103 protein-coding genes and 1 pseudogene (1 of these 104 running past the window's edge) are annotated in these 115,343 nt (G+C 65.9%); 62 read left to right on the forward strand and 42 right to left on the reverse strand.

The annotated features are described in order from the left end of the window. Nucleotides 1-99: 99 nt before the first annotated feature. The 5 genes from HQ314_RS21835 to HQ314_RS20050 all read right to left on the reverse strand — a co-directional run bounded on the left by HQ314_RS21835 (nt 100) and on the right by HQ314_RS20050 (nt 5,384). Nucleotides 100-576, reverse strand: coding sequence for an orotidine 5'-phosphate decarboxylase / HUMPS family protein (locus tag HQ314_RS21835; RefSeq protein WP_308119507.1), 477 nt, complete (start codon nt 574-576; stop codon nt 100-102). A 436-nt stretch (nt 577-1,012) separates the two neighbouring features. Next, nucleotides 1,013-1,954 (reverse strand): dioxygenase, encoded by a 942-nt coding sequence (locus HQ314_RS20035; protein ID WP_222651035.1) that lies wholly within the window; start codon nt 1,952-1,954, stop codon nt 1,013-1,015. A 44-nt stretch (nt 1,955-1,998) separates the two neighbouring features. Beyond that, nucleotides 1,999-3,072 (reverse strand): maleylacetate reductase, encoded by a 1,074-nt coding sequence (locus HQ314_RS20040; RefSeq protein WP_222651036.1) that lies wholly within the window; start codon nt 3,070-3,072, stop codon nt 1,999-2,001. A gap of 72 nt (nt 3,073-3,144) precedes the next feature. Next, nucleotides 3,145-4,539: a hypothetical protein gene (locus HQ314_RS20045; RefSeq protein ID WP_222651037.1), complete on the reverse strand. Its 1,395-nt coding sequence runs from the start codon at nt 4,537-4,539 to the stop codon at nt 3,145-3,147. A 41-nt stretch (nt 4,540-4,580) separates the two neighbouring features. Next, on the reverse strand, nt 4,581-5,384 hold the full coding sequence (locus HQ314_RS20050) for a glucose 1-dehydrogenase (protein WP_308014237.1): 804 nt from the start codon (nt 5,382-5,384) through the stop codon (nt 4,581-4,583). Between the two features lie 108 nt (nt 5,385-5,492). Between HQ314_RS20050 and HQ314_RS20055 the strand changes: the two genes are divergently transcribed. After that, nucleotides 5,493-8,141: a LuxR family transcriptional regulator gene (locus tag HQ314_RS20055; protein ID WP_222651038.1), complete on the forward strand. Its 2,649-nt coding sequence runs from the start codon at nt 5,493-5,495 to the stop codon at nt 8,139-8,141. Nucleotides 8,142-8,147: 6 nt separating this feature from the next. Here HQ314_RS20055 and HQ314_RS20060 read toward each other — a convergent pair whose 3' ends face one another. Together HQ314_RS20060 and HQ314_RS20065 are read right to left on the reverse strand one after the other, a co-directional pair. Next, on the reverse strand, nt 8,148-9,326 hold the full coding sequence (locus tag HQ314_RS20060) for a serine hydrolase (RefSeq protein WP_222626723.1): 1,179 nt from the start codon (nt 9,324-9,326) through the stop codon (nt 8,148-8,150). Between the two features lie 50 nt (nt 9,327-9,376). Continuing rightward, nucleotides 9,377-12,121 (reverse strand): AAA family ATPase, encoded by a 2,745-nt coding sequence (locus HQ314_RS20065; RefSeq protein ID WP_222651039.1) that lies wholly within the window; start codon nt 12,119-12,121, stop codon nt 9,377-9,379. Nucleotides 12,122-12,191: 70 nt separating this feature from the next. On the opposite strand from HQ314_RS20065, the gene HQ314_RS20070 reads away from it, so the two are divergent. The 7 genes from HQ314_RS20070 to HQ314_RS20100 are packed head-to-tail and all read left to right on the forward strand — an operon-like array spanning nt 12,192 to nt 18,033. Then, the gene (locus HQ314_RS20070) at nt 12,192-13,382 is read left to right on the forward strand and encodes an NAD(P)/FAD-dependent oxidoreductase (RefSeq protein ID WP_222651040.1); all 1,191 of its coding nucleotides are present in this window, start codon (nt 12,192-12,194) and stop codon (nt 13,380-13,382) included. A gap of 26 nt (nt 13,383-13,408) precedes the next feature. Then, nucleotides 13,409-13,822, forward strand: coding sequence for a cupin domain-containing protein (locus HQ314_RS20075; RefSeq protein ID WP_222651041.1), 414 nt, complete (start codon nt 13,409-13,411; stop codon nt 13,820-13,822). Next, nucleotides 13,819-14,691 carry an NAD(P)-dependent oxidoreductase gene (locus tag HQ314_RS20080; RefSeq protein ID WP_222651042.1) on the forward strand — a complete coding sequence of 291 codons (873 nt, stop codon included), beginning with the start codon at nt 13,819-13,821 and terminating at the stop codon, nt 14,689-14,691. The genes HQ314_RS20075 and HQ314_RS20080 overlap by 4 nt, the downstream gene beginning before the upstream one ends. Further along, on the forward strand, nt 14,688-15,593 hold the full coding sequence (locus tag HQ314_RS20085) for an alpha/beta fold hydrolase (protein ID WP_222651043.1): 906 nt from the start codon (nt 14,688-14,690) through the stop codon (nt 15,591-15,593). Before HQ314_RS20080 ends, HQ314_RS20085 begins: the two co-directional genes overlap by 4 nt. 50 nt (nt 15,594-15,643) lie before the next feature. Continuing rightward, entirely contained in the window at nt 15,644-16,510 is an 867-nt protein-coding gene (purU, locus tag HQ314_RS20090) for a formyltetrahydrofolate deformylase (RefSeq protein WP_222651139.1), read from the forward strand. A gap of 15 nt (nt 16,511-16,525) precedes the next feature. After that, a complete protein-coding gene (folD, locus tag HQ314_RS20095) occupies nt 16,526-17,383 on the forward strand; it encodes a bifunctional methylenetetrahydrofolate dehydrogenase/methenyltetrahydrofolate cyclohydrolase FolD (protein WP_222651044.1) in 858 nt (285 codons plus the stop codon). Then, complete coding sequence (locus HQ314_RS20100; RefSeq protein WP_222626729.1) at nt 17,380-18,033, forward strand: cyclase family protein; 654 nt, start codon at nt 17,380-17,382, stop codon at nt 18,031-18,033. The genes folD and HQ314_RS20100 overlap by 4 nt, the downstream gene beginning before the upstream one ends. Nucleotides 18,034-18,037: 4 nt before the next feature. Here the strand turns inward: HQ314_RS20100 and HQ314_RS20105 are convergent, their stop codons facing one another. Beyond that, nucleotides 18,038-19,555, reverse strand: coding sequence for an FAD-binding oxidoreductase (locus tag HQ314_RS20105; RefSeq protein WP_222626730.1), 1,518 nt, complete (start codon nt 19,553-19,555; stop codon nt 18,038-18,040). A gap of 129 nt (nt 19,556-19,684) precedes the next feature. On the opposite strand from HQ314_RS20105, the gene HQ314_RS20110 reads away from it, so the two are divergent. Genes HQ314_RS20110 through pcaD form a run of 5 tightly spaced genes read left to right on the forward strand, consistent with a single transcriptional unit; the run spans nt 19,685 to nt 24,503 of the window. Continuing rightward, a complete protein-coding gene (locus HQ314_RS20110; protein ID WP_222651045.1) occupies nt 19,685-20,560 on the forward strand; it encodes an SDR family NAD(P)-dependent oxidoreductase in 876 nt (291 codons plus the stop codon). 31 nt (nt 20,561-20,591) lie between these two features. After that, complete coding sequence (pcaH, locus tag HQ314_RS20115; RefSeq protein ID WP_222651046.1) at nt 20,592-21,338, forward strand: protocatechuate 3,4-dioxygenase subunit beta; 747 nt, start codon at nt 20,592-20,594, stop codon at nt 21,336-21,338. Then, nucleotides 21,331-21,981 carry a protocatechuate 3,4-dioxygenase subunit alpha gene (gene pcaG / locus HQ314_RS20120; protein ID WP_222651047.1) on the forward strand — a complete coding sequence of 217 codons (651 nt, stop codon included), beginning with the start codon at nt 21,331-21,333 and terminating at the stop codon, nt 21,979-21,981. Before pcaH ends, pcaG begins: the two co-directional genes overlap by 8 nt. A 31-nt stretch (nt 21,982-22,012) precedes the next feature. After that, the gene (locus tag HQ314_RS20125; RefSeq protein WP_222651048.1) at nt 22,013-23,350 is read left to right on the forward strand and encodes a lyase family protein; all 1,338 of its coding nucleotides are present in this window, start codon (nt 22,013-22,015) and stop codon (nt 23,348-23,350) included. Next, nucleotides 23,340-24,503, forward strand: a complete 1,164-nt coding sequence (pcaD, locus tag HQ314_RS20130; protein ID WP_222626735.1) for a 3-oxoadipate enol-lactonase — start codon at nt 23,340-23,342, stop codon at nt 24,501-24,503. The genes HQ314_RS20125 and pcaD overlap by 11 nt, the downstream gene beginning before the upstream one ends. 6 nt (nt 24,504-24,509) lie before the next feature. Here the strand turns inward: pcaD and HQ314_RS20135 are convergent, their stop codons facing one another. The 3 genes from HQ314_RS20135 to HQ314_RS20145 all read right to left on the reverse strand — a co-directional run bounded on the left by HQ314_RS20135 (nt 24,510) and on the right by HQ314_RS20145 (nt 27,258). Further along, nucleotides 24,510-25,508, reverse strand: coding sequence for an alpha/beta hydrolase (locus tag HQ314_RS20135; RefSeq protein ID WP_222651049.1), 999 nt, complete (start codon nt 25,506-25,508; stop codon nt 24,510-24,512). 64 nt (nt 25,509-25,572) lie between these two features. Beyond that, nucleotides 25,573-26,637: a hypothetical protein gene (locus HQ314_RS20140; protein WP_222651051.1), complete on the reverse strand. Its 1,065-nt coding sequence runs from the start codon at nt 26,635-26,637 to the stop codon at nt 25,573-25,575. 27 nt (nt 26,638-26,664) lie between these two features. Beyond that, complete coding sequence (locus HQ314_RS20145) at nt 26,665-27,258, reverse strand: TetR/AcrR family transcriptional regulator (protein ID WP_222651052.1); 594 nt, start codon at nt 27,256-27,258, stop codon at nt 26,665-26,667. Nucleotides 27,259-27,457: 199 nt separating this feature from the next. On the opposite strand from HQ314_RS20145, the gene HQ314_RS20150 reads away from it, so the two are divergent. From HQ314_RS20150 to HQ314_RS20175, 6 genes are all read left to right on the forward strand, one after another. Continuing rightward, nucleotides 27,458-27,769: a hypothetical protein gene (locus HQ314_RS20150; protein WP_222651054.1), complete on the forward strand. Its 312-nt coding sequence runs from the start codon at nt 27,458-27,460 to the stop codon at nt 27,767-27,769. A 5-nt stretch (nt 27,770-27,774) separates the two neighbouring features. Then, the gene (locus HQ314_RS20155) at nt 27,775-28,716 is read left to right on the forward strand and encodes an alpha/beta hydrolase (RefSeq protein WP_261781925.1); all 942 of its coding nucleotides are present in this window, start codon (nt 27,775-27,777) and stop codon (nt 28,714-28,716) included. Between the two features lie 155 nt (nt 28,717-28,871). Beyond that, entirely contained in the window at nt 28,872-29,534 is a 663-nt protein-coding gene (locus HQ314_RS20160) for a TetR family transcriptional regulator (protein WP_222626741.1), read from the forward strand. Beyond that, nucleotides 29,440-30,252: a mycofactocin-coupled SDR family oxidoreductase gene (locus HQ314_RS20165; RefSeq protein ID WP_308014342.1), complete on the forward strand. Its 813-nt coding sequence runs from the start codon at nt 29,440-29,442 to the stop codon at nt 30,250-30,252. The genes HQ314_RS20160 and HQ314_RS20165 overlap by 95 nt, the downstream gene beginning before the upstream one ends. A gap of 6 nt (nt 30,253-30,258) precedes the next feature. After that, nucleotides 30,259-31,014: a response regulator gene (locus HQ314_RS20170; protein ID WP_222651057.1), complete on the forward strand. Its 756-nt coding sequence runs from the start codon at nt 30,259-30,261 to the stop codon at nt 31,012-31,014. 26 nt (nt 31,015-31,040) lie between these two features. Further along, entirely contained in the window at nt 31,041-32,774 is a 1,734-nt protein-coding gene (locus tag HQ314_RS20175; protein ID WP_308119509.1) for a GAF domain-containing sensor histidine kinase, read from the forward strand. Here HQ314_RS20175 and HQ314_RS20180 read toward each other — a convergent pair. Continuing rightward, complete coding sequence (locus HQ314_RS20180) at nt 32,771-34,786, reverse strand: acetoacetate--CoA ligase (protein WP_222651059.1); 2,016 nt, start codon at nt 34,784-34,786, stop codon at nt 32,771-32,773. The genes HQ314_RS20175 and HQ314_RS20180 overlap by 4 nt on opposite strands. 166 nt (nt 34,787-34,952) lie before the next feature. Between HQ314_RS20180 and HQ314_RS20185 the strand changes: the two genes are divergently transcribed. Together HQ314_RS20185 and fbiC are read left to right on the forward strand one after the other, a co-directional pair. After that, on the forward strand, nt 34,953-35,942 hold the full coding sequence (locus tag HQ314_RS20185) for an LLM class flavin-dependent oxidoreductase (RefSeq protein ID WP_204870110.1): 990 nt from the start codon (nt 34,953-34,955) through the stop codon (nt 35,940-35,942). Between the two features lie 254 nt (nt 35,943-36,196). Continuing rightward, nucleotides 36,197-36,724, forward strand: a pseudogene (fbiC, locus tag HQ314_RS20190) (7,8-didemethyl-8-hydroxy-5-deazariboflavin synthase); the annotation flags it as partial. 74 nt (nt 36,725-36,798) lie between these two features. Here the strand turns inward: fbiC and HQ314_RS20195 are convergent. Next, complete coding sequence (locus HQ314_RS20195) at nt 36,799-37,809, reverse strand: oxygenase MpaB family protein (protein WP_222651061.1); 1,011 nt, start codon at nt 37,807-37,809, stop codon at nt 36,799-36,801. A 409-nt stretch (nt 37,810-38,218) separates the two neighbouring features. Between HQ314_RS20195 and HQ314_RS20200 the strand changes: the two genes are divergently transcribed. Both HQ314_RS20200 and HQ314_RS20205 read left to right on the forward strand, forming a co-directional pair. Beyond that, nucleotides 38,219-39,331, forward strand: coding sequence for an NDMA-dependent alcohol dehydrogenase (locus HQ314_RS20200; RefSeq protein ID WP_094695276.1), 1,113 nt, complete (start codon nt 38,219-38,221; stop codon nt 39,329-39,331). 11 nt (nt 39,332-39,342) lie between these two features. Next, nucleotides 39,343-40,809 (forward strand): aldehyde dehydrogenase family protein, encoded by a 1,467-nt coding sequence (locus HQ314_RS20205; protein WP_222651062.1) that lies wholly within the window; start codon nt 39,343-39,345, stop codon nt 40,807-40,809. 37 nt (nt 40,810-40,846) lie between these two features. Here HQ314_RS20205 and HQ314_RS20210 read toward each other — a convergent pair whose 3' ends face one another. Beyond that, complete coding sequence (locus HQ314_RS20210; protein ID WP_222626748.1) at nt 40,847-41,686, reverse strand: mycofactocin-coupled SDR family oxidoreductase; 840 nt, start codon at nt 41,684-41,686, stop codon at nt 40,847-40,849. An 82-nt stretch (nt 41,687-41,768) separates the two neighbouring features. Between HQ314_RS20210 and HQ314_RS20215 the strand changes: the two genes are divergently transcribed. Then, on the forward strand, nt 41,769-42,125 hold the full coding sequence (locus HQ314_RS20215; protein ID WP_222651063.1) for a DUF4286 family protein: 357 nt from the start codon (nt 41,769-41,771) through the stop codon (nt 42,123-42,125). Nucleotides 42,126-42,167: 42 nt separating this feature from the next. Here the strand turns inward: HQ314_RS20215 and HQ314_RS20220 are convergent, their stop codons facing one another. After that, nucleotides 42,168-43,397, reverse strand: coding sequence for a cytochrome P450 (locus HQ314_RS20220; protein WP_222651065.1), 1,230 nt, complete (start codon nt 43,395-43,397; stop codon nt 42,168-42,170). A gap of 499 nt (nt 43,398-43,896) precedes the next feature. Here HQ314_RS20220 and HQ314_RS20225 point away from each other — a divergent pair, with 499 nt between their 5' ends. From HQ314_RS20225 to HQ314_RS20255, 7 genes are all read left to right on the forward strand, one after another. Beyond that, nucleotides 43,897-45,165 carry a TRAP transporter substrate-binding protein gene (locus HQ314_RS20225; protein WP_222651066.1) on the forward strand — a complete coding sequence of 423 codons (1,269 nt, stop codon included), beginning with the start codon at nt 43,897-43,899 and terminating at the stop codon, nt 45,163-45,165. A 2-nt stretch (nt 45,166-45,167) separates the two neighbouring features. Continuing rightward, on the forward strand, nt 45,168-45,683 hold the full coding sequence (locus tag HQ314_RS20230) for a TRAP transporter small permease (RefSeq protein ID WP_222651067.1): 516 nt from the start codon (nt 45,168-45,170) through the stop codon (nt 45,681-45,683). Then, the gene (locus HQ314_RS20235) at nt 45,676-47,160 is read left to right on the forward strand and encodes a TRAP transporter large permease (RefSeq protein ID WP_222651069.1); all 1,485 of its coding nucleotides are present in this window, start codon (nt 45,676-45,678) and stop codon (nt 47,158-47,160) included. The genes HQ314_RS20230 and HQ314_RS20235 overlap by 8 nt, the downstream gene beginning before the upstream one ends. A 283-nt stretch (nt 47,161-47,443) precedes the next feature. After that, nucleotides 47,444-48,040 (forward strand): nuclear transport factor 2 family protein, encoded by a 597-nt coding sequence (locus HQ314_RS20240; RefSeq protein ID WP_222651070.1) that lies wholly within the window; start codon nt 47,444-47,446, stop codon nt 48,038-48,040. Nucleotides 48,041-48,103: 63 nt separating this feature from the next. Beyond that, nucleotides 48,104-49,279 (forward strand): acyl-CoA dehydrogenase family protein, encoded by a 1,176-nt coding sequence (locus HQ314_RS20245; protein ID WP_222651072.1) that lies wholly within the window; start codon nt 48,104-48,106, stop codon nt 49,277-49,279. Nucleotides 49,280-49,289: 10 nt separating this feature from the next. Continuing rightward, nucleotides 49,290-50,330, forward strand: coding sequence for an acyl-CoA dehydrogenase family protein (locus tag HQ314_RS20250; RefSeq protein ID WP_222651074.1), 1,041 nt, complete (start codon nt 49,290-49,292; stop codon nt 50,328-50,330). Continuing rightward, nucleotides 50,330-51,847 (forward strand): class I adenylate-forming enzyme family protein, encoded by a 1,518-nt coding sequence (locus HQ314_RS20255; RefSeq protein ID WP_222651075.1) that lies wholly within the window; start codon nt 50,330-50,332, stop codon nt 51,845-51,847. The genes HQ314_RS20250 and HQ314_RS20255 overlap by 1 nt, the downstream gene beginning before the upstream one ends. Before the next feature lie 43 nt (nt 51,848-51,890). Here HQ314_RS20255 and HQ314_RS20260 read toward each other — a convergent pair whose 3' ends face one another. From HQ314_RS20260 to HQ314_RS20280, 5 genes are all read right to left on the reverse strand, one after another. After that, a complete protein-coding gene (locus tag HQ314_RS20260) occupies nt 51,891-53,150 on the reverse strand; it encodes an FAD-dependent oxidoreductase (RefSeq protein ID WP_222651076.1) in 1,260 nt (419 codons plus the stop codon). 63 nt (nt 53,151-53,213) lie between these two features. Next, on the reverse strand, nt 53,214-53,525 hold the full coding sequence (locus tag HQ314_RS20265) for a 2Fe-2S iron-sulfur cluster-binding protein (RefSeq protein WP_222651078.1): 312 nt from the start codon (nt 53,523-53,525) through the stop codon (nt 53,214-53,216). Between the two features lie 161 nt (nt 53,526-53,686). Then, entirely contained in the window at nt 53,687-54,541 is an 855-nt protein-coding gene (locus tag HQ314_RS20270; RefSeq protein ID WP_261781914.1) for an SDR family NAD(P)-dependent oxidoreductase, read from the reverse strand. Further along, the gene (locus tag HQ314_RS20275; RefSeq protein WP_222651081.1) at nt 54,534-55,397 is read right to left on the reverse strand and encodes an SDR family NAD(P)-dependent oxidoreductase; all 864 of its coding nucleotides are present in this window, start codon (nt 55,395-55,397) and stop codon (nt 54,534-54,536) included. Before HQ314_RS20275 ends, HQ314_RS20270 begins: the two co-directional genes overlap by 8 nt. Nucleotides 55,398-55,453: 56 nt before the next feature. Beyond that, the gene (locus HQ314_RS20280; RefSeq protein ID WP_222626758.1) at nt 55,454-55,648 is read right to left on the reverse strand and encodes a ferredoxin; all 195 of its coding nucleotides are present in this window, start codon (nt 55,646-55,648) and stop codon (nt 55,454-55,456) included. 173 nt (nt 55,649-55,821) lie between these two features. Between HQ314_RS20280 and HQ314_RS20285 the strand changes: the two genes are divergently transcribed. Genes HQ314_RS20285 through HQ314_RS21580 form a run of 3 tightly spaced genes read left to right on the forward strand, consistent with a single transcriptional unit; the run spans nt 55,822 to nt 58,804 of the window. Beyond that, nucleotides 55,822-57,084, forward strand: coding sequence for a cytochrome P450 (locus HQ314_RS20285; RefSeq protein WP_222626759.1), 1,263 nt, complete (start codon nt 55,822-55,824; stop codon nt 57,082-57,084). Further along, nucleotides 57,081-58,010: an alpha/beta hydrolase gene (locus HQ314_RS21575; RefSeq protein WP_261781915.1), complete on the forward strand. Its 930-nt coding sequence runs from the start codon at nt 57,081-57,083 to the stop codon at nt 58,008-58,010. Before HQ314_RS20285 ends, HQ314_RS21575 begins: the two co-directional genes overlap by 4 nt. After that, the gene (locus HQ314_RS21580; protein ID WP_308119511.1) at nt 58,007-58,804 is read left to right on the forward strand and encodes an enoyl-CoA hydratase/isomerase family protein; all 798 of its coding nucleotides are present in this window, start codon (nt 58,007-58,009) and stop codon (nt 58,802-58,804) included. Before HQ314_RS21575 ends, HQ314_RS21580 begins: the two co-directional genes overlap by 4 nt. Here HQ314_RS21580 and HQ314_RS20295 read toward each other — a convergent pair. After that, nucleotides 58,792-58,941: a DUF1059 domain-containing protein gene (locus tag HQ314_RS20295; RefSeq protein WP_204870130.1), complete on the reverse strand. Its 150-nt coding sequence runs from the start codon at nt 58,939-58,941 to the stop codon at nt 58,792-58,794. The genes HQ314_RS21580 and HQ314_RS20295 overlap by 13 nt on opposite strands. 153 nt (nt 58,942-59,094) lie before the next feature. Here HQ314_RS20295 and HQ314_RS20300 point away from each other — a divergent pair, with 153 nt between their 5' ends. Both HQ314_RS20300 and HQ314_RS20305 read left to right on the forward strand, forming a co-directional pair. Continuing rightward, nucleotides 59,095-60,720, forward strand: a complete 1,626-nt coding sequence (locus tag HQ314_RS20300; protein WP_222651084.1) for an NAD(P)/FAD-dependent oxidoreductase — start codon at nt 59,095-59,097, stop codon at nt 60,718-60,720. Between the two features lie 76 nt (nt 60,721-60,796). Further along, the gene (locus tag HQ314_RS20305) at nt 60,797-61,540 is read left to right on the forward strand and encodes an enoyl-CoA hydratase/isomerase family protein (protein ID WP_222651086.1); all 744 of its coding nucleotides are present in this window, start codon (nt 60,797-60,799) and stop codon (nt 61,538-61,540) included. A 50-nt stretch (nt 61,541-61,590) separates the two neighbouring features. On the opposite strand, the gene HQ314_RS20310 is transcribed toward HQ314_RS20305, so the two are convergent. Continuing rightward, nucleotides 61,591-62,529 (reverse strand): alpha/beta fold hydrolase, encoded by a 939-nt coding sequence (locus tag HQ314_RS20310; protein ID WP_222651087.1) that lies wholly within the window; start codon nt 62,527-62,529, stop codon nt 61,591-61,593. A gap of 241 nt (nt 62,530-62,770) precedes the next feature. On the opposite strand from HQ314_RS20310, the gene HQ314_RS20315 reads away from it, so the two are divergent. Continuing rightward, complete coding sequence (locus HQ314_RS20315) at nt 62,771-63,643, forward strand: alpha/beta hydrolase (RefSeq protein ID WP_261781931.1); 873 nt, start codon at nt 62,771-62,773, stop codon at nt 63,641-63,643. 87 nt (nt 63,644-63,730) lie between these two features. Here the strand turns inward: HQ314_RS20315 and HQ314_RS20320 are convergent, their stop codons facing one another. Then, nucleotides 63,731-64,573 carry an enoyl-CoA hydratase/isomerase family protein gene (locus HQ314_RS20320; protein WP_222626766.1) on the reverse strand — a complete coding sequence of 281 codons (843 nt, stop codon included), beginning with the start codon at nt 64,571-64,573 and terminating at the stop codon, nt 63,731-63,733. 137 nt (nt 64,574-64,710) lie between these two features. Here HQ314_RS20320 and HQ314_RS20325 point away from each other — a divergent pair, with 137 nt between their 5' ends. The 3 genes from HQ314_RS20325 to HQ314_RS20335 all read left to right on the forward strand — a co-directional run bounded on the left by HQ314_RS20325 (nt 64,711) and on the right by HQ314_RS20335 (nt 68,502). Beyond that, the gene (locus HQ314_RS20325) at nt 64,711-65,544 is read left to right on the forward strand and encodes an SDR family NAD(P)-dependent oxidoreductase (protein ID WP_222651089.1); all 834 of its coding nucleotides are present in this window, start codon (nt 64,711-64,713) and stop codon (nt 65,542-65,544) included. 347 nt (nt 65,545-65,891) lie between these two features. After that, complete coding sequence (locus tag HQ314_RS20330; RefSeq protein WP_308119513.1) at nt 65,892-67,619, forward strand: NAD(P)/FAD-dependent oxidoreductase; 1,728 nt, start codon at nt 65,892-65,894, stop codon at nt 67,617-67,619. A 49-nt stretch (nt 67,620-67,668) separates the two neighbouring features. After that, on the forward strand, nt 67,669-68,502 hold the full coding sequence (locus HQ314_RS20335) for a mycofactocin-coupled SDR family oxidoreductase (protein WP_222626769.1): 834 nt from the start codon (nt 67,669-67,671) through the stop codon (nt 68,500-68,502). 84 nt (nt 68,503-68,586) lie between these two features. On the opposite strand, the gene HQ314_RS20340 is transcribed toward HQ314_RS20335, so the two are convergent. From HQ314_RS20340 to HQ314_RS20355, 4 genes are all read right to left on the reverse strand, one after another. Continuing rightward, entirely contained in the window at nt 68,587-69,546 is a 960-nt protein-coding gene (locus tag HQ314_RS20340) for an ABC transporter permease (protein ID WP_222626770.1), read from the reverse strand. 103 nt (nt 69,547-69,649) lie between these two features. Then, nucleotides 69,650-71,197, reverse strand: a complete 1,548-nt coding sequence (locus HQ314_RS20345) for a sugar ABC transporter ATP-binding protein (RefSeq protein WP_222651092.1) — start codon at nt 71,195-71,197, stop codon at nt 69,650-69,652. After that, a complete protein-coding gene (locus HQ314_RS20350) occupies nt 71,194-72,336 on the reverse strand; it encodes a substrate-binding domain-containing protein (protein ID WP_222626772.1) in 1,143 nt (380 codons plus the stop codon). The genes HQ314_RS20345 and HQ314_RS20350 overlap by 4 nt, the downstream gene beginning before the upstream one ends. A 325-nt stretch (nt 72,337-72,661) precedes the next feature. Next, on the reverse strand, nt 72,662-73,612 hold the full coding sequence (locus HQ314_RS20355; RefSeq protein ID WP_222651093.1) for an acyl-CoA dehydrogenase family protein: 951 nt from the start codon (nt 73,610-73,612) through the stop codon (nt 72,662-72,664). Between the two features lie 107 nt (nt 73,613-73,719). Here HQ314_RS20355 and HQ314_RS20360 point away from each other — a divergent pair, with 107 nt between their 5' ends. The 5 genes from HQ314_RS20360 (at nt 73,720) to HQ314_RS20380 (ending at nt 78,687) form a co-directional block, all read left to right on the forward strand. Next, complete coding sequence (locus HQ314_RS20360; RefSeq protein ID WP_261781916.1) at nt 73,720-74,874, forward strand: acyl-CoA dehydrogenase family protein; 1,155 nt, start codon at nt 73,720-73,722, stop codon at nt 74,872-74,874. Between the two features lie 154 nt (nt 74,875-75,028). Continuing rightward, a complete protein-coding gene (locus HQ314_RS20365; protein WP_308014239.1) occupies nt 75,029-75,778 on the forward strand; it encodes an ABC transporter ATP-binding protein in 750 nt (249 codons plus the stop codon). Then, nucleotides 75,775-76,644: an ABC transporter permease gene (locus HQ314_RS20370; RefSeq protein ID WP_222651094.1), complete on the forward strand. Its 870-nt coding sequence runs from the start codon at nt 75,775-75,777 to the stop codon at nt 76,642-76,644. Before HQ314_RS20365 ends, HQ314_RS20370 begins: the two co-directional genes overlap by 4 nt. Before the next feature lie 40 nt (nt 76,645-76,684). Continuing rightward, complete coding sequence (locus tag HQ314_RS20375) at nt 76,685-77,746, forward strand: ABC transporter substrate-binding protein (protein WP_222626776.1); 1,062 nt, start codon at nt 76,685-76,687, stop codon at nt 77,744-77,746. Further along, nucleotides 77,743-78,687, forward strand: a complete 945-nt coding sequence (locus HQ314_RS20380; RefSeq protein ID WP_222626777.1) for an SDR family NAD(P)-dependent oxidoreductase — start codon at nt 77,743-77,745, stop codon at nt 78,685-78,687. The genes HQ314_RS20375 and HQ314_RS20380 overlap by 4 nt, the downstream gene beginning before the upstream one ends. A gap of 27 nt (nt 78,688-78,714) precedes the next feature. Here HQ314_RS20380 and HQ314_RS20385 read toward each other — a convergent pair whose 3' ends face one another. Further along, nucleotides 78,715-79,533, reverse strand: a complete 819-nt coding sequence (locus HQ314_RS20385; protein WP_222626778.1) for an MBL fold metallo-hydrolase — start codon at nt 79,531-79,533, stop codon at nt 78,715-78,717. A 105-nt stretch (nt 79,534-79,638) separates the two neighbouring features. Between HQ314_RS20385 and HQ314_RS20390 the strand changes: the two genes are divergently transcribed. Next, nucleotides 79,639-80,415, forward strand: coding sequence for an SDR family NAD(P)-dependent oxidoreductase (locus HQ314_RS20390; protein WP_222626779.1), 777 nt, complete (start codon nt 79,639-79,641; stop codon nt 80,413-80,415). A 78-nt stretch (nt 80,416-80,493) separates the two neighbouring features. Here the strand turns inward: HQ314_RS20390 and HQ314_RS20395 are convergent, their stop codons facing one another. The 3 genes from HQ314_RS20395 to HQ314_RS20405 form a co-directional block, all read right to left on the reverse strand. Continuing rightward, nucleotides 80,494-82,023, reverse strand: a complete 1,530-nt coding sequence (locus HQ314_RS20395) for a class I adenylate-forming enzyme family protein (RefSeq protein ID WP_222651096.1) — start codon at nt 82,021-82,023, stop codon at nt 80,494-80,496. A gap of 69 nt (nt 82,024-82,092) precedes the next feature. Beyond that, nucleotides 82,093-83,280: an acyl-CoA dehydrogenase family protein gene (locus tag HQ314_RS20400; RefSeq protein WP_222651097.1), complete on the reverse strand. Its 1,188-nt coding sequence runs from the start codon at nt 83,278-83,280 to the stop codon at nt 82,093-82,095. Nucleotides 83,281-83,304: 24 nt separating this feature from the next. Continuing rightward, nucleotides 83,305-84,429 carry an acyl-CoA dehydrogenase family protein gene (locus tag HQ314_RS20405; RefSeq protein WP_222651099.1) on the reverse strand — a complete coding sequence of 375 codons (1,125 nt, stop codon included), beginning with the start codon at nt 84,427-84,429 and terminating at the stop codon, nt 83,305-83,307. Between the two features lie 159 nt (nt 84,430-84,588). On the opposite strand from HQ314_RS20405, the gene HQ314_RS20410 reads away from it, so the two are divergent. The 3 genes from HQ314_RS20410 to HQ314_RS20420 are packed head-to-tail and all read left to right on the forward strand — an operon-like array spanning nt 84,589 to nt 87,182. Beyond that, entirely contained in the window at nt 84,589-85,911 is a 1,323-nt protein-coding gene (locus HQ314_RS20410; protein WP_222626783.1) for an MFS transporter, read from the forward strand. Further along, nucleotides 85,908-86,723, forward strand: a complete 816-nt coding sequence (locus HQ314_RS20415; RefSeq protein WP_222651101.1) for a mycofactocin-coupled SDR family oxidoreductase — start codon at nt 85,908-85,910, stop codon at nt 86,721-86,723. Before HQ314_RS20410 ends, HQ314_RS20415 begins: the two co-directional genes overlap by 4 nt. A gap of 54 nt (nt 86,724-86,777) precedes the next feature. Beyond that, complete coding sequence (locus HQ314_RS20420; RefSeq protein ID WP_222651102.1) at nt 86,778-87,182, forward strand: nuclear transport factor 2 family protein; 405 nt, start codon at nt 86,778-86,780, stop codon at nt 87,180-87,182. A gap of 69 nt (nt 87,183-87,251) precedes the next feature. Here the strand turns inward: HQ314_RS20420 and HQ314_RS20425 are convergent, their stop codons facing one another. After that, entirely contained in the window at nt 87,252-88,052 is an 801-nt protein-coding gene (locus HQ314_RS20425; protein WP_094695199.1) for an enoyl-CoA hydratase/isomerase family protein, read from the reverse strand. Between the two features lie 39 nt (nt 88,053-88,091). Continuing rightward, nucleotides 88,092-89,291, reverse strand: coding sequence for an epoxide hydrolase family protein (locus tag HQ314_RS20430; RefSeq protein WP_222626787.1), 1,200 nt, complete (start codon nt 89,289-89,291; stop codon nt 88,092-88,094). A gap of 217 nt (nt 89,292-89,508) precedes the next feature. Here HQ314_RS20430 and HQ314_RS20435 point away from each other — a divergent pair, with 217 nt between their 5' ends. Further along, nucleotides 89,509-90,210 carry a FadR/GntR family transcriptional regulator gene (locus HQ314_RS20435; RefSeq protein ID WP_222626788.1) on the forward strand — a complete coding sequence of 234 codons (702 nt, stop codon included), beginning with the start codon at nt 89,509-89,511 and terminating at the stop codon, nt 90,208-90,210. 11 nt (nt 90,211-90,221) lie between these two features. On the opposite strand, the gene HQ314_RS20440 is transcribed toward HQ314_RS20435, so the two are convergent. Beyond that, nucleotides 90,222-91,190 (reverse strand): LLM class flavin-dependent oxidoreductase, encoded by a 969-nt coding sequence (locus HQ314_RS20440; protein ID WP_222651104.1) that lies wholly within the window; start codon nt 91,188-91,190, stop codon nt 90,222-90,224. Nucleotides 91,191-91,347: 157 nt separating this feature from the next. Between HQ314_RS20440 and HQ314_RS20445 the strand changes: the two genes are divergently transcribed. The 5 genes from HQ314_RS20445 to HQ314_RS20465 all read left to right on the forward strand — a co-directional run bounded on the left by HQ314_RS20445 (nt 91,348) and on the right by HQ314_RS20465 (nt 96,105). Then, nucleotides 91,348-92,250: a nitronate monooxygenase family protein gene (locus tag HQ314_RS20445; protein WP_222651144.1), complete on the forward strand. Its 903-nt coding sequence runs from the start codon at nt 91,348-91,350 to the stop codon at nt 92,248-92,250. A 68-nt stretch (nt 92,251-92,318) separates the two neighbouring features. Beyond that, nucleotides 92,319-93,596: a MaoC family dehydratase N-terminal domain-containing protein gene (locus tag HQ314_RS20450; RefSeq protein WP_222651106.1), complete on the forward strand. Its 1,278-nt coding sequence runs from the start codon at nt 92,319-92,321 to the stop codon at nt 93,594-93,596. A 101-nt stretch (nt 93,597-93,697) separates the two neighbouring features. Further along, nucleotides 93,698-94,459 (forward strand): SDR family NAD(P)-dependent oxidoreductase, encoded by a 762-nt coding sequence (locus HQ314_RS20455; protein WP_222626791.1) that lies wholly within the window; start codon nt 93,698-93,700, stop codon nt 94,457-94,459. After that, complete coding sequence (locus HQ314_RS20460; protein WP_222626792.1) at nt 94,460-95,269, forward strand: enoyl-CoA hydratase/isomerase family protein; 810 nt, start codon at nt 94,460-94,462, stop codon at nt 95,267-95,269. A gap of 5 nt (nt 95,270-95,274) precedes the next feature. After that, complete coding sequence (locus tag HQ314_RS20465; protein WP_222651108.1) at nt 95,275-96,105, forward strand: NAD(P)-dependent oxidoreductase; 831 nt, start codon at nt 95,275-95,277, stop codon at nt 96,103-96,105. Nucleotides 96,106-96,167: 62 nt separating this feature from the next. Here the strand turns inward: HQ314_RS20465 and HQ314_RS20470 are convergent, their stop codons facing one another. Beyond that, nucleotides 96,168-96,668, reverse strand: a complete 501-nt coding sequence (locus HQ314_RS20470; RefSeq protein WP_222626794.1) for a hypothetical protein — start codon at nt 96,666-96,668, stop codon at nt 96,168-96,170. A gap of 339 nt (nt 96,669-97,007) precedes the next feature. Between HQ314_RS20470 and HQ314_RS20475 the strand changes: the two genes are divergently transcribed. Both HQ314_RS20475 and HQ314_RS20480 read left to right on the forward strand, forming a co-directional pair. Then, nucleotides 97,008-98,000, forward strand: coding sequence for an SDR family NAD(P)-dependent oxidoreductase (locus tag HQ314_RS20475; RefSeq protein ID WP_222651114.1), 993 nt, complete (start codon nt 97,008-97,010; stop codon nt 97,998-98,000). Further along, nucleotides 97,997-98,479, forward strand: a complete 483-nt coding sequence (locus HQ314_RS20480) for a nuclear transport factor 2 family protein (RefSeq protein ID WP_222651117.1) — start codon at nt 97,997-97,999, stop codon at nt 98,477-98,479. Before HQ314_RS20475 ends, HQ314_RS20480 begins: the two co-directional genes overlap by 4 nt. Here the strand turns inward: HQ314_RS20480 and HQ314_RS20485 are convergent, their stop codons facing one another. From HQ314_RS20485 to HQ314_RS20515, 7 genes are all read right to left on the reverse strand, one after another. Beyond that, on the reverse strand, nt 98,480-99,139 hold the full coding sequence (locus tag HQ314_RS20485; RefSeq protein WP_222651119.1) for a cytochrome c oxidase assembly protein: 660 nt from the start codon (nt 99,137-99,139) through the stop codon (nt 98,480-98,482). 320 nt (nt 99,140-99,459) lie between these two features. Further along, entirely contained in the window at nt 99,460-99,663 is a 204-nt protein-coding gene (locus tag HQ314_RS20490; protein WP_222651121.1) for a hypothetical protein, read from the reverse strand. A gap of 34 nt (nt 99,664-99,697) precedes the next feature. Further along, the gene (locus tag HQ314_RS20495) at nt 99,698-101,134 is read right to left on the reverse strand and encodes a hypothetical protein (protein WP_204865892.1); all 1,437 of its coding nucleotides are present in this window, start codon (nt 101,132-101,134) and stop codon (nt 99,698-99,700) included. Nucleotides 101,135-102,062: 928 nt separating this feature from the next. After that, nucleotides 102,063-103,661: an NAD(P)/FAD-dependent oxidoreductase gene (locus tag HQ314_RS20500; RefSeq protein WP_222651123.1), complete on the reverse strand. Its 1,599-nt coding sequence runs from the start codon at nt 103,659-103,661 to the stop codon at nt 102,063-102,065. A 74-nt stretch (nt 103,662-103,735) separates the two neighbouring features. Beyond that, nucleotides 103,736-104,845 (reverse strand): NAD(P)-dependent alcohol dehydrogenase, encoded by a 1,110-nt coding sequence (locus HQ314_RS20505; RefSeq protein ID WP_261781918.1) that lies wholly within the window; start codon nt 104,843-104,845, stop codon nt 103,736-103,738. Further along, on the reverse strand, nt 104,842-106,323 hold the full coding sequence (locus tag HQ314_RS20510; RefSeq protein WP_261781919.1) for an aldehyde dehydrogenase family protein: 1,482 nt from the start codon (nt 106,321-106,323) through the stop codon (nt 104,842-104,844). The genes HQ314_RS20505 and HQ314_RS20510 overlap by 4 nt, the downstream gene beginning before the upstream one ends. After that, nucleotides 106,320-108,812 carry a CaiB/BaiF CoA-transferase family protein gene (locus tag HQ314_RS20515; RefSeq protein ID WP_261781920.1) on the reverse strand — a complete coding sequence of 831 codons (2,493 nt, stop codon included), beginning with the start codon at nt 108,810-108,812 and terminating at the stop codon, nt 106,320-106,322. Before HQ314_RS20515 ends, HQ314_RS20510 begins: the two co-directional genes overlap by 4 nt. Before the next feature lie 123 nt (nt 108,813-108,935). Here HQ314_RS20515 and HQ314_RS20520 point away from each other — a divergent pair, with 123 nt between their 5' ends. The 5 genes from HQ314_RS20520 to HQ314_RS20540 all read left to right on the forward strand — a co-directional run. Further along, nucleotides 108,936-109,853, forward strand: a complete 918-nt coding sequence (locus HQ314_RS20520) for a LysR family transcriptional regulator (protein ID WP_222651126.1) — start codon at nt 108,936-108,938, stop codon at nt 109,851-109,853. 327 nt (nt 109,854-110,180) lie between these two features. Then, on the forward strand, nt 110,181-111,563 hold the full coding sequence (locus tag HQ314_RS20525; protein WP_222651128.1) for an MFS transporter: 1,383 nt from the start codon (nt 110,181-110,183) through the stop codon (nt 111,561-111,563). A gap of 40 nt (nt 111,564-111,603) precedes the next feature. Continuing rightward, entirely contained in the window at nt 111,604-112,416 is an 813-nt protein-coding gene (locus HQ314_RS20530; protein ID WP_204865900.1) for an enoyl-CoA hydratase-related protein, read from the forward strand. A gap of 35 nt (nt 112,417-112,451) precedes the next feature. Beyond that, nucleotides 112,452-113,996: an acetyl-CoA acetyltransferase gene (locus HQ314_RS21840; RefSeq protein ID WP_222651130.1), complete on the forward strand. Its 1,545-nt coding sequence runs from the start codon at nt 112,452-112,454 to the stop codon at nt 113,994-113,996. Nucleotides 113,997-114,406: 410 nt separating this feature from the next. After that, nucleotides 114,407-115,343, forward strand: partial view of a hypothetical protein gene (locus tag HQ314_RS20540; protein WP_222651131.1) — the beginning only. It continues 1,274 nt past the right edge of the window; 937 of the gene's 2,211 nt are visible here — the first part of the coding sequence; the start codon lies at nt 114,407-114,409; its stop codon lies beyond the right edge, outside the window.

Here is a 115,343-nt window from a genome sequence, read left to right on the forward strand (position 1 = left end):
GTACACATGAACCGGACTGAGTCGACGAGACCCCGATTGCCCCGGACACGGGTGTGCGGGGCCATCGGGTGGGTCAGGTCTAGGTGGTGAGTGCGTCCCTCAGGGCCTCGGCCGCCGCCGCCGGATCTTCGGCACCGTAGATGGCACCGCCGGCAACGGCGACATCGGCACGGAGTCCCGCACCGCGATGATGGTGTCGCCCTTGACGCCGCCGGCGATCGAGAACGGCACCCCTGCGATCTTGCCGTCGTAAAGGAGGGTCTGGATGGAGTAGTCGGGATGTGTCTGCTCGTCGAGACCGGCATGGGTCTCGACGAACGAGACACCGAGCTCGGCAACTTCGCGGGCTCGTTCGATGCGGTCGGCAACACCGATCAGATCGGCGACGACCTTCTTGCCATGCTTCTGACCGGCCTCGACAGCACCCTTGATGGTCGCGTCGCCGGCGGAGTCGAGGACGGTCACGATGTCCGCGCCGGCGGTGAAGGCGATGTCGGCCTCGAGGAACCCGGCATCCGCCGTCTCGAGATCAGCGAAGACCTCTTCGTCCGGATGCGCGGTCTTGATCGCCGACACCGCGCGGAGGCGACGATACTGGCCACTGTCCGGGGTACGGGGGCGGTGACCGTCGGTGTGGGTGTGGTGCGCTGCACTGTCGTGTCCGACGACCGCGTGTCCGGCGACCGCGTGGAATGGGACCGGGGTCGGCGGTGGACACTGTGACGACGACCGCTGACCGCCGACCGGGCCCTGTACGCGGCGAAGTCGTCCGGGCGGGGTCAGGCGGCGTACGTCCTCGCCGACCCAGTTCCCTGTACCGGCGTTGCCGACCGTCCGGAGTGATGCGACGTTCCGTCGCGTCACCTGGCTGCGCCGTCGAGGCCTCGTGCGAAGGTCGTCGGTCGATTGCCGACCGGGGAGCTGTTCACGAGGCTTGTCCTCGGTCCAGCTCGGTCCCATGAGTTCGCCGGTCCGCGCGCACAGAAACCGGAGGCGACCGACGACAGGAAGGTCAGGTCGGCGCCGCGTCGACGCCCGTGGGCGCGAGGACGATGTCGAAGCGCACGCGCGACCAGGTGGTGTCTGCGAGGTCCCGGCCGTCGGGCGCGTGTGTGCCGGCCGGTTGTTGGACGAAGTCCTTGACCAGGGAGTCCTTGACGCCGAACACGGTGTCGTGGCGGAGAAGGTCGTCGCCGCGGACGAAGATGTGCGTGACCAGCGTTCGGAGCTCGGGAGCGCTGACCATGAAGTGCAGGTGTGAGGCGCGCATCGGGGAGCGGCCGGTCGCGGTGAGCATGCGTCCCACCGGTCCGTCGTGCGGAATGGGATAGGGGGTGGGAGTCAGGGCCCAGAATCGGTAGGCGCCGTCGGAGTCGGTGAACAGGTGGGCGCGTGCGGAGACGCGGTCGTCGTCGTACTGGACGTCGTAGAAGCCGTCCTCGTCTGCTTCCCACACTTCGATGCGTGCGTTCGGTACGGAATGCCCGTCGGTGTCGCGGACGGTGCCTTCGACCCAGCACGGCTGTCCGGCGGCGCCGCCGGAGAGATCACCGCCGTTGTCGATGCGCGGCGCGTCCTCGACGAAGAACGGGCCGAAGACGGTCGCCTCGGTGGCGTCGCCGTGGGTGACGTTGTCGACGTTGATGGTCTGCATCGAGGCCCCGAGCACGTCGGAGAGCAGGATGAATTCCTGGCGGCGGTCGTCGGTGATGTGGCCGACCTCGGTGAGGAACTCGATGGCGGTGTTCCATTCTTTCTCGGTCAGCCGCACGTCGCGGACGAAGGCGTGCAGGTGTGTCACCAGTGACTGCATCACCGTTCTCAGGCGCGGGTCGGCGCAGCCGTCGAACGAGCGCAGCACGGCGGCCGTCAGTGTCTCCTCCACCGCTGCTTGCTCGGGCGTGACGGCGGAACGTGACCGCGGCGTGGTCGTGGGGTCGATGTGTCCGGCCATGGCGGCTCTCTCTGATCCTTTCACGGTGGCGTCATGGTCGTCGGTCACGCGGTTGCGACAGGTTGGTCGCCGGCCAGGGCCGCCCGCAGCAGTGTCGCGACGGCCTCGGTGGTGACGGGTCGGGGATTGCCGTAGGGGCGGCTGGTGACCTCGTCCGCGATACGGTCGACGTCCGCCTCGTCCATGCCGAGCTCACGCAGTGACGTCGGTGCACCGAGTTCACACGCGAGCCGCCATAGTCGATCCGCGGGCGCGCCCTCGCCCGGCAGCGCACGCGAGAGCGCGGCGACGGCCAGGGGTGCGTAGGGGGCATTGAACGCGAGGACGTGCGGGAGGACCACGGTGTGAGCGGGGGCGTGGGGGAGGTTCACTGTGCCTCCGAGTGCGTGGCAGAGCTTGTGGTGCAACGACATCGTCGTCGCACCGAGGGCCGTCCCGCACAGCCAGGCGCCGTAGAGCGCCTGGCTTCGTACGTTCGGGTCGCCGGGTGCGGCCACGACCGCGGGCAGAGCCGCGGCGAGCGCACGCACCCCGTCCTCGGCGAGCAGGGAGATGACGGGATTGGCGTCCGGGGCGTACAGCGCCTCCACGGCGTGCGCCATCGCATTGATCGCACTGGTCACCGATATCTCCACGGGCAGAGCCAGTGTCAGATCTGGATCGTAGACCACGCTGCGGGGCAACACCTTCGGATCACGGCCAGTCTCTTTCCGCCCCTTGGTGGTCACGCCCCACACCGGGGTCATCTCCGATCCCGCGTAGGTGGTGGGGACCGCGACCACGGGAAGGGAGTGCTTCAGCGCGATGGCTTTGCCCAATCCGATGGCGGACCCGCCGCCGACGGTGACGCACCCGTCCGCTCCCAGTTCGACCGCGGCGGCGGCGGCCCGCTCGGCGACGTCCGCCGGAACGTGCATCACCGCGTCCGCGCGCACTCCGACGCACCGGTTACCGAGCAGACCGGCGATGCGATCCGCGGTGTCCCGCCGGCCGGGTGAGCAGAGCACCAGCACCCGGTTCAGCCCGAGCAGGTCGAGTTCCTCGGGCAGAGACGCCAGCGCGCCCGACCCGAAACGCACCCGCATGGGGTTCGCGTCGTACACGAAGTCGTGAGTCATGATGTCGCTTCCTGGCCCTCCATGGATGGTGTCGGTCGTCGACCGGGAGTGCACGCCGGTCGACGACCGTGATCAGAGGGCGCTCACGTCGAGCTTCTCGTTACGGAACTCGCCCTTGTAGTACGGGAACTGAGCGACGACGGCCCGGATCTCGATCTGGGGGTGACCCACGTCGCCCCACAGGACAGTCACCTCCGTGCCCTCGACTGCGAATTCGCGGTCGAGGTAGGCCAGCGAGATCATCGTGTTCTCGACGAACGCGGGGGTGCGACCCGTCGCGAGTCCCACCTTCCTGCCGTCCTTCAGTACATGGTCGATGCGCATGCGGCCCTTGTGATAATCGTCGACGGAGATCACCGGGTCGTTGCTCATGGGGTCGTAGACGACGGCGTCCGCGCCCCGGAACTGTGACGCGTACACCGCGCCGATGTCGTCGGCGTTCCACTCGAGGGTGACGGTGGTCCGCTTCGAGCCCTCCGCCTTGATCTTCTGCAAGGCGGCCTTGCCCGGGAACTCGTGGTCGAAGTTGACCAGGTAGCCCCAGCGGACGTCGAACGGGGTGACCCACGCATTCTTCGGATCGTCCGAGGCGCTGCCGTGCAGACCGATGTCGAACGGAATGATGTGCTGGATGTACTCGGTGAGGGCGGGCCAGCTCTCCTTCACCGGGTCGATGAAATGAATGACTTGGTTCGGGTAGCCGGCGACGGTGTGGTTGACCAGGGAGTAGTTCCAGAAGCCCTGGGGCTTTCCGCCGACGGCCTCGACCTCGGAGCGCAGCTGCCGGTAGGCCTCGCGGGCATGGGTGGAGGGCCCGTGGATCTCGTAGGCGAGGGCGCCGGACATCCCGAGCCGGTGCACGGTGGCATCGGCGCCCGCGAGTGTGATCACCTTGTTCTGCGCGAACTTCAGGTCGCTGAGATCGGCGCCCGTGACCTTCTCGATGATCGACTTCGACTTCGGCCCGTCGATCTGGAAGAAGTATTCGTCCTGAACCCACGTGCCCTGAACGTCGAGGTCGGAGGTGTCCAGGAAGAACGCCAGCACGGGGGCGAGCCAGTACGTGCGGAAGTGATTGTCGCCCACCTTCAGCAGGACGCCGTCGGCAATCATGTAGCCGTCGTCGTTGCAGATGACGACGTGCTTGGACGAGCCCTGCTCGAGGAGGCCGAAGTCCTTGTTGACACAGACCGAGTTGAGGAAGGTCGCGGCATCCGGGCCGGAGACGTCGTAGACGGGACTGTTGCTCAGAACGAAGCCGATGGACGCCGCGTCACGCGAGGCGAGGAATTCCTCACGTGTGGTGGAGTACTCCGCAGGCACCAGGCCGAATCCGATGTCGGTGAACACGTTCGAGCCCTCGAAGATCGGGCTGTCGGGTGTGAACAGGACGTCGTGAATCGGAGTGCCGGGAGCGACCCCGTCCATCGAATCAGCGCTCGTGTCGGCAGGTTCCGTGATTGTCACAGGTTTCTCCATCTGTTGTTCCTGAACTGTGTGAGAGGCGGTCACGTCAGCACCCGGTCCTCGAGGTCGTCGTTGCGGGTCTCCGCGCCGCCGATGGTGACACCGCCGTCGACGCTGAGGCTGTGCCCGACGACGTAGCTGGACGCCTCCGATCCCAGCCACAACACGGCCTGCGAGATCTCGTCGGTCCGACCGAGCCGCCTGATCGGCACGGCGCTCAGCAACCGGTCCGTCCAGCTGCTGGGGAAGGAGGAGATGAACGGTGTCTCGATGGGTCCGGGGCACAACGCATTGATGCGAATTCCCCTCTCGGAGTACTCGTTCGCGGCTGCTTTGGTGAGACCGATGACGCCGTGCTTGGCCGCGACGTAGGGCGTGAGTCCGTACGCTCCGATCAATCCGGCCGCCGAGGCCGTGTTGATGATGGAGCCACCACCCGAGGCGAGCATGTGTGGGATCTCTGCCTGCATGCAGTAGAAGACGGACGACAGGTTGACGTCGAGGGTCCGTCGCCACGAGGCCGGGTCCTGCTCGAGCATGAACCCGTGCTGACCCTCGGCGCCTGCATTGTTGTGCGCGACGTCGAGCCGGCCGAATCGGTCGACGACGGTGTCGACGGCGCGGTGCACGGCTTCGTCGTCGGCCACGTCGACCTCGACGAAGATCGCCTCGCCGCCGCTCGCCTCGATCTGCTCGACGGTCGCGCGCCCGGCCGCTGCGTCGATGTCCAGAACGGCGACGCGAGCGCCGGCGCCGGCGAATGCTGCGGCACTGTCACGGCCCATGCCGCTCCCGGCGCCGGTCACGAGAACGGCCTTTCCGGTGTAATCGAAGGTGACGCTCACTCGGTTCCTGCTTTCTGTGGTCTTTCCGAGAAGAGTCGTCGTCGGCACCTCGTGATCGCATCCATGAGTCCACCGGTTGCTGTGACCCAGGTCATCTACTGTGGGGCTGTGAACACCGATGTTCCTCCCTCGAACGGCCGTGAGACGGAGATCAGGCAGCTGTTCGAGATCGTCGAGGGCGTCCACGGCGGTGTCGGCGGCGCGGTGGTGGTCGTCGGCGAATTCGGTAGTGGCAAGAGCGCTGTCGGGCGAAGCGTTCGTCCGCGGGCCGGGCTCCGCACACGATTCGTACGGGCGCGGGCGGGCGAGCACGGGACAGACCTGTTCGCTCGACTGCTGGGGACGGGTCCCGTCACCGACGACGTGGACGACGTGGTGGCCGCGAACGCCGCTCTGGATGCGCTCGCCGACGCGACCCGCGGCGGGCCGGTCGTTCTGGTGGTGGACGACCTGGACCGCGCGGATCATTCGGCGCGCAGACTGCTCGGTATTCTCGCCCGCCGGGTGGCGTCGCTACCGGTCTTCCTCGTGCTGATCGGGTGGCGACGCGGCGAGAGTCTTCCGGCCGGTGCCGCGGTGCTGCGGCTGCATCCACTGTCGTCCGGTGACACCGCGGCGACAGTTCGTGGCTGCCTCGAAGCGTCGGTACCCGATTCGGTCGTCGACGACATCGCTGCCGCGTCCGGCGGAAATCCGTTGGCAGCGCGGGAGATGGCAGCGGTCCTGACCCCCGAGGAGATGGCCGGTCACGCGAGTCTCCCGGAGCCGGCCGTGCCGGGCCCGGCATGGACTGCGCGGTGGAGAATGCTCGCGCAGGGCCTGTCGGAGACGGGGCGAGCAGCGATGCTGGTCGTGGCGGTGGGGGACGGGCTTCCGATCACCGTTCTCGCCGGCGCCTGTGCGCGTCTCGGGCTGGGGGGCGACGAACTGGACGTTCTCGAGAGCCGACGGTTGGTGCGAGTCGACGAGTCCGGCCGCGGGTGGTCGAGGCGTCCCCATCGCAGCGCTGCCTTCCACAGCGCGGACGCGGCGTCGAGGCGAGCGGTGCACCGCGCTCTCGCGGACGAGTTGCAGGGCAACGCCGATCTCGTCCTTCCCCGAGCCCTGCACCGCGCAGCCGGGGAGGAGGGGACCGGCACCGACGCCGGTGACGAGTTGGAATCGGTTCTGCGGACAGTGGAGGCGTCGCCCGCCGCGCTGAACGGATGGCTTCGCGCTGCCGAACTGACCACGGAGCACGACGCTAGGGTTCGTCGGCTGGTGTCCGCCGGGCTGGTCTGCTGGGTGCTCGGTCGGCCGGCTCAGGCCGAGTGGCTGGTGACGAGCGCCGGAGTCACCGGTCGGGACGTGTCCATCGCCGGGACCGCAGCGCAGATCCGGGGAGCCGTCGCGTTGAGCCGCGGGTTGCCTGCAGACGCGTTGCGCATCCTCGTCGACGGCGCGGGAGCTGCGGCCCGACGGGATCCGCAGCTGGCCGTCGATCTCGCGGCCCGCGTCACCGGCCTGGCGTGGTGGGGAGGGCGCGCAGACTGGGCCGAGAAGGCGGCGAACCTCGCGGATTCCATCGAGGACGAGGCCGTCGAGAGCAGTGGCGTCTTCGCAGCCCTGGTTCGTCAGGCGGCGCCCGCCGGTGTCGACGTCATGCGCGACAACTTCCGCCCGGCCATCGGTGACCTGACTCGCTCACTACAGGACGCGGTGAACCTGATCGAGCCGCGGGAGCTGCTCTTCGCCGCGGAGATCGCGACGATGGTGGGTGACGACGTGGGCACCCGGGTGTTCTGCGAGCGAGCGATCCGTGCCATGCGGGTGCGCGGTCGAGCCACGGAGTTGCCGTTCGCGCTGCAACTGCAGGCGCTGGTCCTCGCGGGTCAAGGCCGCCTGGAGGCCGCGCGTGCGGCAGCCGACGAGGGTTTGTCGCTCGCTGCACACGCCGGGGAGGAGACCGACGGTGCCTTCCAGCACACCGTCCTCGCGCACCTCGCCGCGCTCGACGGTGACACGGCGTCGTGCGAACGGCACCGACGCGCGGTGACGGGCCGCGGCGCCGAGCACCCGACGGCCTCGCTCGACTGGGCGGCGGGCCGGTCGGCGGTGTCCATGGCCCGGTTCGACGATGCCGTCGAGATACTCGTCCCGACGGTGCTCGGCGAACGTCGTCACCCCGAGGTGAGTCTGCTCGCGACACCTGATCTGGTCGAGGCGGCGGTCGCCGTCGGAAAGCCCGATCTCGCGGAGCGAGCTCTCGAACGTTTCGCGCGATGGTGCGATGCGGGATCGTCGTGGGGCGGTGCGGTGCAGCTGCGGCTGACGGCGCTGGCGGCAGGTGACTCGGAGGATTTATTCGACAACGCCTGCCGTGCAACGGGTCTCGCGCAGCGGCCATTCGAGTCGGCGCGAACTCGATTGGCCTACGGCGAGTTTCTGCGGGGGAAGCGCCGCCGTGTGGAGGCGCGCGAGCACCTGCACGCCGCGCTGGGTGTGTTCGAGAGCCTCGAACTCCCGGCGTGGATCGACCGGACCCGGTCGGTGCTGCGGGCGAGTGGAGAGGGCCGCACCCACGACATCCCGGTCGCCGACGTCCTGACCCCGCAGGAACTCGACATAGCCCGCATGGTCAGCAGCGGTCGCTCGAACCGCGATGTCGCGGGGGCGCTGCATCTGAGCTCTCGCACGGTCGAGTACCACCTGTCCAAGGTGTACGTGAAGCTCGGGCTCGACTCCCGTGACCAGCTGGCAGGGGCTCTGGCGGACTGACTGCCGTCAGTTCGCCGCGGCCACCGTCATGTCCGACAGCGTCTGGAACCGGTGCAGGTTCTCCGCCTCACCGAGCACACCTGCGGTGAGGCACACGAATGTCAGATCACGTTCCGGATCGACGAAGAACTGGGACGATCCCGCCCCGTATCCGCCGAACGTGCCCGGCGAGGACATCGTGCCGAAGAACGTCTGTCGCAGGCCTGCGCCGCGCATCATGAATCCCAGACCGATACTCGCGAGCCAGGGCTGCCAGTGCTTCTCGGCGACGATGCGGCTGTACCGCTCGTTGACGAGGTCGCCCGTCTGGACGGTCGTCGCCATCGCGATCGACGCGGGGGACAGGATCCGCTCACCGTCGAGCTCCCCGCCCCGACGCAGCATCTCCGCGAAGCGGAACAGATCCGAGACGGTCGACACGCATCCCACCCATGGCAACTCCGCGCCCTCGTGCGCGGCGGATGCGGTGTCGACGATGTCCTGGGGCGAGAAGAACTGTCCGGGAGGGAACTTCGCGACGACGGGCACGAGGCGATCCGTCCACGCCGCAGGCGCGCCCATGCGGGTGTCGGCCATGCCCAGCGGATCGAGCAGCTCGTCGTGGAGGGTCTGCGTGAACGAGCGGCCCCGGCCGAGCGTTCGCACCACTATCTCACCCAACAGCGCGTGAGCCAGGCACGGCGAGTAGCTGACGCGTTCGCCCGGCGTGGCCACCAGATCCATCTCGCCGATCGCGCTGATGGTGCGCGAGAGGTCGGCGCACTCCATCGGCGGCAGCGGCCACGGCGTGGGGCTGGTACCTGCTCGGTGCGTCATGAGGTCGGCCACGCTGACACGATCCTTCGCGCCGACGCGAAACCGGTCTGGACCCCGGAACTCCGGAACGATGTCGACGACCTTGGTGATGGGGCTGAGCAGGCCGTGTTCGAAGGCCTTCAGCACGAGCACGTTGGTGAACTGCTTGGTGGTCGAGAAGATCCAGAACACGTCGTCCGGGGCGGCTGCGCGCCCGGTCGCACGGTCGCTGTACCCGACGGCCTCGTGCAGACCGATCTCACCACCTCGGGCGACCAGCACGACCCCGCCGTCGTACAGGTCGTCGGCTACGTCGGATGCCATCCGCTCGGTGATCCGGTCGAGTGCGCGGCGGTCGAGAGAGGTCGAACGAGTAAGCGATCGCGTCATGTGTCGAGGGTGCGAGACACCGTGCTCACTCGCATCGGTGTGATCACCAGTCACCGGCTGTCGAGGACACCCGGCAATTGTTTCCGCGAGCCGATTCCCAGCTTCGTGTAGACCTTGTGCAGATGCGACTCGACGGTCTTGCGGCTGAGATACAGCTGTTCTGCGACCTGCTGGTTGGACGCGCCGTCGGCGACCAGACGTGCCACGGTGAGTTCCTGCGACGTCAGCATGGTCGCCGCGTCGGGTCCGCGTCGCGCTCGTTCCGCCGTGGCGCTCAATTCGGTGGCTGCACGCTGTTCCCATGCGGTGACACGCAGCCGGGCGAAGGTGGCCATCGATTCCTGCAGCACCACGCGGGCGCGGATGCGGTGCCGCCTGCGTCTGAGGCTCTCCCCGTGGAGCAGCTGGGTCCGCGCGACCTCGAACGGCCGATCGGGATCGATGCTGCCCTCACGGAACCATCGCTCGGCGTCGCTCTCGCTCTCTGCGGTCAGAGCGTGCAGACGCGGCAGCACGCTCGCTGCCCAGGGGGACCCGGCGGCAGCCCACGCAGCGAACCGGGGAAGAGCGGTGCGCGCGATGTCGGGCCGACCGCTTCGTACGGCCGCTTCCACCAGATCGGGAAGTGCGAAGAGTGCGGTCGGAGGGTGCGTCGTGGCCGACTCCGGGTCGGTGACCTCCTGAAGAATCTCGAGCGCGCTCGCGAGTCGACCGGTGGCCAGGTCGGTGCGCCCCATCGCCCAGTGCGCCGCAGCGGCGATGTACCCGACGTCGCGCCCCGTCACCAGACGCAGCGCGGCGTCCGCGGCATCCCGCACCGCATCGGCCGATCCGCGCAGACCGTCTCCGTGCGCCGACATCGTCAACGCGAACGCCTGGCTCCGGCCGTCCCCGATCCGACGGGCGAGGACCGAGCCCTCGGCGAGGAGTTCCGCCGCGTGGGTGGCCTGCCCTCGCCACATCTGCACCGATGCCAGTACGTGCAGCGTGAAGCACGACCGGAACACGTCGCCCTCGGCGCGCAGCAGCGCCACGGACTCGGTGAGGTGGCGGAACGCGGCGACATCGTCGCCGAGAAGCATCGCAGCCTGTCCGGCCATGCGGTGATCACGCGCCGACACCGCGGCTGTGCCCGCGTCCAGCGACACCCGGAGGTGCACACCCGCCGACTCGAGGTCGCCGTCGAACAGTGCGGCGCAGCCACGGACAGCACCGACAGTGATGCGACGGGATGTCGTCTCCCGGCCGGCCTCCGGCGTCACACGGCCGGCCTCCGGCGTCACACGGCCGGCCTCCGGCCTTCCCGGCCTTCCCGTCGTCACCCCACCGGCTGCCAGTTCGGCGACACGGGCGATCCACTCGACACGGCCGGACCACCAGGACACCTCGGCGGCGTCCGCGAGCGCCTCGAGCTCGAGTGAGTCGTTCGCGCCGTGGATCAGCTCCGCCGCACGGATCGGGCGCTCGAACCCCTCCTGCGGTGTGCGGGCGGCCGCAGCCATGAGACCTTCGGTCAGCAGGATCCGCGCGCGTGCCTCGACCGGCGCATCATCGGTGTCGACGCGAAGCGCGGCGCGCTCGGTGCCGTCGGGATCGCCGGACGCGAGCCGAGCCTCGGCGACCCGGGCCCAGCGCACCGACCTCCGCTCGGCGTCGGCGGACAGGGCCGCGGCCACGCCGAGTGCGCGGGCTCGGTCCGACGGACTCAGCGCGGATCCGGCCCGGGTGACGGCAACGTCGAGGCGAGTGGCGGCGTTCTCGTCGGTGGTGGTCGCCGCCCGGGCCCGGTGCCAGGCGGCGCGCAGGTCCTGATCCGCCGCGACGGTGTGGAGGGTGTCGGCCAGAGCGGCGTGGGCGCGGCGTACGTCACCGGACGGGGCGAGCTCGAGCACGGCGGCCGGGAGAAGCGGGTGTACCGGCGCGACTCCCGAGGCCGTCTCGACCAGGAGCCCGCTCTCGATCAGCTCGGCGAGGGCCGCGTCGTCGACGAGGGAATCGGGTACCGCCGGCGTCGGCACGGAGCCGGGGCACTCGCAGGCGACGGACCACATCAGCCCCAACTCGCGCGCGTGCGGTGACAGGTGCCGGCGGGTGAGCCACAGTGCCGCCACGGCCGAGTCGGCACGGCGCGACACGTCGACGCTGCTGTCCGCACGGAGTACGTCCGGAGTGATCAAGGCGCGGGTGGACAGCACCAGAACTCCCGGGTTGCCCGCTGCCCGGTCCACGATCGCCTCGACGACGCGGCACCGTCGGCGCTGCTGGTCGAGGGTGTCGCCGTCGGTGGTCGCGACCGTCTCCACGAGGGTGCGGCTGTCCTCGTCGGTCAGTCGAGCCAGGTCGAGGCCTCGTGAGACGGTCTCGATGGCCCGGCGACCGGCGAACACGATGCCCCACGACCCCGCGAGCGCGGCCACATCGGTGAGGACCTGCTGCGACAGCGAGTCGGCCCGGTCGACGTCGTCGACGATCACGAGAGTCGGCACTGCGGCGGCGAGACGAGTCAGCAGCGCGGCCAGCGCCTGCGGATCCGTGGTGAGTTCGTGCTCGCCGGGCCGATGCACGGGGCCCAGCAGTTGGTGCAGCAGCCCGCCGGGAATATCGGATTCGGAGTCGTCTCCCGCTGCCGAGAGCACACGCAGATCGGGGGAGGCACCGATGTGCGCGAGCAGCGCCGACTTTCCCGACCCCGGTGGACCCCACACTCCGAGCGACCCACCGCGCCCGGCCCGGACCTCGACGACGAATTTGGTGAGTCGAGCGATCTCGGCCACCCGGCCGACGAGCTCGTGCATCCGGACAACCTCCTGCCGACTGGTGGTCACCCCGATGCGAGCCGATCGCCGGATCGTGAGCATTGTGACGGTGAGCACGAATGATATCGCCGTCGTCGGCGCCGGCCCAGTGGGTGCGTTGACCGCGCTCGGTCTCGCCCAACGCGGGCACCGAGTTCTCCTGCTCGAATCGGAGCAGGAGCTTCCCACCGCGCCCCGCGCGATCGTCTACTACTGGCACGTTCTCGAGGGGCTCGACGCCCTCGGCGTCCTGGACGACATCGATGCCGCCGGGATCCGCAACACTGCTTTCCACACGCGCGTCCTCGCCACCGGAGACGAGGCCGTGGTGTCTCTGGCGCCGCTGGAGGCGGTGACCCCGCGCCCGTGGAACATCCACCTGGGCCAACACGACGTGGTGCGCATCGCCCTCGACCATCTGTCCCGTCTGCCGAACGCCACCCTCCGACTCGGCGCTCCCGTGACCGCGGTCCGTCAGGACGGGCACGAGGTCGTCCTGGACGTCGGCGGGGAATCGCCTGGCGAGGTGCGCGCATCGTGGGTGGTCGGCGCCGACGGCGCACGCAGCGCTGTCCGTACTAGCCTCGGAATCGGTTTCGACGGAACCACGTGGAAGGACCGCTTCGTCGCCACCGATCTCCGGTACCCGTTCGACGCGGCCGGTCTCGGTAACGCCAACATGATGCTCGACTCCGAGAACGGTTGTGTCATAGCGCGTATCGACGACTCGACGTGGCGGTGGACGTGGGGTGAGTCGGCCGAACTCGCCGCCGACACCGTCATGGACAGACTTCCCGCTCGTCTCGCCGCCCTGGGCTTTCCCGACGTGCCCTACGACGTCGTCACCGCGACGCCGTACCGCATGCACCAACGTTCCGCCGACCGCATGCGTGCGGGTCGGGTACTGCTCGCCGGCGACGCAGCACACGCGACGAACCCCACAGGCGGAATCGGCCTCACCAGTGGCATGTACGACGTGTTCGCGCTGCTCGACCCGCTGAGCGATGCCGTGCACGGCTCGGACGACACCCCTCTGGACGCGTGGGCGGCCGAGCGACTGCGCATCTTCGACGAGAAGGCCTCACCGATGGCGACGGCATCGAAGCGTCGGGTCTACGACGACACCGACCGCGACGCGCTCGTCGGCTTCGTACGAGGTGCCGCCGCGGCCGTCGACGACGCGGAGGCCGTTCGACGGTTGTCCGCGATGACGGTGCTGCGCAGTGGTTTTCTGCGCCATCACACATCGTTCGTCTCATGATCACTCGACCACAGCAGGAGGGTTCCATGTCCACGATCACTATCGCCCGAGGCGGCCGCCAGGGATCACCCGCCGAGCTCCGGACCGGCACCTTCGTCGGCGAGGTCTGGGGCGATCCGGTTCTGCCGGCCACCGGGGGATGGTTGGTCAACAACGTCCACTTCGCCCCCGGCGGTCGGACCAACTGGCACACCCATGGAGTCGGTCAGGTTCTGATCGTCACCGCCGGTGAAGGATTCGTGTTCGACGAACACGGCAACGGCGGACGTATCGGGGTCGGCGACGTCGTTCACATTCCCGGCGAGACGCAGCACTGGCACGGTGCCACCTCGAGCGCGTTCATGACACACACTGCGATCTCCGTGGGTGGCCACGACTGGGGTCGTGAGGTCAGCGCCGACGAGTACCGGCAGGCGCACGACCAGGAGTTCCGCTCATGACGCTGTCGATCGGATTCGTCGGGCTCGGGCGCATGGGGCGGCCGATGGTCGCGGCACTGCAGCGAGCGGGGTTCTCGGTGAGCTCGTACGACCGGTCACCCGGCGCGCGGTCGGCGACCCCCGGCAGCGTCGACACTCTCGCCGACGTCACCGGCGATGTCCTCGTACTCATGCTCCCGAACTCCGCGATCGTCGAATCGGTCCTGACGGACCCGACGTTCGCTGCCCTGCGTGCAGGGGCCGTGGTGATCGACATGAGTTCGTCGGAGCCCGCCAGCACCCGCAGGCTCGGTGAGCAGCTCGATGCGGTGGGTCTGCACTACCTCGATGCGCCCGTCTCGGGTGGTGTGTCGCGCGCCGAGAGTGCGAGTCTGACCGTGATGGCGGGTGGCCCGTCCGAGGTGCTCGAGCGCGTCCGGACAGTGCTGGAAGCGATGGGAACCGTCACCCACGTGGGTGAGCTGGGCGCTGGTCATGCGATCAAGGCGTGCAACAACGTGCTGGTGGGCGTCACACTCCTCGCGTCGGTCGAGGTACTGGGCATCGTGCGTGCTTTCGGGGTCGACCCCGCAGTCGCGTTCGAGGTGATCAACAACTCCACGGGACGCAGTTGGTCGAGCGAACACAAGGTGCCGACGTTCGTTCTGACCGAGGAGTACCGCTCCGGATTCGGACTGGGGCTCCTTGCCAAGGACATGGGCATCGCCGTCGGACTCGCCGACGGCCTGGGCGTCGAGCACGAGCTGCTCGGAGCGGCGACGAAAATGTGGCACCGAGCCGGTGCCGATTTGCCGAGCGATGCCGACCACACGTCCATCGCGGAATGGATTGCAGCGCAACTAGTGTCCGTGCGGGACGGTGTGTCGTGACCACCGTCGTTCAGCACTGGATTCTCGACTCCGATCACTCGGACGCGGCAATGTTCGTCGAGACCCGAGCGCCCGACGCGCCTCGCGGGCCGACGATCGTTCTCGTGCACGGCGGTGGTGGGCAGGGGACCGATTGGGGCACCACGCCCGACGGACGACCGGGGTGGGGGGACCTGCTGGTCGAGCAGGGCTTCCGGGTCCACATCGTCGATCGACCCGGCCACGGTCGGTCACCCGGCCGCACGCCCGCCCCCGCGGCGGTGGACATGACGGCCCGAGTGTTCGCGCCCGGCGCGCGGTCCGATCACACGCAGTGGCCCGGACCGGGAGGTGTCGACGACCCCGCAGTGCGCATCCTGGCCGCGTCAGCGACGGGACTGCCCGCGGATCTGGTTGCGGCCCAGAGAGTCGATGCTCGACTTCTCGTCTCGCTGCTGGAGGAGCTCGGACCGTCCGTGGTGGTCGCGCACTCGCTGGGTGCGTGCGCCGCGTGGCTCGCGGCCGAGTCCAGGCCCGATCTGGTGTCCGCGGTGGTCGCGCTCGAGCCCGCCGGGCCGCCGTACCTGGACCTGCCGGGAACACCGCTGCGACTGCCCGCCGGCATCACCGCCGCACCACTGTTCGACGGAGAGCGAGCCGCGGGACTGACCTCGGTCCCCGTCGCGATCGTCGAGAGCGACACCTCGTCGATGGGCGCCGCGTGCGGCCCGGTCGCCGACTTCCTCCGCCGCGCAGGCGTGGCGGTCGACCACGTCGTCCTCGCCGAGAGCGGGCTTCGTGGGAACGGCCACGGACTCGCTCTCGAACTCGACAACCGCGAGGTTCTCGGTGTGGTCCTCGACTGGATCACCGCGAACGCGCGAACACCGTTTCCACTTCCCGACACAGGAGAGCACTCGTGACCAGCTCATCGCTCACGACCGCGCGCACCCAACCGGCCACCGCCGGCAGTGTGCAGGCCACCGACCCCGATCTCGCTCGTCTCCTGGTGCGCTGCCAGGACCGGCCTGGTGTCGTCGCCACCGTCGGCGGATTTCTCACCCGCGCCGGTGCGAACATCGAATCCCTGCAACAGCACACGACAGCACCGAACGGCGGCATGTTCTTCCAACGCACCGAGTTCCGGATACCCGGACTGTCGGCGGCACGGGACGAACTGGAAGCCGGCTTCGCCTCCGAGGTCGCGGCCGGCCTCGGGATGGAGTTCACGTTCACCGAGGCTGCGAAGCCCAAGCGCGTGGCCATCATGGTCTCGAAGACCGACCACTGCGTCCTCGACCTGTTGTGGCGCAACCGCCGTGGGGAACTGGACATGACGATCGCCATGGTCATCTCCAACCACGCCGACCTCGCGGCCGATGTGCGTCCCTTCGGGGTGCCGTTCTTCCACATCCCGGCGACCAGGGAGACGAGAGCCGAGGCCGAGGAACGTCAGCTCGATCTGCTGCGCGACAACGTCGATCTGGTGGTGCTCGCGCGCTACATGCAGATCATCACCCCACACTTCCTGGCCTCGGTCGGTGCGCCTCTGATCAACATCCACCACTCCTTCCTCCCCGCCTTCATCGGCGCGGGGCCCTATCAGAAGGCCAAGGAGCGCGGCGTGAAGCTCGTGGGAGCGACGGCGCACTACGTGACCGAGGATCTGGACGAGGGGCCGATCATCGAGCAGGACGTCGTCCGCGTCGACCACCGACACCAGACCTCGGACCTGGTTCGGCTGGGTGCCGACGTCGAACGCGCCGTCCTCTCACGCGCGGTGCGCTGGCACTGCGAGGACCGTATCGTCCGGCACGGCAACTCCACCATGGTGTTCTGAAGGAGACGACGATCCATGACTGCTCGACTGATGGACGGCAAGGCGGTCGCCCGAACCGTACGCGACGAGGTCGCCGCCGACGTGTCGACGCTCGTCGCATCGGGGCGCCCGGCGCCCGGTCTCGCGACGGTGCTGGTCGGCGACGACCCGGCCTCGGAGGTGTACGTACGCAACAAGCGCCGGCAGTGCACCGAAGCCGGGATGGCGGACCTGCACCGTCACCTTCCCGCCGACATCACTCAGTCCGCGCTGGAGGCAGTGCTGGACGAGTTGGCCGCCGATCCCGCGGTGTCGGGAATCCTGCTCCAGCTGCCCGTACCGAAGCACCTCGACACCACAGCCCTTCTCGCGCGCATTCCGGCGAGCAAGGACGTCGACGGATTGACCGTCACCAACGCGGGGTTGCTCGCCCGCGGCCGCGTCGGCCTGGTTCCGTGCACGCCCGGTGGAGTGATGCGGTTGCTCGACGAGTACGGCGTGGCCCTGTCGGGTGCCGATGCCGTGGTGATCGGCCGGTCGGAACTGGTGGGCCGCCCGATGGCCCAGCTACTTCTGCAGAGGGATGCGACGGTGACCCAATGTCATTCGCGGACCAAGGATCTGACTGCGGTGTGCCGCAGGGCCGATGTCATCGTCGTGGCCGCCGGGGTGCCGGGCATCCTGGGTGGTGATGACGTGATGCCCGGCGCCACGGTGATCGACGTCGGCATCCACCGCACCCCCGACGGCTTGACCGGTGACGTGCGGTTCGCCGAGGTGGAACCGGTGGCCGGCCTGCTCACCCCGGTGCCCGGCGGTGTGGGCCCGATGACGATCGCCATGCTGCTCGCGAACACCGTGGCGGCGGCGCGTGCCTTCGGCGACGTCGCGTGATCCCCTGGACGGACCTGTCACATCGGCTCGATCCGCGTGCGCCGCGCATCCCGATCTTCCCGCCGCCGACTTTCGCGACCGTGGCCGAGATGCCCGCAGATCCGATGACGGTGAGCCGGATGGACATGGTGGTGCACACCGGAACTCACGTCGATGCCCCGTGTCACTTCGTGGCCGGCGCCGAGAGTATCGACGAGATCGACCTGTCGAGACTGACGGGAGAGGGGGTCGTGTGTCGCGTCGACGCAGGCGAGGACGAGGTGTACGGCGTCGAGGCTCTGCTCGATCGCGGTCTCGTTCGCGCCGGCGACATCGTCGTCCTCGACACGGGATGGTGGCGTCACGCCGGCACCCCGCTCTACGCACGGCATCCCTCGTTGTCGGTCGAACTCGCGCAGTGGCTCGTCGATCGGGGCGTGTCCATGGTCGCCGTCGACACCGGCACCCCGGACCTGCCCGTGCCGCTGCGTGCCGACGGGTTCACCTGGCCCGTCCACCTGGTCCTGCTCGGCGCGGGAGTGTTGATCGCCGAACACCTCACCAACCTCGCCCCCTTGTCAGGGCAGCGGGTCGAAGTGATTCTGGCCCCGTTGAACATTCGGGGTTCCGACGGCGCGCCCGTGCGCGCCGTCGGTCGTCCCCTGCTCTGAACCGTCAGTCCTGCCGGAAGCGCCGTCCCCAGATTCCGGATTTCCCGGGCTGGAGTATGCCGCCCGGATCCAGGGCGTCCTTGATCGTCTCGTTCAGCCGCATGAGCGCGTTGTCGTTGAAGTCGAGCGTCGATGCCACCTGATCCATGTGGTGCAGGTTGGTCCGGTAGATCGGGTAGCCACGCTCGCTCATGACGGACACCATGCGTGTGTAGTTGTCGTACACCCGTTCCGTCTGCTCGGCGTTCGTCGAGTCGAAGAACATCGTGCTGATGTGGATCACCGAACGCGGGGAGAGCATCAGGCCGGAGAAGAACTGCTCACCCGTCTCCTGATACAACGAGCGCATCAGCCGTGACGTCTCGACCACGTCCTTCCCGCGGAGCGGACCGACGGGTGAGAAGTCCAGGTGCGCAGTCGTCTTGCCGTACATCGTCTCGAAGAGGGCGAGGATGTCCATGTCGGGGATGCCCGCCATGACGCGGTCCTCGTGCCCAGCGTGGCTCGTGCGGTCCGTACCCGCGTAGTCGCGGCGTCGGAGCGTCGCCGTGGGAATCGTGCCGAGGGTGCGCTCGACAGCGATCCAGTGGGCGTCGACGGCTTCCGACGTGCCGTACAGGGCGAACCTCGCCAACCAGCGGGAGGCATCGGGATCGAAGGACGGGTTGCCGTCCTCGTCGAGGCGGACCCCGCGCATGATCGTCGGATAGTTGGTGACCGTGTTGCCCAGCATGAGCTCGCGCATACCGTCGGCGACCGCCTCGAGCGCGTCGTCGCCGCTGAACTCCACCCAGCACGAGGCGTACGTCTCAGGGCGTCGCTGCAGCCAGAAGCCCATCTTGGTGATGATGCCCAGCCCCGACGAATGGAACAGCCCCTGCAACTGCGGTCCGAACGGGTGGCGGTAGACGTGCGCCACCTCGCTGTTCGGCATCGCCCACATTCCGGTGCGGACCACCTCTCCGTTCGCCAACACGATCTCCATGCCGCAGACGTTCTCGGCATGGTCGCCGTACTGGGTGTATCCGCGGCCGTACTCCGTGCAGTTGCCGATGACACTGCCCCAACCGAGATCGGGAATGGAGGTCCACAGCCGCCCGCCCGCTGCCTCGAGAGCCTCGTAGAGATCGAACCAGCGCACGCCGGGCTCGACGACGACGTACGCGAGGTCCTCGTCGATCTCGAGGACCTTGTTCATCTCGCGGAGGTTGACGACGACCGAGCCCTTCACTCGTGGCGCCGGGCCGCCGTAGGTGTTGTTGCGGCCCTGGCTGAAGGTCCACAGCGGCACCCGGCACTCGCCGGCTATGCGGACGACGGCCTGAACCTCCTCGGTGGACGTGGGGCTGACGACAGCGGACGCGTCCCAGTCGGCCGACCCCTGCGCGGTGTACGGATCGCGGAACTCTTCGATGGTGGCGGTGTCGGTGCGGACCCTGTCGGCGCCGATCACCTCGGCGATGCGGGTCAGGGCGCGGTCGAGGTCGCCGAGGTCGATCGGTGGTGTGGAGAGAGTAGTCATGACCCCAGCGTCGGTGACGCCCGTCACGAGTCGCATCCATGAGGCGACCAGTGGCACGGTTGCCGGAGGTGCACCACCGGTGGTCCCACCGATGCGACGGGTACGTCGCCCCGACGAGCATTGCCTGCCATGAAGACAGTGACAGGCAGAGTGGCCGTCGTCAGCGGTGCGGCCAGCGGAATCGGACGAGCGACGGCCGACCGGTTGGCGGCAGCGGGAGCCAAGGTCGTCATGGCGGACGTCGAGGCGTCGGCCCTCGCGACCGCCGTCGACGAGGTGCGGGCAACGGGCGGCGAGGCGATCGGGGTACGGACCGATGTCAGTCGCGTCGAGGACATCGAGACATTGGCCCGACGCACCCTCGACGAGTACGGCGCGGTCCACATCCTGTGCAACATCGCCGGCGTCGAGGGCGGTGCGCCGTTCGGCGAGCTCTCCCGCCGCACGTGGGAGTGGGTCATGGGAGTCAATTTCTGGGGCACCCTCGATGCGTGCCGGGTGTTTCTCCCGCACCTGATCGCGCAGGACGAGGCGCACATCGTCAATTGCGCGTCCATGGCCGGGTTCGCCACCGGACTGCCCACGTTCCATCCGTACGTCTCGTCGAAGTTCGCCGTCGTCGGTATGACCGAGAACCTCGAAGTGGAACTCCGTACCACCACCGCGCCGCACGTGGGCGTGAGCCTGCTCTCGCCGGGACTGGTGAAGACGAACATGAACAAGTCCGAACGCAACCGACCGACGGACGTGCCCGCAACCGACACCCAGGACCTGCGCAGGCAGGTGCACGCCACCATCGACGAGCAGACCGAGAAGTTCGGCGTCACACCCGACCATGTCGCCGACCTGGTTCTGGCGGGCATCACGGAGAACCGATTTCACATCCTCACCCACCCCGAACAGACGATCGCCGCATTCCGGAGCAGGTTGGCGTGGATGGAGAACGGCACTCCGCCTCGTTCGCCCGCCGACGCTCCTGACGTGGGCGCTCCCGCGTCGTCGTGACCACGACCCGTCGGCCGTCAGGAACGTCGAGATGACTCCATCGGACATCGGGCCACGTGACGCACGAACCGTGCCGGGTACCTATCGCGATCAGCTCGGGGCGCACGCACCGCGGGACGTGCCCGACTACCGCTCGACAGCACTCCGCCATCCCGCTCGACCCCTGATTCTCCTGCCGCAGCGGCTCACCGAGATCACGGGACCCGTCCTCGGTGAGGGGCGCATCGCCGCGGGCGACGCGGACCTCACTCGCGCGCGCGGCGGAGAAGCGTCGGGGCAACGCATCATCGTGCACGGCCGGGTTCTCGACAGTGACGGGCGCTGCGTGCCGAACACACTGGTGGAGGTGTGGCAAGCAAATGCAGCCGGTCGGTATCGACACGCCCGTGACACGTGGCCCGCGCCGCTCGATCCCTACTTCGACGGTGCGGGGCGCGTGATGACCGACGCGGCAGGACATTACCGATTCACCACCGTCAGACCCGGCGCGTATCCATGGGGCAATCATCACAATGCCTGGCGCCCCGCGCACATCCACTTCTCGCTGTTCGGTCGTGCATTCACCCAGCGCCTGGTGACCCAGATGTATTTTCCCGACGATCCGATGTTTTTTCAGGATCCGATCTACAACGCCGCCCCCGAAGATGCCCGGCTGCGTTTGATCGGTGCCTTCGATTACGAAGCCACGCAGGATAACTGGGCCCTCGCGTACCGTTTCGACATCGTCCTTCGGGGACGCAATGCCACTCCGTTCGAGGGAGACGATCACGATGAGTGATTCCGATGTGGCTCACGCGTTCGCACCTCGGTACCCCGTCACCCCCGGCGCAGACTTCACGACTGCACCGTTCGGACAGACACCCTCACAGACCGTCGGCCCCTACCTGCACATCGCCTTGCCCTGGATCGACGGGCCCAGCGTGGTGAGCGCCGATGCGGTCGGTGCCATGATCGTCACCGTCACCATCGTCGACGGCAGCCGCACACCGGTGTCCGATGCCATGATCGAGACCTGGCAGGCAGATGCAGCCGGCCGGTTCGATCACCCCGACGATCCCCGCGGACCGGCATCGCCGACACCGCCAGGATTTCGAGGTTTCGGTCGAGCGGTGGCCGACGCTTCCGGCACGGCAGCCGTGCGGACCGTCAAACCCGGGCCGTTGCCGGCGGAGAACGGTCGAATCGAGGCGCCGCACATCGACCTCGCCATCTTCGGACGTGGCATGCTCGATCGGCTCGTCACTCGCATCTACTTCCCGGACGAGCCGTCGTCCAACGCTGCGGACCCCGTTCTGGGGGCATTGGCCGCCGAACGACGGGGCAAGTTGATCGCACGGCACACTGCCGCTGGATACCATCTCGACGTGGTGATCCAGGACAGCGATCCGGACGGCGACGAGACCCCGTTCTTCGAGCTGTGACAGTTCGAGCTGTGACAGGGGGAACGCGACCATGACGCGCGGTCATCTGTTCGATCCGACGTTCGGGGCTCGGGACGTCTCGGCCACCGTCTCCGACCAGGCCTGGGTGACAGCGGTTCTCGACGTCGAGGCTGCGCTCGGACGGGCGGCGGCGCACCACGCGCTGATCGCACCGGAGCATGCGGGCACGATCACGGCGGCCGCCGCGGAACTCGGTGCCCCCGGGGGAGTGGACATCGAGACACTGGGCATCGACGCCGCAGTGGGGGGGAATCCTGTCATTCCTCTGGTGTCCGCTCTTCGTGCGGCTGTCGCCGTGTCAGGTGTGCCGGCGTCCGCAGTGCACCTCGGCGCGACCAGCCAGGACATCCTCGACACGGCACTCATGCTCATCGTGAAGAACTCGATCGCGACCGTCCGGCAGTCGATCGGTGCCTGTGTCGATGCGGGCGCAGATCTCGCGCTCGAGCACCGCGGCACACCCATGGCAGGTCGCACTCTCGGCCAGCAGGCCGTGCCGACGACGTTCGGCGCCGTCGCCGCCGGCTGGACGTCCGGCCTTCTGCGTGCCGACGATGCGCTCGCCCGCGTCGCTGCGGCGACCTCGGTCCAATTCGGCGGCGCAGCAGGAACTGTGGCAGCTGTGCACCCGTACGGTCTGCGCCTCGCGGACGCACTCGCCGACGAACTGGGACTGACGCATCAGGGCATTCCCTGGCACACCGACCGCACCCGCATCGCAGAGATCGCCGGCGCCCTCGGCACGGCCGCGGGTGCCATCGCGAAACCTGCCCTCGACATCACCTCGCTGGCCTCGACCGAGCTGGGCGAGGTCAGCGAACGCTCACCCGGTGGTTCTTCCGCGATGCCGCACAAACGAAACCCGATCGCCGCCGTCACCGCCCGCGCAGCGGTGCGGCGGGTACCCGGCCTCGTCGCCACCGTTCTGGCCGGCATGGACCACGAACACCAACGTGCGACCGGTGCATGGCACGCGGAGTGGGAGACAATGACCGACCTGCTGCGTCTGACTGCCGGGGGAGCCGACAAGCTCGCGGTGAGCATGGGCGGTCTTCTGGTCCACGCCGATGCGATGGCCAGGAACCTCGAGATCACTCACGGACTACTTCTCGCCGAGCGCGTCACGACGGCGCTCGATGCTCACACCGACCACGCTCGGGAGATCGTCACGGCCGCGTGCGCCGTCGGAGGCACGCTCGACACCGACCCCGCCGTCACCGAGTACCTCGAACCGGCCGTGGTGCGGCGCCTGCTGGACCCGGCCGACCATCTCGGCCATGCGGGCGACATCGTCGACCGCGTCCTCTCCATGGTTCACCTGCGTACCGGAGGACGTCATGACCGTTGAGCTGTCCTACGACCTGGTCACGGGCCGTTCGCCGATGAGGGCGACGGTCGTCCTGGTCGGGTCGCTCGGCTCCGATCGATCCATGTGGGATGCCCAGCGCAGCGCCCTCACCGAGGTCGCCGACGTCATCGTCGTCGATCTCCGCGGACACGGACGATCACCGACACCGAACGGGCCGTACACGATCGCCGACCTGTCCGAGGACGTTCTCGCCGTCCTCGACGCGAACGGACTCGATCGCGTCCATCTGGTCGGTCTGTCGTTGGGCGGCGCAGTGGCACAATGGATTGCGGTCCATCGACCTGCCCGGGTGCAGACACTGACCTTGATGTGCACCGCGGCGCGATTCGGCGAACCGCGGGGCTGGTCGGACCGCGCCGCGGCCGTGCGAGCGAAGGGCACGGATTCCGTCGCGCACGCGGTGGTGTCTCGCTGGTTCACACCCGAACTCGTCGCACGCGACGCCGATCTCGTCTCTCGCCACCGCCGCATGGTGTCCGCCACGTCGGACGAGGGCTACGCCTCGTGTTGTGATGCGCTGGCCGGGTGGGACGACCGAGAGGACCTGGGCCGCATCAGTGCACCCACCCTCGTGATCGCGGGTGAGCAGGATCCCGCCACACCTCCCTCCGATGCTCGGATTCTCGCCGACGGCATCGCACGGTCGCGCCTGCACGTTCTGACGGCTGCAGCGCATCTCGCGAATGTCGAGCGTGCGGGAGAGGTGACGCGGTTGCTCGTCGACCACATTTCCCACGGCGAGTACGACACGGGAAGGGCCGCAGCTCGTGCCGAGGGGATGCGGCAACGTCGGAGCGTGCTCGGGGACGCACACGTCGACCGGAGCATCGAACGCACCACCGACGTGACGGCTCCGTTTCAGGACTTCATCACGCGCACGGCATGGGGCGACGTCTGGGCACGACCGGGACTCGACCACCACCTCAGGCGCCTTCTGACGCTCGCCATCCTGACCGCGGTCGGCAACCAGCACGAGCTCGACATGCACATCAGGGCGGCGTTGCGAGCGGGGCTGTCCGCCGACGAGCTCGCCGAGGTGTTTCTCCACACCGCGGTGTACGCGGGAGTGCCGAACAGCAACGCGGCCTTCGCGATGGTGGACAGGGCAGTGACCGAACACGACTCTCGATGACTCGACTCAGCGTTCCAGCGCGCGCAGGAAGAACTCGTGCCGGGTCGCCGCGGCCGCTTGTGTCAGTGCGGCATTGGTCACCATCTCGTACCCGTGGAAGCCTCCGCCCCACAGGTGGAAGTCGACATTGACGCCGGCCCGGGAGAGCCGCTGTGCGTAGTCCAGAGCTTCGTCTCGGAAGACCTCGACGGAGCCGACGTCGATGTAGGTCCGCGGCAGATCTGCCACATTCTCGGCGCGCGCCGGGGCTGCGTACTCCGACACTTCCGGGCCACCTCGACGGTCGCCCAGCAGCGACGACCATCCGAACTCGTTGGAATCGCTCGTCCACAACGCAGACCCTCGGGCGACCATGCGTGAGCTGTGGGTGATGAATCGGTCGTCGAGCATCGGGCAGCACAGGATCTGATGAGTGAGGTGCGGAAAGTCGCGGTCGCGTGCCATCAGGGCGATTCCTGCGGCGAGTCCGCCGCCGGCACTGACTCCGCTGACCAGAATGCGGTCGACATCGATCTCGAGAAGATCCGCATTCTCGGCGGCCCACCGCAATCCGGAGTAGCAGTCGTTCACCGGTGTGGGGTCCGGATGCTCCGGAGCCACCCGGTATTCGAGGGAGGCGATCACCGCGTGTCCCTCGGCCGCGTAGCGCACGAGTGCGTCCAAGCCGACGAGCCGCCCACCGATCACCATGCCGCCGCCGTGCACGAAGTAGACGAGGGGCCACGGGCCGTCCCCGACGGCAGGCTTGAGAACCGTCATCTGCAGGTCGGCGTCTCCACCGTCACCGGGAACCACGACATCCTCGACCCGCACTCGGCCACCCGCGGTCCAGTCGACCTCCTCGGCCCCCGGAAGGCCGTTCAGGGTGATGGACCGCACCTCGTCGAGGGTGTCGGCACCCAGCGTGGGGACCGCACCCAGAATCATCTTCAGCGGAGGGACGAGTTCGGGATCGAGCGGGGGAGCGACGGGGAGCGACGTCGGCGTCGGTTCTGTTCGAGTCATGACGACAGTCAACAGGCGGAGGGCGGCCGGTCACAGCCGCCGATGTCGTCGAGTGTGGCGTACCTCACCCGCCACGTGGCGGTCGCCGCTCGGGGAGAGGATCCACGGCCGGTGTCGTCCTGTTCTGCGCGGCGCGAGAGATGCGCCAGAGCAGAAGCGTCGTACTGGCTCGCGCGTGACCGGTGGGACTGAGGACGGTGTATCCGAGCCGGCTCTGGAGCCAGTCGAGGCGTTGTTGGAGTGTCGAATGGTGGAGATTCTGCCGACGGGCAGCTTCGCGCACGCTGCTGTGACTCAGGATGCTGTCGAGCAGTCCGGTCACCCACTGTCGTTGCAGCCGTAAAGATTCCAATACCTGCACGTCCGCCGATCTGGAAGCCGTGGTGGCATCGATGTTGTCGATCAGGTCCGCCACGGCGCCGAGATCGTCGTGGCAGACGTGCGCCGGTCCGCCGGTGGCCGGGTCGACGGCGATCTTCAGGGCCGACACGGCACGCTGCCAGCGCGTGCACACGAGGAGCCCGTCGGTGATCGTGTAACCGGCCGCGGCATCGGTCGGCACGCCGGCGAGTGTGGGTCGGCTCGAGAGCAGATGGACACGCGCGCCGTCGGCGGTCATTCCGATCGGGGTGCGACGGGAATCGCGGGGCAACGTCGCCGCGATGACGATCGGTCCCGTCAGTCCGAGAGTTGCCAGTGCGGCACTGCGGTGCGCCGGGGAGGCGTCCGCGTCGCAGACCGTCCGGATCGCGGCGACGACCGGATGCCGCTCCCGCGGTTGTTCGACGGATTGCAGGCTGCGGGCGAAACGTTCCAGGATCAGGTGGTCCAGTGGCCACGGTGGCCCCGTCCGGTTCAGCCAGACCGTGATGCTTCCGAACTGCTCGAGGTGGGGACGAGTGGACACGTCCGGTGTCGAGGAGGTGCGACCGTGTTCGTCCACCTCGATGGGCAGTCCTCGATCGGGGTCGTGGAACCCGGCGCCGCAGTCGGCGAGGACCGTGACTGCGCGCAGCAGCGCTGTCGCAGGGACGCGTTCGTCGACCAAGGTGTCGAAGTGTTCGGGGACCCGAAGCGCCGACGCGGCGTCGTCGTCGATGGCGGTGAGCCTGATGATCCAATCACGCACGACGTCGGTCCTCCTCGCCGTCGTCCCTCATGCTCGCGCCTCTGCCGGCGCGAGAACGGACAACGCCTCGCGGGCAAGTGGTTCGAGGCTCATGTCCGAGAACTTCCACTCCTCGATGACGGTGGTGAGGAGTGCGGCGATCGCGGCTGCCCGAGCCCGCGCCCGGAACGCGGGTCGTACGACACCGCGTTCCGTCATCAACTCCGCGAGGTCGTCCCGGGCGGCCTGACCGGCCGCGAGCCACGCGGAGCGAAGAGCCGGCGTGCCGAGGACGACACGCAGTTCCCTGCGTTGGTGGTCGTTTCCTGCCACCGAGACGAACGCGTCGAGAACCGCGTCGTCGAACGGAAGGGAACGCCGTGCGCGTATCTCGGATGCCAGCTCCGACGGGCCGGTCGCCAGTCCGAACGTCAGCGCCTCGTCCTTGCTCGAGGAGTGGCGATAGAACGTGCGCAGTGATACTCCCGCGGCGGCTGCGATCTGTTCGACGGTCGTGCGGTCGTATCCCTGCTGTTCGAAGAGGCGCAGGGCTGCGTCGGCGATGTCACGCCGGGTGCTCGCGCGACGGCGCTCGCGCAGCGGAGCAGCGACGTCCGCTGACGGGAGCGCCTCATCGGTCATTCCGCCAGTATCTCAGACAACGTGTGGCAGTATGAGTCAAGTTGGCACAATGTGTCAGAACCACGAACCGAGGAGTCGTCATGTCTGCAGTGTCGTTCGAAGGCCGCGTCGTGTCTTCGGACTGGCCAATGTGGTCGCCCTGGAGGGTGCTCCGCACGGGATCCTCACCAACACGATTCTTCCTGCGGCCCTGAGTCGGATGGCAGCAGACATGGCACCCGAGCAGTTCGCCGGAATGCCGACCACCCCGGCGCACATGGAACCGGAGATGATCACCGCCATGGTCGCCTACCTCGCCAGTGAGGAGAACACTCACAACAGGGAGCTGTACTCCATCGCCCGCGGGCGGTACGGACGCGTGTTCATGGGCGTGGCTCCGGGGTGGCACGTCTCGGTCGATCAGCCCGTCGCGACACCGGACGACGTCGCCGAACATATTGACCGGATCCGAGATCTCGACGGGTACGCCGTACCCGAGTCCATGGTCGCCGAGTTCGCCCTCGTCCCGTGAGCACGATGGACTGGCGGGTGCGGCTGCTGGGGAAGCTCATGCCGGACAACATGATCGTCGGCAAGTCCCCGTCGCAGATCGCGAGGCTGCAGAAACCGAGGCCGCATTCCTTCCTCATGGATCTCGTCGCGGGTTCGATGAAGCCCGGGGTCACCGTCGAGGACGGCGTCGCCCGAGGAGGCGACGGCCACATTCCCGTCCGGTCGTATCGGCCCACGGCGCTGTCGGGCACGCTTCCCCTCATCGTCCTGATCCACGGCGGTGGGTGGACGGTCGGCACCTTGAACCAGTACGACTCCATGGCGAGCAGCATCGCACTGGCTGCAGACGCCGTCGTCGTCTCATTGGACTACAGGCTCGCTCCCAGCCATCCCTGGCCGGCGGCGGCGGAGGACTGCTACGCCGCTTTCGTGGACGTGGTGAGCCGCGCTCGGCAGTGGGGTGCCGACGGTTCGCGGGTCGCCCTCGTGGGCGACAGTGCGGGAGGCAACCTGTCGGCGGTGACCGCCATGCTCGTGCGTGACCGGGGTGGTCCGGCCATCGCGTTGCAGGCGCTGTTGTATCCCGCCACCGACCTCACCCTGTCCAGTCCATCGGTGATCGAGAACGCGACCATGCCGGTACTCAAACGCCCTACCCTGGAGGCGTACGTCGCTCTGTACGTGCCTGATCCGGCCGATCGCGCAGACCCGACGGCGTCCCCACTGCTCGCCGAGGATCATGCGGGTCTGCCTCCCGCTCTGGTGCAGGTCGCGGAACTCGATCCGGTCCGCGACGACGGTCTTCGCTATGCGGAAGCCTTGCAGGCAGCGGGTGTACCGGTTCGGTTCACGGAGTACGTCGGGATGCCGCACGGCTATCTCGCCTTCCCGCGCTTCGCTCGGAGTGCGACGCAGGCGTTCTCCGAACTCGTCCGAGAATTACGGACTCACCTCGCGCCGGGCTGACCGCTACTCGGTGAGGTGTGGGTCGACGACGCGGGCGGAACGGCTCTCCAGGTCATCACTTTCCGCAAAACCTGTCACATTGTGACAGTCGGGCGTACGGTCACAACATGGTCGGTCACACCCCTCCACCGAGACGATCCAGGCAAGAACACGCAATGCTGGAAGTCTCCGCCATAGCAGCGGACATGTTTGTCGACCGGGGCTTCACTGCGACGAACGTCGCCGATATCGCCGCGGCAGCAGGTGTGTCCTCGCGCACTTTCCATCGGTACTTCGACGCGAAGGAAGATGCCGTCGTTCCCTTCCTGGAAGAAGGATGGAAGTCCTACGTTGCTGCCGTCGACCACCGTCCGGTAGACGAGTCGCTACTCGAATCTCTGATTCATGCCCTCGACGGCTCATTTCGGTCCGTCAGTGCGTCCTCTTACCGGGACCTTATCGCAATACTTCCTGATTCGGCTCCACTGCAACGGGTGTGGCTCCAGATCCACGAGGACTGTCAGCAGGCGATGCAGCCTGTCATTACCCGTCGATTGGCCCTGACCGGACAAAATCTTCGTGCGCGGTTCGTTGCCGCATGCATCGTTGCCGCCAATCGCATCGCGGCGGAGATGTGGGCGTCGGATCCGACCACATCATCCAGGGAAACTGTCGAAAAATGTCTTTCCATGATCGAAATCGCTGTACTTGAACCGAGTCCCATCACATCGAATGGAGAACCACGTGAAACGGCTAGAAGGAAAAGTGGCGCTCATCACCGGAGCGGCGCGTGGACAGGGGCGAGCCGAAGCACTGATGTTGGCCGAGGAGGGTGCTGATCTGATCTTGGTCGACATCGCGGGTATCCCCGCTGCGACGGACTACGCCGCCGCAACCGAGGCCGAGTTGGCACAGACGGTCGCAAACGTCGAGAAGCTCGGCGGGCGCGTGGTTCACGCGGTCGGAGATGTGCGAGACCTCGACGCGCTGGAGGCGCTGGTCGCGAAAGGTGTCTCTGCGTTCGGACGCCTGGACATCGTCGTCGCGAACGCGGGCATCGTGTCCTGGGGTCGCTTCTGGGAAATGGATCGGACCAGGTGGCAAGACATGATCGACATCAATCTCACGGGCGTGTTCAACACCATGAGAGCGGCAGTACCGGCCATGATCGCGTCAGACAACGGTGGGTCCATCATTGCCACGAGCTCGGTAGCAGGCCTGAAGTCTCTTCCTGGGCAAGCGCATTACAGTGCCGCGAAAGCAGGAGTGGTTGCGTTGGTGAAGTCCGCAGCGATCGAGCTCGCACCGTACCGGATACGGGTGAACTCCATCCACCCATGGGGTGTTCGAACACCGATGGGGGAAATGGGTCCCGACGCGGTGAAAGTGTTTGCCGACAATCCGTCCTACCAGGCAGTCATGGGGCAGATCTGGTTCGATCCGCCCATTTCGGAACCAGAGGACATCGCACGCGCCGTGCTCTTTCTGGCAAGTGACGATTCCCGGACCGTGACCGGAATTCAGCTCCCCATCGACCACGGGGCGAGCAAGGTCTGACGGCGCATGGAGGAGACACCGTTGTCGGACAGCGCGCAGGTCGGTGCCGGCGCGGAAGATGGTCGCCACGTCCTGGTCGTCGACGACGATGAAAGCATTCGCACAGTCGTCAGATGGCAACTGAACGATTCGGGGTTCAGGGTCGTTGAGGCGGACGACGGTGCCATGGCGTTACGCCTCATGGCTCGAGATCAACCTCTTCTCGTCGTTCTCGATCTGTCCCTGCGGGCAGTCGGCGGTCTCGACGTCCTTCGTGAGATCCGCTCCGGACGCGCGGAAGTGCCGCGAGACCTACCGGTGATGATTCTTTCGGGGCGTAGCGGCGAAACCGACAGGATAGTAGGCCTGGATCTGGGAGCGGACGACTACCTAGTGAAGCCGTTCTCACCGGGTGAGTTGGCCGCCCGTATCCGTTCGCTACTTCGCCGGGCCACGCCGTTCACCACCCCACAAGTGGTGTCGATCGGGTCTCTGCGCATCGAGGTGTCGAGTCGTGAGGTGACGGTTGCGCGTGATCTGATCGAACTGACGGTGAAGGAATTCGACCTCCTGTTCTTCTTGGCAACGCACCCACGTCAGGTTTTCACGCGCCGTCAACTGCTGGAGGGGGTGTGGCATTCCAGTGACTTTCTGGGCGAGGCAACGGTGACAGAGCATGTTCATCGTCTGCGGAACAAATTGGGCCGCGACCCCGGAGTGCCTCTCATACGCACCGTGCGAGGAGTGGGTTACCACTTCGGCGGTCCTTCCGTCCCGCGATGAACGGCAGCGACAGAGTGGACACGGCGGTGACCAGCCTGCTGAGTCCACAGGACCTCACCTACCTGATGGCCCAGCAGATGAAAATTCTCGAGATGGTCGCCGCCGCCGTTCCGGTACAGCACACCCTGGACGCAGTCCTCACCGCACTCGAATGCCTGATGACGGATGCTCGGTGTTCGGTCCTGTTGGTCGCGCCCTCGGGCGATACCCTCCACCACGGCGCCGCTCCCAGTCTGCCGCCCGAGTATCTGCGCGCGATAGAGGGACTCCGAATCGGTCCGCTGTCCGGATCATGCGGGGTGGCTGCGCATCTCGGTGAGCCCGTCATCGCTCGAGATGTTCGGATCGACCACCGGTGGGTCGAGTTCAGAGACAGTGCGGTGGCCTCCGGTCTGGTCGCATGTTGGTCGACACCGATCGCAGACCCGTCGGGACGGACTGTCGGCACCTTTGCCGTCTACCACGGCGCCCCGCACTGGCCGACTGCCAGAGAACGACAGTTGGTCGACCGATTCACTTACCTTGCCGCGGTCGCGCTCGAGAACGGCCGCCTGCTCGGCGAACTGATCGAGAGCGAAGAGTTGTTTCGCCGATCCTTCGAGGACAACCCCGCAGGCGCAGCCCTGTTGGGCCTGGATTGGGTATTCCAGCGCGTGAACACATCTTTCGCCGAGCTGGGCGGCCATCGCGTGGAGGACTTGGTCGATCGACGACTGGACTCGGCGTTGCTGTTCGATGCGCACTCCGAGAACCGAATACACGAAACGCTGGCACGGGGTGATGTCTTCTGTGTGACCGAACACATGGCGGTGATATGCAACGACGGTGCCACAGTGCCGGTCGAGGCAACCTTCTCTCTGGTACGCGGCCGTGACAACACACCGCTACGGTTCGCTCTGAACCTGGTCGATCTGACCGAGAGACTGTCGGCCGACGAAGCGAGAGCGGAGCGGGAGCGCGCGGAAACAGCACGCCAGGTGGCCGAGTCCCACAGCTCCGCGAAATCGGCTCTGCTCACCTCGGTCAGCCACGAAGTACGTACCCCGCTGCAGGCGATCAAAGGGTTCACCGAACTGCTCCGCACGCTGCACTTGGACGAGGAACGCCGCGAGGAAGCGCTCGCCCGTATCGATTTCGCCTCCGACCATGTTCTGGATCTGGTCACGGACGTTCTCGACATCAGTCGAATCGAAGCCGGTGTCCTGCCATTGAACATCGAGCCGACACCCATTGCTCGAACGGTGCACGACATCACCAGACTGCTGTCCGCGATGGCGGACCGGCGCCACACGGCGGTGAACGTCTCGATCGAGCCGTCACTCGAAGTGTGGGCAGACCCAGGGCGCCTGCGCCAGGTTCTGCTGAACGTGATCGGGAATGCTCTTCGCTACGGTCACGCCGGGGGAGCCGTGGACATCTCGGCGGTGCTCGGAACCTCGATGACGGTGATCACCGTCAGCGATGACGGGGATGGCATACCGCACGACTATCTTCCGAATCTGTTCACGCCCTTCCGGCGTGGACGTGAGGACCGAGGTGTCGGGTCGACAGTTGACGGTTACGGCCTCGGGTTGATGCTTTCTCACGGACTCGTCACGGCCATGGGAGGGACTCTGACCGCGCGCAATCACAGCGACGGTGGCGCCGCTTTCGACATCGCGTTGTCCTCGACACCTCGTGGTGTCTCCCCGGAGCGGAATGCGCCCGCCGGAGAACAGGGACACCGTATGACGTCCGATCCCCCCACGTCCTCGATCTAACGATGCCCGGGGAACCTCGATGCGGCGAAGTCCGCGTACCAACGCACCGATGTCGGGTCGTCCACCGATGCGATGTTCACCGCACTGGTGATCGACCGGCCGGCCAAGAGTTTCTTGATCGGGATCTCCAGCTTCTTGCCGTTCAGTGTTCTCGGCACAGAAGGTGCCTCGACCATCTCGTCCGGAACGTGCCGGGGCGACAACCGGGTCCGCAACGCGTGAGCGATGTCCTGGCGAAGACGATCGTCGAGGCGACGACCTGCGGCCGGCACCACGAACAGTCCCAGCCAGTACTCGTCATCGGGCAGGTCGACACCGACGACCACGGAATCTGCCACCTCCGGCATACCGTCGATGACGTCGTAGAAGTCCGAGCTCCCCAAGCGCACCCCCGCCCTGTTGAGGGTCGAGTCCGAGCGGCCGTGAATGGTGATGCTCTGATCCGCGTGGACCGTCACCCAGTCACCATGCCGCCAGACCCCTGGCCACGTGTCGAAATACGATTCTCGATATCTCGAACCGTCCGGGTCGTTCCACAGCCTGAGCGGCATCGACGGCATGGGTTCCGTGATGACCAGATCCCCCACTTCGCCGACGAGCGGGATACCCTCGTCGCTCCATGCGGCGGCAGCCACGCCGGCGATCCGACCGCCGATGCGTCCGGGCCGAACCGCGGTGTACGCGTTCCCGCCGACGAAGGAGCCGGCAATGTCGGTGCCACCACTGGTCGAATCGACGTCGATCGTCGAACCGACGTGCTCGCTGATCCAGCGGTAGTCGTCGGCCGGCAGTGATGATCCGCTGACCATCACGTGCCGCAGCGAGCGCATGTCGAAGGTGTCCCCGGGCGACTTGACGGTGCTCGAACCGGCGGATGCCGACACCACCGCGGCACCGAGCAGCATCACGTTCGCGCGGGTTCGGGCCGCGATCTCCCAGACACCGCCCGCGGGATGTCCGGGGCTACCTTCGTACAAGACGATGCTCGCACCTCGGGACAGCGCGCCCAGCTGCATGTTCCACAGCGCCCAGCCAGTCGATGTGTAGGTGAACAGGCGCTCACCCGCACGGAGTGCGCAATAGAGCCCCGTCCACTTCAGGCTCTCCAGAACTATCCCGCCGTGGCCGTGAACCAGCCCTTTGGGCAGTCCAGTGGTCCCCGAACTGAACAGCACCCAGAGTGGATGTGAGAAGTCGACCTGCTCGAATTCCAGGGGCGCATCGCGACCGACCACATCCGCCCAGGGTGTCGAGCCTTCGGGCGGCCAGCGGTCGTACAGATAGGGGACATGAACGACATGCTGCAGCGACGGTAGATTGTCGCGGAGCTGTGCGACAACGTCGCTTCGGTCGATGTCCTTGCCATTCCAGTGATACCCGTCGACAGCCATCAGCACGGTCGGTTCGAGTTGGGACAGCCGACTGATGGTTCCGTCCGGGCCGAAATCGGGTGAGCAGCAGACCCATATGGCGCCGACCGCCGCAGCCGCGAGAACTCCGATGACAGCGTGTTCGGTGTTCGGCAGATATGCGGCAACTCGGTCCCCCGGGCGTACCCCCGCGCGTCGAAGCCATCCGGACGCTGCGGCCACCGATCGCTGGAGTTCGGCGAAGGTGATGACACGATCGACCGCGCCGCTCTCGGACGCGCACACCAACGCTGTGTCGCTGTCCCGTCCGCGCAGTAGCATGTTCTCCGCCCAGTTCAGCCGCGCCCCGACGAACCATCGTGTGTCCGGCATCGGATCGCTCGTGCGCACACGGGTCCAGTGCCTCGAGAATGCGACACCGTGATAGTCGGCTATGGACACCCAGAACTCGTCCAGGTTCTCGATCGACCAGGACCACAACGAATCATGATCAGGAAAGCGGCGACCTGTGGAGATCTCCAGCCAGTCCAGATAGTCACGCAGGGGTGACTCGGCGATGCTCTCCCCGGTAGGGCTCCACACGACGTCCGGCGATACAGATTCGTCGACCCGGCTGCCACCGGTTCCTGCGCGATGCTCCATACACTCGAATCTAGAGCCGCGTCGCGACAGGGACCGGTTTTGGCGACGATATTGACGACACGTTGAGAATGACATGTGAACGCATTGATACGAGCGCGTTAGCCTCGGACTCGATCGACGGAATCACCTCCGCCGCAGAATGTGTCATCACTGAGGAGTACCACCGATGAAGTTGGCTCTGTATCTCCCGAATTTCAGAGATCACGTGACGTTGAAGGAATTGGAGGACCTCACGGCACTTGCGGAGGAACTCGACTTCGATTCGGTATGGACCCTCGATCGCATCGTCGTGCCGGAGGCGTCGGATCGGGCCGAGTTGGAGTATCCGTTCGGCATGATGGCCGATCTTCCCAACGGGCTTCCGGTCATCTCGCGCGGTAAGTGGTTTCAGGGCATGACCCTGATACCGTGGCTCGCTGCCAAGACCGAGAAGCTTCGAATCGGCATGAGCATCATCGACACTCCCTATCGTTCGCCAGGCGTGCTTGCTGCGGAGTTGGCGACCCAAGACCACCTCGCCAACGGTCGGCTGAACGTCGGGGTGGGCGCAGGGTGGATGCCGGAGGAGTTTGCTGCGGCCAGCGCATCACATCTCTTCGCGCGCAGGCACGGGCACGTTCGCGAGACCATCGAGATCATGCAGGGGATCTGGTCGAACGAGTTGTTCGAATATCACGGGGAATTTGCAGATTTCCCGTTGTCCGGATTCGGGCACAAGCCGATCCAGAAGCCTGGTCCACCGATCTATTTCTCGGGACTGAAAGATCCCAGACGGTCGGCCAAGCGCATCGCCAAATATGGACTGCAGGGGTGGATCGGAATCCAGGATTCACCCGAGGACATCGCTCGCTGGCGCGGTGAGATGAAGAGGGAGCTCGACGAGCTGGGTCGAGACTTCCCGCCAGGGTTCGACATGTGCAGCATGATCTGGTTCACGATCACCGAGGAGAAGACCGATCAGACGGCGGCCGGGAAGGTGACGAACCTGCTGACCGGTACCGCGCAACAGATCGAGGACCGGCTCAAGCGGTACAAGGATGCCGGAATGACGATGCCGATTCTGTGGCCACCGTTCCGCGATGTACCGACGTCGAAGACGATCGACGATCTCAAGCGATTGGTCGAGGACATCATGCCCAAGGTCGAGGCGAGCTGATCGAGCGCGGAGACAGAGGGGGAGTGCTGTCGCAGTGTCCGACAGTGTGTTTTCACCCCGACATCCCACGGCGCCGTCGAGTTCTGCGATGCGGCGGGTACTCCGTCGCGTGCGGGACGGTGTGTCGTTGAATGTCGACGAGGCCACGGCTCTGTTGCGCGCACGCGGAGACGATCTGGAGGATGTGATGGCGTCGGCGTCGCGGGTGCGCGATGCCGGACTGGCGTCTGCGGGTCGATCGAGGACGGTGCCAGACGTGGATCGACGTCGTCACCACGGCGCACGAGGTGGGACTGCGGTCGAGCTCGACGATGATGTACGGCCACGTCGACAACCCGTCGCACTGGGTGGGACACCTGAACGTGCTCGAGCGCATCCAGGACCGCACCGGTGGGTTCACGGAGTTCGTTCCGCTGCCGTTCGTGCATCAGTCATCGCCGCTGTATCTGGCCGGTGCCTCGCGGCCCGGTCCGACCACTCGGGACAACCGCGCGGTGCACGCTCTGGGTCGGATCATGCTGCACGGTCGGCTCGACAACATTCGGACGTCATGGGTGAAGCTGGGAGTCGCAGGAACTCGCGCGATGCTCGACGGAGGTGCGAACGATCTGGGCGGGACTCTGATGGAGGAGACGATCTCGCGGATGGCAGGTTCGCAGAACGGTTCGGAGAAGACCGTCTCCGAGCTGCACGAGATCGCCGGCGGTATCGGACGACCGGTTCGTCAGCGCACCACCACTTACGGAACGGTCGGCGCTGCACCGGTTGTCGACTCGATCTGACGACGAGTGCCGCACGAGAGAGCGCTCACCCGAGCCGACCCGGGTGAGCGCCTCGAACCAGTCGTTCCGAGCCTCTACTGCGCGGGCACCGAGGCCGCGGGGGTCATCGCGACGGTGCTCTTGTCATCGGCGCTCATTCGCGCTCGAGGGCACGCGTTCACATGGGTGCCGAGCAGGTCGACCTGGTACCCATCGGGATACTCCTTGGCGACCAGGTCCTGTGCGAGTGATGTGAGCCCGCCTGGCATGGGGTCCAGCTTTGCGTACAGACGCATCACTTTCCGACTGATCTTCTTGGCAAGGGGGCTCGGCAGGTCGAATCCACAATTGGTGATCAATCGGTCATCGGGGCCGACGGAGAAGAAGAACGCTTGGATCGGTCGGTGCAGGATCTTCGGGTAGTCCTTCAACACGTACTCGACCAAGGTCTCACCGAGGCGTTTGTTCTGTGGCTCGTAAGCGATTTGCGCGTCCAGGTACTCCGCGCAGAATGTCTTCATTTCTTCGAGCGTGTCCGGATACGGCATCTTCTTCTCGCCGCCGTACATGTGGCGACCGCGGAGCTTCGCGAACGCCACTGCCGCAAGCTTCTCCTTCGCGGTGACTGGGCGCCAACCGTAGGTCTCGGCGTACCAGATGTAGGACACGGCTTCCCAACATCCGATGAACACGTAGTCCTCGGGATGGATGTCGTACTGACGATGCATCTCGTTCACACGGCGGATCGAATCCCTGCCGATGCCCGGGACGAACCCGGACTCGTGGTAGTGGAAGTCCAACAAGACTGTATCCACCAGCCGTTTCTGTATCGCATCCTCGAATTGGCGAGACTGGGTCAGAATGCGACTGATTCGTGGAACGGCGAAGGTCACGAACAATCCACCGGTGACTGCGAATGCGCTCGATGCCTTGAAGTCGTCGACGAACAATCGGTAGACCTCGACGCAGTCGTCGACCGGGTCCAGCTTCTCGATTTGCTTCAGCCTGCTGTGCTTGTCCTCGAGTGCCGGTGCGCCGAGCGCTTTGCCCAGTACATTCCGGACTTTTCGGCTCATTCGGAAATTCCGTGGCAGTGTGTCGGACATCGAATATCTTCCTCCTCGGCTGGGGCACCTCCAGAACGTATGGATGTGAGCGGTGCCACTCGGAACGATTGTGTCGTGTGTCTGGGTACTCGCGGGCGCAACTTCTACTCAACGCTTCCTCAACGAGCGCTTCTCGCACCGAATCGCTGCCGAACCGGTGCTCGTGCTCGGCTCGACCACCGGGCGATCGACATGGGTGGATCCACGCTCTGACGCGAGGTCTCGGATAAAAGAGTATCATAATCAGTGTGATCTGTGTCATGCTGTGGTCGATGTCAGAATCTGTCACCTCGTTCTGGAAGTCGCCGACGACGTCCGGCCGCCGGATGCACACCCGGGCACCGACAGCCGGCCCCGTCGACCGCAGAACCAGCTGGTCGAGACAGCCCGACCGAGAAAGAAGGACCCCATGAAAGTGCAAGCGTCCGTCCTGTGGCAGTTCGGCGACAACTGGCACCCGTCGACGATCGACCTCGATGATCCGGGACCCGAGGAGGTGCTGGTGCGGGTGGCGTACGCGGGTCTCTGCCATTCCGACGAGCACACCCGTCGCGACCCGGACGCCCGCAAGCCGATGATCGGCGGACACGAGGCGTCCGGGATCGTCGAACAGGTCGGGTCGGGGGTCGAGGACATCGAGGTCGGCGACCACGTCGTGTTCTCGTTCATCCCGACGTGTCGCAAGTGCCGATGGTGCGTGTCCGGTCAGTCGTACCTGTGCGACCTGGGTGCCACCATCGCAACCGGGGTCATGCCCGACGGTACGTTCCGGTTCCACGGGCGGGGCGAGGACATCGGCGGTCTGGCGATGCTCGGTACTTTTGCCGAACGTACGGTCGTGTCCAAGAACTCCTGTGTGAAGATCGACCCCACCATCCCGCTGGACGTCGCCGCCCTCGTGGGTTGCGGCGTGCCCACGGGATGGGGGTCGGCCGTCAACGTCGCACAAGTGCGCCCCGGTGAGGTCGTCATGGTCTACGGCATCGGGGGAATCGGTGCCAATGCGGTACAGGGCGCGTTCCACTGCGGAGCCAGCCATGTGATCGCAGTGGAGCCGAAACCGTTCCGACGTGAGTTCGCCGAGTCGCTCGGTGCCGAGGCCTACGCCACGCACGAGGAGGCTCTCGCCCGAGTTGCCGAGCTGACGAACGGGCAGGGTGCCGATGCCGTGATCGAGACGGTCGGGGTTCTGACCGCCGAGATCACAGCGCAGTGCTTCGAGTCGACCCGCAAGGCGGGCCGACTGGTGCTCGCCGGCATGGCCGACAGCTTCAGCGACCTCAACGTCCAACTGCCGGGCCAGTTTCTGAGCCTGTACGCCAAGCAGGTTCTCGGCACGCTCTACGGAGGATGCAACGCGCACGTCGACATTCCCAAACTGCTCGACCTTTACCGCAACGGTCAGCTCAAACTCGACGAGCTGATCACGCGCCGATACACGTTGGACCAGATCGCACAGGGTTACCAGGACATGGCCGATGGAACCATCCTGCGCGGCGTCGTCGAGATCAACCCAGAATGAAGGAGCACCTCATGACCGACAGCACCATCCCCCCCCACCACACGAGCCAGATCTTCGTCGGCGGCACGTGGCGCGCACCGACCGGCGACCGGCGCATCGAGGTGGAGAACCCGGCGACCGGCGAGATCGTGGCCGACATCCCCGAGGCCGGCCCCGAGGACGCGGCGACCAGCGTCGCCCTGGCGGCCGAGGCGTTCGACAAGGGGGTGTGGTCAGGACTCGACGTCACAGAGCGAGGCAAGGTCCTCACACGCGTCGCCGATCTGCTGGACGAGCACCGTGATCAGTTCATCGAGTACGTCGTGCGCGACCTCGGCTCCGCTCGTGCCTTCGCGGCGTTCGTGCACGATATCTCCATCGACATCTGGCGCGACTACGCCCGCCGCGGCGACGACGTAGCGCTGGAGACGGTCGAGACGGGGCCGGACGGGCGGACCGTGCTTCTGCGCAAGGAGCCCGTGGGCACCGTGCTGGCCGTCGTGCCGTGGAACGGTCCCATCGTCCTCGCGTCCCTCAAGCTGGCGCCGGCGCTCCTGGCTGGGTGCTCGGTCGTCATGAAGCCCGCGCCGGAGACGCCGCTCGCGCCGCTCCTGCTCGCGGACATCCTCGCCGAGGCCGGTGTGCCGGAGGGCGTCGTCAGCATCCTGCCGGGCGGCCGCGAGCTCGGTGAGGCGCTGCAGGCCCAGCCCGGCCTCGACATGGTGAGCTTCACCGGCGGCACCGAGGCCGGCAAGGCTGTCATGGGTGTGGCCGCCAAGAACCTCCAGAGGATGACGCTCGAACTCGGCGGCAAGTCGGCGGCGATCGTGCTCGACGACGTCGAGCCGGTCGACGTCATGCCGGCCCTCGCGGCCGGGATGCTCGGGGGAAGCGGACAGGTGTGCACCGCCCTCACCCGCGTCCTGGTGAGCAAGGAGCGTCACGACGTGTGGCGCGACGCGCTCAAGGAACTGTTCGAGAGCCAGGTCATCGGTGACCCCGACGACGAGGCGACCACGTACGGCCCGCTGGCGTCGCAGGCCCAGATGACCCGGGTGCTCGCTCGCATCCAGGACGCCGAGGACGACGGGGGAGTCATCGTCACCGGTGGTGAGGCCCTCGATCGTCCCGGCTACTTCATCGCGCCGACGCTGGTGGACGGTGTCACGACAAACATGCGGGTGGCCCAGGAGGAAGTCTTCGGGCCGGTGTTCGCCCTCATGGTCTACGAGGACGTCGAGGATGCGATCCGGATCGCCAACGACTCTCAGTTCGGCCTCTCGGGAGCGGTGATGACCCACGACATCGCCGCCGGGGTCGAGATCGGTCGTCGAATCCGTACGGGAACGTTCAGCGTCAACGGGTTCGGAGCGCACATGTCGTTCCCCTTCGGCGGCTACAAGCAGTCGGGGATGGGGCGTGAGGGCGGCGCGGCAGGCCTCGACAGCTTCCTCGAGATCAAGCAGATCGCGCTCCCGGCCGGGGCGCAACTGGCCTGACGGGCCCCCGTCGAGGGGCCCGTCAGGGCGGGCGGTGCTACTTGGCGGCGCCGCCCGCGTCGACCGGCAGGGTCACACCGGTGATGAACCTCGCCTCGTCGGAGGCGAGGAACAGGACGGCGTTGCTGATGTCCTCGGGCTCGGTGTAGGGGACCGGCAACAGGTGCATCGTGGCCATCGCGACCTCCGCATCCGCGGCCGTCGGATGGGGCAGGTCGGGGCGGAACGCGCGGTAGAGCGCGTCGTGCATGATCATCGGAGTCCTGACGTTTCCGGGGTGGACGGTATTGACCCGGATCATGTGTGGGGCGAGTTCGTGGGCGTACGAACGCATCATGCCCACCAACCCGTGCTTGGACTCCCCGTAGCCCCCGCCGGCGCCCAGCGCACGCAGTCCGGCCATCGAACTGGTGATGATGACGGAGCCGCCGTCGCCCGAATCGATCACGTGCTGCTTCGTCGCCTCGACCGTGCAGAAGACGCCGGTCAGGTTGACGTCGACCACCTGACGGAACATTCGTACACGCGTCTCGGCATCGGCGTCCGGCGACATCGAACCGGTGATGCCGGCGTTGGCGCAGACGATGTCGAGCCTCCCCAGCTCGGCCACCCCGTCGTCCACAGCCCCCTTCAGCTGTGTGAAGTCACGGACATCGGCTCGTCGAGCGACCATACGTCGACCGAGCGCCTCGACACCGCGCACCGTTTCCGCCAGATCGTCCGGCGTCGACAACGGGTAGGGCACCCCGTCGATCTGCTCGCAGATGTCGATGCCGATGATGTCGGCCCCTTCGGCGGCGAGCTTCAGCGCATGGGAGCGGCCCTGGCCGCGCCCGCTCCCGGTGATGAAGGCAACCTTGCCCTCCAGTCGACCCATGATGTGCTCCTCGTTTTGAACATTGCGAACGCGTAGAGTGTACTCAATCCGAACACCGTCCGGACATGAACAAAGGAGCATCATGGAAGGCCTGTCCCTCTACATCGTGCAGACCAATGCCGTCGAAGGACGCGACGAGGAGTTCAACGAGTGGTACGACTCGACGCACGTCCCGGACGTGCTGTCGATCGACGGTTTCGAGTCCGCGCAGCGGTTCACGCGCTCGACGGCACTGGACCGACCAGAAGTCCCGACGCCGCCGTACGAGTACGCGACGCTCTACGAGATCAGCGGTGACCCGGTGGAGGCTCTCGGCAGGCTGGGTGCCGCAGTGCAGGGTGGGCAGATGGAGCTCTCGGACGCCATGGTGCCCGGTAGTGGATCTGTACTGCTCACCTCTCTGGGTGGAAAGGTGATCGCGCCGAAGCGAGGTGAGTGACCGTGGTCGGCGCCGCCCGCCGGATGGGTGCGAGTCGACGCGTCAGCAGTGTCGTACGGTATCGAGCGACGGGGTGGGCCAGGTCAAGACCAGACGCCTCACCCCGTTGACGCTTCCCGTGACTGTTTCGACCTTTTCGCCGGGCTTGATCGAGAAGTCAGGGATCCGCTGCAGCCATTCCTCGAGAAACGCACGGATCTCCGCTCGCGCGAGACCGGCACCCGGGCAGCGATGGGGACCAGTCCCGAAGGTGGCATGTCCACGCGTGTCGCGCGTGAAGTCGACGGTCAGAGGGTCGACCCACCGTCGGTCGTCGAGCCCGTGCAGACTGATCGGAACCATGATCAGTTCACCTTTTTTGAGCTGTAGGCCCTGGAGCTCGGTGTCGCGGGTTATCAGGCGCACCGTGTTCGACATACCGTGACGGCGGAGCAGCTCGTCGATGGCCTGCGGGATCATCTCGGGCGACTCGATCAGCTGTCGGCGGTGACTCGAGTTCTCAGCCAAGAACATGGCAATGAAGCTGATCATGCCGGCCACGGTGTCGAGTCCGCCGACGAACAACAGGGTGCACATGCCCAGGACCTCGTCATGGTCGAGCGGTCGGCCGTCGACCACCCCGGCGATGACCATGCTGATGAGGTCATCGCCGGGATTCTCGGAGCGCTCGCTGATCACCTCGGACAGGTAGTCGATCGCCTGTTGGTAGGCGGCTCTCTTGGCGGTGGCGTCGGGGCTTCGGACGGCTGCTTCGGCCCACCCCAGGAACAGCTCGCGGTGCTCCATCGGCAGATCCACCATGCGCAGGAAGATGACGATGGGGAGATGGCGCGCGAACTCGGAGACGAACTCGCACTCGCCGCGTTCTGCGAAGCCCTCGATCAGTGACGTGGCCAGATCCCTCAGGTCCTGCTGCAACCCGGCGACGACTCTGGGGGAGAAGGCGCGATTGAGCACCTTGCGGTAGCCGCCATGCTGCGGCGGATCGTACTGGATGGGTGGCGTGCGAAGGGGTTTGGCGTTTCGCGGCAGAGTCATCACCTCGTGCGAGAACCGCTCGTAGTCGGTTTGCACCAGCTCGACATCCTCGGCACGGGTGACTACCCAGTGTCCGCCGTGACGCGGGGTCCAGAAGATCTCCGGCCCGTCCTGCAGCTGCCTCCAGGCGCCGTAGACGTCCTCATCGGCCCCTGGCACGTGGTTGAAGTCGAAGTCGCGCACGAGGTGGTCGGGGACGTGCGGTGGGACGGGGACCTGGAGGTCGTCGGTCATGTTCCGAGCTCCTTGATTCAGGGGCAGATCACGTCACCGATCACCCTTCCGGGCAGCCACCCCTGATGCCGGACGCGGTAGGCGATTGCAACGATCGGCAAATCTTAGGTGCACTCAATTTGTTGGACCCACCTTAGAGTGAGCGAGCGTAGGCAGCAACCGCCATTGACCGGTGGAGTCATGGCTTGCGCGCGAGCCGAGATGAATCAGGCCCGGTTTTCCACGGCAAGTCCTCGATCGCGTTGCCCATCAAGAGAATGCATCACGCTGCGCCGCCACTACTTGTCGCTTCGTGCATCCAAGATGGCAGTGTGGCCCTTGACACACCTGCTCGGCGCTGCACATACTCGTATCGAATTCGTTGCACTCATTACGGCAGGCGACCAAGTCTGCCGAGGCGTTTGGAGCGCAACGCGGGCCAAGGCCGTGAGCACCCTCGCAGAAGGCCGTGCTCCGTGCCGTCGCCCGGCGCTTCCGCCGCCCCACTGGAGGAGCTGGCATGACGATCGACAAGGGAATCGGCGCGTCGCGCCGGAGGGTGTTCCCGGGAGCCGCGTGCTTAGCGCTGGTCCTGAGTGCGTCCGCATGTGCCGAACACACCGCAGGTAACACCTCGGGCGGTGCCGGCGTGGAATCCGGTACCTCGCAGCAGGAGTACGTCAAGGCCTTCGAGGCGGTCGCTCCCATCACGCTCGAGGCGCAGTCAGCACAGCCGCAGGGAACCGGAACCAAGTCCTTCGACGACTACTTCGCTGCCCTCGAGGACTGGTCGGGGGGCAAGGTCACCATCAACCATGCCTACAGCAGCTCACGCGTCGAGGCCACCGACGTGGACGCGGCCCTCGGCGACGGGCGGTTGGACATTGCAGTTCCTCTGACGATGCTCAAGCCCCAGGAGTACCCACGGACCAGGCAATTCAATATCCTGTCGACGATCCCGACCAACGCTATCGTGCCCGGGACTGCCGGGAAGGCGGCGTCGCTGCAGAAAGTGGGCCTGAACGACGATGGACTCGGTGAGGAGTACGAACGGGCCGGGATGAAGAGCCTGATGCCTTTCCAAGGCGCGACCGGTCCACGTCTGTTCTGCACCGAGGAACGGACGGATCTCGATGACTTTGCCGGGGTGTCCATCGCCGCCCAGGGCATCGAGCACAGCGAGATGGTCGAGGCTCTCGGCGCGTCGCACGTGTCCTTGCCTTTCACCGAATACTACGAGGCACTCCAGCGAGGTGTCGTCGACTGCGTGTACAGCGGTGTCGGGTCGGTGGCCACGTCTGGGATCCTCGATGTCGCACCCTTCACCACCGACTCGGCCGATGCCAACGTCACGTGGAACTCGGCACCGATCGCCATGTCGGCCGACACGTGGGACGCTCTCCCGCTCGTGGCGCAGCAGCTGCTGTGGGACCGGGTGGACGTCCTCATCGCGAGCGCTCTGGAGCAGAACTTGGACCAGAACCTCGTCTACGAGGCCGCCTTGGCCGAAGCGGGCGGGAGCGCCCTCCAGCTGGCTGACGACGCGGTCGAGGCCATGAACCGCGCAGCCGCGGCACAGCTCGCGCGCGTGGAGGGCGAGTCGCCCGAGCTCGTCGAGCAGGCGCAGTCGGCAGCCCGTGAATCACAAGACCTCGTTGCCGAATACGGATTCGGCGATGGGCCCGAGTCGGGGGCGGTCACCGCGTGGTTCGAGAGCGCCGACCTGGACCCGGCGGGCCTCGCTCGAGCCGTCTACGAGTCGGCCTACCTGCCCCTTCGGCCGGAGTGACCGTGCGCCAGGCTCCCCTCAGATCCGCGCTGCTGCAGATGGTCCAGTGGCCGGCAGCCATCGCGCTGACCGCGATGATGCTGCACATCGTTGCCAACGCCATCCTGCGTCTGGTCAACGACCGGCCACTGAGCTATACCCTCGAGATCACCGAGTTCTGGTATATGCCCGTGCTCGTCCTGCTCGGATTCGTCGTCGCCCAGCTGCGCGACGGCCACATCACGGTCGAGCTGATCGACGGCTTCCTGACGACGCGCCATCGGTCCGTCGTCGTGGCGGTCGGCTCATCGATCTGCGCCGTGGTCTTCCTTGCGCTCGCCTGGTTCGGACTCGACGAAGCGAGGTACGCAACCGAGATCGATCAGAAAGGCGGTGGCTCGCGACTCCCGTCCTGGCCGGTCTACTGGTTGGTGCCGTTCGTCTTCGCGACGCTGGCCGCTTCGTTCACCGCACTCGCAGTGCGCGAGGGACGCCGCGGGTTCGAGCCCCGCACTGAAGGAGGCAGCATCCATGGTTGAACTCACGCAGGGGCAGACCGTGGACGCCACCGGGGCCGGTGAGTCCGTGCATGCATCGCCTCGGAAGTCGGCCTTCACCGTCGCGACACTTGCAGCCCTGTCGACGGTTTCGTTCGCGCTGTTCTGGCTCCCGCTCAGACCTGAGGCGTTCGGAGCGAATGCCATCGTGCTGATGTGCCTGATGATGATGCTGCGCGTGCCGCTGGCCATGGCGTTGCTGGTCCCGTCCCTGGGTGGGCTCTACGCGCTCGGCAACGGGCGTGTGGTGGAGAACGTGCTCGGCTCCCTGCCCTACGACACGGTCACCAGCTGGTCTCTCAGCGTGCTGCCGATGTTCATCCTGATGGGCATGCTGATGTGGCAGTCCGGACTGACACAGGATCTCTTCCGCGCTGCCAACACATGGCTCGGCTGGCTTCCGGGCGGCTTGGCCGTCGGCACGAACCTTGCCGGCACCGGCCTGGGTGCGGTGTCCGGCTCGTCGTCCTCGGTCACTTATGCCCTTACCCGCATCGGCGTTCCGGAGATGATCAAGGCCGGGTACAGCAATCGTCTGGCGCTCGGGTCGGTCATCGTGGCAAGCCTGCCCGGGCAGCTGATCCCCCCGAGTATCCTTCTGGTGCTCTACGCAGGCGTCGTCGAGGCCAACGTCGGCCAGGTCCTGCTCGCGGGCGTAGGCCCGGGTCTGTTCATCTCGGTGATGTTCACGCTCATGCTCATCGGATTCGCCGTGGTCGAAAGGCGGTCGTCACCGTCGTCGGCCGTGACCAGTACCTGGCAGGAGAGGTTCTCCAGCTCGAGCAAGGTATGGCCGCTGCCCGTCCTGGTGGTGATCGTGGTCGGCGGTGTTTTCTCCGGCATCTTCACCGCGACCGAGGCGGGTGCGGCCGCAGCCTTGTTCTCCGCGATCATCTTGTTCGTTTGGCGTCGCAAGCAAGGCGACGCGCTGTCATCGTTCGCCAGCGCCTGTGTCGGCACAGTCACAAGCGTGGGCACAATCTTCCTGCTGCTGGTCGGCGTCGGTGCGCTCGGGCAGATGCTCAATCTGTCGGGCATCAGCACGCTTCTTGCGAACGGGGTCGAGAATCTGGACCTCGGACGTGTCGGGTTCCTGCTCCTCATGATGGTCATCTACCTGTTCCTCGGGGCTTTCATGGAGACCCTGCCGATGATGGTGCTCACCATTCCGGTGCTGATGCCCACACTCGCGAACTTGGACGTCTCCCTGCTCTGGTACGGGGCGTTCATCGTGCTCATGGGCGAGATCGGCATGATCACGCCCCCTGTGGGGATCCTCACGATGATCATCTACACGATCGTCAGGGAGCCCGAGGTCAACTGCGGGCGAGCCATCAGTCTCAAGGACATCTGGATCGCCGCGCTGTGGTATCTGCCGCTGGCCATCGTTGTGGTCGTGACACTGATCTTCTTTCCCGGGATCGCGACCTGGCTGCCGAGCGTTGCAGGTAGGGGCTGACCGCGCGAGCTCTGGAGACGGCACCGCGTCGTCGGTCGCAGCAACGAAATCGATGCCGGATCACCTCGCCGAGATGCGGTACCGACGGACCACGGTGTACGAGCTCGTGCATGGGGTCTCGGAGATCTACGGCACGATCATCGCCCCAGATCTGCCGGCGTGGAGGACTCCCGCATGAGACCTCTTTAAGAGTGTACTGTTTTGCTCATCTGTTCGACCACCGCACGCAAGACCGTTCGACCCGGGTCGGTCGCGGCCCGGACCCGAGAGCATGGAGCAAGAGATGACCGACGACCTGAACGATCTACTGACACGTGTGAAGCGACTCGAGGACGAGCGGGAGATCCGCGAGCTTCTCTCCCGGTACGCGTTCGCGGCCGACCTGGGGTACGCAGCCTCCTATGTCGACCTCTACGCCGAGGACGGGCGCGTCAACCTCGGTGCGGGGCGCTTCGGCGCGCCGCGCGACGGGCGGACCGCGTACGTCGGGCACGAGGAGATCTGGGAGTTCATCACCGACACCCCCCATGTCGAGCAGCAGGGCAACTGTCAGCACCATGCGTTGACCGGACCACTGATCCTGCACATCGACGGCGACGATGCGGTCGCCGAGGGCTACTCGCTCGTCATCGTCAAGAGCGACGAGGACAGCCGCCGCACCCGTAGTGCCCGACCGGTCAAGCCGGCCATCAACATCAGCGGTGCGAACTTCAATCACTGGACGCTGCGTCGCATCGACGGCAGCTGGAAGATTCAGGAGCGGCTCAACCGTGAGGTGGGCGATCCCCTGGCGTATCAGGTGGTCGGCACGACCATGCACGGCGCCGAGCCCGACGACGTCAGCGTCAACCCGTTCGGCTCCTCGAGCCCACAGGGCTGAGATGCGCTGAAATAGGTGGGTCCTTCGTGACCAGACCCTTCTTTAGAAGAGTATGCTCAATTCATGCAGATCGACTTGGACCAGGCTGATGCCGACTTCCGGGACGACGCGGCCTCCTGGTTGCGCGCCCACGTGCCTACCGATGAGCGCCCACCCACCGGCGAGTCCATGGTCGACTTCGACCGCGCATGGCAGCGCTGCACGTTCGACGGAGGATGGGCGGGTGTGTCCTGGCCGGTCGAGCACGGAGGCCGCGGACTCTCCCTCCTTCAGCAGCTGATCTGGTGGGAGCAGTACGCCCTGTCGGGCGCACCACACATCGGCGTGTTCTGGGTGGCGACGAGTCACGCCGGACCCACGCTGATCCTGAACGGCACGTCCGAGCAGCAGCAGAAGCACCTGCCCGCGATCCTGCGGGGTGAGTCGACCTGGTGCCAGGGTTTCTCCGAGCCGTCGGCGGGCTCCGACCTCGCGGGGGTCCGGACCACGGGACGTGTCGACGGTGACGACCTCGTCGTCAACGGGCAGAAGATCTGGACGACCCACGGGCAACACAGTGACTTCCAGGAACTGTTGGTCCGAACCGACAGCGACCCGAGCAGCCGCCACAAAGGGCTCACCTGGGTCATCTGTGACATGAACACTCCCGGCATCGAGGTGCGCCCCATCATGACGATGGCCGGTATCCCGCACTTCTGCGAAGTCTTCTACGACGACGTCCGCATTCCCCTCTCGAACGTCGTGGGTGGCGTCGGCAACGGCTGGGCCACGGCGATGTCGACGCTCTCGTTCGAGCGCGGTGCCGGTTTCGTGGTCGAGCAGATCCGGCTCTCCCGATATCTCGACGAAGTCGTCGACCACGCCGAGAACCACACGGGTCCCGACGGCAAGCGCGCTGCGATCGAGGACGACGAGATCTACCGTCGCATCGCGTCGGCCCGGTCCGAACTCGCGGCTCTGCGTGCCGTGACGTACGCGGCAGTCTCGCGCAACCGGGTGACCGGCAAGCCGGGACCCGAGGGGTCGATGTCGCGTCTGCTGTTCGCCGAACTCGAACAGAACGTGCGAGCGCTGGCGATGGACGTCGTCGGGCTCGACGCGCTCGAATACCAGATGCCGTTCACACCGCAGGCGTGGTCGGGAGAGTGGCTGTACTCGCCGTCCTCGACGATCGGAGCCGGCACGTCGGACATCCAACGCAACATCATTGCCAACCGCGTCCTCGGACTGCCCCGCTAACGGAGAAATTGTGAACCTCGAACCCACGCAAGATCAGAACGATCTCGCCGCGACAGTCCGCAAGTTCATCGATGCCGAGCTGCCGCTGTCGATGCTGCACCGACCGGTCGATGCCGAGCGTCGCCGCAGAACCTGGATGCGGACGGCCGACCTGGGATGGCTTGCCCTCGGAGTCCCGGAGAGCTCGGGCGGGGTGGGACTCGGCCTGGCAGACGAGACCTTCCTCCTCGAGGAACTGGGTCGCGGCCTCGTGAGTGGGCCGTACCTGCCGACGATGCTCGCGACACAGCTGGCCGTCGCGAACGACGCTGCCGATCTCGTCGAGGAGCTCAGCTCCGGGGAGCGCCGCGCCGGACTTGCCGTTGTCCGCGGCGACGACGAGCCGCTCGTGGTGGTCGACGGCATCGACACCGATTACCTGCTGCTGTGGTCTGCGGACGCCGTCTCGCTGATCCGTACGCCCGACGACCTGCAGGACATCGCGTCGTTGGATCCCGGTACGGCCCTCGGCCACGTACGGCGTCCCGAGTCCGACGCGCTGCTCACCGGTGACGACGCGACCGTGAAGGCCCTGCACTCTCGGGCGGCCGTGCTGACAGCGGCGCAGCTCGCCGGGATGCTTCAGGCCATGCGTGACATGTCGGTCGGGTATTGCAAGACCCGGACGCAGTTCGGGAAACCCATCGGCAGTTTCCAGGCCGTGTCGCGGCGCTGTGCCGACATGGCAGTCCGCGCGTGGTCGTCGACGTCGCTGGCTCGCATGGCGGGTCTGTGCATCGATGCAGGACGGGTCGACGGTCCCTACGTCGCCGCAACCGCCAAGACCGTCGCCGGCACCGGTGCGGCAGCCAGCGCGAAGGACAACATCCAGAATCTCGGCGGCATCGGCTTCACAGGCGAGCACGACGCGCACTTGTTCTACAAGCGCGTCCGGATCGTCGACACGGTGTGGGGGGACGCCCGCCACCAGGCCACTCAGGTCAACGACGGCTACCCGGGCATCGTCGGAATCGGCAGCGACCACGGCCTGAGCCTGCGCGGAGAGTACTGATGACAGGCCCGCTCAACGTCCCGTCGAGGCTGCGAGCGATCGCGTCGCGACGAGGTCACCAGATCGCACTGATCGATCCGTGGGGACACACGACATGGACCGAGATGATCGACGGCATGGACGGTGTCGCCGCGGCGCTGCGCGGCACAGGCCTGGCGGCGGGCGACCGCGTCGCAATCGCCATGGAGCCGTCGACGACCTACGTGACCGTGGTCCTGGGTGCACTCGGAGCCGGCTTGGTACCGGTGCCGATCAACACCCGTCTGACGCCCTACGAGATCGCGGCCTTCCTCGAACCCATTCAGCCTGCTCTGGTCGTCACCGACCACACACATGTCCAGACGGCACGGGCCACCGGCTACGACGTCGTCGTGTTGGCGGCGTCGCACTCGACGACGGACCTGCGCGCACGTCTGGCACCCTTGGCCGGCGAGCCGACGGTGTTCGCGCCTGTCTCCGAGGACTCACCTGCGATCATCTTCGCGACAGGCGGCACGACCGGCATTCCCAAGGGAGTCTGGTACGACCACCGTGGCCTGTGGCTGTGGTTGAACGCGTCCGCGGCATCGAACCCGGGAACGAGGTTCGATGTCGAGCTGTACTTCGCACCGTTCTTTCACATCGCCCTGGGCACGAACCTGCTCTCTCGCCTGTTCGCAGGCGGAACCGTGCACATTCTGCGCAAGTTCGACGCGACTCTCGCGCTCGAGGCCATCGCCCGAGGTGCCACTCGGATCACCGGCGCACCGACGATGTTCGCGGCCATCAAGTCCCACGAATCGTTCGAATCGACTCCGCGCGGCAGTATGCGGGCACTACGACTGGGTTCGATGGCAGCCAACGCCGACTTCATCGCGCAGGTCATGCGCGACTACCCCACAGCTGCGATCCGCACGGGGTACGGAGCCACCGAGTTCGGACCGCTCATCGGCGTGGAGCACGAAGACCTGGTCGCCGGCCGCCTGACCGGCATCGGTAGACCCCACCCGGGAGCCGAGGCGCGCATCCTGCGCGCGGACGGTACCGAGGCCGACTGCGGGGAGGTGGGCGAGATCGTGGTCAGCGCGCCCTGGCAGAGCCGCGGGTACTGGGGCAGACCCGACGAGACGGAGGCGACCTACACCGCCGAGGGGATCCGTACCGGAGATCTCGGTGCGGTCGACGACGACGGCTGGTTCTCCATCAGTGGACGTCTGAAGGAGATGGTCATCACCGGCGGGGAGAACGTGTTCCCCACCGAGGTCGAGGACGTGCTGCGTCGCCACCAGGCGGTCCACGACGTGATCGTCTACGGCGTGCCCGACGAGTACTGGGGCGAGCGGGTCGAGGTCGGAATCGTCTGCGCCGAGGGCGGGGACGTCGAGCTCGACGAGTTGCGCGAGTTCGCGCGGCCCTACCTCGCCGGCTACAAGCTGCCGAAATCGCTCGTCCGCATTCGTGAGGTACCGCTGACGACAGTCCAGAAGCCCGACCGCCGGGCCGCGCGAGCTGCGTCGATCGAGAGCTCGTCCGTCTGACGTTCGCGGGGAGCAGGCCGCGCGGCCCGGCGGACGCGACCGGTCAGGCCGAGACTCCGCGAGCAATGTCCTTCAGTGCGGCGTCGGTGTCCTGGAGCTGATCCACGGAGAACTCCTGCTGCAGTGCGACGATCTTCTTGCACCAACCGAAGTCACGTGACGAGTTGACGGCGTCCGCTGCCACCACGATGCCTTCACGCAGATAGAAGGCGATGAAGCTCCGCGCGCTCATGTCACCCCGCACGGCGACCTGATCGTGGCCGGCCGAGAGCCCCACCATCTGGAGCTTCAGGTCGTACTGGTCCGACCAGAACCAGGGCGGCGACTGGGTCGGCGCCGCGGCCTTCATCACGGTGGCTGCCGCCACCCGAGCGTGCTCGAGCGCGTTCGGCACCGACTCCAGACGGATCGTGGTCCCGGCGTGCACGGAGGGAAAAGCGGCGCAGTCGCCGATCGCCAGGACGTGCGGATCACTCGTCCGGCAGTGCTCGTCGACGACGATGCCGTTCTCCACGAGCAGCCCGGCCGCAGCGGCCAGCTCGACGTTGGCGACTCCGCCGATACCGGCCACGACGAGATCGCAGGGCAGCACGGTTCCGTCGTCGCACAGCACCTCGGTGATGTGACCGTCCGGCGCGAAGGTGAACCCGGCGACCGAGGTGTCGAGCAGGATCTCCACGCCTTCGTCGTGATGCACTCGGCGGTAGAACTCGGACACCACCGGGGCCGTCACGCGTGCGAGCAGACGGTCCTGTCCCTCGATCACCGTGACGGCCACGCCACGGCCGCGCGAGGACGCGGCGACCTCCAAGCCGACATAACCGCCGCCGACCACGACGAGACGAGCGCCCGCGCGCAGCTGGGGACGCAGCCTCTCGGCATCGGCGACCGAGCGCAGGTAGTGCAGATTCGGTGCATCGTCGGGGACGGCGATGCCGATCGACGCCAGGGTCCGCGCTCGCGCCCCCGTGGCGAGGATCAGAGTCTCGTAGGTCGCAGTTCCACCATCGGCGAACGTGACGACCCGATCGGTCGTGTCGATCTCGACGGCACTCGCTCCCAGCAGGGTGTCGATGTCGGCCGATTCGTAGGCTTCGGCGCGACGATCGAGAAGATCGTCCAGCTCCACCTCGCCGGTCAGCAGTCCCTTCGACAGCGGGGGGCGGCGATAGGGAAGAAGGGGCTCGTCGCCGGCTACCAGGATCGCGCCCGTGTGGCCGAGACGTCGCAGGGACACCGCGGCCTCGCCGCCGCCCTGCCCGGCTCCGATGACGAGTACGTCGGTGGTGTGCGTGCTGTTCACGATTGATCCGTCCAGCTGGTCGTGGTGGGTGGGGTGGATTCGAGGCCCTGACCGCCGGAGACGTCAGAGCTGGGAGGCGGGCACGCGGACGACCGTGGAGGTCTCGCCCCGCAGGATCAGCTGACAGCTCAACCGGCTCTCCGGCTGCTGGTCGACGGCACACTCGAGCATGTCGGCCTCGTCTGCGGTGGGAGGCTGGAAGGACGACTGGTCGTCGACGTAGACGTGGCACGTCGCGCACGTCAGCTCGCCCCCACAGTCAGCGATGATGCCGGAGACCAGGTTGTCCATGGCCGACTGCATGACGGAGGTGTCGTCGACGACGTCGACGATGTCTTCGCGTCCATTTGCCTGGATGAAGGTCACACGGGGCATGGAGGTCTCCTCGAGATCGAAAGGTGCAGGGAAGAAGTACATGTCGATGGGTCGGGGCCTGTTGTGGCCTTCACCAGGATCCGGGACGAGGTCGACCTCTCCGCGGTGTGGCCCGCGTGACCACGGTCACGCGTCGTGTGTCGAGTGTAGGTGCAGTTCTGCTAATCCTCACCCTCTTTTCTCGAAGGGTCGAAGTTTTCCTGAAACGCCGCTGCATCCATCACCTCGGAGTTGCGGTGATGGAGGTACGTCAGCAGACCCACCGGGATCGTGCTGCCGCCATTGACCGGAACGACGACGCCTGAGACCCACTGGGCCTCGTCGGATGCCAGGTAGACGCACGCAGGACCGACGTCGTCGGGACGGCCCAGACGCTGCAGTGGAACGGTGGCCAATTGGCGCCGTAAACGGGACACGGTGAGGTAGACCTGCGAATTGTTCTCCGTGATCACCAGACCCGGGGCAACGGCGTTGACGCGGATCCCCAGGTGGCCCCATTCCACGGCCATCGTGCGCGTGAGATTCTCGATTGCGGCCTTGGCGGCGCCGTACTGGCCCGTCATGGGATTGGCACCCGTGGCGCTGCGAGAGGTGATGTTGATGATCGAACCGCCGCGCGTCATGGCTCTTGCCGCGCTCTGGGCAGCGAAGAACGTCCATGTCAGGTTCAGCGAGATGACTCGCTCGAACTGGTCGACGTCGAGATCGATGAGTGGTCCCGTGTCGTCCCGGTCGGCACCGCCCGCGTTGTTGACAAAGGTGTCGAGCCGTCCCGTGCGGTCCAGGACGGTCTGGACCAGCGCCTCGACCTCCGATCGCTCGGAGATGTCTGTAGGGACGGGGACGACGACCAGACCTTCGGCCGACGCCAGTTCGGCGACGGAGTGGAGGGCGTCAGGACGGCGACCGGCGATGAACACGGTGGCACCCGAGCGCGCCATCGCGAGTGTGATGGCCCGGCCCAGGCCGGTCCCTCCACCGGTGACGACGACCGACTGGGCGCTGAGGTCAAACATCGGCGGTCGGAGTCTCGTCGCTCAGGGTCCACCGGTCGGGGAACGGGATGGATACGCGCGCGTGCTGGCCGCCGTCACCGGTCGGTATTGCAGTCCCGGACATGTACTGCGACTCGTCGCTGGCCAGAAAGATGACGGGCCAGGCGTTGTGGGCGATGCTGGGCGGTTCCGGGACCCGGAGCGGCATGACCGCGTGGGTGGGGTCCCAGGGGCCGGCCATCTGCTCGTACGACCGACCGAGCACCGGTGCCTCGGGGTCCTGCCCGAAGTTTGCCGACATGCCGTGGGTGGGGCAGGTCGCGTTGACGCGAATGCCGTACTTGCCGAAGTCGTACGCGGCGGCACGCACGATTCCGATCGCACCCGTCTTGCCGGCGACGTACGCGCCGAAACCCGGGTAGGCCACGAGGGCGGAGGCCGAGGTGGTGACGACGATGCTTCCTCCGCCGGTGGTCTTCATGGCGCGGACCGCGTGCTTGATCGTGAGGAAGACGCCGAGGAAGTTCACATCGTTGACGGTGTTCCAGTCCTCGACGGTGACGTCCTCGAACGCGACGGAACCGAAGCCGGGAACGGTCACACCTGCGTTGGCGTGCGCGACGTCGAGCCGGCCGTAGGTCTCGACCGCGTGGGCCACGCCGGCTTCGATGTCGGACTCACTGGTGACATCGACTCGAAGGCCCGATGCGGTGCCGCCTGCGGCTTCGATCGCCTCGACGACCGGCGCGATCCGCGCCTCGATCTTGTCGGTCACGACGACCTTGGCCCCCTCCTGAGCTGCGAGGAGGGCAGTCTCTCGCCCGAGGCCCGATCCGGCGCCCGTGATGAGCATGACCTTGTTCTGAAGTCGGTTCATGATGTCTTTCGTGTCGGTGGATGGGCGCGCCGGTCCGGCGCCGGGTGTCGTGGGCGCTACTCGACCACGCGGATGGCGGCCTCGGGGCATGCGCCGGCACCGACTCGCGCCTGCGGCTCGTGTCCCGGGGCGACCTCGTTCGAACCTTCCTGGGCGATGTAGCCGATCTCGTCCGAGGAGTACACGGCCGGGGCTTCGGTGTAGCAACGTCCGTGCCCTTGGCACTTGGCGTTCTCGACGACGATCTTCACTGTTCCTCCTGGATGGCGTTCAGCCCGGTCGACAGCGTCCGGATCAATTAAGGATACTGTGATTCGGGATACACTACGCGTATGGTGCGAATTATCGAGACCAGATCGGCTGAATACTCACCGCTACCTCGAAACGGCATCCTCTTATCGCTCTTACATCTGAAGGAGACGTCATGACCGACGCGACTGTCACGGAGAGTCCCGACTTCGACGTGCCCGATCACGTGCCAGCGGAGCTGGTCAGGGTGTTCGACCATTTCAACGAGCCCGGTCTGAAGGCGAATCCGGTGACGTTCTACGACGAGATCCGTCGTGGCGACCACCCCACCTTCTGGAGTCCTGTCTTCGGAGGGTTCTGGGTCCTGACCCGTTTCGACGACATCAAGACCGTGCTCCAGGACGCCGAAGGCTTCAAGAACGAGCACATGAGCTTCCCAGGCAAGAGTGTGTGGCCCCGCAAGCTCATCCCGGTCGAGCTCGACCCGCCGCTGCACATGCCGTACAAGACCGTCGAGGCCAAGGCGTTGTCGCCGGTCAAGGTCCGCGACCTGGCACCGGCCATCACGACCGACGTCAAGGAGCTGCTCCAGCCGATCCTCGACAACGGTTCGTGCGAGTTCTTCCGTGACTTCGCCCAGCCGATGCCCACGACGGTGTTCTGCCGATTGTTCGGTCTGCCCGTCGAGCAGGCAACCACCTTTCTGCAGTGGGAGACCGACCTGATCCACGGGAGCCAGCACGGCGACAGCGCCACGCTCCGGTTGGAGGCGGGACTCAAGATTCAGGCCTACCTCGAGGGGCTGATCGCCGACCGGCTCGAGAATCCTGTCGACGACCTGATCTCGATGTTCACCCAGTCCGAGGTGCACGGTCGCCGCATGACCCCCGACGAGACGCTGGACATGTGCTACCAGCTGTTCATCGCCGGTCTGGACACCGTCACGAGTGCGCTGTCCTTCTGCTTCTCGTTCCTCGCGACGCACCCCGAGCATCGTCGGCAGTTGTACGAGGATCCGTCGCTCGTCCCCAACGCGATCGAGGAGCTGATGCGCACGCACAGCTTCATCTCGGGCAACCGAGTGGCGCAGGCCGACGTCGAGGTCGGCGGCGTGCTCATCAAGAAGGGAGAAACCGTTCTCTACGCCCTCGCGTCCGGATCGCGTGACGAGTCACTCGTCGAGCACGCGGACACCGTCGACTTCACCCGTGAAGGCATCAAGCACCTCGCATTCGGGATCGGTCCCCACCGGTGCGTCGGATCCCACCTGGCGAGGATGCAGCTGCAGATCGTGATGCGTGAGTGGTTCGCCGCGACGGAGGACTTCGAGCTCGCCGAGGGTGCGGAGATCGTGTACCGACCGGCCGGCTCGTCGGGCATCATCCACCTGCCACTGGTCGTGACGCCCAGAGCCGTCGATGCGGGAGCATCCGCATGAAGGTGACCTTCGACAGTCTCGGCCTGGAGTGCGCGGCAGATCTCTACCTGCCGGAGGGCGCCGACCCCGACGCAGAGCTGCCCGGCATCGTGCTCGGACACGGCTTCGGTATGGGTAAGACATCGCTGGTGCAGCAGGGCCGGCACTTCGCCGCGGCGGGATTCGCCGCGCTGTCGATCGACTACCGCTATTTCGGAGAGTCGGAGGGCGAACCGCGCGAGAAGAACTTCCCACTCGACAAGGTCGAGGACTACCGCAACGCGATCAGCTACCTCCAGTCACGACCCGAGGTCGACGCGGACCGAATCGGGATCTGGGGGACGAGCTTCTCCGGCGGCACCGTCATCCACGTCGCGGGTGTCGATCGCCGGGTCAAGGCCGTCGTGGCCCAGGTGCCGGTCTCCGACGGCCGTGGGTGGCTGCAGGTGTTACGGAACCCGAGCCAATGGGAGGAACTGCTCGACGAGCTCGAGGCCGACCGCCGCGGCAGGTTCGCCGGTCGTCCCTCCGGCACGATTCCGTCGATCGGTCTGTCGGGCGAACGAGCAGTTCTGCCGTGGAAGGGGCCCCGTGACACGTCGATGACCACCTCGGTGCCGATGGCGCTCGAGTCGCTCGAGAAGGTGGCCGAATGGCGGCCGCTCGCATTCGCCCGGGAGATCGCTCCGCGTCCGGCCCTCGTCATCGCAGGAAGTGGCTACGACGTGATCCATCCGTTCTCGATGGCGCTGGACGTGCACGCTGCCCTCGAGGAGCCGAAAGAGCTGACGGTGCTGCCGTTCGAGGGCATGGCCTTCTACGGTGGGCCGGGGCTCGTGGCGTCGTTGGCCGTGGCGACGACGTTCTTCCGGACCCACCTGGGTTCGACGGTCGCCGAGAAGCAGAAGGCCCTCGAGCCGACGTCCGCATCGGACGCCGACCGGTGACCCACGCGGACCACGACCGGCCTGCCTACTTCGACGCCTACCCCACGATCGCCTTCGATCGCGATGATCTGGGCGTCCTGACGGTCAGGCTGCACAGTGACGACGGCCCTGTCAGGTACTCGTCGCAGCACCACCACGATTGGGTGCGGGCGTTCGTGGACATCGCGGACGACCGCGACAACCGCGTGATGATTTTGACGGGCACGGGGGACAGCTTCATCGACGTCTTCGCCTGGGACGAGCGCACGGCGGACGCCCAGATGTGGGACGTCATCTACTACGAGGGCAAGCATCTGCTCCGGCGGCTGCTCGACATCGAGATCCCCGTCATCGGGGTGGTGAACGGAGCCGCGACGATCCACGCCGAGCTCGCCCTCCTGTCGGACATCACCCTTGCGTCCGAGAGCGCGATCCTGCAGGACAAGGCGCACGTTCTGGCCGGCTCGGTCCCCGGGGACGGCGTCCAAGTGGTGTGGCAGGAGTTGCTCGGCCCGAACCGCGGACGGTACTTCCTGCTCACCGGTCAGGTGTTGTCGGCGGCGGAAGCGCTCGACCTCGGCGTCGTCAACGAGGTCATGCCTGCGGGCGAGCTGATGCCGAGGGCGCGCGAGCTCGCGCGCGAATTGGCTGCACGGCCCGTCCTCCAGATGCGCTACACCCGAGTCGTGCTCACCGGCCGATTGAAGCGGCTCATCGACGAGAGTCTCAGCAACGGTCTGGCCGTCGAAGGCCTCGCGATACTCGACTCCGTGCGGCTCGCACAGGAGGCCGCCGCGGCGAATCAGGACGAGTGAGCCAGGAACAGGATCTCGAGCCGCGAATAGGTGCGGCCGGGATGGGCTTCGGCGAGATGTTTCTCCGTGCGGTCGACCAGCTGGTCGTCGTCGGTCGCGTCGATCGTGGTGCCACAGGGACAGTGGAGACTTCTCATGGTGTCGGTGCCCTTCCGGGGCGGTGGCGGTTCAGGCATATTAGGCAATTAAGTGCACTCATACCGATGTCGCGGTACAGTGTTCAGCAGCGGATGGGGACTTTCTCCGCTGAAACTCCCGTCAATAGAGAATACTGTAGAGAAGAGCACTAGATGTTCGAAGAGGTCGTGGACGTGCCCGAGACTGCTCGGGAATACGACGTTGTCGTGGTGGGTGCAGGCATCGGAGGCCTCTATGGCGTGCACCGCTTCGCGAGTCAGGGCCTGAGCGTCCTCGGGCTGGAAGGTGCGTCCGGCGTGGGCGGCGTCTGGTTCCACAACCGCTACCCCGGGGCACGGGTCGATATCGAGAGCTTCGACTACTGCTACTACTTCTCCTCGGAGCTCTACAACGAGTGGGAGTGGAGCGAGCGCTACGCGACCCAGTCGGAGCTTCTGCGCTACCTCAACCACGTCGCGGACCGGTTCGACATCCGTCGTCACTTCTTGTTCGAGACCTGGGTCACCGGCGCGCAATGGGACAAGGACGCGTCGCGCTACCGCGTGACGGTCAGCTCGGGTGACACTTTCACCTGCCGATTCCTGGTCATGGCGACCGGCAACCTCTCCGCCGCGCGCGATCCGCAATTCCCCGGCCTGGAGAAGTTCCAGGGCGAGTGGGTTCAGGCATCACACTGGCCGGACCGCGAGGTCGAGTTGGCCGGTCGCCGGATCGGCGTCATCGGCACCGGCTCGTCCGGCGTGCAGACAGTCCCGGTCGTGGCGAAGGTGGCCGAGCACGTCACGGTGTTCCAGCGCTCTCCCAACTTTTCGGTGCCTGCCCACAACGGGCCGATGTCCAAGGACACGTGGGACCGCATCCGGCAGGACGTACCCGGCGAACGTGCAGCTCTGATGGCAAGCGCGGGAGCGCGGCACGTCAGCCCGGGAACGTCGAACGCCGCAGATCTCACGCCGGAGCAGCGCGAAGAGCTCCTCGAGAAGTCGTGGAGTTACGGCGGGCACGTGTTCCAGCGGACCTTCGCCGACCAGGGCACGGACGATTTCTCCAACAGCGTCGCGGCCGAGTTCGTGAGGAACAAGATCCGCTCCATCGTCGACGATCCGGAACTGGCCGAGAAGCTGTGTCCCAAGGATCATCCCGTCGGATCCCGTCGCCTGTGCGTGGACACCGACTACTACGCGACGTACAACCGCGACAACGTGACACTGGTCGACGTGTCCGAGCATGCGATCGAGCGCTTCGACGAGACCGGGATCATCACGGCCGACGGGACCCACCACGAGCTGGACCTGGTCATCTTCGCGCTCGGATTCAACGCCTTCACCGGTGCCATCGACAACGCCAACATCCGCAATGCCGAGGGTGCCTCGCCCACCGACCACTGGGATCGCGGTCCTCGTACTCTGCTCGGCATGACGACGACGGGATTCCCCAACCTGTTCATCTCGACAGGTCCCGGCAGCCCCGCTGTGCTCGCGAACCTGACCGTCCACAACGAGCAGTGCATGGACTGGATCGGCGACTGCATCGCCTACCTCGACAAGTCCGGCTACGCCACGATCGAAGCGAGCGAGGAAGCGCAGGACGACTGGACCGCCCGCGTCGCGGAGGCGGCCGGTTCGCTGCTGCGTCTGCGCACCAAGAACTACATGGTGCACGTCAACGCCGACGACCAGTCGCGCGTCTTCATCCCCTACGTGGGCGGGTTCGGCAACTACGTCGCCAGGTGCAACGAGATCGCCGAGAACGGTTACGAGGGTTTCGTGCTCAAGTGATTCTCGCGTCGTTCCGCCCCGCACCAGTCCGCACCACACGACCGGGGCGGATCCGTTCCGTCCGAGAGGATCTGACATGACGGACAGCGTGACATGGGAGCTACGAGGCCGAGCAGCGGTGGTGACCATCCGGCTGCCGCAGGTCCGTAACGCTCTCGGACCCCGCGAGGCGGCCCTGCTCGGCCGGACGATCTCGGCGGCCGCGGCCCACCCCGATGCCCTGGGGGTCGTGTTGACCGGCGAAGGAGCCTTCAGTGCCGGTGGTGACCTGCCGGCCATCGTCGAGGCGATCGAAGGCCGCGACGCCGCAGGCGTCTCGGAGTTCGTCTATCGCGACTTCCAGTCGATGGTGCGCGCTCTCCGCGAGTGCCCGATTCCGACCGTGGCTGCGGTGGACGGTGCGGCGATCGGGCTGGGACTCGATCTTGCACTGTGGTGCGACGCGCGGTTCCTGGGACCGAAGGCCAAGCTCGCGCAAGGATGGGCCACGCTGGGGCTGATCCCGGGCACGGGTGGCGCGAAGGTGCTGCAGGAACTGCTGCCGGGTGCGCTGTGGCACCTGCTCGGGCAGCGACCGATGAATGCGGACCAGGCAGCCACGCTGGGAGTGGGAGTGCGCTCCGACGACGCCCTCGCCGCGGCGGTCGACCTCATCGAGGGGTGGGTCCCGGTGGGGCGTCCTGCTCTCGAGGGCTACGCCGCGCTGTCGAGGAATCATCTGCCGGACGACACCTACCTGCAGGAGTGCGCCCGCATCCAGGGAGAACGGCTGACGTCCGAGTCGTTCGCCGAGACCGCGCAGGCGATCCTGGCGCGCTGACGGTCGCCGCGCCCGCACGGTTGACCGATGGGTGAGGCCCGGAGCGGCCGTCAGGCGCCCGCTCGTCTCTGCGACGCTCGGTCTCGCTCGACCGCGCCGATGATGGCGTCGCGCACGAGTTCGGGCTGATCCAGGACGAGGTGGTGGTGACCGCCCGGAATGGCTGCGCTGGTAAACAATCCGCCGACCATCACGTCCGCGTCGCGGACGGTCTCGTGCGAGACGAGCGTGCTCTCGGCACCGTGGAAGAAGTCGACGGGGCACGACAGATCGCGCAGATGACGAGCGACTTCGTCGTCGCAGAAGCGCTGGGCGATGGCAGGGTCGAACCGCCAACGCCACGCCCCGTCGCGCTCGACGATGCCGAGCTCTGCGACGTGGCGAACGGCCGCAGGGTTGATCCAGGGCTGAGGCGGAAGCAATCGGAACGCGTCCAGGATGTCGTCCCTGGTCGCGTAGGGACGCAGTGGCTTCCCCGGGATACCGCGCACCTTGGCGCCACCGTGGGGGGTGGGGATGCGCACCTTGCTGTCGAAGGTGACGACCCTGCTGACCCGGTCGGGGTGAAGGGCGGCCGTCGCGTAGGTGACCAGACCGCCCATGCTGTGACCCACGACGACACAGCGTCCACCTGCGACCTGACGGACGACCTCCGCGACTTGGTGGGCCCAGCCTGCCGGGCTGTAATCGTCGTGGGGATCGCTGAGGCCGTGTCCCGCGAGGTCGAACGTCACGACTCGAAGCGAGTCCGCGAGTCCGGCAGCGAGGACGGCGTGCCACCAGCCGCGGTGTGCACGGGCGCCGTGGACGAGCACCACAGCGGGACTCTCGGGGTCGCCACGCACGTCGTAGTGCACGTGCCGACCGTCGACCATCAGGGACGACGACTCTTGCGCACGCGGAACGACGAGTGGATCGCCTGGCGTCCCGGCGCAGGTGGGAGTGTGCCCGGAGGCGGAGTACGACGAGGGGGGCGACAGCTGGGACACGTCAACAGTATACTCAATTCGAGACCGAGTATCAGGATATCGATGCAGGTCCAGCGGCCACCCAGCCGCTGATCGTCGGTTCCGTCGCGCCGACCCCGTGATGTCCGCCAGGAGAAGGAGTGCCATGTCGGTCCCGCTCGAGGAGCACGTCCGCCGTTTCATCGAGAGGGCCGACGCCACCGATCCCTTTCCTTCGGGCGCGAGGTTCGGTTCGCGCGAGGCGGCCGACCACTTGCAACGCATGCGCAGTCGGGTACGGCCACCGCGGGCCTCCCATCCGATCGACCGCGTTCAGGATGTCCGGACGTCTGCAGGCACCGCAGTACGGGTGTACGTGCCGGCATCGGACGATTCGGAGCGGTTACTCGTGGTGTACCTGCACGGCGGAGGATGGGTGAGCGGGGACCTCGACATGCATGACCCGACCTGTCGTTCTCTTGCCATCGGTGCCGACGCTGTCGTCGTCAACGTCGATTACCGGCTGGCGCCCGAGCATCCTTATCCGGCTCCTCTGGACGACGCCGCCGAGGCTGTGGAATGGGCTGTCGCGCACGCCGAGTCATGGGGCGCCGATCCCTCGCGCACGGTTGTCGCGGGCACGAGCGCGGGGGCCAATCTCGCTGCAGCGGTTGCCGTCAGGCGTGCGGAGGCGGTCGCCGAACCAGCTCTGCTCGGCCAGGTACTGATCTATCCCGTCCTCGACGCGGCGATGCATACCGCCTCGTACCGCGAGAAGGCGGAGGGCTACTTCGTCACGGCTGACCACTTGAGATTCTTCTGGGACGCGTACGTCCAGTCCGACGTCGATCGCGCGCATCCGCACATCTCTCCGGGGCTCGCCCCGGGGGTCTCGCAGCTTCCGCCGGCGGTCGTGGTCTCGGCAGAGCACGATCCGCTGCGGGACGAGGCCGACGCCTTCGCCGAGCGGATGCGATCGGTCGGCCGACTGCTGGCGCACTCGCAGGTCCCCGGTCAGATCCACGGCTTCTTGACGGCGTTCGCCGACAGTCCTGCCTCGACCTCGACCCTGCAGCTGGTGATCGACAGCCTCGTGAGGATGCGGACACTCCCGACCGACGGAGCCCTCGTGACCGATGACCCACGAGGACAGTGAGTCTCGGTCCGAGCATGGCGCGGGGTGCCGGGCGACCCGAGCACTCTCGTCGTCCCCGAGTTCGTCCCGGAACGGCGTCAGCGCGCGTCAGGTGCCCGTTGCGTGGGTCGCGTCGGGATCGGGGTTCCACTGCGGCTCGCGCTTCTCGACGAAGGCGCGAGGACCCTCGATGAAATCGGGGTGGGACCACTGCAATCTGATCAGCGCCCACGCATGTTGCAGCGACTGCTCGTAGCTCGTCTCCAGCGAGCCCCAGATGGCTTGCTGCGTGAGTGCCATGGCCTGCGGGGAGTTCTTCGCGATCGAAAGTGCGATCTCCCGAGCCTTCTCGAGTGCTCGGCCTCGAGGAACGAGCTCGTCGACGAGACCGAGTTGGTAGGCGCGCTCGGCGCTCAGCCGGTAGTCACGACCCTGCAGACTCATGCGCAGCGCCGTCCCGAGCGGCAGTCTTTTGGCCAATCCGATGTTTTCGAGACCGCCGACCATGCCGATGTTGACGTGGGTATCGAGGAACTGGACGTGGTCACTGGCCACGACGATGTCGGCGTCGACGACGTGGTGAAGGCCTCCGCCGGCAACGGTGCCGTTCACAGCCGCGATGACGGGCTTCCACACCTTGTTGTGTCGTGCCGACCAGAACACGGTCTGGTCGAGCGGCGCGTTCGCGGCCACCGAGCTGTCCGATGCGGCAATGCCGACGTCAGCCCCGGTGGAGAAATGCCGGTCGCCCGCCCCGGTGATGATGACGACGCGAATCGAGTCGTCGTCGCGGACGTCCTCCCAGATCGCCCGGATGGGCCCGAACATGCCTTTGTGCATGGAGTTGCCACGTTCGGGACGGTTGAGGGTGATCGTTGCTACTGGTCCGTCCTTCTCATAGAGCAGTCCGTCGAGATCTCGGGCGACGTCGAGCTGGTGCCACTTGACCATGGGTTCTCCTTGTAGGTCGAGCCGTTCGTTAATAGAGTATGCTAATAAACCACATCATCAGAACCACGCCAGGGCGTCGACGCCCTGTCCGAGGGTGCCGTGGCCCAGTGCCGCCACGCAGATGTTCAGGAGAAGTCATGGGGATGCTGGACGGTGCGGCCATCGTCGTCACGGGAGCCGGAGCAGGTCTGGGGCGGGCGTATGCAGAAGCTGTCGCCGCCGCGGGTGCGCGGCTGGTCGTCAACGACGTCGATCACGACGCGTTGGCTGACGTCGCGAACAGCCTGAAAGCCGCTGGGCACGCGGTGGAGGTCGTGGCCGGCTCGGTCAGCGACTGGGGCATCGCGGAACGCCTGATCACGACGGCTGTCGACGTGTACGGCTCGGTCGACGGCGTGGTCAACAACGCCGCTGTCTTCCAGTTCGGTGATCCGCGCGAGCTGACCGAGGAGGCGCTGCGCACGATCGTGGACGTCAACGTGCTCGGAAGCAGCTTCGTGGCCCTCCATGCGTACCGGGTGATGCGGGAGCAGGGTCGCGGTTCGATCCTCAATGTGGTGTCCGGGGCGCATGTGGGCATTGCCGGTATGACGGCCTACGGGCTGACCAAGGGTGCGGTCGCCTCGCTGACCTACAACCTGGCTGTCGACGCGGCAGGCACCGGGGTGAGCGTCATGGCGCTGTCACCGGTCGCACAGACCGGCATGGGCGTCGGCGTCGGCGCGCGGGCGGACGGCGTGCAGCGTCCGCAGCCTGCCCGGATCGCGCCGGCGGTCGTGTACCTGATCAGCGAGCGGGGCCGTCACCTGAACGGGCAGGTCGTCAGGTTCGACTCGCACTCGCTGTCGTTGATGGAGTTGCCGAACTACCGCACCGAGCGGATCACCGACGACATCGACACGGCGGAGGGTATCGGTCGCGCCTTCGAGACCCGTCTCTCGGCCGACGTCGAGCCGGTGGGTCTCTACTGAGGTCGTTCTCGATCTCGCGCGATGCGGGCTCAGGGTGGCGGCAGACGGACGTACCGATGAGTGCACTGTGTGATTGCGCTTAGGGTCCATGTGCCGATTTTGCCTGCTTGTGCACCCAAACAGGATACTGATACCGTCCAAGAATGACGTGAGTCACATTCCCGCGCACTTTGCCGGGAGTTGCTCCGCACGTTCCTCCTGCCGCCCGGGTTCCGTGAGGAACTGTCTCCTTTCCACGTATCCGAACGAACGGTGAGCGCGTGTCAACTGAAGTGTCCTCTGTGTCTTCTGTTTCCGATCCGACCTCGCTGTCAGGCGCCGAACTCGATGCAGTGACGGCACGGTGGGTGAGCGGTTTCGAGCTCGCCTTGAGCCGAGCTGAGGACGGCGCGGTCCGCAGCCTGTTCCACGACGATGCCTGGTGGCGGGACTTGCTGGGGTTCACGTGGGATCTACGCACTGCGCACGGGCTGAAGCAACTCGACAGCGCAGTATCGGAACGCGCCGGCCAATCGGGCCTGTCGATGGCGATGATCGGGAACGCCTCGCTGGTCGACGCAGGTACCGAGCACTGGATCCAGGCGATGTTCACGTTCACCACAGACCTCGCGCACGGACGTGGGGTGCTGAGGCTGGTGCGCCGTGACGACGTCTGGAAAGCCTGGACAGTGATGACTGCCATGGATGGGCTTGTCGGCCACGAGGAACTCACCGGCACCAACCGTCCCCACGGCGGAGCGCACGGCACCGATCGCTCGCAACGCAACTGGGCCGAATCTCGCAAGCTGAAGAGCGAGTTCACCGCGTCCGAGCCTGCGGTCGTGATCGTGGGCGCAGGACACGGTGGTCTCGGCCTTGCTGCACGACTCGGCTGCCTGGGGATCGACACCCTCGTGATCGATCGCAATCCACGGATCGGCGACAGCTGGCGGAACCGATACGACTCCCTCGTCCTCCATGATCCGGTCTGGTACGACCATTTGCCGTACTTGCCGTTCCCGTCCAGCTGGCCGGTCTATTCGCCGAAGGACAAGTTGGCCGATTGGCTGGAGTCCTATGCCGCCACGATGGAGCTCAATGTCTGGACGGGTACGGAGCTGCGCGCGAGCGACTACGACGCCGCCTCCGGCCAGTGGAGCGTGACCCTCGAGAGGACCGACGGCACTACCCGGGTGGTTCGTCCCCATCACCTCGTTCTGGCCACCGGGGTCAGTGGGACCGAGCCGAACATTCCTGAGATTGCCGGTGCCGACACATACGCGGGAATGCTGTGCCATTCGCACGGTTTCCCCCATGGCCACGACTTCTCCGGGCGCAGAGCTGTGGTGGTCGGGAGTTGCAACAGTGGCCACGACATCGCTCAGGAGCTCTACGAACGTGGTGCCGACGTCACGATGCTGCAGCGCTCGCCCACCTACGTGGTGAGTGTCGCGAGCGCGGCCGTCCCCATGACAGGTGTCTACGACGAATCCGGTCCGCCGACGGACGTCGCCGACCTGCTCGGAGCGTCATTCCCGTTCACGGCGGCGCCTGAGATGCACCGCGCCACCACGGCTGCAATGGCGGAGTTGGATTCGGACATCATTGCAGCACTGGAGAAGTCCGGTTTCATGTGGTCGTCCGGGATCGACGGAACGGGTGCTCTGGGACTCTTCCTCCACAAGGGCGGCGGGTACTACATCAATGTCGGTACCTCCGAGCTGATCGCTGCGGGCGAGATCAAGATCAAGTCCGGCACCGAGATCGAGACGTTCACGAAGTCAGGGTTGGAGTTGTCCGACGGGAGCGCGCTCGCCGCGGATGTCGTGGTGCTTGCCACCGGTTATCGCGGAATGCTCGACACGGCCCGACGGCTCCTCGGCCCGGACGTCGCCGACAGATGCGGACCGGTGTGGGGGCTCGACGACGAGGGTGAGCTGCGCGGCGTCTGGCGCCAGTCAGGGCACGACGGCCTGTGGTTCATGGGCGGCAACCTCGCGATGGCTCGCTTCTACGGCAAATTTCTCGCGCTCCAGATCAAGGCGATCGAAGAAGGTCTCGTCGGGGACGCATCGCGCGCTCGCCCTGCTCTGTGAACGGTCTTCTCGACGAACGGTCTCACCAGTTACAGGAGGAAATTCGATCATGCCAGGACGAGTCGAAGGCAAAGTCGCCTTCATCACCGGTGCCGCACGCGGTCAAGGTCGCAGTCACGCGTTTCGCCTCGCAGAGGAGGGGGCCGACATCATCGCCGTCGATGTGATGGACGATGTCGACACGGTGTCCTACCCGATGGCGACAGCAGCTGACATGGCCGAAACGGTTCGCGGTGTCGAGGCCAGAGGTCGAAAGATCGTCAGTACTCACGCCGATGTGCGTGACCACCATTCGCTCGAGCAAGCCGTTGCTGCGGGCGTGGCCGAGTTGGGTCGGCTCGACATCGTGTCAGCGAACGCGGGCATTTTTTCCTTCGGCTCGGCCACCGAGCTCGACGAGGCGACGTGGCATCAAATGATCGACATCAATTTGAGCGGCGTGTGGCGCACTGTCAAGGCTGCCATTCCGACGATGGTCGCGCAGGGGACCGGGGGATCGATCGTCTTGACCTCGTCCGTGGCGGGACTGAGAGGCTTCGGTCGGACCGGGCACTACGTAGCGGCAAAGCACGGCGTCGTCGGTCTGATGAAAACGCTCGCGCACGAGCTCGCCGAGCACGCGATCCGGGTCAACACCGTGCACCCGACGCAAGTGGACACACCCATGGCCCAGAACCAGGAGATGTACGACGCGTTCTCTCCACACCTCGCTCATCCCACTCGTGACGACTTCGCCGCCGCTTCCAGCGCCACCATTCTCATGCCCATTCCCTGGGTCGAGGACCTGGATGTCAGCAATGCCGTGCTGTTCCTGGCTTCCGACGAGTCGCGGTACATCACCGGTACGAGCCTCCCCATCGACGGCGGCGCGGCAATCAAGTAGCCCCTCAGGGCTGACTCCACATCGAGACGAAAGTACCGATGGTCGAAGACGACCATCGGTACTTTCGTGTCTGTTTCGTTCGGGTCAGGCGTTTCGCGTCTTCGACCGCACCTCTTCGTACCGACGCAGCGCGAGGGACGACAGGAGGATGATGCCGAGGAACATCGACGAACCCCACACCGGGGCACCGGAGATGGCCAGACCGGCCGACCCGACCGCGATGACGAGCACGGCGACCGCTGCGCCCTGTACATTGAACCGTCCACCGCGGAACTGGGTGGCACCGAGAAAGACCGCCGCGAACGACGTCAGTAGGTAGCCCGGACCGATTTCCGGAGATCCTGCCCCGACCTGGGCGGTGACCAAGACTCCGGCGAGACCGGAGACCAGTGCTGAGACCAGCAAGCCGGCGACCTTCAGCCGGCGGGTCTGCACGCCGACGAGGCGGGCAGCTTCCTCGTTGAACCCGGTCGCATAGAGCCGACGACCGGTCACGGTGCGCTCGAGCAGCCACCAGATGAGCAGCCCGACCACGATCGCGACGAAGACCGGGGGCGTCAGCCCGAAGATGATCTCCGTGTTGGCGATCTTGCCGAAGTCCTGGTTCAACCGCTGGTCGCTCACCGGCACGTTGCCGCTGATCAGCAGGATGACGGCCTGGAAGAAGGCGCCACTGGCGAGTGTGGCGATGAACGAGTCGATGCCCAGCATCACGACGAGAACGACATTCAGTAGTCCCGCACCCAGGGCCAGCAGCAGACACAACACGATCGTCACTGTGAAGCTCAGCTGCCGTTCGACGATCAGGTAGGCCGCCGTGACGCTCGTCATTCCCATGACATAACCGATCGACAGATCGAAGACCCTGGTGCACATCGGGACGATCAGGCTGAATGCGACCAGGGCCGCGACCGAGTTCTGGTTCAGGATGAGCTGCACGGTCGTCGAGCGGGGGAAGAGGTCCGGCTGCGTGACGGAGAAGTAGACGACGATGATGAGGCCGACGTACACCGCCCCGATATTGCCGAATCTCAGCGGTTTCACGGCGCGTTTCCAGGTCCGATCACCTGCGGAGGTGGTCGCGTGTCGTGACGAGATCTCCGTCGATGGCATGTGAGTGGTGTTGTCGGGGTCGGACGCTTTCAGTTCAGACATGACTGCTTTCCATCTCGGTCAGTAAGTGGGGTACGTTGATTCGCTCGCCCTCGGCCGTGGAGGCGATGACTCCCTCGCGCATGACCAAGACCCGGTCGCACAACTCCACGAGATCCTCGACGTCGGACGAGCAGACGAGAATCGTCAGACCGGCCGCGGCTCGGTCCCTCAGGAGTTCGTACAGAGCTCGTCTCGCGCCGATGTCGACGCCGGCCGTCGGCTCGGTCAGCAGTAGGATCCGCGGCTCGGTGCACAGCCACCTGGCCAGAAGTACCTTCTGCTGGTTGCCACCGCTCAGGGTCAGTATCGGATCGTCGGCGACGTGCTCGGCAATCTCCAACGCACGCATCCACTCTCGTGCGAATTCGGATTCGGCTCGCTTGGACGCCAATCGGCCAGGCTTCGACAGGTTTCCGAGCCGTGCAAGGGTCAGGTTCTCGCGGACAGTGAAGTTCGCGATGAGACCTTCTCGCAGCCTCTGGCCGGGCACGAGTGCGATGCCCGCACGGTGTGCGCTGGCCGAGGTGGGCGGGTCGATCGTCTGCCCCGCCACCTGCCAGCCGCCAGAGGCCTTCGATCGACGGGCACCCCCGAGAAGGTAGGCGATTTCTTCGCGACCGGAGCCCTGTAGCCCGGCGATGCCGACGATCTCGCCGGCGTGCAGGGTGATGTCCACATCTTTGGTGTGGTGGCCCGACAGGCCGCGCACGGACAGGACCGGCTCGCCTGCGGCCGGGCGGGCACCTCGTTCCGCAGCCACGGTGTGCTGTGCATTGTCGGTGATCAGGCGAGCCAGATCGACCGCCTTCGCATCGCGGACCGGGGTGTCAGCGACGACCTCTCCCGCGCGGAGCACGATGACCCGGTCTGCGATCTGCTGGATCTCGTCCATGCGGTGTGACACATAGATCACGGCGTGTCCGGCGTCGCGCACGCGATTGATGAGGTCGAACAACTGCGAGACCTCGCGCGAAGGCAGAGCGGCGGTGGGTTCGTCGAGGACCAGGACCCGCGAGTCTCCCTCTTCCCAATCCCACAGCGCCCGCGCGATCGCGACACCGGTCCGTTGGACCGGGTCGGCTTCGCTGAGAGGAGCCGACACGTCGATCTCGATGTCGAAGCGGTCGAGCAGCTCCCTGGTGCGCTTCGCCTGCCGGCCTTGGTCCACTGTGCCGAACTTGCCGCGCAGATAACCGCTGGTGAGGGCGACGTTGTCGACCGTGTTGAGCTCCTCGACGATTCCGAGGTCTTGGTGCACGAAACGTAGGCCGAGGCTGTTGGCACTCTGGGCGTCCCCGAGGATCAACTCGGAGCCGCGGAGCTCCGCGGTTCCGGCATCGGGCTGGTGGAAGCCGGCCAGGATCTTGATGACCGTCGATTTGCCGGAGCCGTTGTGGCCGAGCAACGCGAGCACTTCGCCGTCGTGGACTTGCAAGGAGACGTCGTGAAGGGCCCGTGTGCCGCCGAATCGCTTCGACATATTGCTGATGGACAGAGCTGGTCGCCGCTGTGCATCAGCGATGCGTTCGTCGGTGATCACTTGCCCCACAGCTCCAGGAACTTGGCCTCGAAGTCCTCCGTGATCGGAGTCGTCACGGGCGGATCGCCGAGGGTGTCCGCGGTCACGAGGATGTTCGGGACCGCGCTGTTCGCGGGTGCCGGATCGACTCCGGCTGCAACCCGGGCTGCTCCGTCCATGAAGTACCAGCCGTTCTCGAGGCCGGGGCTCTTGGCCGCGCCCTCGATGGCACCGGTCTTGATGTCGGGCAGTACCGTCTCTTCTGCGTATGCGGTGAAGATCTTGATGTCCTGTAGGCCCGCGGACTTCAGTGCGTTCACCATTCCGAGCGACATGACGCTGGCGGAGAGGAAGACGCTGTCGACGTCCTTGCTCGCGCGCAGTCTGTTGACGATCAGCTCGGAGGCGTTCTTGCCGATGGACTCCACTGGTAGGTCGTAACGTTCGCTGACCTCGCACGTGTCAGGGCAATACTCGTCGAGCCCGCTCTTCATGCCTCTCTCGAGGGAGTCGATGATCGGAAATGCGGGGAGACCGACGAACAGCATGTTGGCGTGACCCTCGGTGCGGTCCGCGACGAGCGAGGCAACGGAAGCACCCTGAGCTTCGATCCCCGGAGGCCCGGAGAAGTTGACCAATGGGCCGGGCTGGCCCGGCGCGGCCGGCTCGTCGAGGACGCCGCCGGAGACGACCGGAATGCCTCTGTCGAAAGCCTCTCGGTAGCCGTCGCCCAGGACCGTGCTCTCGTAGGTGTAGTTCATGATCATGTCGGGGTCTTGGCTCAGAGCCGACTTGAACGCGTTCTGCTGTGCGGCCGCGTTGCTGCTCGACGGAGTGATGATCGAGACGTCCCAGCCGAGCGCTTCGCCGGCCGTCTCCACCTGGTCGCCGAGTGGCTTGCAGAACGACGTCACGCAGTTGACCAGGATGACCTTGAGGCCGCTGGGGATCGCCTTGTCGATGGGCACGGTGATTCCGAGCGGGGCCGATGGAACCGCCAACTCCTGGACCTTGGCGGTTGCGGCCGACACATCGACGGCGGCCCTTTCCTCATCCGAGCCGCGAGAAGCGCTGCCGCCGTTTCCGCATGCGGCGAGCGCGAGCGAACATACGGTCATCGCGGCGATGAGCCCGGCTTTCCGGGTGGTGGTGGGTCGCATGGTGGCGCCTCTCGTGGTTGATACCGAGCTATTCAGGATGTTGTATTGCGAAGGTGGATCCGTGGGCTCGCGTACGCGTTCGTCCCGAGGTCGACCTCTGCTGTCGGTTGTTGCTCTGAAAACCCACATCTACCGGTGGTTCCAGTCGAGTGACCCGCATCACTGTAGGACGCGAGTGTGCTCACAGTAACAACAAGATCAGCCCGCGTCTTCAACTAAGTACACTTTTTTAGACAGCTGGCACGGGGGAGTGGACCCGCTGCCGTCAACGGCGCGTGATCGAACAGCGACCGACGAACAGCGGCCGATCTCAGCGGCGGCGAGGTCAGCCCAGCGATCCGGCGCGATGCAGACTCGGGATGTCGTCGATGTGATCGGCCAGCCTCGTTCGGGTCTCGCTCAACGGGACGGGCTGGTACCGCCTGAACTGCAGGTATTGGCTGATAAGTGCGAGATCGTGCTCGAAGCAGAAGCCGATCGCGCCGTGGATCTGGTGGATGTGGCGCATGACGTCCCGGACGGTCTCGAGGTGGACCAGGCGCAGGGCGAGCGCTGCGCCCTCCCCGGCCGTCGGGTCCGCGTTGAGCCGCCACGCCGTGAACAGTGCGAGTTCGCGGAGACCCCGTGCCGCGACGGCCGCGTCCACGAACCGGTACTCCAGTGCCTGACGTGTCCTGAGCGGCTTGCCGAATTGGATGCGCTCGTTGAGGTGTCGTGCTCCCAGGTCGAGAACGTGGCTCATCGCACCGGAGCTACTGAAGGCGGAGAACGTCTCGTGCCAGGCCCAGGTGCGAGGTGAGCCCACCTCACCGTTTCCGACCGGTCGACACACGGCGGCATGCGGCGCCAGCATCTTGGGATCCGCGGAGAGGGGAGTCGCCATCATCGGAACGATCTGACCGGACGGATCGATGGTGTGGCTCTGATCCAGGAGAGCCGCGTAGTCGAGCAGCACCTGGTCGAGACCGCGGTCGATGGCGTGCAAAGGCACGGATCGCCCGATGCCGGCGCCGGTGATGAGGGCGGCGACTGGCGCGGGGAGTGCGGCACGCCCGGCCTCCTCGGCTACCAGACATGCCACCATCGCCAACTCCGGATCGGAGTCGAGTCCGTCGAGATCGTCCAGACCCACGTGTCGTAATCGTTCGACCGCCGTCGAGAGTGCACCGGCCGCGTCCGTTCGGCTGGACCGCGCGAGCGCGAGGTCGTCGGCACCGAAGGATGCGCGCGCCGATCGTGCGACGTCGAGCGCGACCTCGGGGGTGGTCAGGTCCACGAACAGGCTCTTCCGGCCCGTGCGGTGGCTGTCGAATTCATGACAATGAGTATACTTCTTTTGGTCGGCCGAGGGGTCGGTCTTCATGATGTCCCGAGGAGTCCCTGATGATGGACTACGCCTTCTCTTCCTCCGAGACCGAGTTGCGGTCCGACCTGAGAGAGCTCATCGGTGAGTCGATGCCGGCCGATTATCCCGGCATCTTCGTCGAAAATTTCGAGGAACCACTGGCCGCCAGTTGGGCCTTCTGCCGCAAGCTCGGAGCACAGAATCTGTTGACCCGCGCCTGGCCGCGGCAGTACGGAGGCGATGACGCGTCCGTGTGGTCGCAGGTGGTCTTCAACGAGGAGATGTGGGCTCACAACGAGCCTCGCGGCGGCCAGTACATGGGCGTGACGTGGATCGGGCCCGCCCTGATCACCTTCGGCAACGAGGCCCAGCGCGAGCAGCACCTGCCCGGCATCGCCAGTGGTGACGTCCAATGGTGTCAGGGGTTCTCCGAGCCCGACGCCGGTTCGGACCTGGCGTCCCTCACAACGCGGGCGACCAAGGTGGAGGGCGGATTCAGGGTCCAGGGTCAGAAGGTCTGGACGTCCTATGCCAGCCATGCGCAGTACTGCGTTCTCGCCGCTCGCACCTCGGTGCTGGAACGCAAGCAAGACGGCCTCACGGTGTTCCTGGTCCCGATGGACCGGGAGGGCATCACCGTCCGACGCATCCCGACCATGCTCGGGCCCAACCACTTTCATGAGGTGTTCTTCGATGACGTGTTCGTCGAGAACGTTGAAGTGCTCGGCACTGTCGACCACGGCTGGGAGATCATGACGGCTGGTCTCGCGTTCGAGAGGGTCGGCATTCCCCGGTATGCGCGGGCCGATCGGATATTGGCGGAAGCGCGAGAGGCCACACAGGGCGGCAGTCCCGCGGCGTCGACCGACCTTGCAGCGGCCATGGTCCACGTGCTCGTCGCCAGGCTGCTCAACTACCGCAACTACGACGGACGGGTCAGGGGCGAGGAGACGCCTGCAGGGGGCCCGATCGCCCGAATCGCGTCGACGCTCGTGGAGCAGGAGGTCGCCGACGTGGCGATGGACATGGCAGGGGTAACGGCGCTGGCGCCGGATGCTCCCGGCACGCATCCGGCTCTGGGCCACCTCGAGCACCACTGGCGGTATGCGCAGGCCGCCACCGTGGCGGCCGGCGCGCTCGAGATCCAGAAGATGTTGGTCGGTCGACGCCTCCTGTCGCCTCGGCGCGGCTGAGGGCAGTTGCCCGGATTCGATAAATGAGTACACTCCAATCGTTGACTGTGATGTTCGTCATGGTTGCACAGAGCGGAGGCGCGCGGCGATGACCGCATGCCCGCCGAAACCCCGAAGGGAGCAACCAGTGGCAGCCAAGATCACAGTTTCCGGGGTGAGCAAGCGATTCCCCGGCAAGCGTCCGGTCATCGCGCTGGAGAACGTCGACCTCACCATCGAGAGCGGGGAGTTCGTGTGTCTGCTCGGCCCGTCGGGCTGTGGGAAGTCGACGCTCCTGCGGATGTTCAACTCGCTCATCCGGCCGACGAGCGGACAGATCGAAGTCGAACACGAGACGTCGGCTCCTCTGACAGCCATGGTTTTTCAGGACTACAGCATCCTCCCCTGGATGAGCGTCGAGGAGAACGTTCGCTTCCCGCTCGAGGGTAAGGGGCTGACACCGGAGGACACCTCACGACGAGCCGACATGTGGATCGAACGCCTCGGCCTCGCGGCCTTCCGCGACTCTTATCCGTCAGCTCTCTCCGGTGGCATGCGTCAGCGGGTGTCCGTCGCCCGCGCGCTCGCGTTCGAGCCCGAGATCCTCTTGATGGACGAGCCGTTCGCCGCGCTCGACCCACAGCTGCGCCGTGTGCTGCAGGACGAGTTGCTGGCGATCTGGCAAGAGAACCAGCGGACCGTGGTTTTCGTGACGCACAGCCTCGACGAGGCCATCCTGCTCGGCGACCGTGTAGTCGTCATGTCGGCTCGGCCGGGCCGGATCATTGCCGACGTTCGGGTGCCCTTCGATCGCCCGCGCACGTCGGATCTCCGCTCGCACGCCGAATTCGCACGCCTCGAGCAGCATCTGTGGGAGCTGCTGGCAGACCAGGTCCAGACCACGCCGGCAAGGAGCAACGCATGACTGTCCTCCGTGAACGCAACTCCACTCCTGGTGGGCATGTGGTCTCGATCGACCCGGGGCCCGACGACGTCGATCCAGACAAGTTCGCACGGCGACGCCGACTGCAGAACCAGGTGTTGGGTATCGCCACGCCCATCATCCTGCTTGCCGCCTGGGAGATCGGTGGCCAGACGGGTTTCATCGACAAGCGGTTCTTCCCGCCGCCGTCCGACATCGCCATGACGGCCGTCGACATGGTGCGGAGCGGGTCATTGCAGGGCGATTTCCTCGTCACGATGAAGGCCTGGCTCATCGCCTTCGTCGTGGGCACGCTGATCGGGACGGCTGCGGGCGTCCTGCTGGGGTTGTCGCGCATCGCGCGGGCCGCACTCGAGCCCGTGCTGTCGGCGTTCTACACGATCCCCAAGCTGGCGATCCTGCCGTTGCTGCTGATGATCTTCGGCCTCGGAGAAACCCCCAAGATCATCCTCGTCGCGCTCGGCGTCTTCTTCATCACCTGGATCTCCGCGTTGGAGGCTGTCCTCGATGTTCCTGAGGGCTACTTCGAGACCGCACGATCTTTCGCGGTGGGTCGCGGCCGCATGCTTCGCAAAGTGCTGATTCCGGCGGTACTGCCCCAGATCTTCGTCGGACTTCGGATTGCCGTCGGCCAGTCGATCTTGATCCTGATCGGCGTCGAGTTCGTGACCGGCGACGACGGGCTGGGCCACATGATCTGGAACTCGTGGCAGATCTTCGCCGCTGACCGGATGTACGTCGGCATCATCCTCGTCGCTCTGATCGGGTTCTTCCTCACGAACGCCATCCAGCTCGTCGGTCGTTGGTGCGTTCCGTGGGCGCCTCGTTCGCAGCGCTCACGACGGTGACCACGCCTCGACCGTTCGACTCCCGAGAAGAAGGATTCGCATGAACCTGTCGCCCACCCGAGCTGCGCGCGTTATCGCACTGTCCACCGTGATCGGCGTGCTTCTCAGCGCCTGCGGCGGCAACGGCGACGCATCGTCCGGCGTGACCGTCGACGAGAACGGCCGCCTTTCCGAGCCGACCACGATCACCATGACCTCACCGTGCCAGACGGTCTCGTGCTTCCCGCCCTTCCTGTTCAACGAGTGGGACGAGTTCGAGAAGCGGAACATCACGATCGAGAACACCGTCCTGCCGACGACTGATGCCACGGCGCTCGCGGCGACCGGCAACATCGACGTCTACCAGGGAGGCATGAGCGTAGGCCTGCTCAACGCCATCGCGAGTGGGGCCGACGTCCGGGTTGCTGCGCCCACTTACCAGCTCCTCGACGAGAACGAGGCGGGGTTCTACGTCAGTACCAGGCTGTTGGAGGGTCGGACGTTCGATCCCTCGATGCTCAAAGGTAAGACGATCGCATCCTCTCAAGGCAACGCCGGTGCCACGATGATCGCGCTGACTCGCCTGCTGAAGGAGGGCGGACTGTCGATCGATGACGTCGACATCACCATGATGACCGAGGCGGACCAGATTCCCGCGCTCGAGAACGGCTCCATCTTCATGGCCACGCTCAACGAGCCCTCGACCTTCCAGATCAACAAGAGTGGAGGAGGCGTCAAGGTCGGACGACAGGTGGTCAGTGGATTCCCGATCTCGGTCTACGTCTTCGGGCGAAATCTGATCAGTGGGAACGCCGCCGTCGGTGAGGCGTTCACCGCCGCCCTACGAGCCGTCTACGTCAACCGTCTCCAGGGCGACTACATTGCCGATCCGACGATGCGCGCCGAGATGGAGAAGGCACTAGGCCTGGCACCCGGAGCGCTCGACACTGCCAAGTCCGACTTGTACCCGACGGATCTGGCTTTCCCGGACGGCTGGGTCGAGGCGCACACCCAGACTTGGAGCCAGATCCCCGACCTCTTGCAGGGGGAGGCCGGTGACCTGACGAACGACGACGTCATCGACCGCCGGTTCATGGATTTCGCCAACGGCATCACACCGTGACTGCGGCCGCAGTACCGGTTCTTGCGGGCAAGGTCGTGGTGGTCACCGGGGCCGGCCGCGGTATCGGCCGGGCGATCGCGATCCTCGCTGCCCAAGAGGGAGCCAGCGTCGTGGTGGCCGACGTCGGCGGTCCGGTCGACCAGAGGGAGACTTCGGCGGGTCCCGCGACCGAGGTCGTCGAGCAGATCGAGACGGACGGCGGCATTGCGACGGCCAGCGTGGAGGACGTCTCCACCTCGGCCGGTGCGGCACGGGTGGTCGCAACCGCGCTGACCACCTACGGTCGCCTCGACGCCATGGTCTGCTGCGCCGGGATCCTCGATCACGGGCAGGTGCACGAGATCACCGAGCAGCAGTGGACCGACGTGATCAACGTGCACCTCGGGGGCCACTTCGCATGTACGAGCGAGGCATCCCGAGCCATGATCGCGTCGGGCACCAGTGGTCGAATCGTGCATTTCTCGTCGGCTGCCGCACTCAAGGCTCCCAAGATCCAGCCTGCCTACGCTGCAGCGAAGGCAGGCGTCATGGCGCTGACGTCGAGCAGTGCGAAGGCGCTGGCGGAGCACGCCATCACGGTCAACTGCATCCTGCCGGGAGCTTCCACGCGGATGACCGACAAGGTGTGGGCCGACCAACCCGGCCGAGTCGACGTCGCCGGGTTGTCCATGCGCAGCGAGGACAGCGCCGGCACGTGGCGGGACCCGGCCAATGTCGCGCCGTTCGTGATCCACCTCCTTCGAGACGAGGCGGCCACGATCACCGGCGCCGCCTTCGCCGTGGTGGGCCACCAGGTCACGACCGTGCTCCCGGCGACCTACGGCGCGTCCATCGTCGCCGATCGGCAGTGGACCCTGGAGGCTCTGAGTGCCAGGGTCCCCGGTCTCCTGGCGGACACCGATTCGGCTGAGTCGCCGTGGCCACCGCCCATCGATCGCTGATCGAGCTGGTCGGACGTCGCGCCGGTGCTACTGCACCGGCACGACCTCGCGACGGCCGTCGTGGCCTTCGACAAGACGCGCCCAGTGGAACCCGGGGGAGTGGGCCAGGGCGAAAGGTGTGCTCGTAGCGACCAGATCGTCGGCCACACGAGCGGCCGAGCTGCGTGCTTCGCCGTGCTCGCAGTCAGCCACACCCGGCCAGTCGGAGTCGATCAGCTCGACGGGGTTGTGTGCGACGTCGCCCAGCAGCAGCCCGCGCTCACCGTCGGAGACGAGCTCGACGATGGTCGACCCGGGAGTGTGGCCCGGGGCGTGACGCAGGACTACTCCGGGCACGAGCTCGAGCTGGTCACCGTCCCAGCGGTTCACGGAGTCGGCCAGCGGGGCCAGCTGGGTGCTGGGCCTGTCCTGCTGACGCTCGATACGGACCCCTCGGTAGTGATCGGAGAAGAAGTAGCTCCAGTCGGCTTCGTGGGCGAAGTACTGCGCTCGCTCGAAGACGAGCCGATCGTCCTTCACCGCCCAGCCGATGTGGTCGAAGTGCAGGTGCGTGAAGACGACATGCGTGACGTCTTCGGGGGCGACCCCGAGTGCAGCGAGCTCGTCGAGGAAGTCGCCGCCGGTGAACGGGGCAGGCGGGTCGACACCCACGCCGACGTCGGCCAGGATGACCGCGGAGCCCGTTCGGACCAGGTAGCCACCGATGCTGTTGACGTACTCCCCGCCGTCGAGGTGACAGAGGTACGGCTGCCAGTCGTCGATCGTGCGAGTCGGGTACACGAAGGTCGGATCCATGCGGATCTCCCCGTCTCGAACTCCATCGATTCTGATCGACCCGATCTGCATGGTTCGGCTCCTTCCGAGCGCTGCGCACCGCGGATGCCTTGTCACGGGCACCTTTTGCTGATACTCATAACAGTATACTTATTCGGGTCGAACGCCAGGAGTGTCATGGATCTACAAGGTCGAGTCGCCGTCGTGACCGGTGGTGCCTCCGGAATCGGGGCCGCTTCCGTCGCGCTTCTTCGGGAGAGCGGAGCCGTCCCCGTCTCGTGGGACCTCGGGGGTTCTCCCGATATCCACGTCGATGTCAGTGACGCCGCTGCGGTCGGCGCCGCGATCGCCGAGACGGTCGAGCGATTCGGTCGACCGTCTCTGCTCGTTGCAGCCGCGGCCGTGCCGCACCGCTCGTTGATCATCGACCACGACGTCGAGGCCTGGGACAGGGTCTTCGCCGTCGGTATGCGTGGAGTCATGCTCTCGATCCAGGCTGTGGCACGCACAGCGATCGAGGAGGGGACAGGTGGCTCGTTCGTCCTGATCTCGAGCAACAACGGCATCCTTGCCGATCGCTACCTGTCGGCATACTCGTCCGTCAAAGCGGGCGTGAACCACCTGGCCCGCGTTGCCGCGCGCGAGCTGGGCGAGCACGATATCCGGGTCAATGCAATCGGGCCCGGCCCGACCGAGACGCAGATGCTGGCCAAGAACCTCCAGATCCCGGGGTACGTCGAGAAGATCGAACAGGTCACTCCTCTGGGCCGCATCGGCACCTCGTACGACATCGCCGACTCGATCGTCAACCTGATGCGGGCCGGGTGGATCACGGGTCAAGTCGTGCAGTCGGACGGCGGTGCCTCGCTGACCACCCCCCGTGGTGACTCACGCTCCGCCGGCCAGGCCTCCGCCAACGGGTCGAACGGTTCGGTGCCCCAGCCACTGGCGTGAGCGCCGGATCGCAGCGGTGTCACATCCCGAGACACCGCTGCGTGAAGGTCCGACGTACCGGGCCGGCGAGGTTCCCGATCAGCCGGTCGTGTTCGCCAGCAGCGCGCGGACACCGACGGAGTCGACCTTCAGCGATGCGCTGCGGGGCAGACTCTCGACGACCAACACCTGAGCCGGAATCTGATAGGCGCTGAGGTGGTCACGCAACCAGCCTCGGATCGCGTTGCCGTCGATATCGGCATCTTTCTCCAGCTCGACGGCCGCGTGCGGGATCTCTCCGAGCCGTTCGTCGGGCATACCCACCACGGCTGCATCACGGATCTGCGGGTGGGTCCGTAAGGTCTCGGCGACCTGCCCGGCGGAGACTTTGAAGCCACCACGGATGATGGCGTCGTCCGCACGGCCCTTGATCCACAGGAAGCCGTCGGCGTCGACGGTCGCGAGGTCGTCCGTGCGGACCCAGCCGTCGGAATCCACCGAGTCGATCGCGAGCTGCGCGGAGCGCAGCTCCAGGAGGCCCACGTCACCGAACGGGAGTGGAGCGAACGAGTCGCGATCGACGACCCGCATCTCGACGTTGGAGTGAGTCCTACCCACGCTGCCCCGCTTGGTCTGGGCATGCTTTCTGCGATCAGCGAGGCTCCAGCCCGCTACACCACCGGCGAACTCGGTCGCTCCGTACACGGTCAGGACCGAGATTCCGTAGGTGGCCTCGAATCGTTCGGCCAGCTCGGGGCTGACCGGAGCCGTGCCGACGGTCAGAGCCTTGAGGCTCGCCAGATCGGCTTTCTCCGTCTCGCGGTCGAGCAGCATCGTGAGCGCGGCAGGCGGCACGTTGGCCACGATGGGCCGATGCTCGCGAATCAGCTCGATCCATCCGTCGATCTGGAACTTGGGCAGCATCGCGACGGCACGGCCCTCCGCGAAGTTCAGAAGCGTCGTCCAGACCCCGCCCATGTGCACCATGGGCAGAGCCACGACCGCAACGCTCTTGCGCAGGCTCAACGGTTCCTCGGCTGACGAGGCGTAGTGACGGCTGGCGTCCAGCGCCGCCGACAGCGACGCGTAGGTCAGGGGGATCCGCTTGGGCGGGCCGGTGGTGCCACTGGTCATCATCTCCAGTGCCACGCCGGGGTGCAGACGGCCGACCAGGTCTCCGGCGGCGTACCCGGCTTCCTGAATCACCGCGAAGGTCGACGGGTCGTCTCCCTCCACACTGATGGCGGCGGCCCCGATGTCGCGCGCGGACGCCAACGTGGCCTCGGTCCAGTCCTGTGGGTTGGCAACGATCGCGACCGCGCGTACGGCGCGAATCGTGTCTGCGAGGCGCTCGTTCGGGACCAGATCGCTCAGGGTGAGGATCGCCTGGTTCGATGCGACGATCGAGACCGTGGCCGCGACGGTCGAGGCACCGTTGCGCATGACGACCGCGACGCCCGCTCCGGGTACCGAGGCACCCATCGAGCCGAGCACGGTCTGAAGGACCTCACCTCCGGCAGCGATGGCACCCCACGAGTGCCACCGGTCGGCTATCTGCAGAGCGCGGGCGCTCGGATCGATCGCCGTCACGTCGCGCATGCGTCGGGGCAGGTCAGTAGGCTCGGTCATGTTATTGAGTATACCCATCTAGGTGGTGTGTTCAGGGGGTGTGCGGAGCGCCCGGTGGTGCTCCGTCGGTCAGCTGGGCTCTCTGGGAAGACCCAGGACGCGTTCGCCCAGGATGTTGCGCTGGGTCTCGTCGGTCCCCCCGGCGATGCGGTTGCCCGGTGCGCCCGTCACGAACGTCGTCCAGGCGAACGTGCCCCACTCGCCCGTGTCTGCCATCAGTCGTGGACCCAGCAGATCTGCAGCAGTCTCCGAGATGGTCCGTTGGTGCTGCGTGTACAGCAGTTTGATCAGGGACCCGTGTGGGGCGCGGGGACCGCCCTTCCGCGCGCGCCGGGCGGTCACGGCCAACTGGCGGCGCTGGATGTACAGCGTCGCCAGACGCTGACGGACGATCGGGTCCTTCGTCCTCTCGAGCCAGCGCGCCAGGGCCAACACCTCGAAGTACGTGCCGCCTCGGTTCTCGCCGCCGCCGCGCTCGAATCCGAGGACTGTCAGCGCGACCTTCCACCCGCCGTCCACATCGCCGATGCGCAACGAGTCGTCGATCCGGACTCCGTCGAGGAACACCTCGTTGAACGTCGAGCCGCCACTCATCTGACGGATCTGTCGCACGTCGATCCCCTCCGCATCGAGCGGAACGAGGAACATCGTCATGCCGTGGTGCTTGGGCGCGTCCGTGTTCGTGCGGGCGAGGCAGATACCCCACTGCGCGTACTGGGCTCCGGAGCTCCAGACTTTCTGCCCGTCGATTACCCACTCGTCACCGTCGCGGACAGCCCGGGTGGAGACCGAGGCCAGGTCGGAGCCTGCACCCGGCTCCGAGAACAGCTGGCAGCACAGTTCGCGGGCACTCATCAGCGCCGGAAGGAACCGTAGCTTCTGCTCCGATGTCCCCAGGCGATCGATGGTGTTTCCGACCAGCACCATCGTGACCGTGAGCAACTCGTGCGCAGGCGGAGTCCGATAGGCGGACTCGACGGAGCGGAAGGCGCGTTCGTGCTCGTGCGACAAGCCTCTGCCGCCGAGCTCTGCCGGAAGCGTGATGCCGCCGAAGCCGGCGTCGAACTTCTCCTGCTCGTACGCCGAGGCCTCGGCGATGAGTCGACTCTCTTCCTCACGAGTGAGGTCGTGGAAGACCGAGACGTCGTCGTCGCCCTCGCCCCACGCGCGGCGCGACCGATCGCGCTTCGGCAGTCGTGCGTCCAGCCAGCTCCGCGCCGTCGCGGTGAAATCGTCCAGAGAAGTGGTACCGGTCATGATGGCGTCCTCGGGGTGGGTAGGTCAGAAGGCGAGTCGGTCGGCCAGCAGGGCACGATGCGCATCGGCCGTGCCGAGGAACAGTGCCGATGACTGAGCGCGTCGGAAGTAGAGGTGTGCGTCGTGCTCCCAGGTGAACCCGATGCCACCGTGCACCTGCACGGTCTCGGCGGCGACGTCGCGGTACGAGTCGGCCGACGCGGCTTTCGCAGCCGCGGCTGCGACGGGCAGAGCCTCGAGATCACGCACGGCGGCCGCGGTCGCGTCGTAGGCCGTCGAACGAGCCGTCTCGGTATGGATCAGCATGTCGGCGCAGGCATGCTTCACGGCCTGGAAGGAGCCGATCGGTCTACCGAACTGCTCGCGGGTACGGGCATGCTCCACGCTCATGTCCAAGCACTGCTGCACGCCGCCCACGGCATCGAGGGCCACAGCGGTGCGAGCGATGTCCAGGACCGGTGCCAGGAAGTCGGCCGCGGCACCGGCAGCACCGACGCGAGTTGCTGGTGCCCCGTCCAACGTGACCGTGTTCATCGGCCAGGTCGCGTCCAGCACCGTCATCGGGGTACGCGACACGCGGTCGGTCTCGTCGAGGAGGAACAGGGTGGGCCCCTCGTCGGTGCGCGCGACCACGAGCAGGGAGTCGGCGGACGCCCCGTTCAGGACGAATGCCTTGGTGCCCGTCAGCCGGTAGGTGGTGTGGCCGTCGGCTCGGGCCGACATGGACACGTCGTCGAGGTGCCAGGAACAGGTGGGCTCGACGTAGGCCAGAGTGGCGAGTCGCTCGCCGCTCGCCAGCGCTTCCAGCAGCGGGCCGGAGGTCGTTTCGTCGTCGGCTGCGAGCAGGGCATGGGTGGCGATGACCGCACTGGAGAGGAAGGCGGATCCGGCAAGCCCTGCCCCCAGTGACTCCAGGACGACGGCCTGCTCGGCGAACGAGACGCCACTCCCGCCGAGATGCTCGGGGATGACGAGTCCAGCGATCCCGACGTCGCGGGCGAGTCGACGCCACAGCTCGGCGTCGTGACCCGTCTCGAACTCGGCAACCTCTCGGACGCGCGACGTGGGGCTCGCGACTCGCACGAGATCCTTCACGACGTCACGCAGCTGTTCCTGCTCCGACTCGAACACCATGGACACCTGTTGCACCCCTGAAACCTAGGAACGTCGCGCTCTGACCGCCATGACAGTGTCACCGCCGCGTGTGTATAAAGGATACTGTACTCGGTGGAACACTCGCTCGTAACTTGATTCGTCCTAATCAGGGGTTCACCATCGGGTCAGTTCTCGACCGGAGAGGAAATATCAGTGCCCTCAGAGGCAGTCGCGCCGCGTGCTGGGAAACCATCGCCGCGAACAGCGCGCGCACTGCTTCTCGACCCGGTGTTCGGTGGCTTCTTCGTGGGCAAGATCGTCGCGACCTGCGGTGTCTGGGTGCACAACCTGGTGGCCGCCGTCGTCGTGTATCAGATCACCGGCTCGGCCCTCGTCGTCGGACTGGTGACGGCCGTACAGTTCGGACCTCAGCTGGTGCTGTCGCCGTGGGCGGGCGCACTGGCAGACAGGGGCAGCCCCGCCCGGCAGATCATCATCGGGCGGCTCGTGCAGGCGTGCGGTTCGGCCGCGCTGGCACTGGTCATCTGGCTGCAGGGCGGGGTGTCGTCGATGTCCAGCGCCGCACCCGTCGTGATCTGCTCGGCGATCGCCGGTGTCGGCACCGTCCTCGGTAGTCCTGCCCTGCAGTCGATGGTGCCGCTGATGGTCCGGGACGACGAGATCGGTACTGCGGTCACGCTCAACACCTTTCCCATGACGGCGGCCCGGGCGGTCGGCCCGGCTCTCGGAGCCGTCGCGCTCACCAGCCTGGGTGCGGCCTGGGCGCTGGCCGGTGCAGCGGCAGCCGGTCTCGGGTTCGCCGCCTTCGTCGCGGCGGCTCGGCTCGGCCGGCTGACGCCCACCAAGCAGCGCGGCACGGACTACTCGGTGCGGGCCGCAGTGCGTGCCGTGCGCGCAGACGGACCCATGGTGGCTGCGCTGATCGGTGTGGCGGCCGTCGGCGTCGCCGCCGACCCCCCGTTGACGCTCGGGCCGGTGACGGCATCCGCACGAGGCCTGGGGCCGGAGGGCGCCGGGTGGATCGTGTCGGCCTTCGGGATCGGTGCAGCTCTGGCCTTCACGCTCGTGGGCCGGGCCCAGCGACGATGGGGCGAGCCGCTCGTCGCCTCGGCCGGCCTGGCGCTCATGGGCGTAGTCACGGCGCTGTCGGCGATCGATGCCCCACTGGTCGTGACCCTGGCTCTGTTCTTGCTCTCCGGAATCGGCATGAGTGCCGCGATCGCGAGCCTCACCAGCATCGTCCAACAGCGGTGTCCCGCCGAGCTGCGCGGACGCGTCATGGCCTTGTGGCTGATGTCGTTCCTCGGTCTGCGCCCACTCGCCGCAGCGCTCAACGGCTTCCTGGCGGACGCCGTGTCACTCGAGGCGGCCTATCTGGTCAGCGGCGCTCTCGTCCTGGCAGTACTCGCGCTGTGTCGGCCGCGCCGGCTCGGCGCGACAGACCACCCCGGCCGGCGCCGCATCCTGGCGTCGGGCACAAGCATCAACCGCAAGAGAACAGAGGGGATCGCATGACAGATCGCATGAAGGACAAGGTCGTCTTCATCACCGGAGCGGCGCGGGGTCAAGGCCGAGCTCACGCCGTCGAGCTGGCATCGGAGGGTGCAGACATCATCGCAGTCGACGTGTGCGCGGCGCCGGCCGTGATGGACTACGACGCCGCGACGCCGGAGGATCTCCAGGAGACGGTGGCCGCGGTCGAGGCGCTGGGTCGCAGGATCGTTCACCGCGTCGTGGATGTGCGTGACCTGGCCGGACTGGAGAGTGTCGTCCGCGACGGGGTCGAGAAGCTGGGCCGGATCGATGCGGTCGTCGCGAATGCGGGTTTCGTCACCTGGGGTCGCTTCTGGGAGATCGATCCGCAGACCTGGGACGACGTCGTCGCGGTCAACCTGACGGGGGTCTTCAACACGATGCGAGCAGCGGTCCCGGCCATGATCGAAGGCGGCCGCGGTGGTTCGATCATCATCACCAGCTCGGTTGCAGGGCTGAAATCCTTGCCTGCGCAGGCTCCCTACAGCGCAGCAAAATCTGGTGTCGTCGGCCTGGCCAAGACGGCCGCGATCGAGCTTGCCGAGTACGGGATCCGCGTCAACACGATCCACCCGTGGGGCGTCACGACGAAGATGGGAGTCATCGGTTCGGACGGCCAGGCCGTCTTCGGGTCGCACCCTGACTACGGACCCCTGCTGCAGCAGATATTGAAGGAGCCGCGGCAGTCGTCGCCCGAGGACATCGCGAACCTGGTCGTTTTTCTGGCCTCCGACGAATCACGCACCATCACGGCTGCCCAGATACCGATCGATCACGGCGCGACCAAGGTCTGAACCGCCCCCGTCCGCCGTCCATCCCGTTCATCCCACGACAGAACAAGAGTTCCCATGGACGAGTACGCATCCATAAGCCAGTTCATCTCACGCGCGGTCTATGGCATCGATCACCAACGCGCCGACATCGTGTCGGAGGCCTGGGCCGAGGACGGACACTTCACGTTCACCCTGGACGGTGCCGAGCTGCGCCGGGCCGAAGGCCGCGACACGATCGTCGAGAGGCTCAACGCAGGGTGGGCGAAGCCGGTCGGCACTTCCCGTCACATCGTTACCAACCTGTGGGTGGAGGAGGTCGATGACGTCTCGGCGGTCGCGGTCTACTACCTCACCTTGGCGTCGGGGCGTGCGCAGCCGCCGGCCCTTCGTGCCACCGGCTGCTATCGGGACCGGCTGGTGAGGCACGGCGAGACCTGGCGGTGGCAGGAGCGGACGCTGGAGCTCGACGGCCCGTTGTGACCGTCGGAAAGGGGGTGACGTCGATGACGTCACCCCCTTTCGTCGAACACTCGGCCGATCTGCCTTCGCTCAGGTACCGCGGTATTCGGGGTCCCGCTTTTCGCGCAGCGAAGACATGCCCTCCTTGAAATCAGCGGTACGCAGCGAGATCTCCAGCGCCGTGGCCTCGCGGTCGAGAGCCTGTTCGAGGGTCATCTCGTGACTGCGGTTGAGCATCTGCTTGGCCAGTCCGACGGACACGGTCGCAGCGCGGGCGAACTCCTGCACCACTTCTTCGACTCTCTCCTCGACAGCGTCGTCCGCCACGATGTCGTTGACCAGTCCCCAACGCTCGGCTCGTTCGGCCGGGAGTGGGCGCGAGAGCAGCACCATCTCTTTGGCCCGTTGCGTGCCGACCAGGCGGGGCAACAGGTAGGACGTGCCGCTGTCGGGGGTGAAGCCACGCCCCACGAAGGGTGCCCACAGCTTGGCCGTCTCCGACGCCACCACGTAGTCCGATGACAGCGCGAGCATGTTGCCGATGCCCGCGGCCCACCCGCGCACTCCCGTCACGACGGGGAGGGGCACCTCGATCAACGTCTTCACCAGACGGTTGGCGCCGAGGTTCGTGCGCCGGCGCAGGTGCCCGGTTCGTGGCCGCTCCTGGTTGGTGGTATTGGCCTCCACGAGGTTCATTCCCGTGCAGAAGTGTCGCCCCTCGGCGGTCAACGCGATGACCCTGACGGTGTTGGACCGGGTCGCCTCGTCGAGCGCCGCCACGAAGGCGTCGATGCCGGCCTGACTCAGCGCGTTGCCGGAGGCGGGATGGTTGAGGTGCACACGCAGGACGACGCCGTCTCGCGTGATGTCGACCCCTGTTTCACTGGTCACGGTGGTTCCTTCGTGCTGTTGACTGGATGATGGGCATAGTCATCTGAGGGGTCGAAAGAATTCGCGAACCTCGTCGACGTAGAGGTCGGGTGTCTCGAGGGCGGGGAAGTGTCCCCCGGTCGGCGCTTCCGTCCACCGCGCGACGTTGAATGCCTGCTCGACGCGTGAACGGGGAGGTGCACCGAACCTGTCCGCGGCGGCCGTGCCGCGCTGCCGCCCCGTCACACGCTGGTGCGAACCCGTCTCGAGCAAGAATCCGGACGGCACCTCGACGCGCTCGCCGGCCGTAAGACCCTGCGGCTTAACGGCGGCTTCGTAGTAGAGGCGGTTGGCGCTGCCGATGGTGCGGGTGTGCCAGTAGATCGACAGTGTCGTCAGGATGTCGTCCCACGGCACCATCGAACTGCCGTCTGTGTGGCGATCCGACCATGTGGACCACTTCTCGACGATCCAGGCCGCCATTCCGGCAGGTGAGTCGGTGAGCGCCGTGGCCAACGTCTGCGGCTTGGACGACTGGATGGCCACGTACCCGTGCTCCACCGCTCGCCACGCGCGAAAGCGTGCGGCGTACTCCTTCTCTTCGGCGCTCGGCGAGACTCCGGGCTCTCGGGGGGCGCCGAGGCTGACCATTCCCATGTGCACCCCGATCAGGCGGTCGGGATGATCCAGTCCCAGGAAGGAGGTCACGAAGGACCCCCAGTCGCAGCCCTGGGCTCCGAATCGGTCGTAGCCGAAAGCGGCCATGACCTCGACCCACAGTGCGGCGATGTCGCGCGGGGTCGTCCCGGGCTTCGAAGGAGCCGGCGAGTACCCGTAGCCCGGCAGGGACGGCGTGACGACGTCGAACGCATCGGCAGGGTCGCCGCCATGGGCTTCCGGGTCTGTCAGCGGGCCGATGACCCTGTGCCACTCGTGGAACGTGCTCGGCCACCCATGGGTGATCACCAGGGGCAGAGGGGCCGGTCCCGTGCCCCGGTGCCTCACGGCGTGGATCTGATTTCCACCGACCGTCACGAGATGGTGATCGTCCCGGTTCAGCTCTGTCTCCCTCGCCGACCAGTCGAAGTTCATCCAACGATCTACCAGCTCACGCTGGGCGCTGATCGGCATGCCCGCCGCCCAGCCCGAGTCCGCGACGTCGTCGGGCCAGCGGGTGCCCTCCAGCCGTCGGCGCAGATCGTCGACCGCGGAGACAGGGGTGGTGAGGGTGAGGTCTCGGACAGAGCGCTGCAGGATCATGAAAACCTCCCGGAGGCGGGCTGCGGACGTGTGAGGCGGGCTGATAAAGTATACCGTATTGCTGAACCTACATCGTTCGCTGCGTGAATCGCGGCATTACTCGGATATGATGCGGAGCATTATGAGTACTCAACGAGAGTTCGTGGCCTCAAGCTCCGAGGAGGTCGAGTCAGATGGTTCGAACGACTCCCGCCCTGGATCGGAAATCGATGAGCGGATGCCGGAGGCCGCTGTCGCCAAGACCGGTGGCTCGACGAAGCTGGCCGATCGTGTGGCTACCAGGATCGAGGCCGAGGTCATGGCCAAGAAGTGGCCCGTCGGCGCGAACCTCGGGTCGGAATCCGACCTCATCGCGCAGCACGGGGTGAGCCGGGCTGTGCTTCGCGAGGGTATCCGCATTGTCGAGAGCCACAACGTCGCTCGGATGCGTCGTGGGCCCAGCGGCGGTCTGATCGTCACTGAGCCGAACATCGAGTCGGTGTTGGCATCGGCTGCGCTGTACCTCGACTTCGCCTCGGTCCGACAGCAGGATCTGTTCGCAGTGCGGACGGCGCTGGAATTCACGTGCCTGCGTCAGCTCAGCGAGAATCTCGACGAGGCAAAGATCGCTCGTCTGAGAGAGGCCATCGCCGACGAGGGACGCGTCATGAAGACGGAAGGCGTCGGCGCTCACAACAGTGATCTGCACGTTCTGCTCGCCGAGCTCTCAGGCAATTCCGCGCTGCGGTTGTTCGTCGACGTGTTGGTCAGGCTCACCCAGCAGCGAGCCAAGCAGAACATTCCCAACGATCCGGAGACCGCAGGCGTCCTGCACCACACGCACAGCCGGATCGTCGAGGCGCTCATCGACGGCGACCTGGCGGTGGCGCAACACCGCCTGGCCAAGCACCTCGAAGCGATGTCTGCTTACTACCGCTGACTTTCACTGGGTCAGGCGTCCGCCAGCAGGGGCGCAAGACTCTGTGCCAGTGTGCGCACATGCTGCATGGCCAGCTGCTCGGGGAGGGCCCCGGGCGATGCCCACGGAAATATTCGCACGACAGGGCACCCTGCGAGCCGTTCGAGAATCTGGGCCGCAGCATCCTCCGGAGTGGCCACCAGAATGTTGCCCAGTCCAGGCGTCAGCCCCCGAGCGCGGGCCCTCTCGCCGTCGAAAGGTCGCACCGGAACGCCGGTCTCCTGGGCAGACATACGGCGATAAGAGTCCCACTGGTGATGGTGGTGCTTTCGCACGATCGCCCAGTCACGTTCGGGGTCGTCGCTGACGAATAGGTTCATGGGACCTGCCATGCGTGCTTCCTCTTCGGTGTGCCCGCCCTCGCGCAGCCCAGCTCGGTAGATGGGCAACAGACCAGGATCGAGCGACAGCAGGCCCTCGTTGAGCAGACCGGCGCGACGCGCTCCTTTGGGGCCCCTGTAGCCCAGCCAGATCGGCAGCCTCTCCTGAGCTGTCGGCGGCGTGACCACACCCTCGGCCCAGATGGCGCGCAGCTCGGTGACCCGCGCAGTGGTGTCGGTGAAACGCTGGTCGATGTCGACGCCGTAGAGGTCGAACTCCGGGGCTCGATAGCCCGCGCCGAGGCCGAGCTCGAGACGGCCACTGCTCAGCTGATCGACGACCGCCGCCTCTTCTGCCAGATGAGCAGCGACCCGCAGCGGGGCGAGCATGATCGCCGTCCCGATGCGGATCGACGACGTCCGGGCCGCGACCGCGGCGGCGAACGTCAACGGCTGGGGGAGGTGGCCGTCGTCGAACAGGTGGTGCTCGGAGAGCCAGACCGATTCCAGGCCGAGGCGCTCCGCCTCCTGGCTCAGCTCGAGATTGAACCCGTAGACGCGGTCCCACGGTGCTCGCCAACCCGCGGGATTGCGTACATCTATATGTATGCCGACCTTCATCCCAGGCCCCGTCTTTCCTGGACGCGGGTGCGTCTCTCTCCTAAAGAGGGTACTGTATAGACGAAAGTGGCGATCAGGCGTCGTCAGATGACTCGAAGGGCAGCCGGTGACAAACGCGTGGCGTGACCGATTGGCCGTACCTGCCGTGTGCGCGCCGATGTTTCTCGTGTCCGGTCCGGACCTGGTGCGGGAGGCGTGCAAGGCAGGGCTCATGGGAGTGCTGCCTCGCCAGAATGCTCGTTCGTTGGAGAGATTCGACCAGTGGCTCGGCGACATCCGCGCAGGACTTGCAGCCGATGAGGCTGCGCGTCCGGGCGTGGTTCACGGACCGCTGGCAGTGAACCTGACCGGACGGGTGTCTCCGGACGACATCCCCGCCAATCTCGAGATCTGTGCCCGTCACGGCGTCGAGATCGTCGTCTCTGCGGCCGGTGATCCGACCGAGTTGACCAAGCGCGTCCACGAGTGGGGCGGGCAGGTGTTCCACGACGTCACGACCTGGCGGCACGCCGAGAAGGCGATCGCCGCCGGCGTCGACGGGCTGGTGTGCATCGGTTCCGGGGGTGGTGGGCACGCCGGCACGGTCAGCCACCTGATCTTGGTTCCGCGCCTACGCGCGATCTTCGACGGCACCATCGTCATGGCCGGCGCAGTGGCACATGGAGCTGCGATCCGTGCCGCAGAGGTGCTCGGGGCCGACCTTTCCTACGTGGGCACGCGCTTCATCGCGTCCGAGGAGTCGTTGGCGCCGCCGGAGTACAAGCGCATGCTGGTCGAGGCCACGTCCGACGATCTCGTCTTCACCCCGTTCGGTGGTGGTGGTCCGGCCCGATGGCTGCGCCCGTCGGCCGCCGCTCTGGGGTTGGACCTGGACGGAGAACTCGCGGCGCGTACCAGAGACGGGGTACGTCCCTGGAAAGACGTCTGGTCTGCAGGCCAGGGCGTCGATCTGATCGAGGACGTCGCCCCCGTCGCGGTCCTCGTCGACCGACTACGCGTCGAGTACGACGCCGCGAGCGCAGTGCCGGTTCGCACCGCCACTGCCGTGGCTCCGGGCTGACCTACCGGGATCACCATGTACCGGCGGCGCGGACGCCGCCGGCCCGTTCAATCGAGGAAGGCCGCATCATGACAGACGTCACCACCGAGTTCGAGAAGGCCACCGAGGCGGTATTCACCGACGGCGACGTGGAGCGCGCCCGGCTCCTTCTGGGGGTCGACACGCCGATCAAGAACCAGGAGCACGTCACGACGGCGTCCTACGACAGCATTCGCAACTTCGCGTGGGGCGTGGGAGACAGCAACCCGCTCTACACCGACGAGCACTACGGGGAGACGACGCGCTGGGGCTCGCAGGTGGCGCCGAACATCATGTCCCAGATCATGGGGGCGCCGATGCTGGGCGATCCCATGCCGGACGAGATCAAGCGCGCTGCGAAGGGCCTGTTCACCGGTATCCATGTCTTCGTGTCGGGCGGGAGCAACGAGTGGTTCCGGCCGATCCTGCCCGGCGACCGAATCGTGGGCTATGCGGGCGAGGAATCGATCGAGGTCAAGAACTCGGAATTCTCCGGAACGTCGGTGATCCAGGTTCGGCGCAGCGTTCGCCTCAACCAGCGTGGCGAGATCGTCGCGATCCAGCGAGTCGTTCGGGTCCTCAGCGAACGAAAGAAGGCTCGGGAGCGCGGCAAGAACTCGACGATCGAGCCCGCGTCGTACACCGACGAGGACATGCGGCGCATCGAGGAGATCTACGCCCAGGAAGGTCCGCGCGGTGCCGATCCGCGGTACTGGGAGGACGTTTCCGTGGGCGACGATCTGCCACCGATGGTCAAAGGACCTCTGACGACCACCGAGATCATCGCCTTCCATGCGGGTGGCTACGGCTTCGCGCCCTACGGCCTGAAGTCGAGTCGCCTGGCGCACGAGAACCGGCAGCGGATCCCGGCCTTCTTCGTCAAGAACGACCAAGGTGTCCCGGACGTCGCTCAGCGTCTGCACTGGGACTCGGAGTGGGCCAAGGCGATCGGCAATCCGCGCGCCTACGACTACGGAGTCATGAGACAGACATGGCTGCACCACTACCTGACCGACTGGGCCGGCGATGATGCTTTCGTGCTCCGGCAGGAGGACTCGATGCGCAAGTTCAACTATCAGGGCGACACCCAGTTCATCTCGGGTGCGATCACCCAGAAACGTCAGACCCCCGAAGGTGGTGTGGTCGACATCGAGATGCAGATGACGAACCAGCGTGGCGAGAAGACCACCTTCGGCACCGCCACGGTTGCTCTACCGAGTCGCATCGGTGGTGCGGTGGTGCTTCCGCAGCCCGAGATCAGCGAACAGCGCAAGGCGGCCGAGATGTACGCGCGGCACCTGGAGCTCGTTGCCGAACGCCGGAGATGAGACCGCCCCGGTGAGTGGACATCACCACCGAATCGAGCAGCTCGTCATCGCCCACTCGGCGGCGACCCGCTGAGCGCCCCCACACGCGACAAAGGACCGACATGGACATCAACGGTGCAGTAGCAGTGATCACTGGCGGCGCATCCGGACTGGGAAACGCCACCGCCATCGCTCTGGCGCAGCGCGGGGCACGCGTGGTGCTCCTCGACCTCCCCAGCTCCGACGGCGCCGACGCGGCGCTGCGCATCGGCGACGCGGCTCGTTTCGTGCCGACCGACGTCACCTCCGGCGACGACGTCGCCCAAGCTCTCGAGGTGGCTGGTTCGCTGGGGCCGGTTCGGGTGGTCGTCAACTGCGCCGGCGTCGCGACCCCCGGCAAAGTGCTGGGGCGAAGCGGGCCGCTGCCGCTCGAAGACTTCGAACGTGTGGTGCGCATCAACCTCGTCGGAACGTTCAATCTCATTCGCCTCGGCGCACAGAAGATGCTCGAAGCCGACCCCATCGGCGAGGAGCGCGGCGTCATCGTCGACACCGCCTCCGTCGCAGCATTCGACGGACAGATCGGGCAGCCCGCGTACGCCGCGTCCAAGGGCGCCGTTGCCGCGCTGACGCTTCCGGTTGCTCGCGAGCTCGCACGCCACCAGATCCGGGTCATGACCATCGCGCCGGGAATCTTCGAAACTCCGATGATGGCAACACTTCCCGAAGAAGCACAGAAGTCGCTCGGGCAGCAGGTGCCACACCCGTCGCGGCTCGGCAAAGCCGCCGAGTATGCGGCCCTGGTCTCGCACATCATCGACAACCCCATGCTGAACGGCGAAACCATCCGGCTCGACGGCGCTATCCGGATGGGACCGAAGTAGATGACGACAAAGGTTCGACTCGATGTCACCGACGGGCCGACGGGCAGTATCCTCGCCATCGAGCTGATCGACCCGGACGGTGGCAACACCATCGACTTCGACTTCGTCGACGAGTTGGCGGAAGCCGTTCGAGCCATCGGTCCGTCGACCTCCTGCATCACGATCACCGCTCGGGGGAAGAACTTCTGCCTCGGGGGAGATCTGGCGGGGTTCGCCTCGGCGGCTTCCCCCGACGACTACGTCGGGACTCTGGCGGTTCGGCTCCACGAATGCCTCGAGGCCCTGGCGTCGTCCGGTGTACCCATCGTCGTCGGGGTGCAGGGGTGGTCCGCGGGTGCCGGAATGAGCCTTGCATTGTTCGGCGACATCTTGATCGCCGAAAGATCGGCACAGTTCCGCACGGCATACGGGGCAGTAGGCCTGACCCCTGACGGCGGCATGTCGTGGTCCCTCCCTCGCGCAGTAGGTCGATCGGTTGCCCTGGATCTGTTCCTGACTCGACGCACGCTGGGCGCTGGCGAGGCTCATACGCTCGGTGCAGTGAGCCGAGTCGTCGACGACGGCACCAGCGCAGATGCGGTGGCGGAGTTGGCGGCGACGATCGCAGCGAGTTCCGCATCTGCCGTTCGCGCCACCCGAGCACTCGTCCACGAAGGTCTGACCTCATCGTTCGTGGACCACCTCGACGCGGAGGCGCGCGCAATTCGTGCGGCAGCAGGCGGACTCGACGGACGGGAAGGCGTGGCCGCATTCGTGGAACGTCGACCGGCACAGTTCTCCACGACCGGCGTGTCAACGGACCGAAAGTGACGACCATGACGACGAACAGCTTTGCAGGGAGAACGGCAGTGATGTCGGGCGGCAGTCGCGGAATCGGACTCGCGATCGCACTCGAAATCGGTAGACGCGGCGGAAACGTGGTGTTGCTCGCCAAGACCGACACTCCCGACCCGAGGCTTCCCGGCACTGTTCACACCGCGGTCGACGAGATCGTCGCAGTCGGCGGACACGCCGTCGCGGTTGTCGGCGATGTTCGCAACGACGAGGACATCCAGCGTGCCGCGGCTACTGCAGCGGAGACATTCGGCGGCATCGACATCGTCGTGAACAACGCCAGCGTTCTGAACTTGTCGAGGACGACCGAGCTACCGTTGAAGCGGTTCGATCTCATGCAGCAGGTGAACGTCAGAGGCACGTTCGCTCTGACGCAGGCATGTCTGCCTCATCTGGTCGAGTCGGAGAATCCACATGTCCTGACGCTGTCGCCGCCCCTCAACATGTCGAAAGAATGGCTCGGTAAGCACCCGGGGTACATGTTGGCGAAATACGGCATGACCCTGGCGGCGTTGGGTATTGCGGCCGAGTACGCCGACGAGCAGATCTCCTGCAATTGCCTGTGGCCCGAAAGCACCATCGCCACCGCAGCTGTCGAGAACCTGCTCGGAGGAAAGGAAGGCGTCGCGCACTCGCGCTCACCGCAGATCATGGCCGACGCTGCCGTCGCCGTTCTCGGACGCAAGAAGGGCGAACTGACGGGACAGACGCTGATCGACGTGGACGTTCTCACAGAGGCGGGGGTCTCGGACCTCAGCATCTACGGCGGGATCGAGCCCATTTCCCTCGACATCTTCGTCGATCCTCGCTGATCGATGCGTCGGGCCCGTCGTGTCGGTTCACGACGGGCTCGCGGTGGTCTCTTTCGTCCTCGTCAGTCCCAATTGCTGTCGAATTCCGACACCATTCCGACATTCACCACACTGACCGTGCATCCGTCCGGCCCGGCAAGCCACGCGTGTTCGGTCGCTGGAATCACGAGCGAATCGCCCTGCTCCATCACAATTCCCCGTCCGGAGCTGAGAATCAACGTCACACTCCCCGCGACCACGACGTTGAAATCGAGAGAACTCGTGCGGTGCATGGGGCTTCGATACCCGGGACCGTAGCTGACCTGTCTCAACACGACCTGACCAGGATTCACGTTCGGCGTGAACGGTTCGTCGCCCGACACAGGATCATTCGTACCGTGGACCGTACCTCCGGCCGAATCTCTCCAGAGCTCTGCCACGAAGCCGGAAGACGGTCCGAGATCTGGAACACCGACAACGCGTTCGCGCGTATGTCGTCCATCCGTCGTCGTGAAATGAAATGCGCGAGGGGGCATTCCGTCACTCACGACGTACGACTTGCCCTCGGTGTCGGACGCCGTCACGATTCTCCGCATTGCGCTGCCTCTTGTCTGTAGTCATCACTTCTACTTCTGGCGAACCTGCCATGGCTGCGGACGCGCATGTCAACGCTCGATCCGGCACCCGCGACATCGGTGGGAGTCACTCTGAACAGGATACTCATTCTGTGGAACTAGGTGATGTGGCGGTTGCAGGGAACCCCGTGAGGACAGTTGACTCCGACGGCGGGCTCTGCCAAGCTTTGATCGATTAAGCATACTTAATTGCCAAGTTGACTGTTGCTTGTGAGCGCCGTCCGGGGTGCACGTCTCGCCGACCCCCCGTGCGACCCGGAGAGATGAGCAACGATGAAAGGCGGGTCGATGACCGACATCGTGATGAACCATCGGACAGCAGTGGTGACTGGTGCAGGTAACGGCCTCGGCAGGGCATATGCGCTTGCCCTCGCCGAGCGTGGCGCGTCCGTGGTCGTCAACGACCTGGGGGCGAGCACGACCGACAAGGGCGCTGACCGCGCGCCGGCGGACGAAGTCGTGGCAGAGATTCGCAGATCGGGGGGCCGGGCCGTGGCCTCCTACGACTCGGTTGCCACGGTCGAAGGTGCGCGCGCCGTGGTACAGCACGCTCTGGACACGTTCGGATCGGTCGACATTCTGGTCAACAACGCGGGTAATCGCCGGCCATCGCCGTTCGCCGTGATGTCCGAGGAAGACTTGCGCGCAGTCCTCGACACCCACCTGATCGGTTCGTACCTCGTCACTCAAGCCGCATTCGGTCATATGAAGGAACGGACATTCGGCCGGGTGATCTTCGTGAGCTCGAATACCGCAGCCTTCGGCGGCACTGGTCTGAGTAACTACGCGACCGCGAAAGCTGGGATCCTGGGACTGGCTCGCGCCGTCGCTCTGGAAGGCCACGAATTCGGCGTGATTGCCAACACGGTCATGCCGATGGCGCGTACGCCGAGGTCGCAAGCCGCACACGGGGCAATCGTCGGCCTCGCCGGATCAGCGACCGGTCAGAATGCGACAACCGATTCAGTGCCGGGACCTCCGCCACTGACGACAGACGAGGTGGCACCGCTCGTCGTCGCGTTGAGCAGTGACGAGTGGACGGGGACCGGCTCCGTCTATTCGATCGGGTACGGACGGATCGCGGAGGTGTTCACGGCCGTGACGCGCGGGTGGTACCCCAGCGATCCATCGTCCTACGGAGCTCGGGACGTCATCGACAATCTGAGCGCGATTCGGGATCGCACGGAGTTCGGCGAGCCGACGTCCAGCCCGGACGAGCGTCAACTCATCGCTGCCTTCGCTCCGCGATCTGCGGGCACTGCCGGCGGGGCGACTTCGTGACGGGCGCCGACTCTCACCCGGAGGATGCACGGACCTTGCCGTCGCAGCTCCTGAGGCTTGTGGCGGTGCAGGAAATACAACGAGTCATGGCGCGCTACAGCCAGTTCGTCTCCGCGCGACGTTACGGCGAATGGGCGGGTCTCTTCGCTGCGGACGGGCAATTCACCGGTCCCGAGGGGGTGCGGGCAGAGGGAACCGAAGGCCTCGAGAAGTACATCCGTGCCTCGCACGCAGGATGGGTGATGAAGCAGATCACCACCAATTCTCTCATCGATGTCGACCTCGGCGAGGGAACTGCCACAGCATCTTCCGACTGGTTCGTCTTCCGTGTGGACGGAGGGCAGAACCGGGTCGCCGCGGTGGGTCGTTACGAGGACGAGTACGTCTTCACTGCTGGTCAGTGGCGGATACAGCGGCGCCATGCGGTCACGTTGAAAGACGGTGTCGTCGGCGAACCCACCGTTCCTGACGCTGGGTGATCACGCGACGCGAGCGCTCACAGTCCCTCGACGTTCGTTGTGAGGCAGCAGGATCGGAATCAGGAACACTGCCTCGACCAGCATCATGACAACGCCGCCCGCCCGTTGGTCGGCGATCGCGCCGAGGCCGCTGGTTCCGTGCACGTGCCCTGCCATGATGGGCTCCGTGGCGATGATGAGGGCAAGTCCGAGAATGCCGGCCGGAATGCCGGCGACATAGACAGTCAGCCGCCGGGTCTTCTCGATCTCGGGGCGTTCGTCGGACAGAATCGAGCACCACAGGCACAGACCGACCAGGAGCGCTGCCGTGGACAACACGCCCGCCGATGTTCCGGTCACCGTGACGATGGGCAGATGCCAGAGGTACATCACGATCACGTAGCCGAGCGCGACAGGTACAGCCGCGACTCGAACAACTCTCGTGGACAATCTGATCCGTTGCCGGAGGAAGCCGGATGCGAGTGCCGGAGCGATCATTACGAGGATCATCACCTGCGTCATCATGGCAAGGTGCGACATGTCGGCAGCGCTGCGAACCGACGGCAAGAGCGCAACGACAACCGCCGACACCGCCGCGACCGCCAGTGCTGCGTCGACCGAGACCTGAGAGAAGCGCGTGGTCAGGCGACGTCGCGCCATCCACAGCGCCGCGCCGGCCACGCAGGCGGTCGCCAACAGTGCCCACGTGCTCATCGATGGACTCGAACTGACGGTGTGGGCAGTCATGTCCATCGACGATCCGGCGTGGTGGTGATGACCACTCGTGCCGCCGTCTGATGCGATCGCGGGGACGGAAGGGGCCGAGGCTCCGCTTCCGTCGTCACGAAGTCTCGAGCCGACGAAGATCAACCCGCGAGCCACGATGAATGCAGCGACGAGTTCAGCCAGGGCCAGAAGGCCGACCCTCAGCAGCGTGGGTTCGGTCTGTCCACGTCGGGGTGCCGACCGGGGCCGCTCGGATGGTGCTGCATGCGAACACATCACCTGCTCGCGTCGAATTCTCGTCGTGCCAGGCGATGGAGAGGCTTGCCGGGAGTGAGTCCGATCGCCTTGATCAACACGTACCAGGCGGGGACGCTGATCCAGTTGTCGACGATCACACCTGCGGTGGAATCCACCGTTCTCACCGCACCCAGCACGCGTGCGAGTGGTGACGGCGTCGGGTCCACGTTCGATGAGGTCATAGCTGTGTTCTCCTGTTTCTGGTGAATCCGCGGGTCAGGTGCTCGCGGAGACCGGGCGGGACAGTGATGTCGTGGAAGCCGGTTCGGTCGACCGGGCTGAGGCAGGACTGATCGAGACCGCTGTCCGTCCTGCGAGTTCCACTGCGACCGTTGCGGAACCGTCCGCATCCGCCACGAAGTTCGATGTCCGGCCACCGGCGTCGACCACATACCGCGAATGGGGAGTCAGCCGAGCGAGCGTCAGGTCGGTGGTCGCCTCGCCGGAGACCGGGTAGAGGACCAAGTCGAGATTTGTCCCGTCGGTCTCCGCCCGAGCCACCATCGCGTCGGCATAGGCAACCGCGTCGAGGACAGGCCCGTGCAGCCACGAATCCGGCAATCCACGTTCGATCAGGTCGAGCCAACCGCCCTTCCTGTTGAACGCGCTTTTTGCCACGAACGCAGTAGCTTGGAGCGAGGCCCCTTCGAAGGTCAGCCGGCCGTGATCTCTGGTGACCCTCGTCGTCTCGAACAATTCGTCCCACGCGGCCTGCGCCAGCTTCTCGTCACCGGCCTCACGCGCGGCGTCGATGATGCCGCCGTACTGGAGAACTTTTCCGCTGCCGGCGTTGCCGGGGTCGAATCCGCTCGGTAGGTCTTTGAACACCGTGCCGGTCGGGTCCCCGTTCTCGTCGAAAGTCGATACGCCCGCGCGGGTGAGTGCCCAACCGCGGTCGGCGAGTTCGGGCGTCAGTGGTCGCATCTCGGTACTGTTGAACGGCATTGCGCCGTTGCCGTACCCCGTACGCGTGGACTTGAACATGTGCGAGGTTCCGTCAGGCCGATGGAACTCGACGTCCATCGACTTGGTGAAGCCGTACTTGATGCGGTCCCAATACCCCGTGCCCGACATCCGGTCGTGAATGCGGAAGGTGTTGGCACCGGTGCCGTTGCAGTAGGGATAGACCCAGTTCGGTTCGCACGCGATCATCGACCACGGTGACCTGGAGATGTCGTCCACGATCGCATCGCAGATGGTGGTGAGGGAATAGTCGAACGAGTTCTCGTCGTTCCACCGAAACTTCACTGCTCCGGGCTCGGTGTAGCGCATGTCGCCGGTCGCGGATTGATATGTTGCGATCTGCAGGCCGAAAAATCCTGTCAGCATGATGTTCTGTTTGCGGACGGGGTCCGGATTGTTCTCCAGATTTCCCCAGAGGTTCTCGAGCCACCAGTAGCTCCACACCTTGCGTTGCTGGAACTTCTGGATCAGCTTGCGTTGCGCTTCGCTCAGGTAACCGTGGAAGGCCGGCATTCGGCTGTACTGCAGCATCGACAGTGCCCAGCCGAGATAATTGAGCTGATAGCGGACCGCAGAAGGCTGAAACTGCTCGAGGATGTCGTAGTTCGACCAGTCACCGTCATCCTGCAATGCGACATCGAGAACAGTGCGAGCGAGCAGAAGCTCATCGAGAGTCAGTTCGTCGGCCACGTACGGCTCGGGCCGGTCGTCACCGCGGAGTGGGGGAGTGAAGGTTTCGAGGTACTTGTTCGTCTCCTCGGCGACGGCCTGCTGCTTGACGAAATCCTCTCGGATGCGGCCGACCAACCACGCGGTACTGCCGACCACCAGCAAGGGGACCACCACCCGAGCTGCATCCGAGACCCTCGTGGACCCGCCCGCGTCCTTGCCCGCCGACGCCGCACTACCCAGCCACACGAGCGGCGTCATCAGCATGTTCCCGCTTCCGATCCACACGATCAGTCCGGTCGCGCTGGTGAGAGCTGACAGCAGCGCTTTCACCGGCTTTCGGGTGTAGGCCTGGCCGCCGCCCGGTGCCATCAGCCCCAGTCCCACTGCCCTGGCGCGCTTGCTGCGTCCGAAGACGTTCAGCGCCAATCCAGCCGCCTCGACAGATCCCAGGATGATGAACGTTCGGCGTTGACGCGCCCTCGTCAACGGTCCGGTGCGGTGATCTCGGTGAGGGATGGTGATCGACGAGGGATAGATCCCGGTCTCGGTCGCCTGTCTCTCGGGGCTGTCCACGCTCCTGAGCTTCGGCGCAGCGATGGTGGCCAGACCGCCCAGAGCGCCGACTGCAAGTCTCAGCGGTCCAGCCGTTCGCCGTCGCGTTCTTCTGTTCACGGGCTTCGACTCCTCGTCGGCTCGAATCAGCTCGGACCGAGTTGTCCGGCTGGGTGTTTCTTCTCAGGCTTCGGACGCTTTCCGTGCGCGACGACGCTCGGCGTCGATCACGATGTCGTTGAACGACGGTTGTCCCTTGCGGATCATGCGCGTCTTCAGTGAGGTGAAAAGGGTCATGACGAACAAGCAACACGCCATCGTCGACTTACCTCCGAGATGAGCCGGCGGTAGTACGCCGGTCGAACGAGTGCTGGCACGGTGCCAGCGCCCTGCGTCAGGAGAACACAAATCCTCGGTAGCCCTCTGCGGCAATCTCGTCGCACATGGCCCTGAAGTTGCCGACACCACCGATGTAGGGCATGAACACTCGGGGCTTTCCCGGTATGTTCGCGCCGACGTACCACGATGAGCCTGTCGAGAAGAGTGTCGTCTCGCCGACCTCTGCGACATGACGTACCCACTCTTCCTGGGCGTCGAAGTCCGGATGAGAAATTCGGTATCCCTTGTCTTTCATGAACGTGATGTGGTGCGCGATGAATTCCACGTGCTGTTCGATCGACACGACCACGTTGCCGAGCACCGACGGGCTCTGTGGGCCGGTGATGATGAACATGTTCGGGAATCCGCTGACGGCCACTCCCAGATACGTCTTGGGACCGTCGCTCCACTGATCCCGGAGGGACGTGCCGCCCTGTCCGCGTATGTCCACGGCAAGAAGTGCGCCGGTCATTGCGTCGTACCCAGTGGCAAAAACGATGGCGTCGACCTCGATCCGGTCTCCAGCCGTCGCGATACCGTCAGCAGTGATTCTTTCGATCGGTGCGGAAGACACGTCGATGATGTCGACGTTGTCTCGGTTGAATGTCTCGTAATAGTCGGTGTCGACGCATACTCTCTTCGAGCCCAGCGCAAAACCTTCCGGTGTGAGAATCTTTGCTCGATCTTTGTCTGCCACCGACTCCGCGATCTTGCCGCGAACGAATTCGGCTACCGTGTCATTGGCTTTCGGTGACGTCATCAGGTCCCCGAACGCGTTCATTATTCGTGCGCCACCCATCGCCCAGTACTGCTCGTACCGAGCAGTCCTCTCCTCGTCGCTCACGTCGAACGCGCTGTCCGTGCTCGGAGGATAGGGTGCTCCGGCTGCCGAGTTCCTGCTGGCCACTCTAAGGGAGGCGTAATTTGCCTTGACATCGGATATCTCGTCGTCGGTCAACGGAGTGTTGCGAGCGGGCATGCTGAACGACGGGGTCCGCTGGAGAACTGTGACGTGCTCGGCCTGGCGAGCGATCTCGGGTATGACCTGTATTCCGGAGGAGCCGGTGCCGATGATCGCGACAGATTTTCCTCGGAAGTCGACATCATTTTCCGGCCAGTTCCCCGTGTGGTACGTCTCGCCTGTGAAGTCGGTCAGTCCGGGGAAATCAGGGATCTGGGCGGCCGACAGGTTGCCCGACGCCATCACGAAGAACGTGCTAGTGAATTCGTCGCCCCGGGCCGAGGTCAGATTCCACGACGTCGAGTTGTCGTCGTACCGTGCTGAGACGATCTCGGATCCGAGGCAGATGTCGTCGCGCAGATCGAAGCGGTCTGCGACATGGTTCAGGTAGGCGAGGATCTCGGGTTGGGTGGGGTAGCGCTCGGTCCAGTTCCATTCCTGATCCAACTCGGGAGAGAAAGAATAGGAATAGTAGAAACTTTCGACATCGCACCTCGCGCCGGGATACCTGTTCCAATACCACGTGCCGCCGACACCGTCGCCACGTTCGAAGACCTTGGCGTTCAGTCCCTGTTCACGCGCTTTGTGGAGCATGTACAGGCCGGCGAATCCTGCACCTACGATAGCAATGTCGAGAGTTGGTTCGTGATTCATCCGACCTGTCTTTCACGTTGGCGATCAGAAGCTTTCGGGATGTGGAAATGGGGCGTAGACGACTGCACGCGTCGTCACTGCCCCGTCGAGAACGTCAGCACCGGCTTGATCGAGGCCCCGCTCGCGGCGCTCGATACCGCGTCGTTGATGTCACCGAAATCGAAGCGGTGCACGATGTGGTGCATCGGTAGGTGGCCTTCCTGATGAAGGCGAACCAGCCTGGGGATCATCACTTGTGGGTCGGCATCGCCTTCGATGCAGCCACGCACAGTCTTTCCACCGGCGATGAGATCCTGCACGTCCATGCTGACATCGGCCGGCCCGGTCCCGACGACGACGAGTGTGCCTCCTCGGCGTAGCGACCGGGCTGCGCCGCGGATGACCGCGGGGTTTCCCGTCGTGTCGAAGGCGTGGGTCGGTCCGCCGTCCGTCAGCTCGTCGACAGCGTTCGCGATCTCGGGATCACCGCCGTCGAGGACGTGGGTCGCGCCGACCTCCAGTGCAGTGTCCAGTCGTGAAGGCGACATGTCGACGCCGACGATCTGTCGGGCGCCGAGATACGAGGCGGCCATGACGGCCGCCATACCAACGCCTCCCAGGCCGTACACGATGACGCGTGAGGTCGGGTCGGGTCGAAGGATGTCGAGCATCGCGCCGGCACCCGTCTGGACGCCGCATCCGAACGATGCCATCTCCACCAAGTCCGAACCCGGCGCGACGACGACAGCGTTTCGGCGTGCCGTGACGGCATGCCGGGCGAAACTCGATTGTCCGAAGAACGACCCGAACACCACCTCTGCGCCGTGTCGCAGGGTCGCGCTTCCGTCCAATCGCCGTCCGGAGACGTTGGCCTCGGCGAATCTCGTGCAATAGGCGGGGCTGCCTGCTGCGCAGGAGTCGCAGAGACCGCACGACGCGAAACTGATCAACACGCAGTCACCGACGGCGACGTCGTGCACATCCGCCCCCACCGCCGCCACGACACCGGCTCCTTCGTGACCGAGGACGGCCGGGGTGCCCGCCGGGCTCATCGCGCGAGCCACGAGGTCGGTGTGGCAGATGCCGACGGCTTTCATCTCGACGAGAATCTCGTCACCTTGCGGGAGGCTGAGTTCGACTTCGTGGATCCGAAAATCCGAGACGGTGTCGAAACTGAGTGCAGCGTCGGTCTTCAGACAGCTCATCGGCCGATCTCTCGTAGCACCTCGGAATGCGCGTGCGCGATGCGACCGCGGATGTCAGCTGCCGCTTCCGCCGTCATGGAGGGTGGTCCGATCATGCCGACGACACCGCCGGGAATCTCGGACGACGCGACAGCACGGTGGTGGCTGAACGTGTCGAAGCCGGCCTTTCCGTGGTAACTCCCCATTCCGCTTCGTCCGACTCCGCCGAAGGGGATGTCCGGGAGCATGGCGTGTACGGCGAAGTCGTTGAGGCTGATACCGCCGGATATGGTCCGGCTTCTGAACTGTCGGAAGGATGGGCTGTTGTCGCCGTACCAGTAGGCGACGAGCGGCGACGGTCGCGTTGCGATGTACTCGATGACCTCATCCATGGACGAGTAGGGCATGACGGTCAGGACGGGGCCGAAGACCTCCTCGTTCGCCACCTCCATCTCGTCGGTGACGTCGAGCAGGATGGTCGGTGCGATTCGACGAGTGTCGGGGTCGGGAAGCAGCGCGCGCTCGTCCTCCGGTACGGCCTCGACGGCCCGTGCCCCCTTCGCTACGGCGTCGGCGATCAGACCGGTCACCCGTCGAAAGTTGCGGTCGTCGACGATGGAGGTGACGGCGGTGTCGGTGGAGTAGTGCGGGTGAAGGGCGATGAGACTCGACGTCAGCGCAGCCACCAGCTCGTCCACCCGACTCGCCTCAACGAAGACGTAGTCGGGGCACAGGCAGACCTGGCCGCCGTTCGACATCCGAGACCCGGCGATGCGTCGGGCGGCTTCCGCGATGTCCGCATCCTCTGCGACGACGGCAGGATTCTTACCTCCGAGTTCGAGGGTGACAGGTGTCAGGTTCTCGGCGGCTGCCCTCTGCACGATCGTGCCGACCGCAGGCGAGCCGGTGAAGAAGAGATGACCGAAGGGAAGGGACGAGAAGGCTGTGGCGACGTCCAGGCCCCCGGTGACGACCACGAGCTCGGAGGGATCGAAGTACCGGGACACCGCCTCCGACAGCACCGCACCCGCACGGGGACCGCCGTCGGAGAACTTGATCATGACGCGGTTTCCGGCCGCAATGGCCTCGGCCGCAGGATGAACCACGAGGCTGACGGGGAAGTTCCACGGGCCGACGACACCCACGACCCCCAGCGGCACCGCATCGATCTCGGTGGGAATCCCGGCTTCCGCCGATCCCGCGACCACGACCGGCGTCATCCAGTTCTCGAGACTGTCCTTCAGGTGGGCGATGTGATCGACAGCGCCCACGACGTCTGCGCTCAGGCTGAACGCGAGGGGGCGATGACCGAAATCGGCCGACATGGCCTCTGCGAGATCGTCGGAGGCGCCGAGGACCGCAGCCAGTAGCCGGTTGAGCCGGTCCTTGCGCACCTCGATCGACGGCGGTCCCTCGCGTAGGTGCGCCGAGCGCTGAGCGTCGAACAGCGGTCGCAGGTCGGCAACGGTCTGCTCGCGGGGCTGAAGTGTCGTGGTCATGAAGGGTCGAGCCTCTCGTCGTGCGTGTGCGAACTGGAGATGAGTTGATCGTGCGAGAACGCCGAGTGCTGCGGTGTCGTCTCCACGACGCCTCGTGACACGAGGTCGTCGATCGTCGAACGGTCGAGCCCCAGCACGGAACCGAGTACCTCGTACGTGTGCTCGCCGGCGAGCGGCGCGGGCCGCTGCGGGGCGTCGGCCACTGCGGTGAAGAGGGCAGGGAGGTTCTCGGCGGGTAACGCCTGAGACAGCAACGGATGATGCATCGACCGGAAGAAGTCACGCTCGGTCAGATGCTGGTCGTGAAGCAGTTCGGGAACTCTGAGCATCATTCCGGCTGCGATGCCGGCGGATTGGAGAAGATGTGCTGCCTCCCGAGGCGTCCGGGTCCGGGTCCAGGCGGCGACCACCTCGGTGATGTGATCACGGTTCGCGTCGCGGTCGGCAGCGGTCGCGAACCGACGATCGCTCGCTGACAGAGGGATTCCGATGACAGTGCTCAACCGGCGGAACGCGTCGGTTCCGGCTACGTCGACGACGACCCACTCGTCGTCGCCCAGGCACGGGAACACCCCACGTGGTGCGTCGCCCCGGAGCTGGTTTCCTGCCGCGGTGAGAGAGCCCGGACGCAGCGATTCGACCGCGAACGCCGGCCTCAGGTGATTCAGGATCACCTCCGCTTGAGCGACGCTGACGGTTCCTCCTCGTCCCTCTCGCATCCGTCGCAACAGGAGTGCCAGCACGCCACTCGCCGCGACACGAGCCGCAGTGTGGTCGGGGTAGATCGTCGAGGCATCGCTGAAGCCGTCACCGGATTCGGGGTAGCGCCACAGGGACGTGAGTCCGGTCTCGGACCGGACGAGGGGGCCGTATCCCATCCGTCTGCTCCACGGACCCGTCTGGCCGTACGCGGAACTGTCGGCGACGATCAATCGCGGGTTGAGACCGCTGAGGACGTCCCACCCCAGTCCGAGCGACTCCATGGTTCCGGGTTTGAAGTTCGAGAGGATCACATCGGACTTCAGCGCGAGCTCCTTGAACAACCGCAGTCCCTCGGGGGAGCGCAGGTTCAAGCCGAGGCTCCGCTTGTTGCGATGACCCCAGGCGAATCCTGCTGAAATCGGTTCTGGTCCCGGGTTTTGACGTCCTCCGTCCGGGAACGCGCTGTTCTCCACCTTGATGACGTCAGCGCCCAGATCAGCGAAGAGCCGTCCCAGCTCGGCGCCCATCACGATGACACCCAGATCGAGCACACGAAGGTCGGAGAGGGGGTGACGCCTGGTCGGTGCCACCGCGGAGATCGGAGCCCGAACGGCTTCGATCTCGGCGAGTTCGCAGAGCGCGTCCGCCTCCGCCGAGATCTCGTCGTGGTGCTCGTCGAGACCCGGTGCCGGACGCCGGACGCCGGCGCGCTCTCCGTCGATGACTACCGCCCCGTTCGGGACCACGGCCTCCCCGAAGGGCGTCATGATGCGCACGAATGCGCCGCGTTCGTCGAAATGGTCGCACGCGAGGACTTCACTCGGGTCGAAGATTGCGGCCACCGGAACGCCGTAGGACTGTGCTGCGATCACGATCTCCGCACGGTGGAGAGTGGCGAACAAGTGTTGGATCGCGGGATAGATGATCGGTGCCGCGGCGAAGCGCTGCGGCAGAGACATCAGCTCCGGGTCGCTGAGCTCGACGGGTCTGCCGAGCCAGTCGAACATGCCCATCCATTGACGTGGTGCCAGCATGCAGATGCGCACGAAGCCGTCTGCGCAGGCGAACACCGGGTACAGGTGGCGGGCATCGGGACGGTCGCGCGGGCCGTCCGCGGCGGGGACACCGCCGGTTGCAGATCCACCCATTCCCCAGCCGGGATCCATTGTCTGAACCAGGGTCTCGAAGAGGGACACATCCACGTGGCCCCCGGTGCCTGTCTGGACACTACTGAGATAGGCCACGAGAACCGCCCATGCAGCCTGGGACGCCGCTGACTCGACGGCGATGGGCGAGGGCGGTAACAGTGGCTGCTTTCCCGGAAGGCCGGATCTCGAGAGCTCGCTCGACATGGCGTTCAGTACTGCGTCGGTAGCGATCCAGTCGCGATAGGGACCCGTCTGGCCGAATCCCGTGATCGACGCCACCACTGCCTGCGGGACGCGATCGCGAAGTGCGGAAGGGGAGACGGCCAGCGTGTGATGGAGGGCCGGTCGAGAGTCCTCGACAATGATCTGGCAGGTCCCGGCGAGTCTCCAGAACGCCTTCTGGTCGGCCTCGTCCGTCAGATCGAGCGCGATGGACCTCTTACCGGTGTCGCGAACGAACGAGGCCGATGGTTCGTCGGGGGACGCGTGGTCTCGCGGTACGGAAAGGTCCCGCACCTGAATGACGTCCGCACCCAACTCACCGAGGAACCGCGAAGCCGAGGCGCCTGCACCTGCGCACATGTCGAGTATTCGAACCCCGTCCAGAGGTGAATCGCTGACGGTCGACGATCTCGGCATTCATGCTCCTGCTGTCGGAAAAGTGTGACGCCCTTCACCCTGAGTCGTCGCTGGGGCGATGGCCAGCGCCATCTTTCGCACGTAAACGTGCTCGAATGCGCAACGTTGGTGCAGACTTCCCGCATGGACGTCCACCATCTGCGCTGCTTCGATGCCGTTGCGCGGGAGCTACATTTCGGCAACGCGGCGGCGCGTCTCCACCTCACGCCCTCGCCCGTCAGCCGGGCGGTCAAGGAGCTGGAGCGGGAGCTGGGAGTGGATCTCTTCGTACGCAAACACCACGAGATCGTGCTGACGCCGGCGGGCGTCGCGCTGGCTCCGAGAGCGCGAGCAGTCCTTGCCGACATCGCGGACATGGCACTGATCGCGCAGTCGACGGCGCCTGATCGTGCGCGGGTCGTCCGAGTCGGCGGTTCCTTCCATCTTCCGCCGACATATTTCGACGAGTTCCTCGAGCTGGTGCAGCGCGTGGCCGCGCCTCGCGTCGTCGACGTGGTCTCGCACCCCTCTGCTCAGCTGGTGTCATCGGTGGAGCAAGGGGAGCTCGACATCGCCATGGTCTATCTCCCGGTGGACATTCCGGAGATATCGGTGCTCGAGACGGCACGGTTGTCGTTCTGGGTGGCCATGAAGTCCGACGACCCCCTGGCGGCCGAGGAGCGCGTCGCGCTGGCCGACCTCCGCGACAGGACCGTGGCGATCGCGTCGGCGCGCTCCCAACCCGCGGCTGTCAACGGCTTGTCCGAGCGACTCCGTCGCGAGGTGGGTGCTGTTCGACATCTCGACGACACCGACATGATGAGCATCGCCAACCACGTGCGACGGTCCGACGATCTCACCCTCAGTCTCGATCCTGCGATGGGCGGCACCAGCCGCGTCTTCGACGATGCTGCCTTCGCGCTCCGGCCATTGGACGAGCCGTCGATCTACTTCTCGGTCGGCCTGGTGTGGCGAACGTCGGCAGCCGCAGGTGACCGGTTGGTCGACAGTCTCGTGGAGGCCGCTCGCACGCGCTGGTGCAGTGGACCCGAGTCCCTCTGACGCGGTCCCGATCTTCACCTCCGGCGTTGCCGAAAGCGCAACGCTCGCATGAAGAATTGGGCAATAGACGAAGGCTGCTCGTGTGTGTCACCGTGAAGCCCCCCGGTGCGACGTGGATCACAGCGGCACCCTGCCGACCGAGCCGTCCGAACGTCGCTCCACTGCGGGCCCCTCTCGCGCTGTCCCGCGCACTGCCTCAGGAGAACGACCATGGCTCTGGACGACACCACCTTTCGAGACCGATCGCGCAACGGTCGCACATCGGATGCCGGCGAACGTGGTGCGCGATCGTCTGCACCCACAGGCCTGCCTCGATCAGTCATCGCGATGATCGTCACCCTTGCCTTCAGTGAGGCTCTCGTCGCAGTCAGTGCCACTGCGGCCATACCGCTCATCCCGAAGATGTCCGAGTCCTTCGGCGCCTCAGGCGCGGCCACAGCGTGGATCGCCATCATCTCACCGCTGATGGGAGGCGTCACCACTCCCGTCATGGGCAGACTCGGTGACACGTTCGGGTATCGCAAGGTCCTCGTGGCCGCATTCGGTCTGCTCTGTGTGGGCACACTGCTGTGTGCGGTGTCGACGAGCTTGCCCATGTTCCTCTGCGGGCGTGCACTGCAGGGATTCGTCATCGGCACTCTGCCCGCGGTGGTGGGAATCTTGCGCAATCACCTCGAGCCGAAGGCTGTCAGATCAGCACTCGGGATCGTCGTGGCCGGTCAAGGTGTCGGCGTCGGAGTGGGATTCATCCTGGGCGGCCTGCTCCAGGACTACGACTGGAGCGTCACGTTCTGGGTCATGCTCGGACTCGCGACTCTCGCGGTGATCGCACTACTGACGACCTTGCCCGGCGCCAGCGGCGAGCACACGGGGGGTCGGTTGGATCTCGTCGGTGCTGCGATGTTCTCGTGCTTCTGCGTGGGGATGCTCCTTCCGCTCAGTATGGGAAGCACGTGGGGGTGGTCGAGCCCGGTGACGCTCGGGCTGTTCGTGATCGCAGCCGTCGCCCTCCCGGTCTGGGCGGTATGGGAGTTACGCCACCCCGAACCGACCGTCGACGTGAGGCTCTTCTCGAATCCGTTCTTCGTCCTTCCCAACATTGCCGGCTTCATGATCGGCGCGACGTGTGGCGCGCTCTTCCTGCTCTTCGTCGGCTATGCCTCGTTGCCTCGCGAGGTGGCCGGGTTCGGATTTTCGGCCAGCATCCTTCAGTCCGGCTCGTTCCTCGTGCCCGATGCGGTGTGCGTGTTGATCGGCGGGCTACTGGTGGGCCGGATCGCTGCTCGACGAGGCCCTCGATTCGTATTGCTGGTCGGATCCGTGTTGACCTCGGTGGCGTATCTGTTCCTGACGCTTGCCCATACGGAGAAGTGGCAGATGTACCTTGCCTCGGCAGTCGTCGGCTTCGGGATAGCGGGAGCGAACACGGGAATGTACCTACAGGTGGCCCGGACAGTGTCTCCTGACCGGGCCGGGATGGCGCAGGGCGTGAACTCCCTCGTCTACGGCCTGGGTTCCGCGACCGGAAGCGCGGCCATAGCCGCGATCCTCGCAGCGCACACGAATGCTTTCCCGTTCTCGGACGACCGAGGCTACGGCGTCAGCTACGCCCTCTGTTTCGTCTTCGGGATCATTGCGGTCGGCTCGACACTCCTCGACGGGTTCCTCGCAAAGCGAAGCGGCGCGGGGGAAGTCTCGGCGACCTCCTGACCCGACGACCTGCATTCCTCGAACAGAACGGACGACGTGAATGAACCAGACGATAGATGTTGCGGGCAACGGTTGCGTGCTCGTGGAGCAGCAAGGACACACGCTCATCGTCACGATGAACAGACCGGCCGTGCGCAACGCGGTCAACTTCGACCTCTCCATCGGGGTCGGGGAGGCGATGGAGTTCGCAGAGGAGACGTCCAGCGTGCGGACGGTCATTCTGACCGGGGCAGGAGACAAGGCCTTCTGTGCCGGCGCGGATCTGAAAGCGGCGGCGGCGGGCGAGTTCAGCATCGATGACGACCGGCTGGCACGCTGGGGTTTCGCCGGCTACGTGCAGCACGCGATCAGCAAGCCGACGATCGCCGCGGTCAACGGGTTCGCGCTCGGGGGCGGCACGGAGATCGCCCTCGCGAGCGACCTCGTCGTTGCGCTGGACACAGCTACCTTCGGCCTTCCGGAGGTCAAGCGTGGTGTGTTCGCTGGGGCCGGCGGAGCATTCCGGCTGCCCAGGCAGATACCGACGAAAATCGCCATGGAAGCGATGTTCACTGGTCGACCGATCTCGGCCGCGCGGGCGTACGAGCTCGGATTGGTGAACGCGCTGGCTCCAGCGGGCGAACTCATGAACACCGCACTCGATCTGGCGGAGGTCATCAACGCGAATGCGCCACTCTCCGTTCGAGCGACGAAGAGGATCGCGATGGGAATCGACGACCACACCGTTCCAGCGGAGCGCGACGACTGGGCCCGCACCCGCCGAGAGGGTCGCGTTCTGTCCACGAGCGAGGACTCCGGCGAAGGGATGCGCGCCTTCGCCGAGAAACGTGAGCCTCGCTGGTCCGGTCGATGACAGCACACTCGCACGTCGAACAGGATCGAGGAACAGTGGATCGACTTCATCTGGACCCCAGTACCCCCGTTCTCGTCGGATGCGGACAGGTATCCGATCCGCTCGATCACGGTGACTACCACCGGTGGTCGGCCGTCGAGCTCGCGGCCGAGGCGTCGAAGAGGGCCCTCGCGGATGCGGGTCTGGAGGCGTCCGCAGTGGACACGGTGGCAGGGGTTCGTCAGTTCGAGATCTCGTCCGACTTCGGCACGGCCCCTCTCGGACGCTCGAACAACTTCCCGCGTTCGGTGGCGCACCGCCTCGGTGCATCCCCGAAGCGGGCGGTACTCGAGGTGGTGGGAGGGCAGGGCCCGCAGCACCTCGTGAACGAGTTCGCCGAAGAGATTTCTGCCGGACGTGCACAGACAGTCCTCCTCTTCGGTTCCGAGGCAATCTCCACTGCACGGGCGTTCGCGGGGAAGGACGACTCGCCCGATTTCGATGAAGTGGTGGACGGCGATCTCGAGGACCGGGGATACGGTCTGGAAGGTCTGATGAACGAGTACGAGATGCGGCACGGGCTGGTGGGCGCACCGCCTCAATACGCGTTGCTCGAGCACGCGCGACGACATCGAATCGGTGTCGATGTCGGGGCATACGCAGATCAGATGGGCCGGCTGTTCGCGCCGTTCACCTCCGTGGCAGCGCGTAACCCCTTCGCTGCTGCGCCGATCGAGAGGACGGCCGGCGAGCTCGCCACCGTGACCGCGAAGAACCGGTTGATCGCCGACCCGTACCCCCGATACATGGTGGCCCGAGACCAAGTGAACCAGGGTGCTGCCGTGGTCATGACCTCCGTCGGTGCGGCCGATGCCGCAGGAATTCCTGAGGACCGCCGGGTCTATCTTCACGGATCGTGTGACCTCCGTGAACTCGACCTGCTCGACCGGCCGGACCTCTCGCGCAGCCCAGCGGCGGTGCGAGCGTCGGAGATCGCTCTGCAGCGGGCGGGTCTGGCGGTGGACGACGTCGCCTACTTCGACCTGTACAGCTGCTTTCCCATTGCCGTGCTGAACGTGTGCGACGGGCTCGGACTCGCTCCGGACGATCCCAGGGGGCTGACTCTGACGGGAGGGCTGCCCTTCTTCGGTGGGGCGGGAAACAACTACACGATGCATGCCATCGCCGAAGCGATGAATGCCGTTCGCTCGGGCACCGAGGGACCGGCGTTCGTCGGTGCCAACGGCGGGACATTGAGCAAGTACTCCGTGGGGATCTACTCGACTCTGCCGAGAGCGTTCCGCGTCACCTCCGATGCTCCGATTCAGGCCGAGCTCGACTCGGTCGAGCGAGTCGCTGTGGCCACGCTCGACGGCGCGACTGCGGCAGTGCTGGAGAGTTACACCGTGGTGCCCCGCAAGGAGGGCGGCGCGGCATCGTTCGTCGTGGGCCGGCTCGGCGACGGCTCCCGCATTCTTGCCGTGTCCGAGGACGATTCGATTGCGGAAACTCTCCAGCTCGGCACCTCGATCGGAACCAGGTTCAGTGCGAGGCCGTCGAACGGGCGCAACATGCTGATCGAGGTCGGCCGATCGAATTGAGCGGACGCGGCACACGGCTCTCGGCGGTCTTCACTTTCGTCATTTCGACTTGTTCTTAAATGATTCGAGGCAGTCACTCACCAACGAAAGACAATGATGACCAAGTACAGACGAGAAATGATGTCCAGCACCCGTCGCCCCCCCGTTGGGAGCGGGTGGGTTTTTTTCATCAGCACCGCCGTGGTTGCGGTTGTGCTCGCAATCCTCGCCTCCTTCGAGGATCCCTCCGGTTTGGCTACAGGCCTTTGGGTAGCCGCCCTCGCGGTGGGCACTCTGGCGATCGGTGCGTGGTATTCGCTCGCTGTCGCGTGGGCGCGTCGGCGTAAACGACTGTGGGGCTAGGCCGACTTCGTTTGCGCCTGCACAAGCCGGGCACCTCAACTGACCCCATGGGAAAGAAATGAACAGACATGACACAACAACTGATCAGTGATTCAGAGCAGCCGCCGAAGGACAGTAACGACCCCGACATCGATCCGCGCCCAACCGGGCCTCGAGATAGCAACCTCATACGGTACCGCGAGGCCATCACCGAAATTCCTGACAACCCGCGGTGGGGACGTGTTCGCTCGCGGCTCATGTTGCGTACTGCGCTGCTGGTCTTGGCGCTCACTCTGGTCGGCGTGGCGCTGATTCTGTTCGGCGGCAACAGGTGGACAGATGCCGCCGGCATATCGATTTTGGTGCCAGGCGGGGGATTCCTTTTCGACGGTTGGCCGATCTTGTTCGTGCTGACCTGGGCGCTGTTCTGGCTGGGTTGGAATTTCTGGGTCGGTTTCGGTTCTGTATTCCATGTTTCTGCGGTATACATACTGTCCATTCTCGGGGGAATCGCGATGGCTGATGGTCCTCGGCTCGGCTTGGAATCGGGCACAACCTGGCCTTGGGCAATTCCGGTGCTACTCTTCGGCGCGGCGCTCTACGTCGTCCACCATCTCGTCAATGCGGTGCGCGGCCGAGGCCGCGATCTTGCGGTCAGGGACGAGCGGCGTGAAACCCTGGCGAATACCGATCCTGCCGTGATAGAGCAAATTGTACGTTCGTTCGATCCGCCTCACCTTCGTCCAGCCAACCGCGCCTTCGATCCCATTGGGGTCGTGCGCACGCCCAGCGGACTCGAGTCACCGTTGCCCGTCAGCGATGCCGATGCTGCACTGGCGAAGTATTTTCTCGACATCTCGCTGCAACCGATCCAGTCTTTCGACAGATGGGACTGGGGCTCAAATGCCGTTGAGGCCAGCGCGCTTCGCTATCAGGTCACCGATACCGGGCAGGTTCTCGCGATGCTGCAAGCCAACTACATTCCAGCGTATCCGTCATTGGTAGAGCAAGCTCAGCGAAACGTCA

The sequence above is a fragment of the Rhodococcus sp. BP-332 genome, from assembly GCF_019836065.1.
Classification (GTDB): domain Bacteria; phylum Actinomycetota; class Actinomycetes; order Mycobacteriales; family Mycobacteriaceae; genus Rhodococcoides.

Excerpts from the sequence above, each read along its gene's own strand:
- HQ314_RS20400 (WP_222651097.1), bottom strand. The coding sequence starts at position 83,280 with ATGACCGGTACCACTTCTCTGGACGATTTCACCGCGACGGCGCGGAGC.
- HQ314_RS20215 (WP_222651063.1), top strand. The coding sequence starts at position 41,769 with ATGGAAGGCCTGTCCCTCTACATCGTGCAGACCAATGCCGTCGAAGGA.
- HQ314_RS21575 (WP_261781915.1), top strand. The coding sequence starts at position 57,081 with ATGAAGGTGACCTTCGACAGTCTCGGCCTGGAGTGCGCGGCAGATCTC.
- HQ314_RS20035 (WP_222651035.1), bottom strand. The coding sequence starts at position 1,954 with ATGGCCGGACACATCGACCCCACGACCACGCCGCGGTCACGTTCCGCC.
- HQ314_RS20455 (WP_222626791.1), top strand. The coding sequence starts at position 93,698 with ATGGACATCAACGGTGCAGTAGCAGTGATCACTGGCGGCGCATCCGGA.
- HQ314_RS20500 (WP_222651123.1), bottom strand. The coding sequence starts at position 103,661 with ATGAATCACGAACCAACTCTCGACATTGCTATCGTAGGTGCAGGATTC.
- HQ314_RS20040 (WP_222651036.1), bottom strand. The coding sequence starts at position 3,072 with ATGACTCACGACTTCGTGTACGACGCGAACCCCATGCGGGTGCGTTTC.
- HQ314_RS20520 (WP_222651126.1), top strand. The coding sequence starts at position 108,936 with ATGGACGTCCACCATCTGCGCTGCTTCGATGCCGTTGCGCGGGAGCTA.
- folD (WP_222651044.1), top strand. The coding sequence starts at position 16,526 with ATGACTGCTCGACTGATGGACGGCAAGGCGGTCGCCCGAACCGTACGC.
- HQ314_RS20195 (WP_222651061.1), bottom strand. The coding sequence starts at position 37,809 with ATGTCCGACACACTGCCACGGAATTTCCGAATGAGCCGAAAAGTCCGG.
- HQ314_RS20135 (WP_222651049.1), bottom strand. The coding sequence starts at position 25,508 with ATGACTCGAACAGAACCGACGCCGACGTCGCTCCCCGTCGCTCCCCCG.
- pcaD (WP_222626735.1), top strand. The coding sequence starts at position 23,340 with ATGACCGTTGAGCTGTCCTACGACCTGGTCACGGGCCGTTCGCCGATG.
- HQ314_RS20075 (WP_222651041.1), top strand. The coding sequence starts at position 13,409 with ATGTCCACGATCACTATCGCCCGAGGCGGCCGCCAGGGATCACCCGCC.
- HQ314_RS20435 (WP_222626788.1), top strand. The coding sequence starts at position 89,509 with ATGCCGGAGGCCGCTGTCGCCAAGACCGGTGGCTCGACGAAGCTGGCC.
- HQ314_RS20245 (WP_222651072.1), top strand. The coding sequence starts at position 48,104 with ATGCAGATCGACTTGGACCAGGCTGATGCCGACTTCCGGGACGACGCG.
- HQ314_RS20315 (WP_261781931.1), top strand. The coding sequence starts at position 62,771 with ATGCGCAGTCGGGTACGGCCACCGCGGGCCTCCCATCCGATCGACCGC.
- HQ314_RS20475 (WP_222651114.1), top strand. The coding sequence starts at position 97,008 with ATGACCGACATCGTGATGAACCATCGGACAGCAGTGGTGACTGGTGCA.
- HQ314_RS20150 (WP_222651054.1), top strand. The coding sequence starts at position 27,458 with ATGGCAGCAGACATGGCACCCGAGCAGTTCGCCGGAATGCCGACCACC.
- HQ314_RS20415 (WP_222651101.1), top strand. The coding sequence starts at position 85,908 with ATGACAGATCGCATGAAGGACAAGGTCGTCTTCATCACCGGAGCGGCG.
- HQ314_RS20240 (WP_222651070.1), top strand. The coding sequence starts at position 47,444 with ATGACCGACGACCTGAACGATCTACTGACACGTGTGAAGCGACTCGAG.
- HQ314_RS20255 (WP_222651075.1), top strand. The coding sequence starts at position 50,330 with ATGACAGGCCCGCTCAACGTCCCGTCGAGGCTGCGAGCGATCGCGTCG.
- HQ314_RS20505 (WP_261781918.1), bottom strand. The coding sequence starts at position 104,845 with ATGAGCTGTCTGAAGACCGACGCTGCACTCAGTTTCGACACCGTCTCG.
- HQ314_RS20515 (WP_261781920.1), bottom strand. The coding sequence starts at position 108,812 with ATGCCGAGATCGTCGACCGTCAGCGATTCACCTCTGGACGGGGTTCGA.
- HQ314_RS20320 (WP_222626766.1), bottom strand. The coding sequence starts at position 64,573 with ATGGTCAAGTGGCACCAGCTCGACGTCGCCCGAGATCTCGACGGACTG.
- HQ314_RS20160 (WP_222626741.1), top strand. The coding sequence starts at position 28,872 with ATGCTGGAAGTCTCCGCCATAGCAGCGGACATGTTTGTCGACCGGGGC.
- HQ314_RS20155 (WP_261781925.1), top strand. The coding sequence starts at position 27,775 with ATGGACTGGCGGGTGCGGCTGCTGGGGAAGCTCATGCCGGACAACATG.
- pcaH (WP_222651046.1), top strand. The coding sequence starts at position 20,592 with ATGACTCCATCGGACATCGGGCCACGTGACGCACGAACCGTGCCGGGT.
- HQ314_RS20300 (WP_222651084.1), top strand. The coding sequence starts at position 59,095 with ATGTTCGAAGAGGTCGTGGACGTGCCCGAGACTGCTCGGGAATACGAC.
- HQ314_RS20335 (WP_222626769.1), top strand. The coding sequence starts at position 67,669 with ATGCCAGGACGAGTCGAAGGCAAAGTCGCCTTCATCACCGGTGCCGCA.
- HQ314_RS20275 (WP_222651081.1), bottom strand. The coding sequence starts at position 55,397 with ATGAACCGACTTCAGAACAAGGTCATGCTCATCACGGGCGCCGGATCG.
- HQ314_RS20265 (WP_222651078.1), bottom strand. The coding sequence starts at position 53,525 with ATGCCCCGTGTGACCTTCATCCAGGCAAATGGACGCGAAGACATCGTC.
- HQ314_RS20180 (WP_222651059.1), bottom strand. The coding sequence starts at position 34,786 with ATGGAGCATCGCGCAGGAACCGGTGGCAGCCGGGTCGACGAATCTGTA.
- HQ314_RS20200 (WP_094695276.1), top strand. The coding sequence starts at position 38,219 with ATGAAAGTGCAAGCGTCCGTCCTGTGGCAGTTCGGCGACAACTGGCAC.
- HQ314_RS20430 (WP_222626787.1), bottom strand. The coding sequence starts at position 89,291 with ATGATCCTGCAGCGCTCTGTCCGAGACCTCACCCTCACCACCCCTGTC.
- HQ314_RS20170 (WP_222651057.1), top strand. The coding sequence starts at position 30,259 with ATGGAGGAGACACCGTTGTCGGACAGCGCGCAGGTCGGTGCCGGCGCG.
- HQ314_RS20210 (WP_222626748.1), bottom strand. The coding sequence starts at position 41,686 with ATGGGTCGACTGGAGGGCAAGGTTGCCTTCATCACCGGGAGCGGGCGC.
- HQ314_RS20065 (WP_222651039.1), bottom strand. The coding sequence starts at position 12,121 with ATGCACGAGCTCGTCGGCCGGGTGGCCGAGATCGCTCGACTCACCAAA.
- HQ314_RS20375 (WP_222626776.1), top strand. The coding sequence starts at position 76,685 with ATGAACCTGTCGCCCACCCGAGCTGCGCGCGTTATCGCACTGTCCACC.
- HQ314_RS20420 (WP_222651102.1), top strand. The coding sequence starts at position 86,778 with ATGGACGAGTACGCATCCATAAGCCAGTTCATCTCACGCGCGGTCTAT.
- HQ314_RS20390 (WP_222626779.1), top strand. The coding sequence starts at position 79,639 with ATGGATCTACAAGGTCGAGTCGCCGTCGTGACCGGTGGTGCCTCCGGA.
- HQ314_RS20460 (WP_222626792.1), top strand. The coding sequence starts at position 94,460 with ATGACGACAAAGGTTCGACTCGATGTCACCGACGGGCCGACGGGCAGT.
- HQ314_RS20530 (WP_204865900.1), top strand. The coding sequence starts at position 111,604 with ATGAACCAGACGATAGATGTTGCGGGCAACGGTTGCGTGCTCGTGGAG.
- HQ314_RS20225 (WP_222651066.1), top strand. The coding sequence starts at position 43,897 with ATGACGATCGACAAGGGAATCGGCGCGTCGCGCCGGAGGGTGTTCCCG.
- HQ314_RS20490 (WP_222651121.1), bottom strand. The coding sequence starts at position 99,663 with ATGACCTCATCGAACGTGGACCCGACGCCGTCACCACTCGCACGCGTG.
- HQ314_RS20440 (WP_222651104.1), bottom strand. The coding sequence starts at position 91,190 with ATGAAGGTCGGCATACATATAGATGTACGCAATCCCGCGGGTTGGCGA.
- HQ314_RS20080 (WP_222651042.1), top strand. The coding sequence starts at position 13,819 with ATGACGCTGTCGATCGGATTCGTCGGGCTCGGGCGCATGGGGCGGCCG.
- HQ314_RS20145 (WP_222651052.1), bottom strand. The coding sequence starts at position 27,258 with ATGACCGATGAGGCGCTCCCGTCAGCGGACGTCGCTGCTCCGCTGCGC.
- HQ314_RS20295 (WP_204870130.1), bottom strand. The coding sequence starts at position 58,941 with ATGAGAAGTCTCCACTGTCCCTGTGGCACCACGATCGACGCGACCGAC.
- HQ314_RS20360 (WP_261781916.1), top strand. The coding sequence starts at position 73,720 with ATGATGGACTACGCCTTCTCTTCCTCCGAGACCGAGTTGCGGTCCGAC.
- HQ314_RS20525 (WP_222651128.1), top strand. The coding sequence starts at position 110,181 with ATGATCGTCACCCTTGCCTTCAGTGAGGCTCTCGTCGCAGTCAGTGCC.
- HQ314_RS20105 (WP_222626730.1), bottom strand. The coding sequence starts at position 19,555 with ATGACTACTCTCTCCACACCACCGATCGACCTCGGCGACCTCGACCGC.
- HQ314_RS20270 (WP_261781914.1), bottom strand. The coding sequence starts at position 54,541 with ATGTTTGACCTCAGCGCCCAGTCGGTCGTCGTCACCGGTGGAGGGACC.
- HQ314_RS20465 (WP_222651108.1), top strand. The coding sequence starts at position 95,275 with ATGACGACGAACAGCTTTGCAGGGAGAACGGCAGTGATGTCGGGCGGC.
- HQ314_RS20325 (WP_222651089.1), top strand. The coding sequence starts at position 64,711 with ATGGGGATGCTGGACGGTGCGGCCATCGTCGTCACGGGAGCCGGAGCA.
- HQ314_RS20110 (WP_222651045.1), top strand. The coding sequence starts at position 19,685 with ATGAAGACAGTGACAGGCAGAGTGGCCGTCGTCAGCGGTGCGGCCAGC.
- HQ314_RS20395 (WP_222651096.1), bottom strand. The coding sequence starts at position 82,023 with ATGACCGAGCCTACTGACCTGCCCCGACGCATGCGCGACGTGACGGCG.
- HQ314_RS20060 (WP_222626723.1), bottom strand. The coding sequence starts at position 9,326 with ATGACGCGATCGCTTACTCGTTCGACCTCTCTCGACCGCCGCGCACTC.
- HQ314_RS20235 (WP_222651069.1), top strand. The coding sequence starts at position 45,676 with ATGGTTGAACTCACGCAGGGGCAGACCGTGGACGCCACCGGGGCCGGT.
- HQ314_RS20450 (WP_222651106.1), top strand. The coding sequence starts at position 92,319 with ATGACAGACGTCACCACCGAGTTCGAGAAGGCCACCGAGGCGGTATTC.
- HQ314_RS20185 (WP_204870110.1), top strand. The coding sequence starts at position 34,953 with ATGAAGTTGGCTCTGTATCTCCCGAATTTCAGAGATCACGTGACGTTG.
- pcaG (WP_222651047.1), top strand. The coding sequence starts at position 21,331 with ATGAGTGATTCCGATGTGGCTCACGCGTTCGCACCTCGGTACCCCGTC.
- HQ314_RS20350 (WP_222626772.1), bottom strand. The coding sequence starts at position 72,336 with ATGCGACCCACCACCACCCGGAAAGCCGGGCTCATCGCCGCGATGACC.
- HQ314_RS20125 (WP_222651048.1), top strand. The coding sequence starts at position 22,013 with ATGACGCGCGGTCATCTGTTCGATCCGACGTTCGGGGCTCGGGACGTC.
- HQ314_RS20510 (WP_261781919.1), bottom strand. The coding sequence starts at position 106,323 with ATGACCACGACACTTCAGCCCCGCGAGCAGACCGTTGCCGACCTGCGA.
- HQ314_RS20305 (WP_222651086.1), top strand. The coding sequence starts at position 60,797 with ATGACGGACAGCGTGACATGGGAGCTACGAGGCCGAGCAGCGGTGGTG.
- HQ314_RS20445 (WP_222651144.1), top strand. The coding sequence starts at position 91,348 with ATGTTTCTCGTGTCCGGTCCGGACCTGGTGCGGGAGGCGTGCAAGGCA.
- HQ314_RS20385 (WP_222626778.1), bottom strand. The coding sequence starts at position 79,533 with ATGCAGATCGGGTCGATCAGAATCGATGGAGTTCGAGACGGGGAGATC.
- HQ314_RS20205 (WP_222651062.1), top strand. The coding sequence starts at position 39,343 with ATGACCGACAGCACCATCCCCCCCCACCACACGAGCCAGATCTTCGTC.
- HQ314_RS20220 (WP_222651065.1), bottom strand. The coding sequence starts at position 43,397 with ATGACCGACGACCTCCAGGTCCCCGTCCCACCGCACGTCCCCGACCAC.
- HQ314_RS20370 (WP_222651094.1), top strand. The coding sequence starts at position 75,775 with ATGACTGTCCTCCGTGAACGCAACTCCACTCCTGGTGGGCATGTGGTC.
- HQ314_RS20285 (WP_222626759.1), top strand. The coding sequence starts at position 55,822 with ATGACCGACGCGACTGTCACGGAGAGTCCCGACTTCGACGTGCCCGAT.